Here is a 115,343-nt window from a genome sequence, read left to right on the forward strand (position 1 = left end):
GTATCAGATCGAGGCTCCGGATGGCGGCGAACTGTACATTCACTGGGACAGCCCGCTGATCGAATCGCAGTTTGGCAACACGTTTCACGTCTGGGCACCGGCCAATTGGGAGGTCACGCACTCCGGTGGGCAAGGGCACGAAGCGGAGCTCGACATCCGGCTGCGCCGCACGGCCCGGCGCAGCGTGCCCAATTTTCACGCGCGGGGGCGCGGCTTTGCCTTCAAAAACAAATGGGATAGCGGCCTGCCCGTAATCTCGCTCGGGTTTCTCTGGAACGCGCTGTTTGACTCGCTGCCCGGCCCACTGGGCGAGCTGGGGATTGACAGGGTCATCGAAGAGAACTTTGTGCCCATCACGCACGCCGACGCCGGGCTGTGCGGCGGCATGGTGTACACCGTCATGGATTATTACGCGCAGCATTTATTTCCGCCTGAAAGCACCAGCAGCCCCGTGTTGCGCGACGATGTACTGTTTGGCTACATCCGCGACCGCCTCTGGGACAGCTTCGACGTCGGGGGGCAGGGGCATCGGTTTCTGGGCTACTCGTCGCCTCATTACCCCAACGGTGACGAAGGCGTAATCCAGACCGCCGGCTTTACCCGAGGCCGCTCCTGGGTGACGTATCGCGAGGCGTTTCCCGAAATTCAGGCTGATATCGACGCGGGCCGCCTGTCGCCGGTCGGGCTGATTCAAACGGACAACCTCGACATCGGCACCAACCACCAAGTACTGGCGTACGCCTACGAAAAAAGCGGGCAGGATGTGACGCTCTACATCTACGATCCGAACGAAGCGCAGCAGGAAATTGCCCTGAAATTCAATATCACCGCCACCGACGGCGAAGTGCACGTAGCGCGCATCGGCGGCGACCCCAAGAACGATCATCGCATCTTCTGCTTCTTCCGCATCAACGGCTATTCCCCCAAGAGCCCGCCCAACGGGCTGCGCATCAAGTCGGTGCGGAAAGCGCTGCGGGCTTCTGGGCCGCCACCATACTCCGTGCGAGGCGCCGTGGTGGCCAACCGGGCTGCCGGCTCCGTGACGCGGTGGCTACACACGATATAATTACATAACTTCAAGATTATGAATGATTTACGTGGGATAGACCGCCGATCGTTTCTTGAATACGTCTGTGCCCTAACGGCGACCCTGGCGGTAACGGGTCCTGGCGGGCTGGCAAAAGCTGCTGCCCGCCCGCTGGCCGAGGATGCACCGAACACGCACAACATGCTGGTGTTTGGGGAGCAGGCTATCTATGTGTCGCACCTGCCGATGTTTGATAGCGTCGCGGCCAGCCGCACCGAGTATACCTCGCCGCATCGGTATCAGGTTATTCTGGAAGTTGCTTTCCAGAAGGCCGGGCAGGACTTGCAGAAACTGTATCGCGACGACCGGCTTCGGAACGCGAACGTGCGGATCTATACGCTCAATCCGGCCGAATTTGTCCTGTCGCGGTTGGCTCCGGCGGGCGCTGGCAGTCCGCTTCTTTCGGATTTTCAAGCCCGCGTTTTTCGGGGCCACCTAGAGCGCGGCGGCAAGGTGATTCCGGGCCTGGACGACGTGCAGGTTAGGGTCAAGCGCGTTGTGCACTTCCGAAAATTCGATCCGCAGGCCAGCAAGTTGGCGGAGATGAAATACCTGCTGTTTGGCAGTACGCAAGAAGCTTTTGTGGCCCACTACATCAGCAAGCCGCCCGATTTCGACCACGTGTTATCGGTCAAGCTCGATGGGCACGGCCTCACCGATGCGCAGTTGCGCAAGGGCCTGGAAATCACAATTCCGGGTAAAGCCAACCAAGCCGGCGAGCGCCTGAAGGAAGCGCAGCAAGTGGCTGCCTTGGTGCAAATGCCCGGTAATCAAACGGCAAAGCTGGGCTTTAAGGTTGGCAGGCAAATCTATTTTGAAGAAGGCGAGCTGCTGATGCCGCCCACGTTTGCCGATACGAAGTTGGAGCAACTTGGAAACTAAGCAAGGTGCGGGCGCGGCAAGCGAGAAATTTCCTCCAGCAAAACAGCCATACCATGATCATTTATCACATAAAGCTGCCCAAAAATCAGGACCTCGAGGCGTTCGTGACCTTCATGCGCGAAGAGTATTTTCCGGCCGTCGACAAAGGCTCCACGCGCGTGGGTCAGGTTACGGATCTGCATTTGCTGGAGCGGGAAAACGAGTTTGAAGGCGATGATGTATCCCACGAATTTTTGTGGCAAATCGGCTGGAGCGGCCAGCCCACGGGCAAGGCCCACGTCGAGGATGCGGCCGTAGCACGCAAGCTCGCCACCTTCCAGGCCGACATCAAACGCTTGGGGTCGTACCGCCAAGTGGCCGACTGGCAGGTAGTAAAATAGATTAGTATACACAAGTATTTGATTATTAGATACTTGTGTATAGAAGAAATTTGCTCTTAAATGCGGAGCTAGGCTTGGCAGTTGGGGCTTTTGTTGGTCAAACCCCCGGCCAGCGAGCGGCCGAACGCGCTGCCGCTAATCCGTAAGCGCTGTTTGGTAGAAAAACTCTTTCTGCTGTGGACAATGGCTGATAATCAGTATCTTGATTATTCTGCCGCTCGCCGCATGAAACGCTTCGTGCTTTGCTCGCTTTTGGCATATTCGGCCCCGGTCGCCGCTTGGTACCGTGTGCCCGGCCGTCGCTGGGCAGCGTGCTGGGCGTGGGTCGGGCTGCTGGCTATGGGCACCCCAGTGCCTGCACAGGCGCAGAGCCCCTATACGGCTACCTTGCAGCGCGCCCTGCGACAAGCGCCGGCCGATACCAGCCGGGTATTGTTGCTGGCCGATATCAGCACCACGTTCCGATATTCCCTGCCCGACTCAGCCCTGTGGTATGCCCAGCGGGGGCTGCGCTTGGCCCGCCGAATAAAGTACCCTAAAGGGCAGGGCCGCTGCTTGGCCCGCATCGGTTACGTGCTTGCTGAAAAAGGCAACCTGCCGCTGGGCCTCCGAACGGAGCTTAGGGCCTTGCAGCTCAACCAGAACAGCCACGACCGATTGGGCGAAGCCCGGACACTGCTCCTGATCGGTTTGTCGTATTCCAACTCCACTGACTACACGCAGGCGCTTCGCTACTTCCACAGGGCAAAAAAGCTATATGATGCTCAAATATCTGTTAATGAGCAAGATACGCAATTGTTGATCGCTGAAAAAGGTGTGCTCTTGCACAACATCGGCGCCTCGTACACCATGCGCAACCAGCTTGATTCGGCGCGGTATTTCGAGCAGAAAGCCTTGCAGCTGATCAGGGGCCATGCGGGGCTTGCCCAGACCAGTTCCGGCAACCCCTTGCCCTTGGTACTGCGCGGGCTGGGGCTGATTTATGCCCGCGCCAACCGCGATGATTTGGCGTTACGTTACTACCGGCGCAGCGTGGCCGCGGCCTTGCCCGACAATAACCTGCGGGCAACGTGCCGAACGTACAACGCACTAGCCGAGCTGTTCTGGAAACGCCACCAACTCGACTCCTGCCGCTATTACGCCCACCAAACGCTGACCATCGGGCGCGCCAAATCCTGGATGGTGGAAGTGTTGGGCGCCAGCACCTTGCTGGCCCAGGTATTTGAGGCGAGCGGGAAGGCCGACAGCACCCTGGCCTATGTGCAGCTGATGCAAACCGCTAAGGACAGCCTCTACAGTCCGCGCCGGATGCGCGAGCTTACTGCCGTGAGCATTGCCGAGCAACAGCAACGCCTGAAAGTAGAGGCCGAAGGCGAGCGGTTTCGGCGGCGCGTCCGGTTGTATGCGCTGCTCAGCGGCTTGGGCGTTCTGTTGCTGCTGGCGTTGGGGCTGTGGCTTACCGTCCGGCGCAAGCAGCGCACCAACCGGCATTTGCAAACCCTCAACCGACGCGTCAATCAGCAAAAGAAAACCCTGACCAAACAGCGCGACGACCTCAGCAAAGCCTTGGCCGAGGTGACGACGATGCAAACCCAGTTGATCCAAAGCGCGAAAATGGCGTCGTTGGGCGAGTTGGCAGCCGGTATTGCGCACGAAATCCAGAATCCGCTCAATTTCGTCACCAACTTCGCCGAAGTAAGCCGCGAAATGCTCGACGACCTGAAAGCCGATGTTGTGGCCGACCGCAAGGAAGAGGCGCTATCGGCTGCCGATGACCTCAGCCAGACCCTGCAAAAAATCAAGCACCACGGCCACCGCGCAGCCAGCATCGTGAAGGGCATGCTGGGGCATTCGCGGGCCAGTTCGGGCGTGCGCGAGCCTACTGACCTCAATACGCTGGCCGAGGAATGCTTGCGCCTGGCTTACGAGGGCCGGCGGGCCAAAGACAAGGGTTTTCATGCCGCCTGCGTGCCCGATCTCGATCCTGCGCTGGGCCTCGTGACCGTTGTGCCTCAGGACTTAGGCCGGGTGCTGCTCAACCTGCTGACCAACGCGTTTTATGCCGTGAGCGAAAAAAGCCGTCGGCACCCGCAAGGGTATCAGCCCGAGGTGAAAATATGCACCCGGCGACAAAGCAAGCAGGTGGAAATTGTAGTCCGTGACAACGGGCTGGGCATTCCGGAGGCCGTGCGGGCCAAGATTTTTCAGCCCTTTTTTACGACCAAACCCACGGGCGAAGGCACGGGCTTGGGCCTCTCGCTCAGCTACGACATCATCACCAAAGGCCACGGCGGCACGCTCACCATCGATAGCCGCGAGGGAGAGTACACCGAGGTCGCCATCCTCCTGCCCAATGAGCCGGAAAGCCACTCCGCTACTCCATTGGTTGATAAAGTATATGATTGATAATCAATGCATTGGTACTATTGCTTGGTTGTGCTTCGGCTTTTGCGCCGCTTCCGAAACCGACGCGCTGTGAAACAAGATTGCAAGGCGTACTTAATTAGGCTTGTATATTAATAATCAAGTATTTACTTATAATTATTCGCTATCTTCATTGCTTTAGTCCGCGCGTTTTTTCTTCACATTAAACCTACTTGCATATGGAAGCTTCTGCGCACATTGTTGAGATTGACGTTCCGGCTGATAGCTGGCAGCCCGTCATCGACTATTATACCCGGACACTGGCCAAGCAGCCGCGCTTTACTGAGTCGTCGGAGGCCGTGTTCACACTGCCCGAATATGAGCTGCACCTGCTGAAAATCGACCGCCAGCCAACGCCGGCCGAACAGCGCACCTTCCCCTCGCACTCCAAAGGCTGGGTAGTCAGCGATACGGATAATATATATGTACACCTGCCAGCTAATGCGCCCACTTCCGATTCATCGGACAACCCCATCGTCCTGCCGATTGGCGGACTGAACGCCATCAGAGCAGGTGCCACCTCCACGAGCCGCGCCCTGGATTCGGACTCGGATCAACCGGAAATGAGCGTCATTCACAATCCTGGTTTTTGAGTGAAGGCACCAACGCAACCATCACCCTGCCGTGAACATGACGCTTTGCTTCAAGTTGGTATTACTGTAGCTTTTACTATGATGTAATTATATATTCATATTATTTATTGTATGCCTTATAATCGGTTATATTGACGCATTCTATTCATCTGTTACTATATCTCTTTCATCATGGCAGATCTGGGTACGCTCGAAACAAGACAAGTTCCTGCTAAGGAATGGGTAGCAGTAGTAACTGCTTTTACAGCTAGTTTGGGAACACCGCCTACGCTTCTTCCGCAAGGAAGTAGTCTTGAGAACGCCACGGATGCCATTTGGGGCACCGACGATTCGGGATTGCACCTCGTAAAGGTGGCTGAAGGCCAAGAGCCTCTTTTTAAAGATAGTACGGACCCAGTAATAAGTGTTGCGAGTGCCGACAAAGTCAAGAAGTTCGTTGCAGACCTAACGTCTTCAAGTCACCTAGAGCTAAAGGCATATGTCCAAGCGAAGGAATTTAATATAGCTACTGGCGAATCGAGGACAGTTACGGTAGGAATTGTATACCTATTCAAAAACCCGAAAGACTTCACCCAGTCAGAAACATTAGGCGTTATTCATAATCCACCGTTTGCGCAGTCAAAGACTTATTGAGCACACTGGTTGTTGTGGTGCTGATACTAAGTAATTGATATGCAGTTGATTATGACTTAACTGGGCTTGCCTCAACAGCTTTGATTGTTGGCGCCCTCTTAGTACCCGCCAGCATGAAGCCGTCCGTAATTCTGCTGTTCCTGAGTTTGGTCTTTTCCGCTTTGCCCGCGTTAAGCCAAACGCCAGCGTCCGACAGTCTGCGCAGGCTGTTGCGCCAGCAGCCTCTACCCGACACTACCCGTGTGCGGAGGCTGCTGATGTTAGTCCGGCAGGTGAAGATTGCCGATGTTCCGCAGGCCTTGCAGCTGAGCAAAGAGGCGCTTGAGTTGGCCCGGCAACTTTCCGACCGTGTGGGCGAAGCGCAGGCATTATTAGAGCTAAGCGCCCTGCACCGCCGGCAAACCAAATACGAAGAGGCGCGGCGGTACGCCCGGCATGCTCTGCGCTTGTTCGAACGCTTGTCCAATAAGCAGGGGCAAGCCAAAGCATGGCTGCAACTGAGCTTGATCGATATGGTGGCGGGCAACCTAAAGCCGGCCGTGGATTTTGCGTTGAAAGGGCTGCCCTTGGCGGAACAGGTCGGGGACCAGCAGACCCAAGCCTACCTGCACGTCTCCATGGGCGATGCCTACGTCAAAATGGAGAACTACGAAGAGGCGATTCCGATCCTGCAATCCGTGCTGAAAAGCGGCCAGCAGCTAGGGGATAAACAACTGGTACTGCAGGCCCTCAATGGACTGGGAGAATCATTTCAGAAGCTGAGAAAATGGCCACAGGCCTTGCATTATCATCAGCGCGCCCTGAAGCTAAGCCAGCAGCTTGGGGATAAGGTGGGAGAAGCGGCCGATGAAACCAACCTAGCAGAAGTGTACCGGCTGCAGGGCAACTACGCCGCAGCCCTGGCTCACGGGTTGCGAGCGCGACGAATGGTAAAAGCCACCCACGACGACTTTAACCTGCCTTCCGTCGAGCTTACCCTTGCGCGCATATACTTACACGCGCAAGAATTGGATAGTACACTTGCGCTGGCACAAGATGGATTGAAAGTCAGCCTGCGGACGCGTAGCGTCGAGAACGCGCGCGACGCGAGCGACATTCTGGCGCAGGTGTATGCACAGCAAGGCAACTTCGCCCAAGCTTACCGCCATCGCACGATGCATCTGGCGTACAACGATTCGCTCTCGGGAGAGGAAATACAACGCCAAACCAGTGCCCTGCGCCACAACTACGAGCTGGAAAAAAAGCAGGCCCAAATCACTATGCTCACCCAAGCTCGTCAGCTGGAGCGGCAGAAACGCAACGCCCTGCTCGGCGGGCTGGGCGGGGTGGTGGCGCTGGCGGCGTTGCTGGCCCGCAATATCTTCCTCAAGCAGCGTACCAACCGCCACCTCAACGAGAAAAATCAGCAGATCGAAGCTCATAGCATCGCGCTTGACCGCACGCTGGAGGATCTCAAAACCACGCAAACCCAACTCGTGCAGCGCGAAAAAATGGCCTCGTTGGGGGAACTAACCGCCGGCGTGGCCCACGAGATGCAAAACCCCTTGAACTTTGTCACCAACTTCGCCGACCTGAGTGTGGAACTCGTGGCCGAGCTGGAAGAAGAGCTCGCCCAAGAGCCCCTGACGCCGGAACGCCGGCAGACCATTCAGCTGCTGTTGCAGGAACTGGTGCAGAACCAAGCCAAGATTCACCAGCACGGCCACCGCGCCGATGGCATCGTCAAGCGGATGCTCGAGCACTCGCGCGGCGGTAGCGGGCAGCGGCAGCCCACCAACCTCAACGCCCTCTGCGAAGAGAGCCTGCGCTTGGCTTACCACAGCTGGCGCGCCAAGCACCCCGACTTCACGGCCGCCCTCACCACCGAACTCGATCCGCATGTGCTGCCGGTGCCCGTCGTGCCGCAGGATGTCAACAGTGTGCTGCTCAATATCTTAACTAATGCCTTCTACGCCGTAGGCGAAAAGCGCCAGCGGGCGGGTGATACTTTTCACCCCGAAGTGACCGTGCACACCCAGCGTACAACGCATGCCGTGCGCATCAGCGTGCGCGACAATGGGCTCGGAATTTCGGAAGAGGCCAAAGCCAAGATTTTTCAGCCCTTTTTTACGACCAAACCCACGGGCGAAGGCACCGGCCTGGGCCTCTCGCTCAGCTACGACATCATCACCAAAGGCCACGGCGGCACCCTCACGGTCGAAAGCAAGGAAGGCGAGTACACCGAATTTGTCATTTCGCTGCCGGTCAAGCCGCAGAGTGTATTTGCGTAAGGCAGCATTATTTGACTATTTAATTAAATTAATTTTATATTTGATAACTGCCGCTGTACCGTCAGTGCGCTAGGCAAGGCCAATCGCTTCGCGACTGTTTCTTGCACTTTGAGCGCACTCCGGCAACAGCCCGGCAGGTAGGATAAGCGTGTGCGTATCACTGCCCGCAGAGAAGGGCCGCTCACCGCTTCGGGGCTTCGGCGTCAGCGCGAATAGTGTGCAAGTGGCTGACTTTCTTTTGGTTAGGCCAGCGGCTCGTTGCCGGCTGGTCGGGATATTATCGGTAGGAGACACAGCCCTGGCTTTCCCTGGTTGCGATGTTGCTCGAACACCTTATTCCTCCGCGCTTCCGTACCAGGAATTTCGCCCGGCAGGTGCTTGCCACGCCTATTGGCGCGCCTCCTCCGGCCACCGGGTACAATTTGCTTTATCACCTGTCGCAGCGCTGGGTGCGGCAGGCTTTGCTGCATGGCGTGCTGCTGGTGGCCGGCGTGTTTTCGGCCGCACTAGGCCTAAAAGGCTTTTTGCTTCCTAGTCATTTCATTGACGGGGGTGTTACGGGTATATCCTTGTTAATCAATCAATTAACAGGTGTATCGCTTTCGCTGCTGATTATTCTCATCAATATCCCGTTTATCATCCTGGGCTACTATCACCTCGGCAGGAAATTCGCGCTCAAGACGCTGGTGACGATTCTGGCCTTGTCGGGTGCGGTGCTGATCGTTTCCTTTCCGCCGCTCACGCACGACAAACTGCTGATTGCCGTGTTTGGTGGCTTCTTCTTGGGAGCCGGCGTAGGACTGGCCATGCGCGGGGGCGGCGTGCTCGACGGGACCGAAATTCTGGCGCTCTACCTAAGCCGGAAATTGCCCATGTCGATTGGGGATATCGTCTTGATTATCAATATTATAATATTCGGCGTGGCGGCGTGGCTGCTGTCCATCGAAACGGCGCTGTATTCCATCCTGGCGTATTTGTCGGCGGCCAAAACCGTGGACTTTATTTTGGTGGGCATTGAAGAATACACCGGGGTGACCGTCATTTCCTTCCACAGCACCGAAATCCGGCAAATGATCACCGACAAGCTGCGCCGTGGAGCTACCGTGTACGAGTGCACCCAAGGGTTTGGCGTTCACGGCCACCAACACCTGAAAGTGGAAGCGATTTTTACGGTTATCACTCGCTTAGAGGTAATTACGCTCACCGACGAAATACGCAAAATAGACCCGCACGCCTTCATCGTCATGCAAAGCATCAGCGATACGAAAGGCGGGTTGGTCAAGAAGCGAGCCTTGCACTGACCGCCCCTTGTTTTGGGCTGTCGGGGCTTGGTTCGGGGGCTTTTTAAGCAGAAGGATTTCAATGGAAAAGTTGAACCGTTTTCTGGGAATACGGCCCCGCGAGGCGAAGACGGTCTGGTTGTTTTTTGCGCACAATTTTTTGCTTGGGCTGGGCACCGTTCTGGCGTTTGTGGCCGCCAACGTAGTGCTGTTGCACGATCAGCCCATGCGCAACCTGCCCTTGGGCTACTGCGCCGGGGCACTGGCGGTGCTGGTAGTCGGCAGAGTGTATGCCTACTTCGAAGAGCAGCTGCTACTGAAAAAGCTGGCCGGGCGGGCGCTGCTGGTAGCTATTGTACTCGTGTTGGGGCTTGGGCTGCTGTGGTGGTATGCCCCTTCGGTAGGCGCGGCGGTGGCCATTATGGCCGGTTACCGCGTGGCGTATTTGCTTGTCAATCTGCAAATTTGGGGGGTAGCTTCAGCCTCCTTCAATGCGCGGCAGGGGCGGCGGCTTTTTAATGTGATCAGTTCCGGCGACATCGTGGGCAAAGGACTGGGTGCGCTACTGCTAGTGCTGCTGCACCGCTATCTTGGGTTGTCGGCGTTGCTGCTGGCGGCCTTCGGCGCCTTTCTGGGCGCCTGGCGCATGCAGCAGTTCACGCTGCAGGCGCAATCGGCCGCACGGATAAAGTCGTCGTATACCGGCCGACCGTTGCCGAAATCACTCCTACAGCACGGTTTTGGCCGTAATCAGCTGATTCGGGCCATGGGCTTCAGCTTGGCAGCGTTGGCCGCTGTGACAGTATGCGTGGAGTATTTCCTGTTCATGAGCGTCTACAACCGGCTGCCGCTCCAACCGAGTATAGTGGAAACAGTGGGCGGGGTGCTGGCCCTGACCTACCTGCTGGCACTGGTGGGCAAGGTGGTGCTGGCGCGCTACGGCCTCGACCGGCTGGGCGTGCGCGGGGCGCTGGCCGGGCTGCCCCTCGCCGGGCTGGCGGGTGTGCTGCTGGCGGGCGCGCTGACGGCCCTGCGCTCGGGGTTTGCTGCCAGAATGCTCTTTTTTTGTGGCTTTTATTTGGTGCTGGAAAGCCTGCGCCGCGCCTTATTCGAGCCCATTTTTCAGACCTTATATCAGCCCCTGAAACCCCGCGAGCGCGTGGAAAGCCATACCCTGATCAAAGGGTTTTATGAGCCTTTAGGGCTGGGATTGAGTGGGTTACTATTATTTGGCCTGCGCCAGATGCCTGCGCTGAGCCAGTGGGTGCCGCTCGTCTGGATGGCGCTGCTGCTGCTCGGGGCACTGTATTTGGTGAAACATGCCTACCGGAATTATCTGGAAGGGCTGAAGGGCGCGTTGGGTTTACGCTTTTTGGAAAACGCTCCGTCGGCTACGGAAACCGACGAGCCGGGGCAACACCCCGACGAAGAAGCGCTCGATGCCATCGAACATTTGCAACGGGCTGGTTCTGGGGCACTTGCCGAACACGCCGAAAACCTGCTCAACCACGCCGACAGCCGGGTGCGCAACCGGGTTCTGCGGCTGGTAGGTCACCACGCTGACCCCACGCTGCTGCGCCGACTCGCCCTCGACGATCCCAACCCTGTGCTGCGAGAAATGGCCAGCCGGCTGGTGGGACGGCATCCACAGGCCGATGATCTGTTGCAGCATCCGGATCTGGTTGTGCGCAAGGGCGCCCTTATCGGTCGGCTGGAAGACCAACCTGCCGATGCATTGGCACAAACCAGCCTGGAAGCGCTCCTTGCTTCGACCGACCCCGACACCCAGCTACTGGCGCTGGCGCTGATTCGGTTTCTGATCCCGGAGCAGCAGCTCGCGCTCGTCACTACCAGCCTGCATAGTCCGGACCCAACCTTGGTGCAGGCAGCAGTGCACGCCGTGGCCGAAACGCCCACCCCGACGTTAATTGCGCAGCTAATCGCACTGGTAAGCGACAAAAAGGTACGCAAGCCCGCTGCCGAATGCTTGGTGCGGCTTGGCGATGCTGCCCTGCCGCTGCTGAAAGAGGCGCTTCTGCAGGAAACCGACGAGCAATGTTCGCGGCGGCTGGCGCAGGTTTGTGCCAGCCCGACTACGCCAGCGGCCCGGCAGGTGTTGGTGGATGTCGTGCAGGGCGCCAACCTACACGGCCGCGCTGCCGCTTTGCTGGCCCTAGCGCATTTTCCCTCCTCCCACGAAGATTCCCCTGTCTTTCAGCGGCTTGTGGAGAAAGAGCTGCGCATGGCCAAGCATTTGCTGCACGGCATGGTGGCCGCCAACGCCGAGCTCCGGAGCGCCCTGCACTTCGAGTTGCGCGGCTGTCGGCGGCGCCTTTTTGGGCTGCTTTTGCAAATGTATGAGCGTCAATATATTGTGGAAGCCCGCCGCGGCGTAGAACACTCAACCGGCGAACTACAGCTCACCGCCCTGGAAATACTGGACAATCTGATTCCTAGGCCGCTTTACCAAGGCTTGCAGGCGCTCCTCGACGTGGGCCGGCTCAGTCACAAAGTGCAGCTTTTGGAGGGCATTCTGGGGCCGTCGCTTTCATCGGAGCCCATCCACACGACCATCGTTCGCCGCGGGGCGGCGGGGTTTTCGTCGTGGACGATCAGCGTGGCCCTGCGGCAGTGGCATGCGCAGCCCAATACTGTCGAATACCTGTACCCGCTTCTGCAAAGTCCGAATCTGCTGATTCAGGAAAGTGCCTGCGCTGTCTTGCGGCAGTTGCCCATGCAGCGCCCCGCCGCCTTCGATCATCTGGTTTCGGTATATCCATGTGTTAATCAGATGCTTATGAGCAACCAAGCTAATGGCCCCTCTTACTCGGCCCAGGAGCGCATCCGGATGCTGAAAGGCACGCCGCTTTTTGCCGAAACCTCCGAAAACGTGCTCGCCACCATCATGCCGATCATGAAGGAAGTTGCTTTTCAACCCGGCCAGGAAATATTTGCCAAAGGTGCCATCGGCACTACCTTGTTCATTGTGGGCGATGGCGAAGTAGGTATTTTCGACGGCAAGCGCCAGCTGACGACCTTCCGAAAGGGCGATTTTTTTGGTGAGTTGGCCTTGCTCGACGCCCAGGCCCGCTCGGCCTCTGCCGTGGCACTAGGGCCAGTAGTGGCGTTTCGGATCGATCAGGAAGACTTTTACGACGTGATGGAGGAGTGCGCCGAAGTTGTGCGCAACATCATGCGAGTGCTTTGCCAGCGCCTACGCCAGCAGAACGACAAAATGTAGTTCGGGGTACTCGTGCCGTCGTAAGGGGCAAAAAGGCGCAGCGCCTATTTTCTTTTGCTGCCAAGCGGTCACCGGATAGGCTACATCAGGCTATATTTCACAGGAAGTATTGCATTTAATCTATGCTGGATTTAGTTATTGATGCGCGCCCAGCGTCGCTGAGCCCCGGTTTCGGCGTGCGGCGGATTTTGCCTTTTCGGCTGCGGCGCATGCTGGGGCCGTTTATTTTCATGGATCACGCGGGGCCGGTGAATCTGCCACCCGAACAGCTGCCGACGCTCGATGTACTGCCGCACCCGCATATCGGGCTCTCTACGGTAAGCTACTTGTTTGGCGGGCAGGTGACCCACCGCGACAGTCTGGGCGTGGAGCAAATAATCCGGCCCGGTGAGGTAAACTGGATGACGGCCGGCAGCGGCATTGCCCACTCCGAACGCTTCGAAGATCCCACAGCCTTGGCCGGCGGGGCGCTGGAAATGATCCAGACGTGGGTAGCGCTCCCCGAAGCCGACGAAGAAAGTGTCCCGGCCTTCACGAATTATCAACCCCACGAGCTGCCCATCTTTACCGATAACGGTGTGTGGATGAGGCTGATAGCCGGAGATGCTTTTGGGTTGAAAAACGGCGTAAAGACGCATTCTCCGCTGTTCTACCTGCACGTAGTGTTGCAGCTGGGCGCTCGATTTGGTTTGCCGCAGGGGCACCGCGAACGAGGTGCTTACATAGCCAAGGGCAGCGTAGAAGTGAGCGGCCAAACGTACAGCGCCGGTCAATTATTGGTATTCAAGCCCGGCATCGACCCAGTGATAGTGGCCCGCGAAGCCAGCACCCTGATGCTGTTGGGGGGTGAGCCGCTGGGCGAACGGTTTATCTGGTGGAATTTCGTTTCCTCGCGCCGCGACCGCATCGAGCAGGCCAAAGCCGATTGGCAAGCCGGCCGCATCGCGCTGCCACCCACCGACAACGCCGAGTTTGTCCCATTGCCACAAGATCGCTCGCGGCCGGCTAGCTCGCCTGCCCCCGAGCCTTTGTCTTAGCCAGTCGCTATAAACCAAAAAAGCCCGTTTCTTTCCTCAACAGAGGGAAGAAACGGGCTTTTTTGGTTTATGAGGTAATGTCTTGACCTACAAGATGTTGTGGCGAGATATTAATTCACCACCAGCGTCATGATGGAGTGGGGGAGGCTGACCGCACTTGCCCCCTGGCCTTTGATCCAGAGTTGGAAGGGCTGTTTGTTGGTGCTATTGTTCATCACCACCACGGCCACTTTGCCATCGGGGTTGCGGAACGCAGTCGTCTGAAGCATGTCGCGGTTTGAGCTGCTGCTGATACGCTGCGCACCTGGCCGGATAAACTTCGAGAAGTGTCCGATGTAATAGTATGCGTTGGTATACAGCAGCTTACCGCTTCGGGTATCGGCAATGATGGGTGCAAAGCAGAAGTTGCCCACGTGGTTGGGGCCGCCGGTTTCGTCGAGCAGCACGTTCCAGTCGGTCCAGCCGACGGTGCCGGCGTTGAAATCCCCGATCATCGACATCCCGTAGCGCTCGCCCAGCCGCCATTCGTTTACCTGCGCAAAATCAAATTTTTCCACGCAGCCTTCGGTAAAGATCAGATTTTTAGAGGGGTACGTCTCGGCCACGCGCTTCAGATTTTCAAACTGCATGCCGCTGCCGGTCCAGGTTTCGTACCAGTGGTAACCGATGCCCCACACGTACTTCGCCGCCTGCGGATCGTCGAGGATGGTGCTGGCCCGCTGAAAAATCAGGTCGCGGTTATGATCCCAGGCAATGAGCTTCTTGTCGCCCAAACCGCCTTTTTGCAGTGTCGGCCCCAAATATTCCTTGATGAAGTCGCGCTCGTCTTCGGCCGTGAAGATGCAGGATTCCCACTTTTGCTTGGCCATGGGCTCGTTTTGTACCGACAGGCCCCAGATGGGAATGCCCAGCTGCTCATACGTCTTGATAAACTTGACGTAGTAATCGGCCCAGCTCTGGCGAAACTCGGGCAGCAGCTTACCGCCCTGCAACAGGTCGTGGTTGTCCTTCATCCAGGCTGGCGGGCTCCACGGACTGACAAACATCGTCAGCTTGCCGCCGGCCGCCTGAATGGCCTGCTTGATAAACGGAATGCGATATTGCTGATCGTGCTTGACGCTGAAGGTCTTCAGAGCCTTGTCATTATCAGCGACATAGGTATAGCTGCCGCTCGAAAAGTCGCTGCTGTGAATGCTGGTGCGGGCCAGCGTGTAGCCAATGCCGTCGGTGGGGCTGTAATAAGCTTTCAGCAATTCCTGCTGCTGGGGTTTGGGCAGCTTAGCAAAGGTTTCGGCCGACGCATCGGTGAGCGCCCCGCCGATTCCGAGCATCGTCTGGAACGTATGCGTCGGATCCACGAACACACAGACCTGGGTTTCAAGCGGTTGCCCAGCGGCCTGAAAAGACAGCTCGTCGGTGGCAGCCAAGCGGTAGTTGGTATTCTCGGCGGTGGTGAAAACGCGCGCTTTCTTACCAACTGCCGAATAGGTTTTGGCATTTCCGGCCGTCGGATTGGCTTTTTGAGCCGAAACGCTGTGCAAACCCAAAGCCGAGAGCACGATCAGAGCAATAAAATCTTTACGCATGCAGGAGGAAAGAAGCTGGAAAAATTATTTTATAACTAATTTATAATCAATTACTTATGTAAGTGGGTTTGGGCTTTTGCTGGCAAAAACGAGTTGTGCAGCGGGTGCAAAGTTGCGGAGGGGTCCCGAAACCGAAAAGCTAGTATTTTTCGAGCCATCGCCGCGCTGCCAGCTGTGCCGGGCGGTTTGGCGTACGCAAAGTACTTCACCATCTCCGTTAAGCAAGTTCTATGGCCCACTGCTTCCCAATGCAAAGGAAAACGATTGCGGTTTCTGCCCGCACGTCACTCCACTTTTTGATTCGCAAGTACATTCGCCACCCTATTCTGTTACTGAGTATTGGGCTGGTGGCGCTGGTAACGCACGGCGTGCGAGCCCAGTCGCTGCCCATGCTACACGCCGACGGCCCCGCGATCATGGATGCCAAAAACCAGCCGGTGGTGTTGCGCGGCCTCAATGTGGGCGGTTGGTTGTTGCAGGAAAGCTACATCCTCAAAACCGATTCGTTGAACTGCCAATGGCGCATCAAGCAGGGCCTGTTGCGCTCCATGCCGGAAGCGGCTATGGAAGAGTTTTACCAGCAGTACCGCGCTGGGTTTGTTACCAAAGAGGATATCGATTTTATTGCCAATCAAGGGTTTAACTGCGTGCGGCTGCCTTTTCACTACGATCTGTTTCTGACGCGTGAGCAGCGACAGGCCCGCACCAAAGCCATCACTTCGGGCAATACCGATGCCTACGTGGCGGCCTTAAGCAAGTGGTACGACGCCAATCAGCTGTTTGTCCAGCCCGACAAGCTCGACGGCGTGAAGCTGATCGATGACGTGCTGAAGTGGTGTGCGGCCAACAAACTCTACGTCATTCTGGATTTGCACGCCGCGCCGGGCGGCCAGGGTACCGACCGCAACATCAACGACAACTTCAAGTCGCTGGATTTGTGGAAGCGCACCGATGCCAAAGGCCGTCACCTCTACCAAGACATGACTGTACGCCTCTGGCAACAGCTCGCGGCCCGCTACAAAAACGATCCGCGCGTAGCCATGTACGACCTTATCAACGAGCCGCATAACGTCAATGCTGCCAATGGTTTATCCACTGACAACACCGAGTTGAATGCCCTGTATAGTCGCCTCATCGACGCGGTGCGCAGCCAGAATGACCAGCACCTGATCCTGCTGGAGGGCAACGGCTACGGCAACGAATACACCAACCTCACGCCCGACCGTCTCAAGAGCAAGAGCACCCGCAACCTCGTCTACAATGCGCATCGGTACTGGTGCACCAACGACCCGCAAGCCAGCGATCCCAACCCCAATCAGATTAACCTGATTCACAACCTCGTCGCGTTTCGCGATCAGCACAAAGTGCCGGTATGGGTGGGCGAGACAGGCGAAAACTCCAACGACTGGTTTGCCACGGCCGTGCAAGAGCTTAATAACCAAAACATTGGATGGTGCCACTGGACGCTCAAGCGCGTAGAAGGCGCCACTAGCCTGCTCTCGGTGAAAGAATACGGAAGCATCCTCACGCCCGAAGGACGCGCCGCGCTGTTGCGCAACAGTCGTTTTCGCGAGTGCTCCCAAAACAAAGATGTAGTGGCCGCGCTGCTTCAGCCTGGTAATAAAAGCTTGCCTTTCAAGAAGATAACGCTGCCCGGAACCATCCAGGCGGTCGATTATGACTTGGGACGCAACGGCGTGGCTTACTCAGATACTTACGCCGGGCGCGTCGATTTTACCAAGCACATGCCTTGGAATGAGGGCGGAGGCTACCGGAATGATGGGGTTGATATTCAGAAGGTTACAGATACTGGCTCCAACGGCTATGCTGTCGGCCACACTGAAGCCGGTGAGTGGCTGCACTACACGGTCAGCATCAGCAAGCCCGGCGCATACCAAGTGCAGGTGCGCGTAGCCAATGCGACTGCAGCGCCCGCTAAGCTGCTGCTCAAGCTAAACCAGCAGGTTGTGGGCACGCTCGTCATCGGGCCAACGGGGCCCGCCACATGGCAAACCTTGCCCATGACAACCGCTGCACTGCCCGCTGGTACGCACACGCTACAGCTTTACGTAGAGCAACCCGGTGCGCTGATTAGCTGGCTCAAGTTCGGCGAACCGAAATAAAATGCTGGTGAGCACACTGGGCCAAACGGCTGTTTCGCTAGGCTAAGTGGCCGCCCGAATACAACATTTGAAGACATCTCCCGTTAAAGGCTAACTCTGGATCGTAAATGTCCAGTTTTCGTTCACCTTTTGCCTTTAAAAAGAGACTTATGAAAAACTTACTCGCCTTCGCCGCACTGTTCGTTGCTGGAATGTCTGCCGCTCATGCTCAGACCACGACCACCACTACCCAGCAGACCACAACGCAGCCAGCTCAGAGCACAACCATACAGACGCAACCCGCTCAGACTGGCACCACAAACACGACAACGACCACCACGGAGCCTGCAACTACCACTTCTACGGGCACTACCGTAGAAACGCAGTCGGGCACGGGCGTATCGCAGGGCACGACAACCAAAGCGTCTGATGTGAAAGCCAAAGACAAAAAGAGAAAGTCGAAGGTTAAAGCTGACCCAACCAAATAAGCGAGCCTATTACAAGCTCCTTAGCTTACAAAAGCCCAGTCGTACTTTGTGCGGCTGGGCTTTTTTGTTGGCGTTCTCCTTACCAAGTGCTAAATGGATAACTCGGTAATGGAGGCGCCAGAAAATAGCCAGAACCGAAACGATGTTGGCAAGCAAAAGCCAGATGCAACTAAAGAACGCTATTGCTGCAATAGTTCCTATATTTATCAGCCTACGGCTAGCGGTCTGTATCTACGCCAGGTGCCAATTAAGACTGGTGCTTAGAATTATAAAATACTATAAACGGGTATTCAGAGAGATGAATAAGAATGATTACAACCCGTTTCCGCGGAATATAGATTCGGCATTTTTTTTTAACCGTAGTAGAATAGCTTTTTGCTGTCTTTGGTTGATAAGTTTAGTAAGTAACTATAGTGCTTTCGGTCAAATCGCTTCTGCTGACTCTGTTGCGGTAAATGCTTCGGAAGATATGATTTATCAGCAATATATAGATGAGGTTGAAAACCATTCTCATCTGTACAACGGGACCGAATATGTGAATTACGATAAGCCTTATATCCAAGGTGATCAGTTTTTTGAGTCGAACCTAGAAGCTGCTGGAGGAATTTATTACGACGGTTTTTATTTTCGGAACGTGCCGTTGCTTTACGATATTTACGTTGATCAGTTGGTAATTAAGCACCCGGCTAGCCCCCTGAAAATGAAGTTGGTTAATGAGAAGGTCAAATATTTTGTTTTGTATGGGCACACGTTTGTGCGTTTGGTAAGCGATAGCTTAACAGCATCTCCTATTCGTACCGGGTTTTACGATTTGTTGTTTGCTTCTCAAGTAAAAGTATTAGCCAAAAGAGCAAAAGATTTGCAGGAGCGCGCTACGCCAACCGGGTTAGAAGGTAGATTCAACGAGATTGATAAATTCTTTATTGAGAAAAATAAAACCTATTATCAGGTTGGGAAGAAATATACGGTTGTGAAATTATTTCCTAATAAAAAAAGTGATCTGCGTAAATATGTGCGTTCTCAAAAATTAAAATTCACTAAAAATAGAAGGGAAGACTCCATCGTAAAACTGGTGCGCTATTATTCTACCCTGCCGCAGTCCTCGTCATCGCAAAACTGAGCAAATTAGGTATATGCAACCAAGAGGATAGCTTACACTGTATGACCTATTTTTATCGCGTTTTTTTAATTATTTGTCTCCTGTGCGCAAGCAGAGCGAGCTATGCGCAAATATTTAATAATGAGAATGTTAGCGGAGATTTTAAAAATCTGAGCTTCGAACAGTTTGTCAAAGAGGTCGAGTCAAAAACCAGTTATCACTTTTACTACGAGCCAGCGGCAGTAGATAGCCTGTTGGTGACGTTGCAGGTTGAGGGAAAGCCCTTGGATGCCGTGTTGCCGCTGGTACTGGCCAAAACGGATCTGCACTTTTCGATCGATGCCGCGCATCGCGTTTTTATCACATCGGGAAAAGCCATTCAGCCCAATCTTCCCGATGACTTTTTTAAGCCGCAAGTAGCTGGCTCTGGGGTAGTTAGCCAATCAGCGGTAATTTCGGGTACTTCCGATGCGCCTCGTAAGTCGCATACCGCTAGCGCCGCCGAGCTGAAGCTGTATGAAATAGGGGCCGGGCGCCCCGATAATACCAAAGGCAAAGCAACGCTTGCTGGCCACATTCGGGAGTCGAAATCGGGCGAGCCGGTGATCGGCGCTTCTGTATTTATTGAATCACCGGCCATTGGGGTAGCTACCGATCAGTTTGGGTACTACTCGCTGACGCTGCCCGTGGGCCGGCACGAACTGAAAATCAGGGGAATTGGTATCAAAAATACCCGGCGCCAACTGGTGCTGCACAACGACGGCCAATTGGAAATAGAAGTGGAAGAGGACATTACGCCACTGAAGGAAGTGGTGATTGAGGCCGAGAAAGACAAAAACGTAGCGGGCATGCAAATGGGGCTGGAGCGGCTCGACATCAAAACCATGAAGCAGGTGCCCACCGCCTTCGGCGAAACGGACATTTTGCGCGTGGTGCTCACGCTGCCCGGCGTCAAGTCGGTGGGCGAGGGCAGCACGGGCATGAACGTGCGCGGCGGCGGTACGGACCAAAACCTGATCCTGTTTAATGATGCCACCGTCTACAACCCTTCGCACTTGTTCGGCTTTTTCTCGGCCTTCAACCCCGACATCCTCAAAACCGTCGAGCTGTACAAAAGCGCTATTCCGGCGCGCTACGGCGGGCGCTTGTCGTCGGTGCTGGACATTGCCACGCGCGACGGAAACAAAAAGCAATTTGCTGGCTCGGGTGGTATCGGCTTGCTAACCAGCCGCTTGACACTAGAAGGCCCGATTCTGAAGGACAAAAGCTCTTTTATCGTCAGCGGACGCAGCAGCTATTCTGATTGGCTTTTACACCAGGTACCCAACAAAAGCTTTAAAAATAGCTCGGCATCTTTTTACGATCTGAACGCGCACATTAGCCACGAATTTGACAGTAAAAATACGCTGTACGCCACCGGCTATATGAGCAGCGATAAATTTAAATTGGCTGCGGATACTACTTATAACTACGTAAATCAGAATGCTAGTCTAAAGTGGAAACACATTTTTAACAACCGGATTTACGGTGTTTTAACAAGTGCTTTCAGCCATTACGCCTACGACATTACCAGCGTAGAAAACGCAGTGAATGCATCGAGATTAGCCTACCGAATAAATCAGGCAAACGTTCAGGCGGACTTTAGTTATTTCCATAACGCCAAGCATACCATTGATTTTGGCACCAGCTCGATTCTGTATACGATTCAGCCCGGCAGCCTGCGACCACTGGGTAGCCAATCGCTGATTACCACGGATGTGTTGCCGCAGGAACGGGCGCTGGAAAGTGCCCTCTACGCCTCCGACCTGATTACACTGACGCCGCGGCTGTCGGTTTCGCTTGGCCTCCGCTACTCGCTGTATAATGCCTTGGGGCCCAGAAACATATACCGCTATCTGCCCAACGAATCCAGGTCGGAAAGCACCATTACTGATACGGTTTCTTACAAATCGGGTGGCATAATTGCTACCTACCACGGCCCCGAATACCGCATGTCCGTGAAGTACACGCTCTCCGAAAATTCGTCGGTCAAGGGCAGTTATAACCGCACCCGGCAGTACATCCACATGCTCTCGAATACGGCCTCAATGTCGCCGACGGATATCTGGAAATTGTCGGACTCGAATATCCGGCCGCAAATCGGCGACCAGTACGCGTTGGGCTATTATCGCAATTTCAAGGACAATACCATTGAAACGTCCATCGAAACGTATTATAAACTCATGCACGACTTTGTGGATTATAAAAGCGGCGCCACGCTGATTTTGAATCACCACATTGAAACGGATGTAATTAACGCCGAAGGCAAAGCATATGGCGTGGAAGTAATGGTGAAAAAGCTAACCGGCAAAATCAACGGCTGGATGAGCTACACCTATTCCCGCTCACTGGTGCGGGTAAATAACGCCATCACCAGCGATATGATAAATGGCGGCAAGTATTATCCCAGCAATTTTGACAAACCTCACGATTTCACTTTAATCGGTAATTATCGCTTTAGCCGCCGCTTTAGTACTTCGCTCAACTTTACTTACAATACTGGCCGTCCTATCACGCTGCCGTTGGCCAAGTATTACGATGGCAACTCCATCCGCGTATATTATTCGGAGCGCAACGCGTACCGCGTACCCGATTACTACCGCGCCGATTTTGCCATGAACATTGAAGGCAATCATAAAGTCAAAAAACTCGCCCACAGCTCCTGGACGCTGGCTATTTATAATATTACAGGCCGAAAAAATCCGTATTCGATCTATTTTAAATCGGAAAATGGCAAAATAAGAGGGTATCAATTATCGATTTTCGGTCAGCCTATCCCAACGGTCACGTATAATTTCAAATTCTAGATGAACCGGCAATATTCCTTTTTACGGCTAATACTATTCTGGTGTGTGTTGGTTCCCATAAGCAGCTGCATCGACCCTTTCGAGCCGGATGTAAAAGGAGCGCCGGAGAGCCTTTTGGTGGTAAGTGGATTTATCAACAGCACTGGCGTCAGTACCATCAAATTGTCACGCACTCAGAACCTCGCACAGGATAATAATCCGCCGGCCGAGTCGGGTGCTTCAGTTTTTATTGAGGAAGAAGCTGGTGCACGGTACGCGCTCGGTGAGGCTGTGGCCGGAACTTATTCGTCTGGTAATCTGATGATTAGCGCAGGTAAACGATGCCGATTATACCTCAAAACCAAGGATAGCAAAGTATATACGTCTGATTATGTGGCCATCAGGACAACCCCGTCGATCGACAACGTAGCCTGGAAAGCCGACGCTACAGGCGTGCGGATTTTTGTTAATTCCCATGATGCTAACAATCAGACGCATTACTACCGCTGGAATTATGAGGAAACTTGGCAGTACACTTCCGCATACAATAGCTCTTATAAATATGACAACGGCCAGATTGTAGAGCGGAATGAAGACATATACCACTGCTGGGTAACCGAAAAATCAACGCAGATTCAGTTGGGAAATACCACCCGTCTTAATCAGGACGTCGTAGCGGATTATCCGCTGACTTCGTTTTCGCCTACTTCGGTAAAATTGCGCTACAAGTATAGTATTCTGGTGCGGCAATATGCTCAGACGCAGGAAGAATACATATACTGGGAAAACCTGAAAAAAAATACCGAAAGTATCGGCACAATCTTCGACCCTTTGCCGTCGCAATTAACGGGCAACGTTCATAATCTAAGTAATTCAGCCGAGCCAGTAATTGGGTTCGTAGGGGCTTATTCTGTAGCCGAGAAGCGCATTTTTATTGAAAATAGTGAGCTGCCCAAAACTTGGAGAATGAGTACCGGGTACGAGTCGTGCTTGCCACTCGATACGATTAAGGTTTCGGAAGTTAAAAATTATTTTAATACTCCTAATTACTTGCCTGTATATCCGATATCGAATATGATAGGACAAATAATTGGCTATACTGGTGCACCCACCGATTGCGTTGATTGCCGGCGCCGGGGTACAAACGTAAAACCTGATTTCTGGCGGTAATGCACTTAGTTAAGTTCTATGATTTGTAATTATAAAACGATGCCTAGTCACAAAAAGACAGTTTGCTTTTTTAAAGTAATTGTTTTTTACTTATGTGGATCATTTTCATTTATTAGTGCTTTTGGCCAAACTGATTCTGTAAAAAATATTAATCAGCAGTTTGCGCGCTACAACCGAGGCGTGGTGCAGGAAAAGCTGTTTTTACACCTGGACCGTACCTGTTACGTGGTTGGTGATGTTGCGTGGTTTAAGGTATACGCTACTGATGGTATATCGCATAAACCTTTGGCTATGAGCAAGATAGCTTACGTGGAAGTATTTGATAATGAAAAGCATGCGGTGTTGCAAGGCAAGATTGCATTGCGAAATGCCACAGGCCAGGGTTCGTTTCAGCTGCCGGTTTCGTTGGTATCCGGCACTTATACGGTGCGGGCTTACACGAATTGGATGAAAAATTTTAGTCCTGAGTTATATTACCAAAGCACTATTGCCATTATAAACACTCAAAGCAATGCGGGCTTGAAATCAGGTGCTGATTCAGTAGCTTATGATGCGCAGTTTTTTCCTGAGGGAGGTAATTTGGTAGAAGATATTACTAGTCAGATAGCTTTTAAGATTGTTGATAGATTCGGAAAAGGAGTCGATGCAGAGGGTTTTGTATTGGATCAACAAGGCAAAAATGTCGCTCGATTTAAGTCCTTGAAATTCGGTCTAGGCCGGTTTACCTTTACTCCGAGCGGTGCTAACGCTGGGTATACTGCTGTCGTCAAAATCGCCAATAAGCAAATTCTTACGCGCAAGCTGCCAGTGGCTTACAAAGAAGGCTATGTAATGCGCCTGGATGAAGTAAATTCGGAGCAGCTTAAAATATCAGTTCAGGCAAAAGGAATATCTAGCACGGAGGAAGTTTTTTTGCTGGGGCACGTAGGTTCGCAAGTAGCCGTAAGTGCTAATATCAGATTGATGGATAATAGCGGTTCTTATTTATTTAATAAAAAAGAGCTGCCAGAAGGAATTTCTCATTTTACGCTTTTCAATGCGAAGAAAAAGCCGTTGTGTGAGCGCTTGTATTTCAAAAGGCCTGCGAAACGCTTGCTCATTACGGCGCAGACTGACAAACCACAGTATGCGCCGCGTGACAAAGTCAGTTTACAGCTTGCTACTACCAATTTGACGATGCAGGGCGTGCCGGCTAACATGTCGCTGGCCGTTTACCGCCTGGATTCTTTGACTACTGCAACTTACCCCAACATCAACAGCTACTTATGGCTGACTTCTGACCTGAAAGGTGCCATCGAGAGCCCGGACTACTATTTGACGAGTACTGGCACAGAAGCAGATGAAGCGCTTGATAATCTGATGCTTACGCACGGATGGAGCCGGTTTCGATGGGAGGATGTTTTGACCAATCAAGCGGTGACATTTGAAAATCCACCGGAGCTAAACGGCCATTTTGTGCGGGGGCGCGTTACGCACAGCACTACAGGTGCAGCAGCGCCCGATATCACTACGTACCTGGCGGCGCCGGGCCGCTACATTCGGCTGTATAACTCCAAGAGCAAAAGCAATGGGCAGATTCAGTTTGAGCTGAAGGATTTTTATGGCTCGCAAGAGCTTGTAGTTCAGACTGATACTAAGCGCGACAGCACATATCATTTCGAGCTCTTTAGTCCTTTTTCCGCCAAATATGCCAGCCCCATCCCAGCGCAATACCGGCTTTCGGAGCGCTTCAAAACGGATATTACGCAGCGGCATCTGGCGGCTCAGGTCCAAAACGCTTATTACAAGAAATACAGCACGTTATACAGAGTGCCGGCGCTGGACAGCGTGCCCTTTTATGGCAAGCCCAGCGAAACGTATAAACTCGACGACTACACCCGCTTTAAGGTGCTGGAAGAGGTAATGCGCGAATACGTGCCCGGTGTGCAGGTGCGGATTCGGAAGGATGGCTTCCATTTTATGGTGCACGACGATCCTAACCGCACCGTGTTTTACGACAACCCAATGGTGCTGCTGGATGGAGTTCCGGTCTTCAACATCAACAAAATCATGGCCATGGACCCGCTGAAAATCCAGCGGTTGGATGTGGTAACCAGCCGCTACTTTCACGGGCCGCTGGTATATAATGGGTTGGTGAGCTACAGCACATACAAAGGTGATCTGGACGGCTTCCAACTCGACCCACGCGCCTTGGTGCGGGATTACGAAGGTTTGCAGCTGCAGCGCGAATTTTACGCGCCGCGCTACGAAACGCAGCAGGAAAAACAGAGCCGCCGGCCCGATTTCAGGCAATTGCTCTACTGGAATCCAGAGATAGTGTCCGCGGGGAGCGGAAACCAGACATTGTCATTTTATACCTCCGATCAGCCTGGCAGGTATCAGGTTGTAATTCAGGGGCTTGCTCCGAATGGGCTGGCAGGCAGCACCAGTTTTACATTCGAGGTAAAAGGTTTACTATAGACAAGTTATGCAAGGGGGCGTTGGAATAGGGTAGGCTAGTTGCATGCCCTGGAACGTGAAGATTGCTTCTGCTCGCAACAAGCTTGAATTGCCTTCTGAAAAAACGCGTTCGCTTATTGGGTGGTCTGTTGTGTGAAAGCGCACGTAGTATAGTCGTTTACTTACCTACTACTTCACAACCAACTCATTATGGCAGGCAAACTAAGTGGAAAAGTGGCGATCATCACCGGCGCTAGCGCGGGCATCGGGGAGGCTTGCGCGCGGGCCTTGGCGGCCGAAGGCGCACATCTGGTACTGACGGCCCGGCGGCAGGAGCGGCTGGAAGCGTTGGCCGAAGAGCTTCGCGGCTCCGGCAGCCAAGTAGAACTCGTTACCGGCGATGCCCGCGACGAAGAAACGGCGCGCCAAACCGTGCAAAAGGCCCTCGACGCGGCCGGCCGCATCGATATTCTTATCAACAACACCGGTTTAGGTAATTATAAGAACCTTGTCGATACGAGCGCCGAGGAGTACGACGAAATGATGGATACCAACGTGCGTTCCACGTTTCTGTTTACGCGTCACGCCGTGCCTACCATGATTGCCCAGGGCTCCGGCACCATTCTGATGTTGTCGTCGATGGCTGGGGTGTATGGGTTTGCTGGCGAAGCCGTGTATTGCGCCACCAAATTTGCGCAGGTAGGTTTTGCGCAAGCCCTTGACAAAGAGTTGCGTCCGCATGGCATTAAGGTCGGTGCGATCTGCCCCGGCGGCGTCAAAACTGAGTTTGCGCTTGGCCGCGGACGTACAGAAGAGAGCGTAGCCCAATCGGGCATGTTAGAGCCCGAAGACGTAGCCGGTGCCGTACTGCTAGCCTGCACCCAATCAGCTAATTCTCGCATCATCGAGATTCAGATGCGGACAATGGCCGAAGCGCTTACTTAGTAAGTGTTTGAGTAGTAAATGGTTAAGAAAAAGCCCGCCCAACTAAGTTGGGCGGGCTTTTTCTTAACTCCAAAACGGTAAATGAGCAGGTACTTAGTTTTTGTCCACTACAAAACTGCTGCCGGTCAGGGCAACATCTGCTTTCACAACTCGGCCCTCCGCTACGGCTTTGCCTATCGGCTGGCCGCCTCCGGCAAAAATCTGTACCTGGCCCGGCACTTCAAGGCGTTGCGCTTGGGCATCGAGCAGCGAGAGTTGGCGCGGCGAGAGCGAAAACTGCACGGTCTTTTTCTCACCGGCTTTCAGTGGAATGCGTTGGAAACCCTCCAAAGCATGAATTGCGACGCGCCCTTTGGCGTCGGGGTGCTTCACGTAGAGTTGTACCACTTCCTCGCCGTCGCGCTTGCCGGTGTTCTGCACCTCCACGCTCACCGAAATAGGCTTGCCGGTTACGGCGCTCTTGGGGATTTTTAAGTTGCTGTATTTGAACGTGGTATAGCTCAGTCCATGCCCAAACGGATACAGCGGCGTGTCTTTGAAATAGCGGTACGTCCGGCCTTCCATGCTGTAGTTGTCGAAGGCGGGCAGCTGCGATTCCGATTTATAAAATGTCACCGGCAACCGGCCGGCGGGGTTGTAGTCGCCAAAAAGCACGTCGGCCAGCGCTGTGCCGGCTGCTTGGCCATCGTACCAAATATTGACAATGGCCGGTAGGTTAGTGGCTTCCCACGGCACAGCGATGGCGCTGCCCGTCATCATGGCAAATACCACGGGTTTGCCGGTTGAGTGCAGTACCTTCATCAACTCCGTCTGCACCTTGGGTAGGGCAATGCTCGTGCGGTCGCCGCCACTGAAGCCTTCGACCTTCACCTTCATCTCTTCGCCCTCCAGCTTCGGCGAAATGCCTCCCACAAACACGATGGCATCGGCATCTTTCACCTTGGCTAAAATATCCTTGTTATTCACCGGAACTACATGGGTGCCAGTAAGTTTTAGAATGCTGCGGCTTACGTTTTGGAAGTACTCCAGCTTCAATTCGTATTTCTTGCCAGCCTCCACTTTGGTGGTGTAGCGGTTGGTCGATACGCCTTTGCTGTCCCAGTTGTCGATGCGTTTCTCGCCGTTGATGAACAAGCGATAGCCGTCGTCGCCGGTAACCTCGAAGGCCATTTCCTCCGATTTATCGGGCGTGAAAGTAGTGGTATAGCGCGCCGACACATTTTCAGACAGCAAGCCGGGCGCAATTTCCATCTTCACGTTGGCTAGGTACCGGTCCAACCCCGCTTCCATGCGCGTGTGCACGGGTTGGCCTTCCAAGTTCGTGCCCTTGAAATACTCAGCCTGGAGGCCTTTCTGGCCGTTATACGACAGGTTTTTGTTGATATCGAACGGTTCGTAGACGATGTCGCTGGTGTAGTCAACGCCTTGTATGTAAGTTACCTCTACGCCGGGGCCTACTTTGGCCTTGATGCCTTCCAGCGGCGTCACGATGTCGGTAGGGAAGCCGTTGTAGTTGCCCAGCTGCACCGATTCGTTATCGGCATTGGGGCCCAGCACCGCAATCTTCTTGAGGGTTTTGCGCAGAGGCAACGTATTCTGGTCGTTCTTCAGCAGCACAATGGCCTCATGCGCCATGCGGAGTGCGTGGGCCTGGTGGGGCTTGCTTTCCACTACGCTGAGCGGAATCTGGGCGTACTTCACGCGCTCCACCGGATCAAACATGCCCAGCTGAAACCGGATTTTGAAGAGCCGCTTCACCGAAACGTTGAGCTGCTGCTCGGTAATCAGACCTTTCTTCACGGCGTCTACCAACGAGTTGTAGGTGAATAACTTACCCGTAGCACACTCGATGTCAGTGCCGTGCAGCACAGCGTTGGCCGCGGCAGTGGCCGCGTCGGGGTCGGTTTTGTGGTTCTGCCAGAAGTCGTTGATGCCGTCGCAGTCGGAGGTGACGTAGCCGTGGTACTTCCATTTCTTGTACAGAATGTCCGTCATTAGCTTGTCGCTGCCGCAGCACGGCTGGCCGGCGTAAGCGTTGTAAGCGCACATCACACCGGCCACTTTCGCATCCACGATTAGGTCGCGAAAAGCCGGTAAATAAGTGTCCCAGAGGTCGTAATCGCTGATTTTGGCGTCGAAGACGTGGCGTAGCTGCTCAGGGCCGCTGTGCACGGCAAAGTGCTTGGCGCAAGCCGTGATCTTGAGGTATTTCGGGTCATCGCCCTGAAAACCTTTTACCAGCGCCGAGCCCAACTGTCCCGTCAGGTACGGGTCTTCGCCGTAGGTTTCCTGGCCGCGGCCCCAGCGCGGGTCGCGGAAGATGTTGATGTTGGGCGTCCAAAACGTAAGGCCTTGGTAGATACCGCGTTCGCCGCGCCGCACGTATTCTTGGTGAATGGCGCGGGCTTCATCGGACGTGATAGTCGCCATCTTCAGCATGGCGTCCTTGTCAAACGTGGCGGCCATGCCGATGGCTTGCGGAAATACCGTGGCCTTAATGCTGGTGCGGGCCACGCCGTGCAGCGCTTCATTCCACCAGTTGTAGGCCGGAATGCCCAAGCGGTCGACGGCCGGCGCATTGTTCAGCATCTGCGACACTTTCTCCTCCAACGTTAACCGACCGACCAAATCATCAACTCGTTGATCTATTGGTGAATCCGGGTTTTGAAAAGGAAATTGCTCGGCGGCCGTGTGCGTAGTCTTGGCCGAGATAGGCGGGTGGCCCGGATTGCGGGCGATCATTCCGGTGGCGGTCGCCAGCAGCAAAACAGCTAGTAGTTTCTTCATCTCTCGGCGTGGGTTAGAGAGTGGAAAAATGGCTTGAGTTAATTATGTAAATAATTGATAATAAAGAGATTGTAGAATGGCCTGTAAGCAGATCGCCCGTGCAGGATTGCAACGGGCGATACTTTAACGATAAGCAGGCAGGGCCAAAAATCTATTGCTTGACGTAGGCGTCGATGGTTTCGATGGTGCCGTCGAGCTTGCGCTTCAACTCGGTGACCTTCACGTTGCGCAGCCACGTCTTGCCCGATAGTTCGGTGTCGTGGTAGAAGATGTACCACTTGCCTTTGATTTCGATAATCGAATGGTGCGTCGTCCAGCCTTGTACGGGGTTCATAATCACGCCTTTGTAGGTAAACGGCCCGTACGGCGAATCGCCCACGGCGTAAGCCAGGAAGTGGGTGTCGCCGGTAGAGTAGGAGAAGTAGTACTTGCCGTTGTACTTGTGCATCCAGGAGCCTTCGAAGAAGCGGCGGTCGTGGTCGCCGGTCAGCAGGGGCTTGCCGTTCTCATCCACGATTTTCACGTCTTTTACAGGCTCAGCGAAGTGCAGCATGTCTTTGCTGAGGCGCACTACTTTGGCGCTCAGGGCTGGTTCGGTGTTTTTGCCGGAGTCAGTTTTGGAGCCATTTGCCTCGTATTTGCCAGTGGCCCAGCGCTGCAATTGGCCGCCCCAAATGCCGCCAAAATACATATAGGAGTTGCCATCGGTATCGGTAAACACGGCTGGGTCGATGCTGAAGCTGCCCTCGATGGGTTTAGGCTGCGCCTTGAACGGGCCCGTGGGGGAAGTGCTGGTGGCTACGCCAATGTGAAACACATCCTGCTTGTCTTTCACGGGGAAGTACAGGTAGTACGTGCCGTTTTTGAAGGCTACATCGGGTGCCCACAGCTGACGCCCCGCCCACGGTATGTCCTTGATATCCAGGGCTACACCGTGATCGGTTACTTTGCCGCCGATGCTGTCCATGGACAGGATGTGGTAGTCCCGCATGGCAAAGTGGTCGCCGTTGTCGTTCTCCGGAATACCCGCCTCAATGTCGTGCGATGGATAGATGTAGATCTTGCCGTTAAACACGTGCGCCGAGGGGTCGGCGGTGTAGATGGTACTGATCAGCGGCTTTGAAATGGGTTTCGGCGCGGCGCTGGCAGCCGAGTCGGTTTTGGGTGCTTCGGCCGTGGTCGTGGTGCTGGTTTCCGTTTTGGAAGTGTTGCTTTGGCAAGCACTGGACAAGGCCAAGGGAGCCGACAACGCAAGCGCGGCAAACTTCAACTTGAAAAGGATAGGCATTTGGGTTGGTTTTTTGAAAGAATATACCGGCAATGTACAAGCGAATGCAACTAGTTTCTACACTATTTGCGCGCGCCGCTTCCGAAGCAAAAGTTGCAGCAGAAACGTTGACGGTCTTTTTCAAATATTTCCAACGGCCGCGAAGAAGGTGCATGCGGCAAATGCGCCGCATCGCGCGGTGCCACTTAGTCGTGGCGAAAGATAGAATATAATGGAATATTTATACACGCAACTATCAGATTAAGTGATAGTTACGCTTTCGGCGCTGGGTAAGGAGCCTAAGCGTCTAGACAGTTGTGTTCGTGCGGATGTTTTTCTCCAGCCGCTGCAACAGAGTCGTAATCTGGTTGGCGTAGGTATCCACCCGGTCCATGCCGGCGCGGGCTTCTTCGATGCGGCCGCGCTGGTACTGCGTCACCAAGTCGCGGCCCGCGTCCATCATCTGCTGCATGGCGCGCTCAATTTCCCGCACTTCGGGGTAGGAGCTGTACTTGGGCTTCACCACTGAGTACAGCCACTGGCCGAGCGGGTTTTCCTGCATCGAAAACAACGCTGCGTCCGCCTCGCGCACGCCGTAGAGCACCGAGCGCAGACGCGATTTGAAGAGCACCTGCTTGATGTTGGCCTGCTGAAAATCCAGGCTGGTTATGTCCATAACAAGCGGGCTTGGACGGCTTTCATGATCGTACCCATGGCCTTAAGAAGCGTCGTTAAGGCCCTCGTGGAAGTTTTCCAGCTTTTTGCGCGCCGTTACGACTTCCGTAACGTCGAAAGCAAACACAAACACGCCCACTATCTGGCCGCCTTCCTTGAAAGCTTGGTAGGTGAAATCCAGATAGATATCGTCGGTTTCGTTGGTGTTCGGGCGCTGCACCTTCAGCAGGATTTCCTTGCCAAAGAAGGTTTCGCCAGTCTGATATACCCGATCGAGCAGGGCGCTGAAACCTTGCTCAGCGGCTTCCGGAATGGCCTCCTCTACCGAGCGATTTAGGAGCTGGCGGTCGGGAAACAGCGCCTGATACATCGGATTGACAAAGTCAAACACGTGCTCTTTGCCCCGCAAAATGGTGATGAGTGCCGGCGCCTGCGTGAGCAGCGTCTGGAACGTTTCGTTCTGGCTTTCAACCAGCTGATACGCTTGGTACGACTGGTCGGAGAGGGCGGCTTGTTGTTCGTTGGCCTGCAAAAGCTCCTGCACCAACGTTTTCTGATCGTGAATATCGACGCTGCAGCCGACCCACATGGTGGTTTGTCCGGTTTCGTTGAAGCGTGGTACCCCCCGTACCAATAGCCAGCGGTAGTGCCCGTCGGCGCGGCGCAGGCGGTACTCAATCTGGTATTCGCTGCCGGAGCGGACGGCCTGCTGCCAGGATTGCAACACGCGCTCGCGGTCGTCGGGATGCAGGTTGTCGGTCCAGCCCCAATCGTTCATGGCCTCCGGGGTCAGCCCCGTAAACTGTAGGTAGCGGGGATTGCTGTAATCGGCGCGCCCGTCGGGAAGCGTCGTCCAGACCATAATGGGCAACGACTCTAGGATAAACTGCGAGCGGTTGCGGGCTTCTTCGAGTTCGAGCGCGACGGCTTCGGCGCGTAGCGCGGCTTGGTGCTGCTCGGTTACGTCTTGGGTGCGTTGCAGAATGTATTGTAGCTGGCCCTGCTCGTCGAGCAGCGGGTAGTGCGTGGCTTGCCAATAGCGCTCCTCAAAGCCGCCTCCCAGCGCGGCGGGCCGCTCGAGGTCGTAGCGAATCAGGGGCATGGTGTGCGGCTCCAGATGCTGCCGCACGTGCTCGTGCGAATTGGCAATTACCTGATATTCATTCTGATCGGCCGCTGGGAAAGCCTCAAAGAAAGGTTTTCCCACTACTTCTGCCCGGCTCTTCAGCGACACCTTTACATGGTTGTCGGAGTTGTCGGCAATGGTGCCGTCGGGCAGCAGTAGCAAATAATTGTCGGGCAAAGACCGAAACAGCGACTGATAATTGATCGGAGAAACAGAGGAAGCCATAGTAGCAGAAGAATCTAAAAGGCGCAGCAAATCCACAATACCCAACGCGAAACAGTTACGCGGAGCAAAGCTACCGATGTTGCCGGGGATTATACCGGTTGTAAACCGGCGTCGGGATAATAAAAGTCGGGTGCCGCTACATCAGCCGCAGCCAAGAGCCGGCGGTGGCAATGTCGTCGAAGGTCAGCACGATTACGCCTGCGTTGCTGTGCTGCAAGGTCAGGTCCGTAGAAAGGCGGCTGTAGATGTTGGGCGAGTACACCCACGCAAAGTATTGGCAGCCGGCTTCGGCCATCAGCGGGAGCCACACCTCGCCGCCCCACACCGAGGCATCCGACCACATGGTGGTTACCAACGTATTGTCATTCAATACTTTAGTGCACTGCTCGTCTTTCAGGCACTGCAGCATCTGCATGGCGCCCGTCGTCACCGAATCGTAGTCTTGGGGGCCGTGCCAGTCAACGTGCAGCCACTCTTCGGCGTAGTCGTAGTAAATGCTAATGGAGTCGGTTTCGTATAGAAGGCGTTTGGCCATAGCAAAGGAGTATGCAAGGTTGACCGATACGCAAGCTGGGCCGTTGGGTTGGGTATTGGTGCTACAATTTTAAACCACAGCCGCACCGGCCGGCCCCTGCTCAGCCTGCCCGAATTACTGCCGAGCTAAGTATCTAGCTGATAAACAGGATTTTACTAAGATGGCGCTGGGCATCATATCGGCTAGATGGACATAAGAAAAGCCCTGACTTTTTGGTCAGGGCTTGAAAGTGAATCTGTAAAAGAGAAGCTGGTCTTATTCTTCTTTTTCCTGCTCCGTTGGGCTGAGCAGCTCATGCGTTTCGCGTCTTTCGGGACTAAGAATAAAAATGAGCCCGGTGAAAGCCAACAATAGTATTGGCAGCGAAGGAAGGAGGTCGGTCATTAGGTCTTAGGCGTTGGGTGGGAGGAGAAATATAACGGAAGCGTTGAAAAACATAATAAAATCTGTTTTTTCCTAATGCGTTACTTTTTTTTGTCTTTCTGTTGGCGGTTAGACCTGTCCCTGCTGAACAGTTATTTATTTAATAGTTTTATAACTATATGATTTACACATACTTATATACGAGGTAAGATTGAAAAAAGATGTGAAGAAAATTGATATTAAATCTGGCGTTTTAGCTGCAACATCGTGCTAAACAAGACACCGTCGGGCCGCCGTACTACCACCGGTATGGTGCGGCCATCCTGCGAATGGAACAGATGGCTTAGTTGAGAGAGGGTATAATCGCTGGCCGGCAACACGTTGATCGAAACAATCTCGTCTTCGGGATGCAACCCCGCCTGGGCCGCCGCCGAATTGGGGTCGATGTGGGAGATGATGTACTGCCGGTACTGCGGGCCGGCGGCCATCAGCTTGAGCCCGGCCATATCGTACTCGAAAGGTGCGCGTTGCAAGCGGTTGGGCCGCAAGTAGAGGCGGTTGTGCGGATAGTCAATTACTGGGTCGAAGCGGCGCAACAGGTCGAAACCCACGTTGCCGTCGCGGGCGATGTTGATGCGCTGGCGCAGGTTGCTGGAGTCGGGGAAGGAGGCCAGCAACGACGACACCCGGTATTCGCCCAGCGAGATGGTATTGACGCGGCCCACATGGCCGGTAATGAGTCCGCCGAATCCGCGGCCCAGATCTGTGCGTAGCCGCTGAGCTGGCAGCATAATCGCCGACGAGCCGGCATTGGCTTCCAACGATAGAGCGTGGCCCGCCCCTGTGTCCACCATGAGCCGTACGGGTTGTTCCAGCAGGCTCGTAATCGCAATTTTGGCACTGATATAAGGTTTTTCGTCCTCCAACTCCAAGGGCAGGCTCGACCATTTTTTGCCTTCGGGACCTTGGTAAGCCGCGGGGTCAGTGAGGACAAGCCGGCCCGGAATGGGCTCGACAGCGACCACAAAGCTGCTGAAAAAGTCGTACCCCATTACACCATGAATGGGTATCCCCAGGCTGCCGCCTAAGTCCAGCGTGTTATCGGCAAGGATGATGAACACCAGCGAAGGAGCCTCTACACCACGCATTTCCACGTGCACGGGGTTTGTGCGCAGAGCCGTGACGGGAGCTTTGGTACCGACGCCAGCCACCGCGTATTGGTGATTCGTCGAGATGCCCACCAAATCGCGCAGGCCGGCATCTGTGATGATGGAAGTAGCCGTGCCCGTATCCAGGATGAAATTGAAAGGACCTTTGCCGTTGAGCTTGGTTGATACTATAATCAGGTCATTCTGGGCAGCATACGGAATAGAGGCCGTCTGCACTCCCGCTTTCTTGAAGTGAAACGCCGGAATCTGGGCGCTGGCCTGCAAGCACAAGCAATAAGCAGCCATTAGTAGTAATACCTTGATTAATAAGGTTTTATATAAAAGCCGTTTCCTGCTTTCAGAGTAGGGAGAAGTCGGTTCGGATCTGACGAAATGCAGGGAAGCTTGTTGCGCGGATTTGGCTTTGTTTGGTAGGAATAAACGCGAACCAGTACACATCGGAAGGGAGTTTAGAGTCTCTATCTGGAGCGGGTCGCGGCCTCGGTAGCCGGACGTGCGAACCAAATTCGACTGCATAAAAACTGCCTTTGGCGGCCTCCTTCAACGGATATTGTGCAGAGTGAAGGAATTCTGGTTTGACCTGTTTCTTTTCGCGCTCAGACGATGGTGCGCCGTTAAAGTGAGTTTCGACCACTTCGTTTGCCCCCGGCAACAGGCGAAATACATTAGGTGCAAAACCGGGGTGGAAGAGCAGCGTCAGCTACACCTCAACAGTAGGGGCTACACGCCCAAAAACCCGCTTTCGGACGAGCTGTGCACTCATAAGGCAAAAAGTGCATGTTAAATAACTACTAAGTCGCTCTGCATAATAGGGTGGGGGAAGGAGGTGGGTTATCTGCTCCTTGGCCAAACTATTCTTCCGATAGGTTGGCGGAATAGGTCCTGATTTTTCACCCATTCCATTGCTACATGAAAAAAATCCTACTTATGAGCATCCTGCTCATGGTCAGCTTCTTACACGGAGCTGTTGCCCAAAGTCGAACCATCTCGGGGCGGGTAACGGATCGGCAAACGGGAGAAGGGCTGCCCGGTGTAACGATCTTATTACAAGGTACTTCCAACGGTGTCTCGACCAACGCCGATGGTACCTACACCCTGAGCGTGCCCAGCAGCGGCGGCACCCTCACGTTTAGCTCTATTGGCTATGTTAACGTCGACCGCGTGATCGGTACCGATAACCAGATAAACCTGGCGATGGCGCCGGATACCAAGCAACTGCAAGAAGTAGTGGTGACCGGCTACGGCGGCTCGCAGGATGTGAAAGACATCACGGGCTCCACGGCGAAGATCTCGGAGGAAAAGCTGCTCAACCAGCCCGTCCAGAGCTTCGATCAGGCCCTGACCGGTCGGGCCGCAGGCGTGCAGATCACTAACCCCGGCGGCGCGCTGGCCGACGGTGTGGCAATCCGCATTCGCGGGGCCAACTCCATCAGCAACAGCTCGCAGCCGCTGATCGTGATCGACGGCGTGCCCACCAACCAGATCAACAACGCCAACCAGTTCAACACCGGTAACGGCACGCGCTACAACACCCTGGCCGACATCAACCCCAACGACATCGAGTCGGTGGACGTGCTGAAGGACGCTTCGGCGGCGGCTATTTACGGCTCGCGCGCCGCCAACGGCGTAGTCATCATCACTACCAAGCGCGGTAAAGCCGGCCAGAATCACGTTTCGGTGAACTCGTATGTGGGTGTTAATGAAGTGGTTAGAAAGCCAAAACTGCTCAACGGCGACCAGTTTATCACCATCCAGAACGAGAAAGCCTTCAACCGTTTTGGCGCCGGTACGCCTACTTCGGTCATCGCCCGCGACACCGATTTTAACGGTGATGGCAAGCCCGACCGCACCGACTGGCTCAAGGAAATTTTCCGCCGCGGCTTTTCGCAGAACTACCAGGTTGCCATTTCGGGCGGCTCCGATAAAGCCAGCTACTACGGCTCCGGCGACTGGACCGACCAAAAAGGCGTGCTGGTAGCCAACCGCCTGCGTCGTGGTTCGGTACGCCTGAACCTCGATCTGCAACCGACTAAGTGGTTGAAAGCCGGCATCAGTTCGAGCTACGCCAAAACCCTCAACAACGGCGTGCTCACCGACAACTACCTGGCCGGCGCTACGGTGTCGGGGTATAATGCCGCCCCGATTTTTCCGGTGCGCGATGCCAGCGGCAACTATTTCCTCGATTCGTTCGGCAACCTGGGCGGCGATGTGTTCACCATTGGCACAACCAACTACCCGTTCTACCGCACCTATCGCCTCAACGCCGTTAACCACCCCAGCGCCGTACTTGCCTACCAGCGCAACGACAACACCTCGCAGCGTTTGCTGGCCAATGGCTACGTAACCGTAGAGCCGCTGAAGGGGCTGAAGTTGACGAGCCGCTTCGGAGCGGATTATTTGCAAAACTTTGAGGATCAGTACAGTGATCCGCGCTTGTCGGGCCTAGGCCGCATTCTGGGCGACGGTTTGGTACAAGTAAACGACTTGCGTCAGAACCTCTGGAACTGGGCCAACTTCGCCAACTACACCCATACGTTCGCCGAAAACCACAACATCGACCTCACGGCCGGCGTGGAATATCAGGTAGAAACGCAAACGCAGATCAGTACCTACGCCGCCAACTTTGCCGATCCTAAGTTCAAGGAAATCCTGTCGGGCCTCTCGACCGAGGCATTGCAGGCCGACGGGTCGCGCTTCTCGCGGGGTTTTGAGTCGTACTTGGCGCGCGCCAACTACTCGTTTGGCAACCGCTACTATGCTTCGGTAAGCTTCCGCGCCGATGCCGACTCGCGGTTTGGTACCAACAACCGCCGCGGCTATTTCCCCGGCGGCTCCATTGGGTGGCGCCTGACGGAGGAGGAGTTTATGAAAGGCCTCACGTTCGTCAATGACCTGAAGCTGCGGGCCAGCTACGGGGTAGTCGGCAACTCGGCGGGTATTGCAGCCTATGCGGCCCGTACACAAATCGGGGCGGGGCAATATGCCGATATCAACGGTCTGAATATCACGCAAGTAGGTAACCCCGACCTGGCGTGGGAAAAGTCGAAGAAGCTCGACATCGGCGCAGATATTTCGCTGCTGACCGACCGCATCGGCATGACGCTGGACTACTTCGATAATAACATCAGCGACCTTATTCTGGACGCGCCGGCGCTGCGCACTACAGGCATCCCAAACCCGATTGACTACGTGCGCACCGTGGTTACCAAGAACATTGGTTCGATGTATAACCGCGGCTTCGAGGCCACGATAAACACTACCAACTTCCAGACCAGCGACGGTTTCCGGTGGACTACGGCGCTGAATTTTACGGGCGTCAAGAACCGCATTACGTCGTTGGCTACCAGCTTACCGGTGCCCGAAGGCCAATCGGCTAACCCCAACGACGTCGTATTTCAGAACCAGCGGGCCAGCGTTGGGCGGCGTTTGGGCGTGTACTTCCTGCCGGAGTGGGCGGGCGTAAACCCCGACAACGGCAACGCTCAATTCCGCGATGCCAACGGCAACATCAAGCAGTATGATGCGGTGCAGCGTATCTGGCTAACGGCTACCGGCGAACCGACTACGCCCATCAGCACCAGCGATTTCAAATATTCCGAAAAGAGCGGCTACCCAACGTGGTTTGGTGGTTTTGATAACACCTTCTCTTACAAAGGGTTAGAGTTAGGCGTGTTTTTGCAGTACAGCGGCGGCAACTTGCTCTACGACGCCACGCGCGCCGGTCTGCTGACCAACTACTACAACAACAACATCACCGAAATGCTGGACCGCTGGCAGAAACCCGGCGACCAGACCAACGTGCCCAAGCCGGTGCTCCAAGACAACGTTTCGACGCAAGCCTCGACGCGCTGGCTTGAAAAGGGCGACTTCCTGCGCATGCGGCAAATCAGCCTGGGCTATAACCTGCCCAAGGGCGTGCTTCAGCGCTTCAAACTGAGCAACGTGCGTGTGTACGGACTGGTGCAAAACGCCTTTGTGATAACGGGTTACAAAGGCACCGACCCCGAAGTCAACTCCAACCGCGACAATAGCAACATCGCCTTTGGCGTCGACAACCGCGCCGTGCCGCAGCCGCGCAGCTACACCGTTGGTCTGAACTTAAGCCTATAATGGAACTCCTTTCCCTATGAATACGAAAAAGCACTTGTTTTGGAAAGCGGCCGTAGCGGCCCTGTTGCTGGCTACGGCCCCCAGCTGCGAGGTTCTCGATCAGGACCCACCGTCAAGCCTGACTCCCGAAGAGGCCTTCTCTACGCCCGAGCGCATCGATAAAGCGGCCATCGGGATGTACGATGCGCTGCAAAACCCCGAGTTTCTGGGCGGCCGGGCCTTGATTTACAGCGACGTACGCTCCGACGATACCGATCCGTCGCCGTACTTCAACACCATCGCTACGTTCTCGCCGCAAGCCAATGATATTCAGACGACTAATGGCTGGACGGGCGGCTACCGCACGATTTATGGCGCCAACTTTTTCCTGCAAAACTTCGAGCCAAATGCCAGCAAGGTAACGCCTGCCTTAGCAGCGCAATACGTGGGTGAAGCCAAGTTCATCCGGGCGCTGACCCTGTTTACTTTGGTGAATCTGTACGCGCAGCCTTACAATTTCACCGCCGACGCCTCGCACCCCGGCGTGCCCATTCAGCTGACTGCCCCCGACGCGGCTTCGGCCTACGATGCGGCTCAGCAGCTGCCGCGCGCGTCGGTGCGCGACGTGTACACCCAAGTCATTGCCGACCTGACGGATGCGGCCGCCAAGCTGCCCACCGACTACGACGACCCCGACTACTCAAACATTGCTCGGGCTACCAAAGGCGCAGCGCAGGCATTGCTCTCGCGGGTATATCTATACAAGGGAGACTATGCCAGCGCCGCTACCGCCGCCAATGCTGTCATCACTTCGGGCTTGTATCATTTGAATGCCGATCCTGCCACGACATTTGCGCCACCTTATAATACAGCGGAGTCCATCTTCTCGGTGGCTAACAACATCAGCGATAACCCCAACACCAACAATGCGATAGGGCAGCACTATGGCCCCACCGGCCGCGGCGATATCACCATTGGGCCTTACGTTGCCATCCCCACCACGCTGTTCCCCGCCAACGACAAGCGCCGCACCGAGCTGGTGACGCTGTCGGGCGGCATTCCGTACACCGCCAAATTTGCCAGCATCGGCGATTGGGTGCCGATTGCGCGCTACCCAGAGGTGTTGCTCACCCGCGCCGAAGCGCTGGCCCGCACCACTGGCGTTACGCAGGAAGCCGTGACGCTGCTCAACCAAGTGCGCGATCGCTCGAAAGGCGCCGGCACGCCTTCGTATACGGTAGGTAGCTTTGCTGCTGCCAATGCTCTGATTACTAGTATCTTGCTGGAGCGGCGCTTGGAGCTGGCTTTCGAAGGCCATCGCTATTACGACTTGCTGCGTACGCGCCAAGGTGTGCCTGCCCGCGGCACGGCCCCGGCGGTGCCTTATGGCGACAACAAGCTCGTACTGCCCATCCCGCAAGTAGACCTACAGAACAACCCGAATTTGCAGCAAAACCCTGGCTATTAAACGCTTACAGCCTACCAAAACAAGAGCCCGGTCGTTTTACGGCCGGGCTCTTGTTTTGTAATATATTGATAGTCAAATGATTATGCTGATCAAAAAGAATCTCTTTTAGCGAAGAAAGTGAAAAGCGCGCCTGGTCAAGCAACAAACAGGATTCGTCATCCTGTTGGTCAAATCTTGAAACTCACTCACCAGATTTCAAGATTACCGCGGGGTTGCAGCCCCTCGCACTTACCGGGCGCGCTTTTCTGCATCTGTTCATGACCCTCTCTAAAAAGACAAACATCATCACAAGCTGCCTTTTCCTGATTTACCTATTGCTACTTGCGGGACACGAACCTGACACAAAGATGAAGCAGTTGCCTGCTACACGTACTTATAGATTATGTGAAGTGCTCCTACTCTTTTTTAAAGCGACGTTTTGCTGATGTCAACGTACGAGCCGAATACTTTAGTGTTTGAATATTCAGATAAATAAAAGCGTTTACGGCAGACAACTGCCTGATTCAGGTATCTTTAGAAAGAAAGGCTTTTACGTTGTCGCGGTAAAAGCGCGTCCATTTGAGGCAATGGCCGCCGACCAGGCGCACGAGGTATTCGCCGTTGAAGTAGGATTCGAGCTCCTCAATGTAGTTGAGGTTGACGATGTAGGAGCGGTTGATGCGCGTAAAATCGGCCGGGTCGAGGCGTTGCTCCAGCTGCGTCAGGCTCTCATATATAGTGTAGTTACGCTTGGCCGTATGCAGCGTGATGTAGTTGCCATCAGCATCGAAGTAGAGAATGTCGTCGACTTTGATGAAGAACATCTTCCGCTGGTCTTTCACCAGCAGGCGCTTTATATAGGCCCGGCTGGGCTGGCCTTCGCTCAGCAGGTTGTGTAAAAGTTGATCTACTTCCCGGTGGTTTTGCTGGGCCAAATCGGTTTTTACCCGGCCAATAGCTTGTTGTAACTGCATGGTGGTAAAGGGTTTAACAAGATGGTTTGCACCGCTGGTTTCTAAGTGCTGCTGCACGTAGGAGTCGGGGACAGTAAGAAATACCAAACACGGCTGGTAGTGCAGCCACACTTCCTTCAGCACGCTAAAGCCATCGAGGCGCGGCAGCTGAATGCTCAGAAATACAATCTCCGGCCGGTGCCGCAGAATATGAAGGGCCGCTTCGGCACCATCAGAGGGGCTCTCAAGTAGTTGTGTAGCAGGTAGTTGGTCCAGCGAGCGGTGGATGGCTTGGTGAGTAAGCTGCTCGTCGTCCACGATAATTGCCTGATAGTTCATCCGAAAAAGTCACAAGGGATAGCAGATAGGTAGGAGAAGGAAAGTTTCGGCTGAAGATCTGCGCTGAGGCAGGCTTCCTGTATGGAAGGAGGGAGGCCAAGCCGCGTGGCCTTCCCAACCGTGCGTGGTCCAGAAGAGCGCTCCGCCCGCCTTTGTTTCTGCCTCACGTAACCTCGTGTGTGCCCATGTGCTTTCATGCGATGAGGCGAGTTTATGGCGGAAGATCAGTTACTAAGCAGGCATGAAATACTCTTATCTAGTGGAATGACTGCGCTTTTTTGGAAGGGTTGCAGGAAATCGGTGGCATAATGCGACAGAAGACAAATAAATACGAATTGTTTCGTAAAGCAAGATATACGAAGGGATTCGTAATCGTGTCGTTTCCTACGAAATTTTTCGTAATGTCTTCTGCCAGATTGTTCGGTCGCGTCAGAGTAGGATAGGGCTGCGGTATGGATCTCGATCATCGTAGCGACGTCCTGATCGGATGGTTAGAACACACTATGAGCTTGTGCTCTTGTTACTGGTGGGCACAAAGACGCTTCTCATCTCCTGATCGTCTTATCGGCGCAACAAATTTTGGTGTTTTACTAGGAATGGTCCAGCTTGAGCTTAGGATTTTACCATCTTCACTAGGCTAAAATTCAGAAGCTACTAAAACGATTGCACACGGTGCAAATGGCAGATTATCAGGCTAATCAAGGTATATTTTGAAGTTGTATTTTACCTGACGTTAAAAAATGTTATATAAATTATTGTTTAAACTATAAAAAATGATGACCTTTATGGAGTGATCTACGTTATAGGCTCATTCCCCAAACAACTGATCTGATCGTCTGACGCTTATTCTACCACCGTTTATGGAACGCTACAGACATTACAATGATGCATCGCGCTTCGTCCTGCCCATTGTTGATGGCGCCCTGATTTTTGGAGCATTCCGACTATCTGGGTTTATCGTGCAAGGTAACTGGCACTTTACTGGTTATTACCCCTTCTTCTTTGCCATTTTCACGCTGTTGTGGTGGCTGTTGTCGGGGCAATTTGCCAACATCTACCGCGTCGACCGGCTCATTACGTATCCGGAGAAGCTGCTGTACCTGATGCGCACCTTCTTGCTGCATGCCTGCTGCGTGCTGGCCTGCGTATTGGTGCTGGAAATGTACTGGATACCTTCCCGCTACATCTTCTTGGTATACAGCCTCTCGTTGACGCTGGTCGTGACTGGTCGTTTCCTGATGACGTTCTGCTATCGGGCTTACCATCAGCACATTGCGCGCCCTAACAGCCGCTTCGTGATTGTGGGCGCCGGCAACAGCGCGCAGGAGCTGTACCGCTTCTTGGCCTCGCACGACCCCGTAGGAAACCAATTCCACGGCTTCTTCACCGACGACAACCCTCCAGCGGGCTTGCGCAACTTGGTGCGTGGCAACTTGGCTGAGCTAAAAAACTACTGCCTCCGCGCTCAAATCGACGAAATTTACTTTGCGCTGCCCCTCGATCAGCGTCATCTCATCGATGAGCTGTCTTCGTTTGCCGACGATCACTTCTTGTCTTTCCGGATTGTGCCCGACTTCCGCGGTACTGTGCGCAAAGACGTGAATGTGTATTTCTACGACCACATGCCTATCCTGACCATCCGGCACGAGCCGCTAGGTATTCGGGCCAACCAGATGCTGAAGCGGTTGTTTGACATTGCTTTCTCGTCGGTGGTGATCTTTGGCATCTTCCCATTTGTGATGCCTTTGCTGGCGCTCTTGATTAAGCTCGACTCACCCGGTCCGGTGTTCTTCAAGCAGATGCGTCCCGGCAAACGCAACCAGCTGTTTCCGTGCTACAAGTTGCGCACCATGCGTTCCGACCACGGCCAAACGGAGTTGCAGGCTACCAAATCGGACCCACGCGTAACTCGGGTAGGGCAGTACTTGCGCAAATACAACCTCGACGAACTACCTCAGTTCTTCAACGTGATGCTCGGCCATATGTCGGTTGTAGGGCCTCGTCCTAACATGGTGTCGCAGTTGGAAGAATATTCCAAGCACATTCGCACGTATCAAATGCGCCACGCCGTAACCCCCGGCATCACGGGCTATGCTCAGGTGAACGGCTACCGCGGCGAAACCCGCGCAGAAGGTTCTATGGAAAAGCGCATCGAATATGATCTGAAATACGTAGAGAATTGGTCTTTCGGCCTCGACCTGAAAATCATCGGCAAAACCGTATGGAACATGGTGCGCGGCGAAAAGAACGCCTACTAAAACCAGTAAAAATCTTGATAGAAACACGTACTTATTAGCTTTCATTACTTTGTAAGTATCTGATGGCCAGCACTTTATAACTATATAAGGTGCTGGCTTTTTTTTCGGGATTTTTAATTATTATTTGTTGCAATGCTAGCTAAGTACCCCGTTCTGGACTTATCGATATCGACGGGTAAGTCTTCGGAGTTTGTTGATACCATTCTTCGCTTGGGCGCTGCCCGGTCCTCCGCCTACGTTTGCTTTGCCAACGTACACATGCTGGTAGAAGCCCAGCGTGACCCCGAATTTCGTCAAGTGCTAGACAACGCGGCCATCGTTTCGCCCGATGGCAGCCCGGTGGCGGCTGCGGTCGGTTGGTTCAACGATACCAAGCAGGAGCGCGTAGCCGGTATGGATCTGCTGCCAGCTCTGCTCGAGGAAGCGGCCAAGCGCGGCCAATCGGTTTATTTCTACGGCACTACCCAAACCATTTTGGATGCTATGGTAGCTCGTGCCAAGCGCGAGCTGCCCGCGTTGCGCATTGCCGGCATTCACTCGCCGCCTTTCCGGCCGCTCACGCCCGAAGAGGACGCCGCCGAAGTGGCTGCCATTAATGCCGCCGACCCTGATCTGGTATTTGTGGCGTTGGGCTGCCCGCGTCAGGAGCGCTGGATGGCTGCCCACCAAGGACGTATTCGGGCTTGTATGTTGGGTGTAGGGCAGGCATTTCCGGTGTATGCGGGCTTGGAGCAGCGTCTGCCGCAGTGGGCCCGCCGCCTGTGGCTGGAGTGGGCCTATCGGCTGTGGCTGGAGCCGCGCCGGTTGTGGAAGCGCTACCTAGTGACTAATTCACATTTTGTTTATCTGATGACTCGCCACACCCTTGCCAACATGGGCAAAGGTCGCCGTGTATCCGTTTAGCCGGAGTCACGTATAAGCCGCCGAAGCCCGTAATGGGCTAAAAAATTTCATACTCGGCCGGTGCTTAATATAACAAAGACCAGAACTTGCTGCGACAACCTTGGAACATATTCAGGGTCAGTGCTATACAGTACAATTTTTAATTGTGCTTTAATGTCGGAAGTTGCTGAGTTATCCAAGAATAAGTGCATAAACCACGTTAAGAATTGACCTTTTGAAAAAATTGTTACTATTTTATATTGACATTATTATAATAATATTTATCTTTCAACAAACTTATATCCATCCATCCAAGGCTGATTTGTGTGGATTATGCCTTTGTTAAGCTTCTCTTCTCTCACCCCCTTATACCTTCTCATTGCACTTTATGAAAGCAGTAATTCTGGCCGGCGGTTATGGCACCCGCATTAGCGAGGAAAGTGGCGTTCGGCCCAAACCGATGATCGAAATCGGGGGCAAGCCGATCCTGTGGCACATTATGAAAATTTATGCGCACCACGGCATCACCGATTTTGTGGTGTGCTGCGGCTACAAGGGCTACCTGATCAAGCAATATTTCGCCGATTATTTCCTGCACAACTCCGATGTTACTTTCCGGATGGACCGCAACGAAATGCAGATCCACCGCAATAATGCCGAACCTTGGACTGTAACGTTGGTGGATACCGGTCAGGAAACGATGACCGGTGGCCGCTTGCGCCGCGTCCGCGAATACGTAGGCGACAGCACCTTTTGCATGACCTACGGCGACGGCGTGGGTGATATCGACATCACGGCGGCCGTAAAGCACCACCGCGAACAGGGCGTAATGGCTACGCTCACGGCAGTGCGGCAGCCCGGTCGCTTTGGGGTGTTCAACCTCGGCGAGGGCTCCGACAAAGTAGGCAGCTTCACCGAAAAGCCCGAAGGCGGCGAAACGCCTTGGATCAACGGCGGTTTCTTCGTGCTGGAGCCCGGTGTATTTGATTACTTGAAAGGCGATGACACTATTTGGGAAAAAGCACCGCTAGAGCATTTGGCCTCCAATGGCTTACTCGGTGCTTATCGCCACACGGGTTTCTGGCAGCCCATGGACACGCTCCGCGATAAAAACATGCTTGAAGAAATGTGGCATGCCGGCAAGGCGAAGTGGAAGGTATGGAGCGACAAACCCGCTACTGCCTCCTCCGACCCGGTCATGGCCGAAATCCTAGCCACGCCCGTTGCTGCCCCAGCCAGCGAGCGCGTAGCTTCGCCCACTGTTCTTAACTAAATACTATTTCATGCTAACTGCTTTCTTGATAACTAAAATATAACTATTTGGTTATCAAGAAGATACGTAGATGTGTTGCGCGCATCTGCTAACTGGTTTCTGCTTCTTGTATATATGAAAAACATCAACCGCATCCTTATTACCGGCAATATGGGCTACGTGGGGCCGGGCGTGGTACGCCACCTGCGTCAGCAATTTCCTCAGGCTGAGCTTATCGGCTACGACATGGGCTATTTTGCTCATTGCCTGACCGGCGTAACGCGTTTGCCCGAGTCGCGCCTCGACCGTCAGGTGTTTGGTGATGTGCGCCACCTGCCCACCGAGTTGCTGCAAGGCGTAGACGCTATTGTGCATTTGGCTGCCATTTCCAACGACCCCATGGGCCAGACCTATGAGGACGTAACGTTGGAAATCAACCACCAGGCCGGCATCGGGCTGGCGCGCCGTGCCAAAGAGGCCGGCGTAGGAGCCTTTGTTTTTGCCAGCAGCTGCAGCATGTATGGCGCCGGTGGCGAAGGTGCCAAAACCGAAACGTCGGATCTGAACCCGCTCACGGCTTATGCGCGCTCCAAAGTAGCAAGCGAAAAAGACCTCGCGCCTCTCGCCGACGATAACTTCACCGTGACCTGCCTGCGTTTCGCAACGGCTTGTGGCTGGAGCGACCGCGTACGGTTAGATCTGGTAGTCAATGACTTCGTAGCCGGTGCCGTAGCAGGTGGTGAAATCAACATTCTCAGCGATGGTACGCCGTGGCGTCCGCTGATTCACGTGCAAGATATGGCCCGCGCTATCGAGTGGGCAATTGGGCGGGAAGCCAGCAACGGCGGCAACTTCTTGGCCGTCAATGCCGGTTCTGATCAGTGGAACTACCAAGTAAAAGAGCTTGCCGAAGCAGTGGCCGCTGCCATTCCGGGCACGCGCGTGAGTCTGAACGCCGCCGCACCGCCCGACAAACGCTCCTACCGCGTAGATTTCAGCTTGTTCCGCCAGCTCGCACCTAACCACCAGCCCCAGCGTACGCTCGCCGACACCATCACGGAACTACGCGATGGCTTGCTCGACATGGGCTTCCGCGACGCCAGCTTCCGTAGCTCGCAGTTGATGCGCCTGCGCGTGCTCACGGCCCTGCGCGACAGCGACCAGCTCAACGAAGACTTAGAATGGAATGCCACATTGGGCGCCACCGCTAAGTTGCAGTCCGAAGCCGTGCTGGAAACTCCTGCTGCCTCCGTGGCCTAATATTTGTACTTCAAAATTTCGCGTTCTTTACCCCGTTTATTGCCCCCGTTATGATATTTACCGAAACCGAGCTGCCCGGTGCCTTTATCATTGACTTAGAACGCATGTCTGACGACCGTGGCTTTTTCGCCCGGTCGTGGTGCGAAGATGAATTTGCTGCACACGGCATTCTAATGCCGCCTTTGCAGGCGAATGTTTCGTCTAACCCCCGGCAGGGAACGTTGCGGGGCATGCACTACCAGTTGCCGCCCCACGAGGAAACCAAGCTTATCCGGTGCACCCGCGGTGCCATCTACGATGTGATAGTCGACCTGCGTGAGGAGTCGCCGACTTACGGAAAATGGATAGGCGTGGAGCTCACAGCCGATAGCTTCCGGATGCTGTTTGTGCCCGGTCGGTTTGCGCACGGGTTTATTACGTTGGCACCCAACACCGACGTAACCTACCAGGTATCGGCCAAATACGCGCCCGGTGCTGAGCGGGGCATCCGCTGGAATGATCCGGCCATTGGCATTAACTGGCCGATTCAGCCAGAGATCATTTCGGAGAAAGATCAAAATCATCCGAACTTCACGTTGCTCGTACCAGATTCAATTAAAAGTTAATCCGATCAGTTAGTAAACGATTGATTATCAATGAATTAGTTGTTTGCTCAGATGCCGAACGCAGAATTTAATCCTACTTTTTTAGTCGCTTCAGATGCTTATTATAGATAAAGCGCTTGCCGAGCGCCAGCGGACCGGCAAACCTATCCGGGTGGCCATGGTGGGCGCCGGATTTATGGCGCGGGGTGTGGCCCGCCAGATCTGCTGCTATGTTCAGGGGATGGAATTGGTTGCCATCGCCAACCGCACCGTTGATAAAGCCCGACAGGTCTACGCGGAAGCCGGTGTAGCCGATTTGCAGGAAGTAACCACCGTAGGGCAGCTCGAAGAATGCATTGAACGTGGACAGTGTGCCATCACCGACGACGCTTTGCTGCTGAGCCGCGCCGCCGGCATCGATGCTATCATCGAGGTAACCGGCGCTGTCGAGCACGGGGCGCAAGTGGTGCTCGAAGCTATTCAGCACCGCAAGCACATTATTCTGCTCAATGCGGAGCTCGACGGCACCGTTGGCCCTATCCTGAAAGTATATGCCGACCGCGCCGGGGTAATCTATACCGTCGCCGATGGCGACCAACCGGGTGTAACGCTCAATCTGGTACGTTTTGTGAAAGGGCTGGGTATCAAGCCGGTACTGTGTGGTAATATCAAAGGACTGCACGATCCGTATCGCAACCCGACCACGCAGGAGGGCTTTGCCCGCCAGTGGGGGCAAAACCCCAGCATGGTGACCAGCTTTGCCGATGGCAGCAAAATTAGCTTCGAGCAAGCTGTAATTGCCAATGCTTTAGGCATGCGCGTAGCTCGCCGCGGCATGCTCGGACCTACCGTGGAACCGCGCACGCCCATCACGCAAGCTGCTAACTGGTATCCGCAGGAATTGCTGCTTGACGGCGGTCCTGGGATCGTTGATTATGTAGTAGGAGCTGAGCCTGGGCCGGGAGTATTCGTGCTGGGCACCATCGACGATCCGGTGCAGCAGCACTACCTAAATTTGTACAAGCTGGGCACGGGCCCACTATATTGCTTCTATACGCCGTATCACCTTTGCCACTTCGAAACGCCAACTACGGTTGCGCGGGCGGTGCTTTTTCAGGATGCAGCATTGGCTCCGCAAGGTGCTGCTACTGTGGAAGTTATCACGGCTGCTAAAGTTCAGCTCCATGCGGGACAAGTGCTCGATGGAATTGGGCACTACCATACCTATGGTCTGGCAGAAAACGCTGATATTGCTCATCAAGAAAATTTATTACCCCTGGGGGTGGCTGAAGGATGCGTACTCCGCCACGATGTGGCCAAGGACCAAGCGCTTACTTACGACGATGTCATTTTGCCGGAAGGCAGGCTTATCGACCGTCTGCGGCGTGAGCAAGCCGCTTACTTCGGCTCGGGCGCAGAGGCTGCCGTCGACATTGAGCATTTGACCTTTGACCCAGCAACCAAGCTATAACGCATCTTTTTCTATCTTACCGACATGGATCAACTCGCTTCTGCTCCTCCTGTTCTTGCAAAAGAATCACTCTTTCCTCAGTCGAGTTTGAATATATTCTCAGCTCCCCTCGCAGATAGCAGCGATCCGGTAGAACCGCCTGCAAGCCCGTGCCGTTTCTGCGGCTCTCCCCTCGATGTAACGCTCGTAAACCTAGGGACTTCGCCTTTGTGCCAAGACCACGTACGTCCGCATGAGTTCAACCGGGCCGAGTCGTTTTACCCGTTGCATGCCCGTGTTTGCCGCAACTGCTTCTTGGTGCAGCTCGATGAGTTTGTGAGCCCGGCCGAAGTGTTCAACGATTACGCATATTTCTCGTCGTATTCGGCTTCGTGGTTGCGTCATGCAAAGAAATACACTGATATGGCTGCGGAGCGCTTCGAGCTGAATTCGAAAAGCCTGGTGGTAGAGGTGGCCAGCAACGACGGCTACCTGCTGCAATACTTTGTAGAAAAGGGAATTCCGGTGTTGGGCGTTGAACCTGCTTCCAACGTGGCCGAATACGCCCGCGCTAAGGGAATCAACACGTTGGTCCGCTTTTTCGGCCTTGAAACGGCCCGCCACATCGCGGCTACCACGGGCCAGGCCGACCTATTGCTTGGCAACAACGTGCTGGCGCACGTCCCCGACATCAACGATTTCGTGGCAGGCATGCAAGCCCTGATTAAGCCCACGGGCGTGATCACAATGGAGTTTCCGCACTTGTTGCGGTTGATGGAAGGCAACCAGTTCGATACGATTTATCACGAGCATTTCTCGTACCTGTCTTTTTACACCGTCGAGCGCATTTTTGCCCACCACGGCCTCACGCTCTTCGACGTAGAAGAACTCTCGACGCACGGCGGTTCGCTGCGTATTTTTGCTCGCCACACGGCCGACGAAACCCATCCTGTAACGAAGCGAGTAGAGGCTTTGCGCCAGCACGAACTGGAAGTTGGAATAACGGACTTGTCGTATTACACTGATTTCGAGGAGAAAGCAAAAGAAACCAAACTCAAGCTGCTTGAATTCCTTATCAAAGTGAAACGGGCCGGCAAAACGGTAGTAGGCTATGGCGCGCCCGGCAAAGGCAACACATTGCTCAACTACTGTGGCATTCGCACCGACTTTTTGGAATACACCGTCGACCTGAGTCCCCACAAGCAGGGGAATTTCCTGCCGGGTACGCGCATTCCGGTGTGCCACCCCGACCGCATCCGTCAGACCCGGCCCGATTATGTGCTGATTCTGCCTTGGAACCTGCGTGAAGAAATCATGGAGCAGATGAGCGACATCCGGGAGTGGGGCGGACAGTTTGTGGTGCCCATTCCGGAAGTGAAAGTGTATTCTTAACCGGAAAATATGCTTCAACACTACACCTAAAAGCTTCGCAGGAAAAGTGAGCGGGATCGCAGCTTTTTTGTAAGTAATTGATTAAGTATTAGTTATGTAAATATGCAGTTCTCAGAAGGTTCGCGACCACGGCTTTTCTGAGAACTGTTTATTTATGGCTCTGTATATGCTCGGCTTGGAATTTACTCCTGTTTCCAGTGTTGTTCCCGCTGCTGCGCCTGCAGATTTGGGTACGTTGTTGCATGCTTTGTTGCTGCGACTATACCCCATCTGTCGGAGCATTACGGGCAACGGCGTACGGCAAACGCTGGCCATTTTGCGCGAGCAGCTCCCGAATCTGGTGGTCCACGAAGTGCCCAGCGGTATGCCCGCTCTGGACTGGACGGTGCCCCCAGAATGGAACGTGCGGGAAGCCTGGATAAAAAATGCTGCTGGTGAGCGCGTTGTCGATTTTCGAAATCATAACCTGCATGTATTGAACTACAGCACGCCCAAACAGGGCTGGGTGCCGATTGCTGAACTGCGCGAGCATCTGTTTTCGCTCCCCGCGCAACCCGATCTGATTCCGTACCGCACTTCCTATTATAATCCGAACTGGGGCTTCTGCTTGTCGCACAATCAGTTACAAACGCTGAATGAAGCCGAATACGAAGTGTGCATCGATGCTACACTCGATTCCAGCGGCTCGCTAACGTATGGCGAACTGCTGGTACCTGGCGAGGTCGAAGACGAAGTCTTGATTTCGTGTCACTGCTGCCACCCGTCACTTGCCAACGACAACCTTTCGGGCATGGTGGTGGTGGCCGAACTAGCGCGGCAACTAAGTGAGCGGCCACATCGGCTTTCGTATCGCTTTGTATTTGGTCCCGGCACCATCGGGGCGATTACGTGGCTAAGCCGGCAAACGCCCGATGGGTTGGCGCGCATCCGGCACGGCTTGGTGGCAACGCTGCTCGGCGGCGAGGGCGCGTTCACTTACAAGCGTTCGCGACGCGGCAACGCCGACATCGACCGGGTGGTAGCACACGTACTGCGCACCGGCGGATACGCACACGAACTGCGCGGCTTCATTCCGTATGGCTACGACGAGCGCCAATATTGTTCGCCGGGCTTCAACTTGCCGGTAGGCTGTCTATCGCGAACGCCTTTCGGGGAGTTTCCGGAGTACCATACTTCTGCCGATGACTGCGAGTTTGTGCAACCCGCCCAACTCGTCGGGTCGTTGGCTTTGTATGAGCGTGTAATAGAGGTTTTGGAAGGCAATCAATATTACCAGAACCTCAGCCCGTATGGGGAGCCGCAACTTGGCCGTCGGGGGCTATACCAAGCCATCAAAAGCCAAGCTAGCCCTCGTGAAGCCGAAATGGCGTTGTTGTGGGTGCTCAACCAAGCCGATGGCACGCACGACCTGATTGCTATCGCTGAGCGTAGTGGCTTGTCCTTCAATGTGATACACGAAGCTGCTACCCAGTTGCTTGCCGCCGGCTTGCTGGCGGAAAAGGCATCGGCGCTGTCCGAGCCGCCACCTTTTTCCTGAACTGACCAGAGCTGGTGAAGGCCGGCTTGCTTTTTATCTGCGTTGCCATGTCCGCTTCTCCTTTTTCTGAGTCTTCTGCTGCTGGTATAGCGGCCGAATCCGGTACTACTCGTGCTTTCACCCAGTCGCAGGCGTTGCAGGCTCGCTTTCACGCGGCCATTCCCGGCGGCAGCCATACCTATGCCAAAGGCGATGACCAGTTTCCGGAGTTTATGCCACCTTATCTGGTGCGGGGGCAAGGCTGCCGGGTATGGGATGTTGATGGAAATGAGTACGTTGAGTACGGCATGGGCCTGCGCTCCGTAACCTTGGGACATGCCTATGCACCAGTAGTACAAGCTGCGCAAAAAGCGATGCTCGACGGCGTTAATCTGGGCCGCCCGACGGTCCTCGAGTTAGAAGCCGCCGAGGATTTCCTGCGCACGGTGCAGGCTGGTGAGATGGTGAAGTTTGCGAAAAACGGCTCCGATGTTACGACGGCCGCCATCAAACTGGCGCGGGCCGCTACGGGCCGTGATCTTATTGCCATCTGTGCCGATCATCCATTTTTCTCCACCGACGACTGGTTTATGGGGAGCACCCCGGTGCGGGCCGGGGTGCCCAATGCCGTGCGCGAACTCACCCTATCCTTCCGCTACAACGACTTGAGCAGCGTCGAGGCGCTGTTTTTGCAACATCCCCGGCAGATAGCGGCCTTGATATTGGAAGTTGAAAAAGACGTGCCGCCCGTGCCGGGCTTTCTTGCCGGCTTACGACAGCTCTGCGACCGCGAAGGCACGGTGCTGATTTTTGACGAAATCATCACTGGGTTGCGCTGGCACGTAGGCGGCGCACAGGCCGTACACGGCGTTCGGCCCGATTTGAGCACGTTTGGAAAAGCACTGGGGAACGGGTTCAGCATTGCGGCTCTCACTGGACGCCGCGACCTGATGGAACTCGGTGGATTGCTCCACGATCGTGAGCGAGTGTTCTTACTGTCAACTACTTACGGCGCCGAATCGCATGCCTTGGCTGCCATGCAGGCCGTACTCGAAACCTACCGGCGCGAACCCGTTATCGCGCACATGTATGAGCAAGGCGAACGGCTGCGACTGGGTCTCGAACAGGCCGCCCGCGACCAGCAGGTAGAAGATTATTTTCGGGTATTTGGGCCAGCCTGCAGCTTGGTATACGGAACGCGCGACGCAGAAGGCAAGCCTTCTCAGCCCTTCCGGACGCTGTTCTTGCAGGAAACCCTGCGCCGTGGCCTGCTGCTACCGTCGCTTATCATCAGCTACGCGCACAAGCCCGCCGACGTTGATCTGACGGTTGAGCGCATTCACGAGGCGCTGGGGGTTTATCGCCGGGCTCTCACCGATGGGGTTGAGGTATATCTGGAAGGGCGGCCGGTGAAGCCGGTTTATAGGACTCACAACTAGCTGGCAATCAATTACTTGAGAATTTGTGTCGCTAACTTTAACACGCTTAATCTCCAGCTAAAAACCGTCGGGCTTCCACCAATACTACTTGGTGGAAGCCCGACGGTTTTTAGCTGGAGATTAAGCGTCTATGTACTGCTCAATAGGCGAGCGCTTAAGCGTTTACGAGCTGTTCTGCCCATTCTGTCAGGGCATAAACTGATTTGATGCCTTCTTGCAGCGGAATGGAGGCGCGCCAACCTAGCGCATTCAACCGACTGACATCCAAAAGCTTACGAGGAGTGCCATCGGGCATGAGTGCGTTGAACCGCACTTTGCCCCGAAATCCTGTGATGCGCTGGATAAGCCGCGCTAAGTCGCCGATGGAGATATCTTCGCCCGTCCCGATGTTAATGGCGTCGCTGCCGTTGTAGTGCAGCATCAGGTGCAGGCATGCATCGGCCAGGTCATCAACGTGCAAAAATTCGCGCCGCGGGGTGCCCGTGCCCCAGACCTCTACAATAGATGCCTCCTGCTCGACAGCCGTGTGGAACTTGCGGAGCAGGGCCGGTAGCACATGCGAGTTCTGAAGATGGTAGTTGTCGTTGGGCCCATACAGATTGGTCGGCATAGCCGCAATGAAGGAGCAACCATATTGCTTACGGTATGCTTGGCAAAGCTTAATGCCCGCAATTTTGGCTACGGCATAAGGTTCGTTAGTGGGCTCCAGCAGGCCCGTGAGCAGATATTCTTCCCGAATGGGCTGCGGCGCCAACTTCGGGTAGATGCACGAAGAACCCAAAAACAAAAGCTTCTGAACGCCGTGGAGGTAACTTTGATGAATTACATTGCTCTCTATCAAGAGGTTATCGTAAAGAAACTCGGCTGGGTACGTATTGTTGGCATTGATGCCACCTACGCGGGCTGCGGTCAGGAATACGTATTCGGGTCGTTCGGCCGCGAAGAAATCAGCGACTGCTGCTTGGTTGCGTAAGTCCAGTTCGTCGGAAGTACGGGTGATAATATTCGTGTAGCCGCCAGCTTGCAGCCGGCGTAACAACGCCGAGCCTACCATTCCCCGATGGCCGGCAACATAAATCTTTGCGGAAATTTCCATTCGTAATGACAACTGTGAGTGAGGGCGGAGAAGAAGGGAACGATGGTTATTCGTCGTGAAGAAGTACCGCGTGACCCGCTTCGAGCAGGTACGCATCGCGGCGGAATAGAGCCAAATCGGCCTGAACCATTTCCTGAACCAATGCGGCCAAGTCATAGCTTGGCTCCCAACCTAATTGGGTTTTAGCCTTGGTTGGGTCACCGATGAGCAACTCTACCTCCGTTGGACGATAATAGGCGGGGTCGATGGCTACAAGGATCTGGCCGGGTAAGAGAGCAAACTCTGGGTTGGCACAGGCTATTACATAGCCGGTTTCTTCGACACCTTCACCGCGAAAGCCTAGTTCTATTCCCAATTCGGCGAAAGCCAAGCGCACAAATTCACGCACCGTAGTCGTGACGCCGGTAGCGATGACAAAGTCTTCGGGCGTTTCCTGCTGCAACATTCGCCACATGGCTTCTACATAGTCTTTGGCGTGACCCCAATCGCGCTGAGCATCTAGATTGCCCAAAAACAATTGTTGTTGTAGCCCCAGCGCGATGCGAGCTGCCGCCCGTGTGATTTTGCGCGTCACGAAGGTTTCGCCCCGGCGTGGTGACTCGTGGTTGAACAGGATGCCGTTGCAGGCATACATACCATACGCTTCGCGGTAGTTGACTGTGATCCAATACCCATAAAGCTTAGCCACCGCGTAGGGCGAGCGCGGGTAGAAGGGCGTGGTTTCCGATTGCGGCACCTGCTGCACCAAGCCATACAACTCGGAAGTCGAGGCTTGGTAGATTTTGGTCTTCTTCGTAAGGCCCAGAATCCGAACTGCTTCCAACAGGCGTAGCGTACCTACGCCGTCGGCGTCGGCCGTGTATTCGGGCGCGTCGAACGACACCTTCACGTGCGACATCGCACCCAGGTTGTAGATCTCGTCGGGTTGCACTTCCTGCACAATCCGAATCATGTTTGTCGAGTCCGACAAGTCACCAAAATGCAGCTTAAAGCGCACATCGCTTTCGTGTTGGTCTTGGTAGAGATGATCTATGCGGTCGGTGTTAAACAAGGACGACCGGCGCTTGATCCCGTGCACTTCGTATCCCTTTTCGAGAAGCAATTCGGCCAAATAAGATCCATCCTGGCCGGTTATGCCAGTTATTAATGCCTTTTTCATGAAAGGGACAGATGTATTTATAATTATCTTAGTAACAAATATACTTTTATTAGGTAATAGTGCAAATAAATGAATGAAAATTAAAAGCTTTCTTTGTTCATAATCTATCTCTATTAGAAAGAAGAGGCGCTTACTGTTTCACAGGTGCTCACTTACAAGAGAGAAAGCAACGAAAAAGCCTGACGTATACTACGCCAGGCTTTTTCGTTGCCCTTAGGTCTAATTAATGGCCCGAAGGCATCGAACGGTTTATTTAACCAGCTTGATGGTCTTACCCGTCATACTTCCCGAAGTGAACCGGAGGTAGTATTGACCGGTAGGCAGATCTACACTGCTAAGATCCAGTGAGTTCTGCGCAAGTCCGCTGTTGACTGCGAGCGAAGTGCGGTACACTTCCCGGCCCATCTGATTAATCAGGGTGACGCCCATGGTTTCAGCAGCCTTTACATCGGTAGCTACCGTGACCTTATTCACGAATGGGTTTGGATAAGCCGTGGCAGAGGCAGTTACGCCAGCAGTTTTAATGTCGGTGGTGGTAAGGCCTGAGGTAGAGGCTTTTGTAATAACTTCCACGCCCGAGAGGTTAGCATCACCACCGGTGGTCGTGATGCGGATCACACCGTTGGTAACATTCGTTGCGAAAGGACCAAGTTTGCTCCACTTACCAGCTGAGCCGCTCGTGTAGTTAGCTACCGTTTGTCCGTTGATCATCATGCTGAACGTCTGCGAGAAGTTGTCTTCCCATACGTATACGTACACGTCGTAGGTGCCATTCGGTACGCTGCTCATCTGAACCACTGGGTTTTTAGACCAAAGTGAGGAGCGAATCATTTGAGCGCGAGCAGCATCAGTAGAGGGCGTCAGGGGGACATTTTGAGCCGAGAAAAAACCACCGGTCAGTTGTACGTTGGCAGCTCCTGAGCCAGCTTCCCACTTGTTGCCGTCGATCGTGAGAGCACTGCCACCCAGGTTAAGAGCCCGGTAGAACTTGTTGGTAATCACAGCAATAGGAGCAACTACTTGGGCGGAGACAGCGGCGGAAGTGGTGGCGGCGCCGGCGTTGTCGGTGGCGCGGGCCGTGAAGCTGTAGGTGCCGGCCGGGGCGTTGGCCCAGGTGAAGGCGTAGGGCGCCGTGGTGGTTTCGCCCAGCTTGGTGCCGTTTTGGAAGAACTCGACCTTGGCCACCGTGCCGTCGGCGTCGGCGGCTTTGGCCGACAGGCTCACCGTCGTGCCCGACACGGTCGGGGTCAGCGCCACCGTCGGCGCTTGGTTTGCAGGAGCAGGAGTTGGGGTTGGAGCAGGTGTAGCTGTTGCGGCACGGAATAAGGCCGAAGCGGGTACCGTTTGCTTGCTTACCCCCGGACCTTGATAGCTCACAGCCAGCGTTTCCTCGCCACTGTTCTCAAAGAAGGTCACGGTCAGGGCATGCTTGCCCGCCTTCAGGCCGATGACACCGCCGCGCTCTTGTGCAGCGTGAATACCGTTGTTGTCGACTACCAACTGGCTGCCGATAAAGAGTTGGCTGCCGTCGTCGGAAGAAGTATAGAAGGTGTACTCGCCGTCGGTGGGTACTTCGATATAGCCCGTGTAGCGGAAGCCAAAGTTGTCGTTGCGGTTGCGCGGGCTCAGATCGAACGTAGACACGGTGCCTTGCTTCACGATGGCTTGACCGTTGAAGTCAGGCAGGCCGCTCCAAGTGCCTTCGTGGTAGCTGTAGGCCAAGCCGTTGACTACATTGCTGGGGTTGTCAGCTGGGCGCAGTGCTACGAGAGTAGGAGCGGGGGCCGCAACTTGGGCGGAGACGGCGGCGGAGGTGGTGGCGGCGCCGGCGTTGTCGGTGGCGCGGGCCGTGAAGCTGTAGGTGCCGGCCGGGGCGTTGGCCCAGGTGAAGGCGTAGGGCGCCGTGGTGGTTTCGCCCAGCTTGGTGCCGTTTTGGAAGAACTCGACCTTGGCCACCGTGCCGTCGGCGTCGGCGGCTTTGGCCGACAGGCTCACCGTCGTGCCCGACACGGTCGGGGTCAGCGCCACCGTCGGCGCCTGGTTTGCAGGGGCTTGCGCAATCGTATTAGCGGCCAGCGGGCCTAACGTAATGGCTTTGTTGCTAACCTTAGTTAACCATGAGGCATACTCATCCTTCTCAGTCTGTAGGGAGATAGTGCCTGCTATTCCCTTGTTGTTTACGTTGGTATGTATGTTTCTGAACCAGAAGTCGTTACGACCATTGTACACAGAGGTCTTAACATAGCCAACTTGGTTGTCGTGGAACGAGATGTTGAAGAAGGTATCGCTGACGTTGACGTTGTTATCGACGCTGTTAACCGAGAACATACCCACGTTTGACGACTGCAAATACTGACCGTTAGCCAAGTAACCACCTGATACTACGCGGTTGTCAAATACTTCGATGTCATGGCCGTTCGCAACGGCCACGCCGTAGTGGGTCGTGCCGATAATCTGATTGCTGTAGCATTTGATGAAGCCGCTGGCATCCACAAGCGAAGTTGGGTTGCCGTCGCCGAGCATGATGCCGCCGCCGGTATGGCCAGGGTCAGTGGCTACTACCGGATAGCTGCCCTGAATCAAGTTATCATGAATCAACAGGGGGCTGTCGGAAGTGCCGTTCGATTTGAAAATGTTGATGTTATCCTCAACAAAGCTATTGTTAGCCGTATTGATAACCTCGTTCCAACCGATCTCCATGCCTCTTACGCCCTGGGCGCTATTGAGCTGGATAAACTGTGCAAATGCGCCGCGCGTCGTGCCGGGGAAACGACCGTCGATGTTACGCGCTTGGTTGTAAAGAACCTTAACAGATTGGTTGGTGCTGCGGTCGCCGGCGTAGCCAGCGATGTAAATACCAGCCGTCTGCTCCATATAGTTATGTTCCAGACGAACATTCTTCACTTTAGCCGACTCGAAAAAACGACCAGGGCTGTAGCCGCTGACATTAGGAGTGAGGCCGTACCCCCGGGTGTTCCGAATGGTCACGTCGCCGTTTAACATCGACATCACCAGATGACCGCGGCTCCGAATCACCGAATTTTCGATGATTACTGGCTCACTCGTTTCAATTTTAACGGCTGCCGTTTTGGAGTCTTGGCTTTCCCAGTTTCCACTGTAGGTGCCACCTTTCGTGATGGTGATAGGACCACTGTACGTCACGTTCGGCGACTGCGAATGGGCTTGTTCTGCTACAGGACCCATCAGCAGGATGAGCAGCATTGCCATTACTGACCCGTAGTGGGGGAGTTGGGATACTAACTTCTTCATTAGGGGGCGCAATTGTACTTTTAGAGTTTGGGTTCGGAACGATGGGGATGTAGCCGGCTGGGCTACATTCCGGTAGTCAGTGCTTCTGCTCAAAATTTCTAGGTTATTTCAAATGCTTACTTCTCTTCTTGCCAACTGTGCAATTGAACTTCGAGGACAAAGCTAAGAAGTAATACTTGGACTGGAAAGTCTAAATGTTATATTCTTGAACTGTTTGTCAATTATATGAAGTATTAAAGATTATAACAATAATGTGGCAAAATAAATTTTAAACGCTCTAAATGATGGTATTTATTTAACTATTCTAATACACGTTCAAAATTATGTTATAGCCTATCACGGATATATTAAATTAAAGTGGATATTATGTTTTTGTACTTTTATTATAATGAGATGGAGTATAATTTTTAAGGATGCTCCAAACGTTCAAATTGACCGAATAGTATGTTTGTTCGTTTTGTCGTTGGTGACGTGACAGACCTTTTAACTCGGTTTTAACTTTTTTAATATCACGGCACTATATATCGTTTCGCCAACGCTTGAGGTGGCTTGGGAAAACCCTGGTATTCGCCAGCAAAACAATCTGAACTAATACCAGAGGCAGCAAGCTCTTGGTACAGGTTCGCTACCACATCCAAAGACTTAGGGTATAAATAAAAAAGCAGCTTCCCCTCCCTGTATTAGAGAGGGGAAGCTGCTTATCGTGGACGCGGTTGGGGTGTAAGTGCCTGTACTAAAGCGGTCGTTTACAACGGTTAACGCAGAAAATAGCCTACAATGCGGCGTGCGTAGCCATTAACTAAGAATAACGGTAGGTAACGTGGTGGGCAGTTGCGGCGCGCAAATCGTGTGAAGTCGCGCAAGTTGGCACCACCTCGGATACTGAACAGGTGGTTGTAGTAATTGCGCAGGCTCTTTCGCTGGCGGTTTTGAGTGTCGCCGCTTTCTTCAGGATAGGTGCCCAAATGGGCATCGAAGTTAAGATAGACCTCAAAGCCGGCCAGCCGGGCTTGGTGGGTAAAATCGTAATCGGCGTAATAATGCGGGAGAACTTTCTCGGCAAACATCCCAATCCGATCAAACACTTCCCGCGGAATGAGCAGGCCACGGCCGGGCAGGTTTTGGGTACGGTGCAAGCCGCGGCGTTGCTCGGGCGTTAACTCATGGAGCAAGTTGCGGAAGCTGCCCGTGCGCCAATCGAGCCAGCCGCCGCCATAAATCGGCTCTTGGGTGCTGGCATCCAACTCGAATGCGCCGTAAAGCGCCGGTGGACGGCTTTCGGCAGCTTCCATCATGCGTGCCACAAAATCTGGGTAAGCCACCACATCGTTGTTCATGGTCATACACCACGTGGCGCCTTGCTCTAGCGCGTAGCGAAGCCCCAGATTTACGCCAGCCGTCCAAAACAAGGAGCCCGTACCAGGCAGCACAATCACTTCCGGGTAATCGGCTGCGAGAGCAGTAGCAGTGCCATCCGTTGAACCGTCGTCTACGATTACCACCCGAAAATTCGGGTTGGTTTGTTTGCGTAGCGAATCGAGGCAGGCACGGGTATACTTAAGCCGGTTGAAAACAGGAATGACGATGTATAACATAGTAGGCAGGGGCAAAAAAATAAATGGGCCAGAAGCTAGCTACTGGCAATGGGGGCTGTCGGCGGAGCGCTAGGCTGGGCTTCCTCCTGAAGTTTAGGATCAGCGGTACCGTAAAGCCGGAGCAATTTGGAAAGGGAATCACGCATTGAGTAGTGCTTTTGAATAAACTGCCGAGCGGCTGCTCCGTACTTAATACGTAATTCTGGCGACTCAATCAGCTCGTACAGAGCCTCAGTTAGTGCCTGGGGGTTTGGCGGTACGCACCGGCCGGTTTGGCCGTCTTGTACAAGGTCGCGCAGGCCATAATTGTCGTACACGGCAGCAGCCATGCCGCAGCTCAGCGCTTCGAGCAGCGAAATACTAAGTCCTTCGAACATGGAAGGCATGACGTAGATATCGGAGGCTAGCAACGCCGTGCGTACGTCATGCAACTGGCCTACAAAGCGTACAATATCGCTTAAGCCAAGCTCTTGAGCCTGCTTTTGCTCAGCAAGATGTGTTTGTCCTTCGCCTACGTGCAGGTAAAGCAGAGGGCTCGAAACCTTCGGGCGTAGTGCAGCAAGTGCTTCGAGAATGGCGCCGTGATTTTTGATGGCTGAGCAACCCCCAACCGAAATAAGTACAACGGTCCCGTCGGGTACTTGGTAGTGTCGGCGCGCCGCAGTCCGCTCTTCGGCATTTCGGGCGGGTACGAAGTAGCTCTCGTCGAGCCAGTTGGGTACCAGCGTGGTCGGATTGTGGTAAGTGATTTCTTCTACCTGTGCCACTGAAGGCCCAATGGCTGTAAACCGTGCACCCAATTGCCGGGCAATCCAACGGTATAGCCCGCGCCGCATCCTGACCTGTCCTTTGAAAGCAAATGCATTGTGCACCGTCGAAACCAGATGCGGCACACCTGCCAGGCGTGCTACCAGCAAATACCAGAAGAAATTCTGCTCGGTATGATTGTGTACAACTGTGAATTTTTGCTGCCGCAGAAAGCGGTACAGCTGCCATAAATGTCCGATCGAATAGTTTTTGAAGGGTCGATGGTGCACCCTGAAGCCCGCTGCCGCCAGCGTATCGGCGTAGTCGCCTACCTCCGAACCGTCAGCGAGCATGTGCTGCTCATAGCCCTGCGCATTCACGGTGGGTGCAGCAAGGCGCAGCATTACTTCGGCGCCGCTAAAACGCAACGCGTGAAGTACATGCAAAACTTTAGGGTTGTGTTGAGAGTGCGCCATGAAACCAAAAAAAGCAGTAGTTGTGTAAGCTATTGATTATCAGATTGTTGTATATTAAAAACTGCCCCTGCTCCTGTAATGTATTATGCCTTGAAAGAGGTTAGCGGAAGGCTATGGATTTTACTTCTTATAAACTGCTAATAATAAGGAAGTTGTAAATCTATGCCAGAAAGGGGGCCACATTACGAAGTCGCGCAACTACTTTGTCGCGGAGAGTGCCCCGCAGTTGACGGTAATCTGAAATCGTGTCGCGCAGGACGAACGACGGATGCCGAAACGGCTGAGCAAGCGCTCTTACGGGGAGCTCGGCCAAAGGATGCGCGGCATTGTGCGTATGCGTGGCGCCGCCCCCAAAACCAATGTTGCTGATCAGGTTGACGGCCGGCGTGATGCACAGCCCCGATTGTACCAGCACGGCAAACGACCATTGGTAATCCCAAGTATCGAGGGTGCGTGCGTGCGTGGCCCATAGTGGCTTAAGCAACATTCTGGCTTCCAGTGAGTTGAAAAAGCGCCGCCAGAAATAATGTTTGCCTTCCAGCTCCGGGAGCAGCCGTGTGGTTACATCGTAATGCTGCCAGGCTCGGCGCCAAGTAGCCCAGCCCCAAATTGCTGAGTAGTTGGAAAAATAGTATGAGTAATCGGGATCACGGTGCCAGCCCCGGAGGTAGTTGGTGCCGTTGATGTGCATTACGCGGGTATCGTCGCGGTAATGATGCAGCATCTCCTCGCAGTATGTATAAAAAGAGGGTTCCGGCAGGCAGTCGTCTTCCAGAATAATGCCTGCCTCTTCGTGGCTGAAAAACCAATCGATGGCTCCGCTCACGGCCTGCCGGCAGCCCAGGTTTTCATCCCGAAACAAGGTGTGCACTTCGCAGGGCCAGTCGACGCCATCCAGAATTTGCTGGCGTACGGTTGCGCAGGCTTCGGCTTCGGCGGGCCGACCGGCGCGGGGGCCGTCGGCGGCTACGTACAGGCGGGGTGGTCGCGCAGCCCGAATAGAATCCAGTACGCGGGTCGTAACATCCGTACGATTGAATACCACAAACAATATCGCTACGCGGGGAGCGGTGGTTGGAGGGGCGGCAGAAGGGGCAACGGTAATCATAGCTAGGCGTGCTGAGGAACCGAAAGATCGGAAGGAGCGGTGGCAGAAGGGGCGTTAGTGGGCAATGCCTCGTGTAAGTGCTCCGGATCGTCTTCAAGGACTCTGATGCGCAAAAGCCCAAACCCAATTAGCCCGTAGGTGCTCAAAGGCAAAGGGTAAGAGTAGCCATAGATTAACGTGGAGACAATGAGGGTCGACCAAGCCAAAGCTTCCGGCGATACCGGGGGGCGACGCACCAGCCGAAGAGCAACGCTCAAGTGAGGCAAGATGAAGACAATCAGGCCAATACCGCCAAGGTAGAAAAGTACATCTAGGTAGAAACTGTGGAAAAAGTGGCCATAACCATCTTCGAACACGGTGCCGCCGTTTTCCTGCTCGGGATCGTAAAACTGGATGGGCAGTTCGAAACCTTCAAACCGCATGCCGGCAACCGGATGGCTGACCACGAAGGGCCAGTACGAGCGGAACTGCTCCCGCCGCCACAAGCCAGTACCTTGACTCGACGAGTTTTCGATGTCCGACATATTCTCCGATACCTTCTCCAGCACTTCGGGGTAGCTGACCAGGATGAAAGTTGTCGCCAGCATCATCAGCACCACCGGAATGCCGAGCATCGGGGTTAGCTTCGAGAGGCTGATGCGCTGTGGCGCCACCCGTAGCAATAGCAGGAAGTTAACACCCAGCGCAGCAGCGCTTACTACCCACACCGTCCGGTGCTGAAAGAAGAAGATGGCGCCCGCTGCCATAAAAAACAGCAGCAAATGCTTGGCAGCCCGCGTCGTGAAGTACGTATTGAAGTGGTAAAGCAGAGGCGTGACCAGTAGCAGCGCCGAGGACGCTACAATGCCCCGGTCGTGGTTGAGAAATGCCCCAATGGAAACCGCTTTGTAGTTGACCAACCCCAGGTTAAGCACAAATCCGATCCAGATCAACGTGGAAATGTCGCCCATAGTAATGCGCCCAAACCGGTTGTAGAAGGCGTAGGAAGCAGTCAGGATGTATAGTACCATCGCTTTCTGGAATACGTGGGGGTAAATCATAGGCACCCCATAGCGAAGCAACGATTCGCAGACCAGCAAGGCCGTAATGGTTGTAGCCCCCCAAAATACCCAAAGTGTAATGCCCCGCATGTAGCGGTACAGCAGCACGCTTACCAGAATGCTGCCGCCGACTAAAATGCGGGTATAGAGCTGAAGTCCGTAGGCTGAGCTATCCTCTGAGGCTGCACCGCTAAGAAGGTCCGAAAACAGAACATCGGAATACAGCGCTGCCAGTATGCCGACTATATAGAGAAAGCGAAAGTTGATTTTCATGGAGTACGTGCCTAACTGCTGGTAGCCAGATCGACTTGAGGCGCAGTCTGTGTAAGGGGCTGACCTGCAAGTACTTGTCGATAAGCAGCCTCATAAGCCGCCGTAACGGCAGGAATAGAAAATCGCTGAGAAACCGCAACAGAGGAGTAGGTGCTAAGTGCCTCGTAACGAGATGGTTGCGTCAGTAGATCGTAAAGCGCATCGGCCATGGCAGTAGGAGAATTTACATCGACCAGCACACCACAGCGGCCTTCGTCGAGCACCCACGGCACCGCTCCCGACATTTCGCCAGCCACCACGGGCAGGCCCGCTTGCATGGCTTCGACCAGCGTCATGCCGAAGGATTCTTCGCGAGCTGGGTGCAGCAGAATGTCGAAATCGGGCAGCAGGTTCAGGATATCGGTGTGTGACTTAAGGCCCGCAAAATGCACGCCGTCGGTGGCGGCATTGGTTTCGGCCCAGCGCTGGGCTTGGCCTCCGGGACCGTATTCGTCGCCAAATACCCAATATTCGACTTCAGAACCCAAGCGGCGCCGCAATTCCTGAAAAGCCAGCAGAGCCGTATCGGCATTTTTGCGCTCCGACCAGCCCGTAAGCAAGGAAATGATGCGATAGGGCGGCTGGGCCGGAAAAGAACGCGGCCCGCCGGGCGCTTGAAGCACGGCATTCGGAACGACAATTGGCTTACGCTTAGCAGTTTCCAACGCCTTGGCCAAATAAGGCGACACAGCCGTAAAATTGCGTCCCCGGCTCAGAACCAGTAACTTCAGCATCAGCCGAAACACCCGGTACAGATCCCGCTGGTAGCGCAATACCAGCCACGGATCGTCGTGGAGCGTAACCAAGTGCGGCCACCCGCTAGCCAAAGCCCCCCGCGCAAACTCGTAAGCCCAATGGGCGTGCACAATCTCAGGATTGTCCTGAATGATGAAATCCCGAATCTGATCGGCTTCTTTTTTAAACAAATCGAAGCACCGATAACGGGCTTTGTTGCGGAAGTGGCCTACGTAGATAGTCAACTGTGGCCCCCGCAACACCACCGGCTGCCTAAGCTTGAGGTCCAGAGTATAGATCGAAACGGCGTGCCCGGCGGCGAGTAACCCGGTTACCAGAGGCGTAATGGCACTCCCCCCCAAGCCAGTGGGCTGGGCAACTCCCTCCGGCAGATCGAGGTACTGGTGCAGCGCGGGGATGTCGATAGGAGTGGCAAGTCCGATTTTCATAAGGGTAAGCTAACTCCGGTTAGATCATGGACCGCACTACAGAAACGGCCTTTCGCCACAAAGGCCGGAACGGCGGGGGATATGATACGGCCGGATCGAAGAAGCCCCGTTGCGAGTAGTCGACCCGAATGCCGTGCTGGGCAAACAAATCCACTACTACATCGGCCACCCACGTACCGCGGTAAACGCCAGTAGTCGGAGCAAAGGGCAAGATGGCATGCGCCGGATAGTCAAACTGCGTCCGGTCGATGGTGTAGGTTTTGTCGTTGGCCTTCCGGATGCGGCGGGCGATGTAGTATTCGGTCTGCCAAGGGTCTTCGTGCGCCCGGAAATACCGGCCCATCCGCTTCACGTTCCATAGCGAAGGCATGGCGCTGAACACATACGGGTCGGAGCTGTCGATTTCCCAGAGCAACGGGTAGGGGCTAGGGCGGAAGGGGCCATGGTTGGCATGGTCCGTAACACCGATGTAAAGCAAGTTGTGGTCGTGCATACAGGCCACAAGCTCGTTCATAACGTCGCTGCGAACCCGATCATGCAAGAAGATATCTTCGTTTAGATAAAGTATAACTTCCTCTTTTACAACGTGTTGTAAAGCAAGCTTGATGCGCTTGCCACTTACAATGGTGTTGGTGCCAGCGAAGCGGGACACCTGCGTGCATACGATGTTAAGGCCGGGAAATTTGAAATCCTTGGTTTCGGTATTCAAATAAATCGTGCCTTTGTAGTCAGGCCAGTAATCGGCAAAAAGGGTAAAAAAGGGCTCCCAACAGTCAGAGTAACTATCGGTACTGCTCACAAACACAGCAAAGGATGGTTGGGAGGGAGAAGTCATAGTAAAAATTGACAATAGATAATGTAGTTAAGCGGGTTGAAGAATAGATGAAGAAGGGGAGACTATCAGCTGCTCGACGCGGCCTATGATTTCTTTGAGCGGAAGCGCGCCACCAACAACAGCTTGTTGCGAAGTGCCGGCTGCAATGTATTGGTAATTATGCCCTAATGCGGTTGCCAGACGAGCGTAGCAGTCGTTGAAGTAGCCGTTGGGAAATATCTCTAGTACGTCCAAACCTGGATTGGCCCACACCATGTGGGTAAGACCGGCTCCGTGTAGGGCAATGATGGTTTGGGCTCCAGCATAGCATTGTACTTGTTCCGAAAAATCGAGGTTTTCGTTGTATACGATTTCCACACCAAGGTCATTCAGCGCCTCTTCCAACTGCGCCTCATCGGCTAGTTGCCGGGCAGTGGCCAACCGCCGTGATATATATACGTGTCGACGACCGGGAATGTCTTCTTCAGGCAACGGTGACAGAAAAGTCTGTCGCAACTCATGAATAGCCGACGGATGTACAAAGCCTGCATCGGACTCTACGGGCAGTAGTTGCAGCTGGGGCACTCGTACAGCCCCATCAGCCCGCACGGTCTGTTGTTCCCAATCGGGACCAAAAGCCAACGCCAACGCCTGACCCATGTAAGCAGGGCAAGCCGCCGCAGGTGGCAACAAGAGCTTGGCATCAGGCCAGCGGCGCTTGGCCTCCAACGTGTTAGGCAGAATTTCGGTAAGCCAATGGAAAAAAGGGCTGGGCGGACAAACCACAACAGGCCCGGAAGCGGCCAGTGGTTGCAGGGGCAGCAGCAGCTCGGGAGTATTATTGCCCCAACCCGCCAATCGGCGCACCGAGCCAATGCTTTCGGCCAAGGTCACGTTGGCGGCCGGAATCCAGGTGAGGCCTGAATAAGGCGACACGCACACATCGCGCAACGAGTAGGCAAAGCGCGCACCAAATGCTTTGTGCCGCCGGAAATACGTGGGGTAATAAATCGGAAAATCGTAGTAAACAACTTGCGGCTCTTCCAACTCCTCAATGGCTGATACATGCGGTTGCAAGCTGTCCCAGCCGGAAATTTCGACCAGCGAACGGGCCGCAGAAGCAGGTAGGCTACCGGCCACCGGTCCGAGTAGCGTACGGCTAAATCTCTTGACTAATACGCTCCGGACATTCGCTGCCACCCAACCTTTGGGGCGACGGCCAACCGGCGACGGAGCCAGCAAGTTGATGAGGCGGTCGCGAAGCGGGCCAGGCCGTAGGTGTTCCCGGATCTCGTGGTAAAAGCGCATCCGAACGAAGCGGTTCCAAGGCATGAGCAATTGCCCGAACAGCGCTACCGCACCCAATGGCAGCAAGATCAGCAGCTGTAGCAGAGCGCCCGCGTGCAATGCGGCCAAACCAAGGCGTACACTGCCCAGCACGATCGCAACCAGCAAGCCTGTAAACAGGGCCGGCCAGTAGCAGCTCCAAAGCTCAGCAATGGAAATCGACAAATACCGCCGAATAGCTAACTGATACGCTAAGTTGCGCACCACTTCTACCGCCAGAATGGTCAAGACCATAGCAGTCAGGCCATAATGCGATGATACCCAGAGGCCTGCGCCCATCACCACAATCAGGCAACTCTGCAACGCCACTTTAAACTTAAGCTTGGCCAAGGCCTCGCAGAGCGCGCCGCTGTACATGGTGAGCAGGTTGAAACCCACCACCAAAGCCAGTAAGCCCAACAACGGAATAGCAGCATCCCACTGCGGCCCCAGCGCTACGCGCACGATAGGCTCAGCAGCGGCAGAAATACCGGCGGCCAATGGCAGCAGTATCCACACCGACAGCGTAATTGCCGTCAGGTAGAGTTGGCGCAGCTTAGGCAAATCATTTTGTAGGCTGCTGTACGAAGGCAGCAAAACCCGCGAAATACTGTTGCTAAGATGATATAACGGTAAATGCACCAGCATCAGGGTGCGGTTGTACAGGCCCAGCGACCACGTGCCCAGCAAGCGGCCAATTCCGACACGGTCGAGGTTACTGCCTACAAATTCGAGGATGCTAACTGCCGAAACAGCGCCCCCAAAATGCAGGAGCGGCTGGTAGTGTTCCCAGCGAATCGGCGGACTCAGACTGTGGCGAACATAAAGCCACGCCACCACGGCCGTCAGGAGTTGGTTAGTGAGTGTGGCCCCAACCAGACTCCAAATCCCGTAGCCAGCCCAAGCCATGCCCAAGCCTACTACACCATAACCAAACAAGAAGCTGCCCAACTCGATCCGCGCCAGCAGATCGAAGGCCAGCCGCCGCCGTAGCAGGCTGAGCGAAGTGGCGCCTAAGCTTGTGAACAGGAAAGTAAAGGACATAGCCCGCAGTACTTCCACCACGCCTGGCTCCGAGAAAAGATGCTTAATGAGTGGGGCGCCCAACCATACAATCCCAGTTGCGGCAAGGCCCAGCACAAGCGCTACCGTGAACGTAGCTCGCACGTGAACGGGCTGTAGATCCTGACGCTGGATAAGCGCTTGCTCCAGACCCATTTGGGCAAAATAGCTGCCGAAGCTAATGACCACCATTGCCATCCCCATCAAGCCAAAATCGGCGGGCGTAAGCAGGCGCGACATGACCGCCGAGTACACGAATTGCAATACGGCAATAGCACCCGTCGCAATCATGCTCCAGCGCAAGCCGCGTAAGGTGCTAGCCGGTATAGAGGATGAATCAGACATCGTGAAAGAATCTCAGGTGTAGCAATAAGCAGTGCGAAGCTGCTTACCGAGAGCAGAAAACTAGAGCGCCAAAAACCGATCCGAAGCGAGCGGGATCAGTAAATAATAAAAATAAAATAATGGCTACTTTAACATAAATATCTGATTATCAGATATTTATGTTAAACGGTGGGCGCGGGTCGGGTAAGCATTCTTTTGGCGATAACGACTAAGCGCGGAAGCTTATTCGCCAATGTCAGCAGGCGTTGTGGACTCCAGACGGGGTTTGGAACGCCCAGATAACGGCCCAAATAGCCTGCCAAATTAGTGGGGGCCAGCCGCCAAAAAGCAGAATCACGGCGCAGCATCTGCCGACAGAGCACGGGCAAGCCTTGCATCTTTTCGTTGGGCAAATGCCAGATCGTGAGCTGCACATCGGAGCGTCGCACGTTGGTATTGCGGTACGACGTCCAGATCCGGCGGATGAAAGGGCTCGTGTCGGTCCAGGGCCGCGGCAGGCGGTTGCACACGAAGCTGGTCAGGTATTCGTCGCCGTCGAAGAGGGTACGCCCACTGCTAAAGCGCGGCGGGCCAGCGGGATATTCAACGAGTACTTGGTCCTGAATAGCCCGTAGCTGCTCCACTACTTCGCCCAAACGGGCCCGGCTCCCCCCGATGATCTCGCCCCCAAAATGCAGAGGCGCTTCCACAGGATAGTTGGGATCAAGTTCGCGATACAGGTTTCCCATATCGCGGCGACTGAGGCCGTGAATCTTGGTGTCCGGGGTCGACTCCGGTTCGGCGTCGAGTAGGAGCAAGGCGTCGCTTTGCACCAGACTGATCAGCTTCGGATCGGGCCGCGTCCATACGCAGTCCGAATCGAGCAGCAGGCTGTGGTCGGCCGCCGTAGGCTTCGCCAGTTCCTGTAGCACGTCCAACTTGTAGAAGGCATTGCGAAACTCCTTGGAAAAGCGCTGCGGCGGGCAGAAAGTCTGAAAACTCAACTGCCTGATTTCCACTCCGATACTCGACAGAAATTCGCGGTGGTCTACGCCGTCCCAAGTGGCGGGGGCAGCGTCGTTGGTATAAAGCAAGTGCCGGGCATCCGGATTGCAGCGCACCGAAGTAGAAAAGAATACAACGGTGCACTGCCAATAAACCCGGCGCCGCTTGTCGGCGCTTACATCGCGTAGTTGGGGGTAAAACGACGCTGGCTCGTGAGCTTCGTCAACGCAAAGGCTGGTTACGATGTCCATCAAAAGACCAGTATGAATGAGCAGATGGCGTGGTAGGGAGAGCGGCCGAAAAGCTTACGCGTAGTAAGCCGACTGCTTTTTGTAGCGGTATTCGTAAGTGGCTGAGTAGTTCACGCCATTGAGCAGCACATACACCGGCGTGTCGCCGTGGTACTGACGCATCTCGTTGATGGTGCCCAGCATCTCGCGGTTTGTGTAGGCATGACGCACCACAAAAACCGTTACGCCAACGTGCTGCCGAATCACGGTGTATTCCGAAACCAAGCCAATGGGCGGCGTGTCGATGATGACATAATCATACTCTTCGCTCAGGCCCGTGATCATTTGCCCAAAGCGCGGGTCTTCCAGCAATTCAAGCGCATTGTAAGGAATCGGCCCCGACGTGATGACCGTCAGATTAGGGAACTCCGTCTTCTGCATCGCCTCGGCCAAGGTGCACTCGCCGCTCAGGTACGTCGAAAGGCCCGCGTTGTCGGGATTGAAGCCAAAATACCCAGCCAGCGTTGGCTTGCGCATATCCGTTTCAATCAGCACTGTGCGCCGGCCCGACATAGCTAGTTCGGCAGCTAAGTTGGTGCAGCAGAAGGTTTTACCTTCGCCCGATACGGATGACGTAAAGCCGATGATCCGAGAGCTGGGGCCGGTGGCTACGTATTGCAGGTTGACGCGCACCGTCCGGAATGATTCGGTAACGGCCGATTTCGGCAGGTCGCGACGGACGATGTGTACCGGCTTGGGCGCGGCCGCAATAATGCCCAGAAAGGGCGCGTTGGTCGCATTGCGAATTTCGTCGGCGCTTTGCACCGTTTGCTTCGTCCGCTCGCGGAGTACCACAAAACCAGCTGGCAGAATCAGGCCAGCCAACAGGGCAATCAGGTAAATCTGGTTTTTGTTGGGGCTATCCGGCACGGAGCTCATGATTTGAGCGCGGTCTACTATCTTCTTGTCACTCACGTTGGTAGCGAGCAACATCGAAGCCTCCGATTGCTTCTGCATCAGGAAGGTGTAGTTGCGATCGTTGATGCCCGATATATTGCGCAGACGCGCCATCTGCCGCTCGTTTTCCGGCATACGGTTGATGTTGCCCTGCACCGTAGCGATGCGGCGGGTCAGGTCGTCGAGCGAGGCGTCTGTCGAGCGAATCTGCCCAGCAATGCTGCGCAGAATAGCTTGGCGGCGGCTCTGGATTTTGCCTTCCAGCACCTGCACCACGGGGTTATCCGAATTGGCATTGACTGAGTAGCCTGCGCGCTGGTTGATCAGCGTAGAGAGTTCAGTGAGCTGACTATTAAGCACTTGGTTGTCGATGCTGGCGCTGGCCCACGAGCCGCCGGTCCCATCAGGGTCGGAGCGGAGCGCGTCGAGTACCTGGGCATACGAACGGCGCGTAACGATCAGTTGAGCGCGCTGCGATTCCAGATCGCTTAGCTTCTGAATGCCTGAGTTCGACTGGGTGCCTTCGTCCACAATGCCGTTGTGGGCCCGAAACGAAGCCAACGCTTCCTCGGAGCGACGCAGTGAGTCGCCAACGTGTGCAATCTGGCTGTTGATGAACTCCAACGTTTTGCGGCCGTCGCGGTTTTTCTCGATCAAGTCGTTCTTAATGTACGTCTCCATCAAGGTGTTCAGAAACTGCAGCTCCCGGCTGGCTACGCTGCCTTTGGTATACAAGTCAAGGACGCGTGAGTAGCGCTCCCGGGGCTTTACCGTGATTTTCGACTGATACTCAGCCGCTAAGTTTTTGAGGCTGTTGATCGTAAAGAAGTACTGGTTGCCGCTTGTGATCGTGTTCGTGATGGTGCTGGGCAATACGCCAGGAGCCGGATTGACGGTGAAGGACAGGTTGGGCAGCACCACCGATTCGCCCGGCTTTACTTCTTTGTCAAACTCAAATTCGGGCAGCAGGTTCACGGTTTTGCCTGTGGGCACTTCAATGACGCTGGCGTTCTCGCCCTTGCCATGCACGTGGTAGGAGCCGTTGGGAAGCTGCTCGACAAAAAATTGCACCCCGCTTACTTGGGGATGCAGCGTGTCGACGCGTACGCGATAAGCTGCATCTTCGTACTGCTCACGGATTTGCAAATTGCCAAGCTTATTGAGCCAGGAGTTCGGAATCAGATAATACGATACCGAAAAATCGAGCTTGCGCAGGCTTTGCTCCATGATGGAGGTGGAAGTCAGCAGGCCGATCTCGTCTTCTACCTTGGTTTCCTTGCCTTGGCCATCCATCGTGAGCAGCTCCTGGGTGCCCCGCGAACCCGGTGTAGCCCGGTCGGCGAGCAGAATAGTCGAGTGGAAGCTATAAGTAGGCTGGGTAGTCTGGATTTTGAAGTAGGCAAAAGCCAGCGCCAAGCCCACAGCCCCCACAAACAAATACCAATATCTCTGGAACTTAAAGAGCAACGTATTGACGTTCAGCTCATCAGCTCTATCATGCGTCTTCATATGCGTAGCTGAGTAGTAATTGCAATGTGATGTTTATTTGACCCCGAAGTAGTTCAGGAGCAATACGATGGTGGTGATACCCGAAAAGACAATCCCCAAGTTAGTCAAATTGCCGCGTTGGGTCACTGCTTTGCTTGGCTCCACGTAGAGTACATCGTTGGGTAGAAGATAGTAATAATTAGATGTTAAGAGGTCGGCGCGGGTCAGGTCGATGAGCGTTACTTCGGAGCCGGTAGGCGTCTGGCGGATCAGCTTTACGTTGCGGCGGTTGCCTAACGTGGTAAGGTCGCCGGCCAGGCCTAAGCCCTGGAGCAAGTTGGTGGAGGGGTTCTGGATGTAGTAAGCGCCCGGATTACGTACTTCACCCAAAACAGTTATCTTAAAGTTTACCAGCTTCACGATGACGGTGGTGCCGCGCATGTAATTGTTAACCGCTTTCTGCACCACATCCTGCGCCTGCAACAAGGTGAGGCCCTGTACCGGAAGCTTGCCTGCCGTAGGAAGTGTGATGTTGCCATTGTTGTCAATTACATAACCGTTGAGGTACGTAGCCCCCGGATCGCTGGTGCCAAAAGGGCTCGTCGATTCGGTGAGGCTAAACACGCGGGACAATTCGGGTTGGGCGCTTTGTACCGCAATATTCAGGATGTCATTGGCCTGCAAGTGGTACTCAGGCCGCTGGTTGCTCACCTCCGAAGCCTTGTTGAGCGAGTATTTCTGGCCTTGCAGGTAGCTGATGTCTTTGCTGGGAATGCAGGAAGTAAAGGATGCGAGCAATAGGAAAATCAGTAGTCGGTAGTGAGACATGCTTGACGAAATTAACGGTGGAGTAGGGGGCGTGACAGATCAGGAAGGGTGTGAAAAAAGGCAACTATCGAAAAGTTTGAAAGCAAAAGATGCGAGCGGATTTGAGCTAGTACTTTTCCATAAAAGTATTGGATGATTTTCGCAATGACAAGAAATAATTAAAATATTTTGCCATAAACTTGCACTTAATAACAAAATTATGCCAAACCGCATTTGCATTGTCCTCTAACTCACGGGGTTTCAGAAGCCGTCAAATGGGGCCTCACAGCCGTTTTCGCACGGCTTACTGTGGGGCTTCGTATACTTGAGCATGAAAATTTTATTGGTAGAAGACGAACCCAAGGTGGCAGCCTTTCTCCAGAAAGGACTAACGGAACAAACGTACAATGTCGACATAGCTTCGGACGGATTGCTCGGCTTACGGTTGGGGCTGGTAAATGGATACGATCTTATTATCCTCGACCAATTGCTGCCCGGCATGAGCGGCCTGGAAGTCTGCCGCCGCATCCGGGCGCAGAACAGCAGCGTACCCATTCTAATGCTCACGGCGCTCGGCGAAACCGACGATAAAATTCGGGGGCTCGATGCCGGCGCCGACGATTACCTGGTCAAGCCGTTTGCGTTTCAGGAGTTATTGGCCCGCATCCGGGCGCTGGCCCGGCGGCGGCAGGAGGCGCCGGCCACCGAAGCTTCCATGCGGCTGGCCGACCTCGTGCTGGACCCGGCCCGCAAGTCGGTGCAGCGGGCCGGGCAAACCATTCAGCTGACGGCCCGCGAATTTGCCCTGCTCGAATATTTGCTGCGCAACCAAGGCCGGGTGGTCTCGCGCGTGGACATCTTGGAACACGTCTGGGAAACCTCGTTTGACACGGGTTCAAACGTTATCGACGTGTACATCAACTTCCTCCGCAAAAAGGTGGACAAAGACTTCTCGCCCAAACTTATCCACACGCTCGTGGGCATGGGCTACGTTATGAAAGAAGATTGAGTGCAAAAGCCTTATTTCATAATTAATTGATATATAACGAGTTATGAAAGTGCATTTCTTTAGGCCGCATTGGCCACTAGCCGCAGTTCCGCTTTTATGACCATTCGCACCCGTTTAGCACTGCAGTTTGCCGCGATTCTGGCGTTCACGCTGATGCTATTCTCGTTGGTGATTTACTTCGTCACGGCGCACTCGCGGCGCGAGTCGTTCACCGACAATCTGTTTGCGCGTGCGCGCATCGTGGCGCACGTCTACCTCGACGGCACCAACCGCGACGAGGCCAGCCGGGCTTCGTATCGGCGCTACCTGGCGCAGTTTTACCGCACCTTGCCCGAAGAAGAAGCCCGCGTATACGACGCGCACAACAAGCTGGTGTTCTGGGAAGGGCAGAAGAGTCAGCAGCCAGTTCCTTCCTTATTATTACGCCAAGTAAGGGCCAGCGGCCGCGAAGTGCAGTTGTCCGACGACTTCCGCCAATCGGTGGGGCTGCTGTACCGCGATGCCCGGCGCGGCGACTTCGTGGTAGTAGCGTCGTCGGTCGACATCGACAGCCGCGAAAAGCTGCGCAACCTGCGCGTCATTTTGCTCAGCGGCCTGCTCATCTCCTTTATTATAGTAGGCATCGGGGGCTGGTTCTTCGCTGGGTTAGCCCTGCGGCCTATGCAACGTGTTGTGCGTGAAGTAGATAGTATTACCGCTTCCGATTTGCACCGGCGTCTTTCGCAGGCCGATGGGCAAGACGAAGTATCGTTGCTGGCCCAACGCTTCAACAGCCTTCTCAACCGCCTCGAAACGGCCTTTGCCGGCCAGCGCACTTTCGTGCGCGATGCTTCGCATGAGTTGCGAACTCCGCTCACGGCCCTGATGGGCGAACTGGAAGTCGCGCTGCTGCAAGAGCGGAGCCCGGCCGAATACCGCAGGGTGCTGCAAAGTACCCTCGACGCGGCCCGGATGCTCACGGCCCTCACCAACGGGCTGCTGCAAATCGCGCGGGCCTCCGACGACCCGTCGCAGGTGCCCCTTAAGCCCGTCCGCTTCGACGAGCTGTTGTTGCAGGCGCACGAGGAAGTGCAGCGCCGCCACCCCACCTGCCGCATCGACCTGGAGTTTGGCGATCCGGCCCCGGGTCGGGAAAGCGCTCCTTATACAGTGCTGGGCAACGAGGCGCTCCTGCTGTCGGCGGTGCTCAATGTGATGGAAAATGCCTGCAAGTTTTCCAAAGACAGCCAGCAGCCCGTAACGGCCGTGCTCACCAGCCTGCGCGACTACGTGCGCCTCGAAGTTAGCGACCACGGCATGGGCATGAGCGAAGACGACCGCCAACAGGTCTTTGTGCCATTCTTCCGGGCCGAAACCGTGCGCGACGTGCCCGGCCACGGCATCGGCCTGCCCCTGACGGCCAAAATTATGTCGCTGCACAGCGGTGCAATTCAGGTAGAAAGCCAGTTGGGAGCGGGCACAAAAGTGAGCCTCCGAATGCCCGCCCTGCGCGTATAAGGGCACCTTTTATGGTTTTAATACTCTTTTAATTCTCTTTTAACGCGGTCTTAACCGGGCGCTCCTACACTTGTAGCACAATACTGGTAAACTCTATTCCTGTCGGAATGGCAAATCCTTGTTGCTATCTGCAAGACCATGATCCAAACCGCTCCCGCCAAAAATGTTAAGCAGTCTTCCGCGGTCGATTCGGCTCCGACTGCTAATTATCTAAAAACAATTTCGAAAGACGCGCCCGCGGGGCTCGTCGTGTTTTTGGTAGCGCTTCCGTTGTGTCTGGGTATTTCGCTCGCATCGGGTGCACCGCTGCTGTCCGGGGTGATTACGGGCATAGTAGGCGGCGTGCTGGTGTCGTGGCTTAGCGGATCGCAGCTGAGCGTGAGCGGGCCGGCGGCCGGCCTCACCGTCATTGTACTGACCGCTATCAATACCTTAGGCTCTTTCCAGGCGTTGCTCGCCGCTACCGTCATCGCCGGCCTGATTCAGCTGGCGCTTGGGTTTCTGCGGGCCGGCATCATCGGGATGTATTTTCCTTCTTCGGTAATTAAAGGCATGTTGGCCGCCATCGGTCTGATCCTGATTCTCAAGCAAATACCACATTTCCTCGGGGCCGATACCGACTACTTCGAGGACATGGATTTCTTTCAGTTTAATGGGCAGAACACGTTCTCGGCCATCGGTACGGCTTTCAAAGCCATTAGCCTAGGCTCAACCCTGATTGGCTTGGTGTCGATAGGCATCCTGCTGGCGTGGGAGAGCAAGCCCATGCAACGCCTGACCGCCATCCGGAAGGTGCCCGCAGCCTTGCTGGTGGTGTTGATTTCCATCGGGATGAACGTGGCCCTCAGCTCGGCTTCGCCCGCTCTGCGCATCAACCCCGATCACTTGGTAAAACTGCCCGTGGTATCGTCGCTGATGGGCCTGATCGGGGAGCTGACTTTTCCCGATTGGAGCGCCCTGACCAAACCTATTACGTATGGCGTCGCGTTCACCATTGCCATTGTGGCTTCCTTGGAAAGCCTGCTGAGCGTGGAAGCCGTGGATAAGCTGGACCCGCACAAGCGTCACACGGCCCCCAACCGCGAGCTGAAGGCGCAAGGCGTCGGCAACATCGTGGCGGCCCTGGTTGGTGGCTTGCCCATGACGGCCGTGATCGTGCGCAGCTCGGCCAACATCAACGCCGGTGCCCAAACCAAGATGTCGGCCTTTATCCACGGGCTGCTGCTGTTGATGAGCATCTTGTTTCTGGCGCCGTTCCTCAACCTCATTCCGCTTTCGGCGCTGGCGGCTGTGCTGCTAATGGTGGGCTTCAAACTGACTAAACCCGCGCTGTACCGCACCCAATGGAAACTGGGCTGGGAGCAATTTATGCCTTTCATCGTGACGGTAGTCGCCATTCTGTTCACCGACTTACTCAAGGGCGTGTGCGTTGGTTTGGTCGTGGGCGTTTTCTTTATCCTGAAAGCCAACCTCGAATCGGCCTTTTTCTTCCACCGCGAGCCAGTGCGTGAGCATAATACCATTCACCTAAAGCTCAGCGAACACGTATCTTTCCTTAACAAAGCCAGTATTATTACTACCCTGGATCGTTTCAAGGCCGGTACCCACGTCATCCTCGATGGTTCCGATTCGGTTTCCATCGACTACGATGTGCTGGAGGCTATTGAAAACTTCCGCCAAACGGCAGACGAGCGCGGCATCAACCTGGAGCTGCGCGCGATTCCGCAGGTAGCCGTACTGGGGCATTAATTTGGGCCTCATTATAAGTATCTTACAATGAGGTATTTATAGAAAGGCAATCTTCTCAAAAAAACACCGCTTACCGATAACTGAACATGGAAGAAATTCTGGCTAATAACCGCAAATGGGTTGAAGAAAAAATGGCCCAAGATCCGGAATATTTCAACCGCTTGGCCACCGGTCAGAAGCCGCGCTACCTCTTCATCGGGTGCTCCGACTCGCGGGTGCCGGCCAGCGCCATCACGGGCACCGGCCCTGGCGAAATGTTTGTGCACCGCAACATCGCCAACCTTGTCGTCAACTCCGACATGAACCTGCTTTCGGTGCTGCAATACGCCGTGGAAGTGCTTGGCGTACAAGATATTATGATCGTCGGCCACTACGGTTGCGGCGGCGTAGCAGCTGCGGCTTCCAACAAACAGTATGGCTTGATTGATAACTGGCTGACCAACATTCGGGATGTAATTCGTCTGCACGAAACCGAGTTGCTGCGCATCAGCGATGAGAAAAATCGTCTGCGCCGCCTCGTCGATCTCAACGTGATCGAGCAGGTGCGCAACCTGGCCAAAACCAACATCATCCAGAACGCCATGCGCAGCGAAAACCCGCCGCGTCTGCACGGCCTCGTTTATGACATCCACGACGGCGTGCTGCACAACCTGGAAGTGAAAACCGACATGCTCGAAGAGTTTGTTCACATCTACGGCACTGAAGCCTCGGCTCAGTCGGAAGCGGCGGCTCAGCCGGAACCCGCTACCCAGCCGGAGGAAGCACCGGAAGTAACGGCCGAAAAGAAAAAGGCAAAAGCTATTAAGTCTGCCGAGGAGCAAGATCAGCTCATGCGCAAGGTCGGCTAAAGATCCCTCTTGGTTTTGGTGAGAGTAAAACCTCCGCAGCCCTTGGTTACGGAGGTTTTTTGTTTGTAAATCGTTGATAATCAATTAATTATATGTTGGATTAAATGCTTGCGTATTAGATCGAAACGGGACCAGGCGATCCGCGTATCTACTATCTGTCGCCGTATGGTTAAGAAAGCCGGCGCTAACATCTTGTTGCCATGAAAGCGATTTACTATACCGAGTACGGCCCGGCCGAAGTGCTGCAATTTGGCGAGCAGCCCACTCCCAAAATCAAGAGCGATCAGGTATTGGTGCGCGTGCGAGCGAGCAGCGTCAATCCCGTTGATTGGAAAGTGCGCGACGGCTCGGCCAAGATGATGACGGACCGCATCTTTCCGAAGATTCCGGGCCGCGACATTGCCGGCGAAGTAGCCGCCCTTGGCGACGAGGTTACGCGCTTTCGAATCGGGGATCGCGTGTTCGGCATGCCCATCGGCATCGGTGGAGCCAATGCCGAGTATGCCGCCGTGGACGCAACCGTGCTGGCGTTTATTCCTGATAATCTGTCGTTTGAGCAGGCGGCGGCTGTGCCCTTGGCAGCCCTCACGGCCTTGCAAGCGTTGCACAACCACGCCAAGCTGCTCTCCGGCGATCGGGTGCTGATCAATGGGGCCTCGGGTGGCGTGGGCTCGATGGGCGTGCAGCTGGCACGAGCGCTGGGCGCGGGCGAAATCACGGGCGTGTGCGGCCCCGACAACGTGGAGCTGGTGCGCAGTCTCGGTGCCGACCGCGTCATCAACCACAAAGAGCACGACTTTACGAAGGACATCAGCCGCTACGACATCATTTTTGATGCCGTGGGCAAAACCAATTTTATCGACAGCAAAGCCAGCCTGCGCAACGGCGGCCGCTACGTCACGACGGCCCCTAACCCCAAAGATGTGGCGCTCGGGATGCTGGCCGCTTCGCTCTCTAACAAGAAGATGCTGGCGTTCATGGCCAAAAACCGGGGTGCTGATATGTCGCTCATTGCCAATTGGTTGCGAACAGACATCCTCAAGCCCGTCATCGACAAAACCTTCCCGCTGGCCGAAACGGCCGAGGCGCACCGCTACAGCGAAAAGGGCGGGGCGGCCGGCAAGATCGTGCTGACCGTGGAATGATTGGGTAGGGCCACGCGCAGGCCGTATAACCAGCAGATAAGCGGGCGTATAAATCGACTTTTTCTCGCCGTATCTTTGTTGTTTAGTCGCTGAAGCCTTGGCCTCGGCGAAATCAACAAATTCAGCGAGAACCAGCGATTTGAAAGTCTGCATTGCCGAAAAGCCTAGCGTAGCCCGCGAAATTGCCAACGTGCTCGGTGCCAACCGCCGCATGGATGGCTATTACGAAGGCAACGGCTACCAAGTCACCTGGACCTTTGGGCATTTCTGCCAGCTCAAAGAGCCCGAAGACTACCGTGCCGAGTGGAAGCGCTGGAGCATCCACGACTTGCCCATGATGCCCGACAACTTCGGCATCAAGCTCATGCGCCGCGACGACGGCGTGGTGCGGCAGTTCAACGTGATCAAAAATCTGCTGGCCAACGCCGAAGAAGTCATCAACTGCGGCGACGCCGGGCAGGAAGGCGAAGTGATCCAGCGCTGGGTGCTGACGGAAGCCAAATACCGCAAACCTTTCAAGCGCCTCTGGATTTCGTCGCTCACGGAAGAGGCTATCCGTCAGGGGTTTGCAAATCTGCGCGACGGGGCGGAGTTTGATCGGCTGTACCAAGCCGGCAAGAGCCGCGCCGTGGGCGACTGGCTCTTGGGGCTGAACGCGACGCGTTTGTTTACCTTAAAATACGCCGCCGGGCAGCGCCAAGTGCTGAGCCTCGGCCGGGTGCAGACGCCCACGCTGGCGCTGCTGGTCGATCGCTACCACGAGATTCAGAACTTCAAGCCGGAGCCGTATTGGGTGTTGCGCACTGAGTACCGTGGCACGCTGTTCAGCCACGTGGCGCCGCCCAAAAAAGGCAAAGCCGAGGACGACGAGCCCGACGAAAAAGCCCGCCTGAAAGCCCGCGGTTACTTCGTGAGCCAAGAGGAAGCCGACGCCGCCATGCTGGCCGTGAAGGACGTGCCGCTTACCGTAACAGGCGTCGAAATCAAGAAAGCTTATGAGTCGCCGCCGTCGCTGTTTGACCTGACTTCGTTGCAGGTGCAGTGCAACAACCAGCTGGGGCTGTCGGCCGAAGATACGCTCAAGACGGTACAGAGCCTGTACGAGAAAAAGGTGGTCAGTTATCCGCGTGTCGATACCACGTTTCTGCCCGACGACCAGTACGCCAAGATTCCGGGGATTTTGCGCGGACTAGCTGGCTATCAGGGTCTTACGCAGCCGCTGTTGGCCGATAAGATTCGTAAATCGACCAAGGTTTTCAACAACAACAAGGTTACCGATCACCACGCCATCATCCCGACGGGCGCGAGCGCGGGTGGCTTGGGCGGCAACGAGTCGAGCGTGTACGACATTATCGTGCGGCGCTTTCTGGCGGCGTTTTATCCCGATTGCGAAGTCAGCAACACGACCGTGACGGCAGAAGCAGGTGGGTATCCGTTCCGGGTGCGCGGCCGGCAAATTCTGAATCCGGGCTGGCGCGTGGTGTACGGCGATCCGGAAAAGCAGCAGGCGCCATCTACGCCCAAAGCGGCTACCGAAGGCGACGATGACGTGGTGAATACCGTGTTGCCCAACTTCGTGAAAGACGAAAGCGGCCCGCACAAGCCGCGCCTCGACCAGAAAGTAACTCAGCCGCCGCGCGAATACACCGAGGCGATGTTGCTGCGCGGCATGGAAACGGCCGGTCGCAACATCGACGACGACGAGCTGCGCCAAGCCATGAAAGAAAATGGCATTGGGCGGCCCAGCACGCGCGCGGCCATCATCGAAACGCTGTTTAAGCGCGGCTATATTCGACGCGACAAAAAGCGCATCGTGCCCACGCCCACGGGCGTCGAGCTGATTGGCCTGATCCGTAACCCCACGCTGAAATCGGCAGAGCTGACCGGGCAGTGGGAGCGGAAGCTGCGCCAGATTGAGGGCGGCAGCTTAGCCCCCGATCAGTTTCTGAGCGAGCTGAAAGGACTGGTGCGCGAAATGGTGCTGGAGGTAAAGCAAGACGGGTCTGGCCGGGGCATTACGGTGGCCAACGCGGCCGACGCCACGAGCGCCGCCGGCGCGAAAGGCGCGGCGGTATTAGCAAAAGCACCTGCCAAAGCTGCGACTGCGCCGGCCGTGCCGGGTAGCTTGGGCACTTGCCCGGCGTGTGGCGAAGGCCATGTACTCAAGGGCAAATCGGCGTTTGGCTGCTCGCGGTGGCGCGAAGGCTGCCAGTTGCGCCTGCCCACGCAATTTGAGGGTAAAAATCTGACGGACAAGCAGATACACGCCCTGCTTGCAAAAGGCCGCACACCCGTCATCAAAGGGTTTATCGACGACTTGGGCCAGAAGTTCGACGCGGCAGTTCGCCTGACGCCCCAGCACACGCTGGAACTGGTGCGCGCCGCCGAAAGCAAACCCGCCACGGCCGAAGCACCCCAGCAAATTCCGTGTCCGGTGTGCCGCCTAGGCACCATGCTCAAAGGCAAAACGGCGTACGGCTGCTCGCGTTTCCGCGAAGATTGCCAGTTTCGGGTGCCGCTGGAGCTGTGCGGGCGTATGCTCACGGATGCGCAAATCGTGCAGCTGCTGCGCCGTGGCAAAACCGGCACCATTCGGGGCTTTGTTTCACAGCGCACGGGGCAGAAGTTCGAAGCGGCCCTGACGGTATCGCCGGAAGGCCGCGTGGAATTCGTGTTCGACCAGAAATAAGGAGTTGCGCGAGCCGTATATTGGGGAGGGGGGAGCCAGCCATCGGCTCCGCTTTTTCGCTTTCCTGAGCTGATTGCTATGCGTATTGCCGGGCCGTTTTGGGTCGTTACTCTTGCCGTATTGTGTAGTTGCGCTCCCAGCAAGCTAGTGCTTTCCGATCGCCCTGCGGACAGCGCTCGCGAGCACTTCCCCAATCAGATTGACGCTCTGAATTCGGCGGCCGACATCACGCGTTTCGTGCAGCAGATAGGCGGCCGCGACTACCACACCTACACCGTCAGCGATACGTTGAGGTTTAAGGATAAACGCTGCGAAACTCAGCTAGCGAAAGCCGGCGCAAAAGCTTGGCAAAAAGCTGATTTCGACGGCAATGGCTATTCCGATCTGCTGCTGATCGGCCGGGACGCCGACGCGAAAAGCAACGTGGTATGTGTGCTCGATTCGGGCAATAACCGGTTTTATATCGAGCCGTTTGAGCGCCAGTTTTTTCGCACTTGCGCCGTGCCGCAAGTCGTATACGATGGGGTGCTGCCGCTGATCCGGTACGTTGACTACGCCAACTCATTTTACAACACAGATTCGTTGAGTGATCGGCAGGAGTTCCTGTTGACGCATCGGTTCGGTGGCTTTGTTGAATATACGCGCAAGGAATACCAGTACCAGATTGAGAAAATCGAATTCACATCTTCGTTTGCGTATCACACCTCGTCGCAATCGGAGCTGACGATTGGCGCCGACGGCAAAGCCACATACAGCTTCACGGAAGCGCCTATTCTAGCGCCCGCCAACATCACTGCCGAGCACCTGACAGCTACCATCAGTCCGCGTGCTTACGACGAAATCGCGTCGTTGCTGATCTACCTCAACTTTCCACGTTTGCGCAACGAATACCGCCTGACCCTCAATCACATACCGCGCAGCACGCTCACTGTTACCTACAATCGCGGGCGGAAAAAAGTCATCTACGACGTGGGCGAAGCCGGTACGTTTGGCTTGCGCCAAGTATATGCGCTGCTGCACCAGCTCCGTCGCACACAAGTCTGGCAGCCCGTCCAATAAATGTTGTTCTGGCAGAAAATTATGTAAATCTTATCTTCGCAAATAATTGATTGTCAGTTATTTGTGTTTTGATCCCTATTCCTGGTTAAGCTATCGGCCGGATAGTATGTTACTTCGCGATTTGCACCGCTGTTGTCTCAGCAACGCCCTGATTTTTGCCCCTGCGCCATGCCTTCCAATCTGTTCACCGCCCGCTTGATGGGGTATCTCGTCGGTTTGCTGCCGCTGGTGGCGTTGCTGCTGTTGTTTCGGCAGGCGATTCCGCAAACGCCAGGCTTAATCTTGGCGGCCGGCGGCACATTTGCCTCTATTTGGGTGCAGCAACAGGCCCGTAACAAGTATCCCTACGACTTCAAGCAGCGAGCCGAATGGCTAGCTTTGCTCGTATACGCCCTAGTCGTGATCGGAATAGTGCTTGTGTTTACGCAGCTCTGGAACTAGCACAATTAGCTGGTTCGCAACTGTTTACTGTTATGACGCCTCAGATCGGAAAGCTGATACTCATTGCTGGTTTCGTTCTCGTCGTGCTGGGCGCAATTGTGTGGCTGGGCGGCGGCAACTGGTTCAGCTGGTTTGGCCGCCTGCCCGGCGATATCCGCGTGGAGCGGCCCGGCTTCCGCTTCTACGCGCCCTGGGTGTCGATGCTGCTGCTAAGCGTATTGTTGAGCCTCGTTTTGTGGCTTGTGCGGCGGCTTGGGGGTTGATTGTAACTAATTGATCATCAAATATATACTATTCAGGTACCGACAGCACAGGGTGATGCGTGGGCGCCACCGGATAGTAGACGATGTTTTCAATCATGCCCTTGAAGATGACAAAGTGGAACGGTACCAGCGAGTACCAATATAGGCGACCGGCCAGGCCCTGCGGCCGGAAAGCAGCCAACTGTTCCAGCGTGTGCGTGCCATCGGGGTTAGGGATGATGCGAAATTGCAGCCATGCCTCACCGGGCAATTTCATTTCGGCATAGAGGAGCAGCCGACGGTTTTTGCGGTCGGCGACGAGTACGCGCCAAAAGTCCAGGGGGTCGCCGGCACGCAGGTCGGTAGGGGAGCGGCGCCTGCGCCGCAGGCCTACGCCGCCCACGGCCTTGTCCATCAGCCCGCGCAGGCGCCAAAGCCAATCGACTTTGTACCAGCCCCTGTCGCCGCCAATGCTCCAGATGTTGCGCAGCACTTCGTCGGGGTCGCGGGTGAAGCGCAACGTCTGCCGATCGGTGAGCATGCCATTCTGCGGAATTTGCACGAAGTCCATGTAGTTCTTCTCGATCACGCCGCTGCTGAGCGCGTCGCTCCAACTGCTCACCACTTCGTTTTGCTCGATGCGCGAAAAGGCTAGCTTCAACGCCTCGCTGTAGCTCATGCACGCGTGCGGCACCACGGCCTCAATGCTGCGTTTGCGGGCCACAATGGTATCGTTGCGCAGGCTTTCTACCAAGCTCTGAGCTAGTGAAAACGTGGTGCTGGTAACCAGATACAGCCACCACGACGACAGCCGCGGCGTGAGCACGGGCACCGTGATAATGTAGCGCCGATAGCCGCGTACGGCCGCCAAACCTTGCAGCATCTGCTTGTAGGTCAGCACGTCCGGTCCGCCGACGTCGAAGGAAGTAGCATAGCAAGCTGGATTGGCAAGCACCGCCGTGAGGTAGAACATGATGTCGCGCACGCCGATGGGCTGGCAGCGCGAGTTGAGCCACCGCGGCGTCACCATTACGGGGAGCTTTTCGACCAAATCCCGAATAATTTCAAAAGATGCTGATCCTGAGCCGATTATGATACTGGCTCGCAGCACGGTGAGGGCTGCTCGTTCGGCCTTTTTGAGCACTTTCTCCACGGCCCTACGCGAGCGCAGATGCGCGCTCAGGGCGCGGTCGTTGGCAATGCCACTGAGGTAGATGACCTGCTGCGCCGTCGTGCGGTTGAGGTACTGCGTGAAATTATACGCCGACTGTTGCTCCAGCCGCACGAAGTTTTTGGTGTGCCCACTCATCGAGTGCACGAGGTAATACGCGGCATCCAAGTCCAGGGGCAGATCTTGGAGCGAGTCGGGCTGTAGCAAATCACCTTGGGCCACTGTCACGCGCGAGCGCAAGCTCTCGGGTAGCTCAAAGCGCCGCTCGTCGCGCACCAAGCATACCACATCGTGGCCGGCTTCTACGAGCAGCGGCAATAGGCGTTGGCCAATGTAGCCCGTAGCGCCAGTAAGCAGAATTTTCATGGCCCATGGAAATGGTGGTACCACTAGAACCGCCTCACTGCGCAGTAGTTAAGGCGTCAACGATAATTGATTGCGGTAAGCGGCTGAACTCTAGGCTTTTCCTCATAAGCCTCCCGGACTTAACGGAAGAGCACACCTAGATTTAAAAGAGCTTAATGAGTATAATTCAATTTTGCGATTAGGAAATTATTATTTTGGTATTGTTTATGCGAGGCTTTTGTAAGAAGGATAAAGACAATTTTTCGTCTGTATTAGGCGCGAAGTTCATATTTTTGTCCTGTTGAGGCGAGAGTCGGTTATGTTGGTAAATGGAGTGGCATAAAGACGTTGTTATGATAAGAAAATTACAATTTATCCTATTATTCTTCTTGTTTCCGCTGGCAGTGTGGGCCCAACAGGCTGACACACTTACGGAGATGCCCATGCGCCACATCGACGTGGATAATGTGGACATTCTGCCCGAAGCGGTGGATATCAGTGGTTGGCTGCTGATGGATAAAGACATCCAGTTGGAGTTGGAGGGAGCCGTGCAGAACCTCTACAACTTCAAGTACGACAAGGCCGAAAAGCAGTTCCGCTCGCTGCGCCGCCGCTACCCCCAGCACCCGATGCCCTACTTCCTGCTGGGCCTGAGCACCTGGTGGAAGATCCAACCGACGAATCTGCAAACGAAGCAGTACGACAAGATCTTTTTCGCCTACATGGACACGGCCATCACCAAAGGCGAGCAGCTCTACAAGCGCGACAACAAAAACTACGAAGCCTGCTTCTTTCTGGCCGCAGCCTACGGTTTCAATGCGCGCCTGAGCTCGGAGCGGGGCAACTGGACCGAGGCCACTTTTCGGGCCAAGCACGCCCTGACGTATTTGAATAAGTGTCAGGAAGCCAACGGATTAAGTCCAGAATTTATGTTCGGGCAAGCGCTTATTAACTATTATGCCGTCTGGATTTCGGAAACGTATCCGTTGCTGAAACCCGTACTGCTGTTTTTCCCCAAGGGCAACCGGCAACTAGGCTTGGTGCAGCTCAAGAACGTGGCCGACAACGGCTTCTATACCGGCAACGAGGCGAAGTTTTTTCTGATGCGCATTTTTCTCAACGAAGAAAATAAGCCGGAAAACGCCCTGCCGATCGCCAAAAAGCTGGTCGATATGTACCCCGACAACGGCTACTTCCAGCGGTTGTATGCGTTGCTCTGCTTCCGCGAAGGTCGCGACCGGGAATGCGAGCGGGTAAGCAAAGAAATCCTAGACAAGCTGAATCAGGGAATGCCTGGTTATGAGGGTAATAGCGGCCGTTATGCCACGTATTTCCTCGGCTCGTTTATGCAGAAATACTACAAGGACGACGCCAAAGCCAAGGACTATTTCCAGCGCTGCATCGTGTTTGCCGAAACCACCGGCGAGCTGAAAGGAGCGTTCTATGTGTATTCCAATCTGAATTTGGCGCGTCTTGCCGCCCGCGAGCGGGATATGCGTACGGCCAGCCGCTATTACCAAGTGGTGCGCGAAAAAGCCGATCCGAAGTCGGATGTTTTGCAGGAAGCCAAGGACTTTCTAAAGAAGAACAAGCGGAGTCTGGCGCAGTTGTAAGGACGGCTTGCCGCGGGTTTTTGGCTAACATTGCAACCGCTTTTGCGTTGGCCATCTAAGATTCCCGTTGTTATGCCTGCTCCCCTCACGTCCCGTACTTGGCTTTGGTTGTTTGTACTGGTGTTGGGCGTCGCCTTTCTGGTGGGCATCGGGAGCTGGGGGCCGTTGGAAAGCAGCGAGGCCCGCTACGCCGAAATTGGGCGAGAAATGCTGGTCGGCCAGGATTGGCTGCACCCGCGCTTGCTGGGCATCCAGCATTTTCACAAGCCCCCGCTAACGTATTGGCTCACCGCTGCGGGGCTGGCTTTATTTGGTCCGAATGCGGCGGGTGTACGCATTCTGCCTGTATTAGCTGTGCTGCTGCAAGTGCTGCTGGTGTATGGCTTGGGCCAACTGCTGTTTCAGGGCGACCGCGCACGGGCCTTGGCCGCAGCAATCATCTACGGTACACTGCCCGTGGTGCTCATCTCGGCACTAAATGTTACAACTGACGCTTACCTGGCCACGCTGGAACTGGCTGCTACCTACGGCATCCTGCGCTATTACCACGACGGTCGTCGCTGGGGGCTATACCTATTTTGGGTGGGGCTGGCCCTGGCGTTCCTGACCAAAGGCCCGGTGGGTTTTGTGTTGCCGCTGATGGCCGTTATTGGCTTTTATTTCCGGCAGAAGCAAACGCGCCGACCGTTTACGATCCATCACGCCGTGGGCATTGTGTTGTTTGTGCTGCTGGGTTTGAGCTGGTATTTGTATCTGATCATCGAGAATCCGGCATTTCTGCGCTATTTCCTGTTTGAGCATACCGTAGAGCGTTTTGCCAATGCGGCGACTTTCAACCGTGCCAAACCGTGGTGGTTTTATGTAGTGCTGGCGCCGGCCACGAGCTTGCCGTGGGCCGCTGCGCTTTTGGTCTATGCCATCCGGACGCGTTGGGCTTCGGTGCCGCAGCAGTGGCGCAATGTGCTCATCTTCTGGGTGTTGCTGCCACTGGTGTTCTTTTCGATCTCAAAATCCAAGCTGCTGCTGTACGTGCTGCCAATCTTTCCGGGCGTGGCGTTGCTTACCGTCTACTACCTGGGGCGCCTCACCGACGGCGTACTGTATCGGTGGTATGTGGGGTTCGTGGCGTTTTACGGCGCGGTGCTGGCAGCCTTGTGCATGCTGCCAGTGGTGGTAACCGTCACGGACGTACCGTTGCAGGCCAGTCCGTTTTCTGCTATCTGGCCGGCAGCTGGCATTCTGGTTATGATTCTTACGCTCACGCTCTGGAGCCAGATTCGAATTGCACCCAGGATATTGGTAGCGAGCGTGTTATTTACCGTTTCGCTATTGATTTCTGTTAAGCCGCTGATGCAACAGAATGAGCTGGATTTCAACGGTGCCCGGCCGCTTGCTCATTTCATAAAACAGCGGCATCTGGAAAACAGAAAAGTGTTAGTATACAATGAGTTGCTACCGGCGTTGGCCTTTGAAACGGGCCGAATCCCGGTATCGCTCAACGATGGCAACCACAACCTCGATCGCGAAACCCAGTTCGAGCCCTCTGCTGCTTGGCGCAACACACTGATTTATCTCAACGATGCCAAACAGCAAGATGCTGTTAATCAATTGTTTGCGCAGCATCCTGTGCTGCTGGTGAAAGGTGCCCTAAAGCCTGAGCGCCAATGGATGCTGCGTTCCTTTACTCAGCATCAGCACTTGGGAAAGTGGACGGTGTATTACTGATGCCTTACGCTTCCTCGTTTCTTCTATGGTAAGCACAAGGTGCTCATTTTGAGATGAATAGCCGTTTTGTTGGTCGCAGGTGCCTAACCGACGTACACGGCCGGCGCCTTCTCGCGCAGGTTGTAGTTAGAAGCCATCACCTCCCCGTAAGCGCCGGCTGAGCGGAGCGCTACTACGTCGCCGCGGTTAGTTTCGGGTAGAGCTACTTCGCGGCCAAAGGTGTCCGACGACTCGCAGATGGGTCCTACCACGTCGTATATCTGCTTGGAACCCTGGCTGGTGAGGTTTTGAATCAGGTGGTAGCTGCCGTAGAGCGCAGGACGGATCAGCTCCGTCATGCCGGCATCCAGAATCGCAAAATTGGTTTGCTGGCTGCGTTTTACGTACAAAACGCGGCTGATCAAGGTGCCACATTGAGCTACCACGGCCCGCCCCAGCTCTACATGCACTTGCTGGCCCGGCCGCCGCACGAGGTTTTCCTCAAACATCTGGAAATACGCCTCAAAATCCGGAATTGGGTTTTCCTCCGGTCGCTGGTAGTCGATGCCAAGGCCACCGCCCACGTTGAGGTGAGGCAGCGTGATGCCCCGATCGGCCAGCCAATCCTGAATCTCATTGAGCTTCTGGCTCAGATCCGCAAACACGGTCAGGTTCGTGATCTGCGAGCCAATGTGCGCGTGCAAGCCCACCAGCTCTAGGTTATGCAAGGTGCTGAGCAGCTCAATCACGGCGGCTAACTCCGATACGCTGATGCCGAACTTGTTGGCTTCCAGGCCGGTAGTGATGTAGTGGTGCGTGTGCGCGTCCACGTTGGGGTTGAGGCGCAGGGCCACTCGTGCCCGCCGGTTCTGCGCGCCGGCTAGCTCATTCAGGACCACCAATTCTTCCACCGATTCGGCGTTGAAGCACCAGATATCGGCGGCCAGTGCCCGGTTTATTTCCGCATCCGACTTGCCCACGCCGGCAAACACAATGTTCTGCGGGGCAAACCCAGTGTCCAGCGCCCGTTGCACTTCGCCGCCACTTACGCAGTCGGCGCCGAGGCCGTGCTCCCGGATCAGGTTCAGGATTTCGGCGTTGGCGTTGGCTTTCAGGGCGTAATGCACATGAAAATCACGCGGGCGGGCAGCAGCTTGCAGAGCCGTGAGCGTTTGCCGGAGCAAAGTCAGGTCATAGAGGTAAAAAGGAGTGGAGCGGGAGGCAATATCCGCCGGCAGTTGAAGAGGCACAGGGCAAGGATCCGTTAAAATAAATTATTACATAACTGATTTATAATCAAATAGTTATGTATTGGCTAAAAGCCAAGGTTTGAGACTTATGCTTTCTGAAAAAGACCCGCATTGAGGGCTTTTAGCGCGCGCGTTTTGTCGGCGGTGTTGACCAGAATGCTGATGTTGTTGGGCGAGCCGCCGTACGAAATCATGCGCAACGGCACGTCTTCCAAAGCACCGAACGCCAAGCGGGCCGCCCCGTGCGTCGACTGTACCAAGTTACCGACCAAGCAGATAATTGTCTGATTCTTATCGACTTCCACGGTGCCAAACCCGCGCAAATCGTTTAGGATTTCCTCCAGATGCGTGGCGTCGTCGATGGTGAGCGACACGGCTACTTCCGAAGTCGTGATCATGTCGATGGGCGTGCGGTAGCGCTCGAATACTTCAAATAGGCTGCGCAAAAAGCCGTGGGCCAGCAGCATGCGGCTCGACTTGACGTTGATGGCTACCAACCCGTCTTTCGCGGCCACTGCCTTGATGGGCTCCGGGCCGGTTTTTGAAGAGATGAGCGTGCCGGGCGCTTCGGGTTGCATGGTGTTGAGCAAGCGCACCGGAATGTTGTGCTGACGGGCAGGCAGTACTGAGCTGGGGTGCAGGATCTTAGCGCCAAAATACGCTAGCTCTGCCGCCTCGTCGAATGACAGCTCCCGGATCGGGTAAGTGCCTTCCACCACGCGCGGGTCGTTGTTGTGCAAGCCGTCGATGTCCGTCCAGATCTGGATTTCGGAAGCATCGGCGGCTGCCCCAATCAGCGAAGCCGAGTAGTCGGAGCCGCCGCGCTTGAGGTTATCGATGCCCCCGTCGGCGTTGCGGCAAATATAACCTTGGGTTATAAATAACTGATTGTCATGGTGTTGTGCAAGCTGATGGGCGAGATGCTCGCGGATATAGGCTGCGTCGGGTTCTTCGTCGCGGTCGATCTTCATGAAATCCAACGCGGGCAGCAGAACAGCTTGCTGGCCAAGTACTTGCGTTACATAACGGTGAAACAGGAGCGTCGACAGCAGTTCGCCCTGGGCCAGAATTACCTTTTCGCCGGAGGCCGTAAGCGGGCCGCGCATCAGGTCGAAAACGGCGCGAAAACGGGCGTCAACCTGCGTGATGGCATCGGTGGCGTGGGCCTCATTGGGCAGCAACTCGCGAGCTACCATCAGGTAGTGCTGGCGCAGAATCTCGGTTTGGTACGTGGCAGCCGTGGTATCGCCATCGTAAAGCAGCCGCGCAATGTTAACCAGCGCGTTGGTGGTGCCCGACATAGCCGACAGCACCACAATGCGGCGCTCGTCGCTCTGAATCAACTCGGCCACGGCGCGCATACGCTCCGCTGAGCCTACTGAGGTGCCACCGAACTTGAGAACTTTCATGAGAGTAGAAAAGATGAAAACGAATGACGAAAGGCAATAAAAAAGCGCCGGTCTGGTGAGACCGGCGCGATTCAGGCAAGGCAAGGTTGCAAGCTGGAAACGAAAGCGACGGTCAGGCAGGGGTGCGTTTGAGCGCGGGTTTGCATTTGCTTCCCTTGACCATCTTCTTTCCCATCGACGCAGCAACGCCGCAGCCTACAAGGCCCGGAGCAACCACCAACGAAAAGGGAACAGCGAAGCGCATATGCAAAAGTGACCGTCAGCCCGCCACGCGGACTTTGCGTTCGCAAGTAAAAACATCTTGGCGCAATTTCCAGCACCCGCCCGCAGATTTGTGCAGAAACTCCCTTTGCTTTAGCATGGTGCTCTGATCGAAATCAGCGTTTAAGATGCGTGAGAAGCGCTGTCGGCCGAGAGCAGAGCCACCACTTCATCGGGGTTTTCTACCTCAATAATAAGCTGATTGTAGTCCTCGTGATCTAAGTCGATCACTACGGTTTTGTCGGCGTGGTGCACGTCCCAGAAGATGCGTTTCTCGTCTTGCAAAAAGGTGCCAGCGGTCAGCAAGCCGGGAATGTGGGTGCCCGGAACGCGCCAGCCGTGCCACCAGCCTTTCACGGCCTCCGGATCTTTCCGGGCGCCCAGAATGTGCTGACGCGGAATCTGCAACCGGCTCTTAAACGCCCATAGTTTGTGCAAGCCTTTGACGTTGAAGACGATTTCTTCGCCTTCGCGTGATACTTCAACCATGATTCTTCTTGATAAATAAGCTTCAACAATTTGAGTGAATGCCCTCGGCCCAAAGCGGAGCTAGTTACTACTTGCCATCGCGAAATCCAGGGGGAGTTGCAGCCCGGCCGACTTAGCCAGCCTGCTGATTCGCCAGCTTGGTCAGGCTCGTGGCCGCGTGGCTGAATTCCGACGGGATGAGCACGACGGTAGTGGTATTGTTGTCGATGCCAATTTCCGATATCATCTGCATGCGGCGCAGTTCCAGGGCCATGGGGCTGCTTTCCATTTGTTGGGCGCCCTGCGTGAGCTTGATGGAGGCTTCCAGCTCGGCTTCGGCTTTGATGAGGCGAGCACGCTTTTCGCGAATGGCTTCGGCTTCGCGCGCCATGGCCCGCTGCATGGATTCCGGAATTTCTACGTCCTTGATCTCCACCAACTCAATTTTGACGCCCCACGATTCGGTGGCTGCATCCACGAGCTGTTGCAGGGTAGCGTTGATTTGCTGGCGGCCGCGCAATACTTCGTCGAGCTGGTGCTGCCCGATGATGTTGCGTAACGCCGTGACGGCCAGTTGGTAAACTGCCTGGTTGAAGTTGGCCACCTTGATGATAGCATCCGCCGGATTTACCACCCGAAACCACAGCACGGCGTTCACCTTGATGGTTACGCTGTCTTTAGTAATGGTTTCCTGCTGCTCCAGATCCACGGTTTTCGTGCGGATGTCGATGGTTTGTTGCCGCTCGATGATCGGGATAATCCAGTACAGACCCGGCCCGCGCGTGCCCGTAAAGCGCCCCAGCCGAAACACAATGGCCCGTTCGTATTCCTGCGCAATGCGAATGCCCAGCAGCAGAAAAACAACAATGATGACGATAATTGCGAGAAAGTTCATGTGGCTAGGTAACTACTTGAAAGTGAAATTATTATGAATAAAAGCAGGCAGTTCATCCTGTATGCTAAGTCCGGGAGATGAATCGCTTAAAGCGCCGCTTCATTACAGCGTTTTGCAGAAAAATTTAGTGCTGAGCGACTTTCTTAGTGTCTTGTGGCTTGCGGGCCGGCCAAATAATTTCGATTCAATATCTGGTCAAGTAGAATAAAATTTATCAAAACAGATGAAACTAATGTACATACATTTTATGTATGTACATATATAAAGGTAGTAGGTGCTTTCAATGTGAAGTATTCTCTGCTTTTTATAAAACCTTGACTTAGAGACAACTGAGATATGAACGTTCTGCTTGTAAAAGGCAACCCTAAAGCTGCTGACGCATCGGTTTCACTGCAAATGGCGGATGCTTTTCTGGATACCTACCAAACTGCTCACCCATCTGCTCAGGTAGAAGAGCTGGACTTGTACCACGATTTTGTGCCGCTAATTGACGAGGACGTGCTGCGTGGTTGGGGCAAACTAGCTACCCAGCAGGAGCTTAGCCCAGTTGAAAGCCGTAAAGTGCAGGGCCTGACGGTGCTCGTTGAGCAGTTTTTAGCCGCCGATACAGTGGTATTCGCCTTGCCCATGTGGAACTTCGGCTACCCGCCCATGGTGAAGGCGTACCTCGATGCCATTGCCGTAGCTGGCAAAACCTTCCGCTACACCTCCGAAGGCCCGGTCGGGCTGGCCGGTGGAAAGCAAGTGATTGTGTTTGAGGCCCGTGGCGGCATATACAGCAGCGGCCCTGCTCAGGCTATGGAGCACACCACCAGCTACCTGACCACTTTCCTCGCCTTCTTGGGCATTACCGACGTGCAGCTCGTGTTGGCTGAGGGCTTGGCTATGAACGCTGCCGAAACGCCCGCTATTCGCCAAAATGCCATCTATCAAGCTCGCCAAGTTGCCGCTGAGCTACGTTTGGCTGCTTAAGCACTGCTTTCTGTTGTTAAATGCAAAAAGGCTGCCTTACCGGGCAGCCTTTTTGCATTCTATTCTATTGTACTCGTGTTCCGGACAGCTGTTACCGCACCGGCTTCGGAATTACTGGCAGGCTTTCGTGCCCTTCCGCATCTACTGACACTACGCCGAAGATGAAGTTGTCCTTGCTGTGGGGCAGGTCGGCTTTGGTGTCGGTGACGTAGAACTTCTGTTGCCACTGTGGCGCGTTGGTTTCGCGCATGAGCACGTAGTAGCCGGCCGGTTTTTCCCCCACTTTGGGCGCGTCCCATTTCAGCTCGGTGCGGTTGGTGAGGTTGGCGGTGAGCACCCCTACGTTTTCCGGCGACGAGGGCGCAAGAGCGAGGCTGGCCAGCGTGGCGAGGTTAACGCCGGTGTTTTTGCGAAGGTATTGATAGTCAACGCCTTCTGGCAGGTCGCCGTATTTGATGTTGTTTTCGGTGCGCAAGTCTTGGTGCTGATGGGTGAAGTCTTCGTTCATCTCCGTGAAGCGCACCGCCGTAAAGCCTTGCTGATTGAAAGGCGTGTGGTCGCCGCCGCGCAGGAAGCGGTCGGGACGATATTCTACCACAACTTCATGTCCGTCAACGTATTGCTTGCATGCTAAGCTGGTGTAGCGGGCGAGCTGGCGTGAAGGCGAATCGTTTTCGCTGCTCAGCACACGGCGCACTTTCGCTTCGTCGGGAGTTTCGGTGGCCGGCACGCCTTCGCTGAACACGCGCAAGTGCTTGGCATCTTTGATTTCGGGATCGCGGCCGGTGGAGTTGCCCACGATATCGTTGTTGAGCATGGCCGTTAGGTTCCAGCCCTCTTTTTTGGCGCGCTGCGCCAAATGCGTCGAGCCGTAAAGGCCTTGTTCTTCGCCCTGCACAGCCACGAAAATGATGGTCGCGGGGTATTTCTGCTGCGACATAATGCGGGCCAGCTCCATTACGGCTACCGTGCCGGAGCCGTCGTCGTTGGCGCCAGGGGCGTCGGCAGTGGCGTTCATCACGTCCGATACGCGCGAATCGATGTGTCCGCTCACGATAAACACGCGGGTGTCGTTGGGGTCGGTGCCGGGCAGGGTCGCCATCACGTTGGCCATCACCACGGGCTTGTTGATGCGCCGGCCGTCGGGCTTGATGGTGAAGGTATCCTGCGTGACTTTCAGGCGATTGCCGCTGGCTTTGCTGTACTTCTTAAACTCCTGCTCCACCCAGTTGCGGGACGCTCCGATGCCGCGCTTTTTGTCTTTGGTATCGCTCAGCGTGTGGCGCGTGCCGAATGAAACCAGTTTGCGAATATCATCCTCCAAGTTTTTGGCCGACACGTCTTCCACCATCTTCTTGATCATCGGATCGGGAGTAGTGGGCGGCGTATTTTGGGCGTGGAGGCTAAGCGAAAGAAAGCAAGCAGAAGTAAGCAGCAGAGAAGAACGAAAGACCATAGGAGCTGAGGTGTAGTTAGGTTACGCTAAAGCAAGTAACGTAATGTTGGAGAACTAACCACACGCAGGCCTCTGATTGGGCAGCTCGCGCCCTATATCTGCACTGCCGACACGATGGCACTGGCCGCATTGCCCCCAAAACCAGCGGCATTAATTAAGATGCGCCGTACTGGCCGGAATGGAGCAGGAGTAAGGTCAGTGGCGAAACCGGGCGCGGGCCACGATTGCGTAGCCAAGATGTGCAGGGCATAGTGCAGGCTCAGCGCTGCCGAGGCGCCCAGCGTGTGACCGATAAGCCATTTGTTGGACGTAAGCGCCGGCATTTCTTCCCCGAAAACCGCCGCGATGGCCCGGCGCTCGGAAGCGTCGCCGGCGTGCGTGCCGGGGCTGTGCAACACGATGGCGTCGATGTCGGAAGGAGCGCATGGGGCTTGCTGCAAAGCTTGCCGCATGGCTTTCTGGAAGTGATGGCCTTCGGGCGACAAGCCTGTTTTGCTGCCAATGGCTTCAAACCCGAAGCCAACAGCTTCTAAAATATAAGTATTTGATAATGAAGCACTTGTGTAATTGCCTTCCTCCAGTTGTTTGCGACTGATTTTCTCCAGCGCAAACACCGCCGCACCTTCGCCCAGCACAAACGTCGACGGGCGACCAGCGCCGGGGCGACACGGAGAATCAGAGGCTTCAAAAGGTGAATAAATGCCCAACGCATGCATTTGGGCCAACGTGAAGGCCGTGAGCGGAGCCTCGGTGCCGCCGGCCAAAAAGCGATCGGCCATGCCGGCGCGCAGCCACGCCATGGCATTGCCCAGAGCCTGAAACGCGCTGCTACAGGTACTCGAATGACTCAAAGCTGCTCCGGCAGTTGTGCCCGCATCGAAAGCTACCCAACTGGCTACGTTGCCCAGCGTCGTGAGCGGCGAGGTAGCCGGCGGCACGCTGCCTTCTTCCAAAAACTCTTCGTAAAACTGCTCCAATCGGCCCGTAGCGCCCCGCGACGACCCGATGCTGACCGCCAGCGCATTCTCTTGGTTATCAGACTTCCAGCCTGCCTGCGCAGTGGCTTGCCGGGCGGCGAGCAAGGCCAGCAGCACCGTGCGGTCGAGTTGGCGGTAGGCGCTGTGTTCTTTACGCAGCGCTGCCAGTTCCGCTTCCACCGAAGCGGGCAAAGCACCCACCGACAAGGTAGATGAGCCCAATGGCTGACTGCTGAAAGCCGGAGCGGCATTCGCATACCCCGAAGCGCCCGCGCCCAGCGCCGAGATGCTGCCGCTGCCGCGGATAATAATCAGATCGTCAGGCATAAACAGAAAAAATCAGGCGCGCCACGGGTCGCATTATTGATTGGCGAGCACCAGTTGGTGCATGTCGCGGAGGACATCGTAAAGCAGCGCCAGCTCTGCATCGGTGGTGCAATAAGGCGGCATCAAATACATGATGTTGCCCAGCGGCCGCAGGATTACGCGCCGCGCCAGCGCCAGATTATAAAGCTGGTCGCGCAAGCCGCTGAAGTACGTGGTGTGCTCCCCAACGGCAAATTCGATGGCCAGTACTGTGCCCAAGTGCCGCACGTCGCGTATGCCGGGCTGGCCAGTTATTTCCTGAGCGAACTGCTTGTGCGACAACGCGATACGAGCCAGGCTGGCTTGGCAATCTGCGGAAAGAAGCAGGTCCATGCTCGCTAGGCCCGCCGCGCAGGCCACGGGATTGGCAGTATAAGAATGACCGTGAAAGAAGGTCTTCATCCGGTCGTCGCTCAGAAAGGCCTCGTACACCGCCGCCGTGCAGCTCGTAACGCCCAGGGCCATGGTGCCGCCGGTCAGGCCTTTGGAAAGACAGATCATGTCGGGTCTTTCCATAAGATAATGACTAGCAAAGAGTTGCCCAGTACGGCCAAAGCCCGTCATTACCTCATCGGCGATGGCCAGAATGCCGTGGCGGTGGCAGCAGCGGATCAATTCGTCGAGTATGGCGGGCGAGTAGGTAAGCATGCCGGCCGTGCCCAAAAGCAAGGGCTCAAACACGAATGCGGCCACATCGCCCTGTGCCGCAATGGCTTCAAGCTGCGCGAGCGTGTCGGCTTCGCGGCCGGGTACGGGCACGTCGATAAAGGCCACATCAAACAGCAGCGGCGCAAACGGCGCGGTGAAAGCCCCGCGGCTGCTCACGGCCATCGCCCCGAAGGTGTCGCCGTGGTAACTGTCGCGGAACGCCACGATGGTGCGGCGGGGCTGCTCTTGGTTGAAGAAGAATTGCAGCGCCATTTTCAGGGCTACTTCCACGGCCGTCGAGCCATTATCAGAATAGAAGATACGCCCTTGATTATCAGGAAGAATAGCCAGCAGCTTCTCGGCCAGTTCGACAGCGGCGGGGTGCGTGAAACCGGCAAACAGCACGTGCTCCAAAGTACGTAGCTGCTCCGCTACGCGCTCAGCGATGTGCGGGTGCGCATGGCCGTGCAGGTTTACCCACCACGAGGAAATGCCGTCGAGGTAAGCGGTGCCGTCTTCGGCGTAAAGCCACGCACCCTGCCCCCGCACAATCGGGATGGGCAAGGTCGCAGTTTGCATTTGGGTATACGGGTGCCACAAAATGGCGTGATCGCGTTCGGCAAGGGTAGGCATGCGGCAAAGGTAGCGCGGACTTTGTAGTTCGCGGCCTCGTTGGTGGGTGAGATACTAATCTGGCAAACGGGGATTACGGCGCCTGAACTACTTTTCGAACCACTGTCGAAAGCTCGTAGCGTACTGGCCAACTGCTTCTGCGGTCACCGCTGCTTCGGGCAGAACGCGCGGCATAATCTGAACGCCAGTGTGCTGTTCGATGAACTCCTCGGTGGCCGGAGTAGGTTCGCCGTTGAACACAAGGCCGCGCACCGGAATGCCACGCCGTTGCAGGGCTTCCAGCGTGAGCAGCGTATGGTTGATGCTGCCCAGATAGTTACGCGATACGACCACGGCTTGCAGCTGCAATTGCGCCAGCAAATCTACCATCAGAAAGCCCGGCGCGAGCGGCACCAGCAGGCCGCCGGCGCCTTCTACTACTATATGATTGGGGGTTGTGGGCAGCCGAAAATCGGTGGGCCGGAGCAGGATGCTTTCAGCGGCGGCGGCGGCGTGGGGTGAGGCCGGCATGTGCAGGCGGTAGGCTTCGGGGTGAAAACGCGTGGCCAGGTTCGTCACCAGCGCGCGCACGGTTTCGGTGTCGGTGGTAGGGGTGAGGCCCGCTTGCACCGGCTTCCAATAATCGGCGCCAAGAGCTTCGGTCAGGATGGCGGCAACCACCGTTTTGCCCACATCCGTGCCGATACCTGTTACGAAAAGACGTTCGGGATAAGGCATTCGATGGTTTATTATAATTGCTTGATTAACAATTGATTAAGCTTGGAGTCAAAACCCTCGCCAACTGATCAATTTCCTGTGTGGTATTGTAACTGTGCACGATCAGGCGGAGGCGTTCGGTGCCGGCGGGCACGGTAGGCGCCACAATGGGCCGCACATCGAAGCCGGCTGCTTGGGCGCTGGAAGCCAGCTGCCGGACGCGTGCCGGGCTGTTGCCTTGCGCAAAAAACACCGGATGAATGACGTGGCTCGCAGTTGGTACACGCAAATGCGGCACGGCATTGAGCTTGTCCTTCAAATAGTTAGATAACTCAAACAACTGTTGCCGCTCAGCCGTCAACTTGGGCAGCAGCTCATAAGCCGCCGCCAACGACGCCAGGCTCAACGGAGCCAAAGCCGTGGTGTAAATAAAGGGCCGCGAGAAATTAATCAGATAGTCGCGCAGCACAGCCGCGCCGGCCACAGCCGCACCCTGACTGCCCAAGGCCTTCCCAAAGGTAAGTACGCGCGCAAACACCTGGTCTTCCAGCCCTAGTGCTGCCACCAAACCTTCGCCCCGGGGGCCATAGATGCCGTTGGTATGTGCTTCGTCTACAACGAGATATAATCCGTGGTGCTGACAAAAATGTGCTAATTCACGCAGCGGCGCCTGGTCGCCATCCATGGAATAAAGGGCTTCTACGGCCACAAACACTGCGCCGGTAGCGCGAGGCAGGCGGCGGGCTAAGTCGTCTAAGTCGTTGTGGCGGAAGCTATAAGCCGTAGCGAAACTGCCCCTGATGCCGTCCTTCACGGAGGCATGAGAAGCTTCGTCGTAGAAAATAGTGTCGCCGCGGCGTGGCACAGCGGTAAAGAAGCCCATATTGGCCGCATAGCCCGAGTTGAAAAGCAAGGCGGCTTCGGCCCGGTGAAACTCGGCCACATGCGCTTCCAATGCTTCGGCAGCGGCGGAATTACCAGTTAGCAGACGAGAACCAGTGCTTCCTGTAATTATTTGACTATCAAGTATATATGATTTTATTTTTTCTGACAAAGTTTCCGACTTCGCCAACCCCAAGTAATCATTTGAGCTGAAGTCAACTAAGCCGGTGGCCGGAAGCGTCAAGTGGCGGCGGGTGCCTTCGGCTTCGCGTTTGGTGAGGTGTTGCGCGAGGCGGCTCAGCAACGGGTTGGGAGGTGCCATAAAGCCGAAAAACTAAGCTCCCCTGCTTTTTCAAGAAGGGGAGCTAGCGTTGGTAATACTCTGATTCTGAAGTTCTAAGCTTCCGCCTTGCTCAGCACGGCAGCGCCTTTCGGTACGTCCTTGAAGGCTTTGCGAGGCGTAAGACCCAGCAAATCAAACATTTGCTTGTCGGCGTCGAAGTCGGGGTTGGGGGTGGTCAGAAGCTTTTCGCCGGAGAAGATGGAGTTGGCGCCGGCCAAGAAGCAAAGGGCCTGCTCCGTCACGGGCATTTCCTGACGACCCGCCGAGAGGCGCACGATGGTTTTGGGCATCAGGATGCGAGCCGTGGCAATCATGCGCAGCATTTCCCACACACTGACGCGTGGCTGCTCGGCTAGCGGCGTGCCTTTAACGGGCACCAGCGCGTTCACCGGCACCGATTCGGGGTGGGCGGGCAGCGTAGCGAGCGTGTGCAGCATGGCCACGCGGTCCTGGTCGGTTTCGCCCAAGCCGATGATGCCACCGGAGCACACCGAAATACCGGCCTGGCGCACGTTGGCGAGCGTATTCAGGCGGTCGTCGTAGGTGCGGGTCGTGATGATTTCGCTGTAGTGCTCGGCGCTGGTGTCGAGGTTGTGGTTGTAGGCGTAGAGGCCGGCTTGCTTGAGGCGTTCGGCTTGGTACTCGTTGATCATGCCCAGGGTGCAGCACACTTCCAGACCCAGATCATTGACCTGCGTCACCATGTTGAGTACGCGGTCGAAATCGCGGTTGTCGCGCACTTCGCGCCAAGCAGCGCCCATGCAAAAGCGGGTCGAGCCGGAGTCTTTGGCGCGCTGGGCGGCGGCCAGCACTACTTCGTCTTTCAACAGCGCATGAGTCTCAACGCCAGTATGATAGCGAGCTGCCTGTGGGCAGTAGGCGCAATCTTCGGGGCAGCCGCCGGTTTTTACCGACAGCAAGGTGCACACCTGCACTTCGCCCGTGGCTTGGTGCTCGCGGTGCACGGCGGCCGCTTGGGCCACAAGTTCCAGCACGGGCTGGTGGTAAATAGCTTTTACTTCGTCGAGAGTCCAGTCGGTACGGAGCATAACGGGGCGGTGAGGTCTGGTTGTGGTGAGGGGCGCTAAGGTAAGCAGCTCGCAAGATACACGAGAAGTCCTTTCGCGCCATTTCGGGCGGCAATTCTGCACAGACAAGCCACCAGATGAGCTACAAAGACTTGATGACGCGGCACGGATTCCCAACGGCTACCGAATTACTAGGTATCGAGCGCGTTACGACGCTGCCGGCGCCAACCGTCACGTTGTCGCCAATCTCAACGCCGGGCAATACGATCACGCCCGCACCCAGCCATACGTTGTGGCCAATCGTGATGGGGTGGGCAAATTCCAGCCCCGAAATGCGAGTAGCAGCGTCTATCGGATGGCCAGCGGTGGTGAGTACGACGTTGGGCGCGATGAACACGTTATCACCAATGCTGACGGGGGCGCAATCCAGAATAATAAGGTTGTAGTTGGCGTAGAAATTCTGGCCGAGGGAGATATTGAAGCCGTAATCGCAGCGAAACGGGGCTTCAATATGAGCGTTTGCTTCATATCCCAACAACTTGATTAGCAAATCTTTATCTAAATCGACCGGCTGCTGATTGTAGCGGAAGCAAAGAGCCTTGGCTGTCCGTCGGGCTTCTACCAGTTCCGGGTCGTTGGCGTAATACAGCTCGCCGGCCACCATCTTTTGTTTTTCAGTTAAGGTGCTCATGCAGTAGTGGTTATGAGTTTTGCGCTTCCATTTGCTTTTGAGGCGCGACCAGATACTAACCGCGAAGGGCCGCTTCAATATCACTTGAAACGGCCCTTCGCGGCAAGATTTCTAACACAAGTTGCCCTAGCGCTTGGGGGAGCGGCTGCGACCCTTGGTTTGGGGTTGGCTGCGCGGAGGTCGCGCGGCCGATTTGCCGGATGCACTTCCCGCGGCGCGTGGGCTGCCGGTGCGGCCTGCGGGCTTTTTAAAGGGTTTGCCCTCGCCTGCAGGTGCTTGGCCCGCTGCCGACCGCGGCTTGCCGGCCGGTTTGCGCGCCGATTTCGAGTAGATTCCTTCCGATTTGCCGGGCGATTTTTCGCTGCGGCTGCCCGACTTGCGCACCGGTTTTTCGGCGTTTTCCTCGTCGGGGCGGGTGCGCTTGTCTTTCCAGAAATCGTGCGTGCGCGACACCCGTTGCTTTGGCAAAGAAGCTTCTTTGGTGCCGGTCGAGTGCTCAGTCATGGCCATGAGGTCAGCCAGTTCTTTTTCGGTCAGTTCGCGCCAATCGCCTACGCCTAAGCCTTTTACCGAAATATTCATCACCCGAATGCGCTCGAGCTGCACCACTTCGTAGCCGAAATGCTCGCACATGCGCCGGATCTGGCGGTTCATGCCCTGAATCAGGGTGATGCGGAAAATGTAGTTGGTTTCCTTTTGCACCTCACATTTCTGGGTCATGATGCCCATAATCGGCACCCCGCCGCGCATGCCCTCGATAAACTGGCTGGTGATCGGCTTGTCGACCATCACGATGTATTCTTTCTCGTGTTTGTTGCCGGCCCTGAGGATTTTGTTGACGATGTCGCCGTTGCTGGTCAGCAGGATCAGCCCCTGCGAATCTTTGTCGAGGCGGCCAATGGGGAAGATGCGCTCGCTGTGCTTGATGTAGCGGATGATGTTGTCCTTGACACTGGTTTCGGTGGTGCTGGTGATGCCCGGCGGTTTGTTGAAGGCAATGTAAATCGCGTCTTCGGCCGCCCGCGGCTCGATCAGGTTGCCATTGACCACCACGCGGTCTTTACTCGAAACTTGGTCGCCGATTTTGGCCTTTTTGCCGTTGACCAGCACGTTGCCCTGCTCAATGTATTTGTCCGCTTCGCGCCGGGAGCAAACGCCGCTCTCGCTGATGTATTTGTTGAGGCGGGTTAAGGTAGTATCAGCCATGATGTTGCAAATGAGAAAGTTGGCAACCGATGCTAACAGCAGCGGCCCGCCGAAGCCAAAGGCTGCGAAGCGGGCCGCAAGGTACGGAGAAGCAAACAGGGAGCAGAATGCGGCGCGTTATGGCAGTGAAAATAAAACCGAGTGGTGTGCCTTTTCTGATATTGTGTAATCAGTTGATTATTAATCAGTTAATATTCCTTACAGTGCCACTTTTTTCTCGCCTTTGTCCACGGCCAGAATGAACTTGGTTAGGCCGTTCATGTATGTTTGCTGGTCGTCGTAGAGGCTCATGTGGCTGCCCTTGGGGCAAATAAGTGCGGTGCCATTTTGCACCTGCGTGGCAATCCAGCGCATGTGCTCGGGGTCCATGGTGTCGTATTTGCCGCCGATAGAAAGCACGGGCACTGACAGCTTCGGCAAGTCCTTGGTGCGATCCCAGTGCAGCAGCTTGCCGGCTACGCCAAACTCGCTGGGCCCCTGCATGGTTACGTACAGCGACTGGTTCATCTTGCCAAGTGAGCGCGTAAGCGGCTCGGGCCACTTGTCCAGCGGAATGCGGCAGATGTGCTCGACGTAGAAGTTGGGCATGAGCAGCTCCATGTAGCGTGGGTTCTCGAAGTCGTTTTTGGCTTCGATCTGCCGGATTTCGGCCAGCACTTCCGGCTTCATTTGCTTGGCCAGCACGTTGTCGGCGTATTTGCCGTAGGCGGGCACACTCATCATCATGTTGGAAATGATGAGACCTTTCAGGTTTTGCTGGTACTTGAGCGCGTATTCCGCCGCCAAAATTCCGCCCCAGGAGTGGCCGAGCAAGTAGAAGTTGTCTTTGTTGAGGTTCAGGGCTTTGCGCACCTGCTCCACTTCCTCCACGTAGCGCGGCAGGCTCCACATGGCCGTGTCCTTGGGGTTGTCGGAGAGACCGCAGCCGAGCTGGTCGTAATAAATAAACTCGATGCCGTCTTTGGGCAGAAAGCTTTCCATGCACTCGAAATACTCGTGCGTGGCACCGGGCCCGCCATTGAGCAGCAACACCTTCATTCTGGGGTTGTTACCAAAGCGCTTGGTCCAGATGTTAAACTTGCCTTTGGGTGTCGAAATCGGGATGACCTGCACGCCGCCGTCTTTCACCGCGCTGGTATCGCCGGCGAAATATACACTAGGCTCGGAAGCTACCGCCGAGGCTTCGCTTTTGGTTTGTGGAGTGCAAGCTGCTCCACCGAGTAGCGTGAGGAGCAGGGCAGAGCCCAGTAGTTTTTTCAGCATGATGGTGGGAAAAGCGCGGTGAAAGAATCGGTGCCAGCAAGGTGTTAAACCTAGCTATAAATTCGACCCTTCCCAAAAGCCAGCTATGCCACGTAGGCTCCGAAACCTATTGCTTATTTGGCCTCAGCTAGCCACTGCATGGCCCGGTAGTCGCCCGGACCGAAAAATAGCCGCAGCACGTCGTCCGTGATGGTCAGGCCGTTGGCGCTGTTGGTGAAAAACACCACGCTTTCCCGCCGATTCGGAAAAGCTAGAAAGAAGCCTTCGAAGTCGCCGTTGTCGCCCCAGTGCCACAGCGCCGGACCACGGCTGGTCATGACCAGACCGAGGCCGCAGCCCCAATCGATGTACGGGTCGGTAGCTGTGGCTGGTGTGCTGCATCGGTTGGCGGCATTTGCGGGCGTGATCAGCAACCGGGCGGTAGCTGGCTTTAGGCCTTGGCCGGTCATTAGGGCCATCAAAAAAGCGTTGTAGTCGGCCGCCGTGGTAAGCAAACTGAAGCCCGCATTGGGCTCCGCAAACCGCTTAATTTCTGTGGGCTGGCCCGCGCTATTGTGGCCGTAGGCGGCGTTGGTGTTGAAGCGAGCTTGCCACACGTAGCTGCTGTGGGCTAAGTGCAAGGGCTTAAATACTTCCTCCTGAGCTAGTACTTCAAACGACTTGCCGGTAAGATGTTCTAAGGTTTTCTGCAAAAACACATACCCTTCGCCGGAGTAATTCCAGCAGTCGCCCGGAGCATATTTGAGCGATAGCGCTGAGGTTTTCCAGCCGGCTTCCAAAGGGTTCTGCGCCCAGTTCGGCAGGCCCGAAGTATGGCCCAGTACCATCCGGGCCGTGATTCTTTCGGCGCTCGCTTGCTGGGCCAGGCGTGGGTAGCGGTAGTAGGTCAGCAGGGGTTTATCCAGGTCGAGCAGGCCCTTGTCGTGAAGCCGCAGGGCCGTGTAAGCCAGCATGACTTTGCCCAAAGAAGCGGCCTGAAAGATAGTCTGGGCGTCAAGAACCTGAGGAGAGTCTGCTTTACGCAAGCCCAGAGTATACGCGGTAGCCTTGCCCTCCTTGGTGTACACCAGCTGCATGCCCGGCACATTTGCTTTTTTGAGCAGCGCTGCTAATTCAGTTTGCTGCGCCGAAGCGGTAAGGGCCTGAAGCAAAAGCACTAGGAAGGCAAGGCAGGTTTTCATGAACTAGGAAATAAGGGCCGCAAGTTTAAATAGGCTTTCACAAGCAAGATGGCGAGAAGCTCAGTGCAGTTGCCCAGGTGTACAACAGAAAGGCGGGCCGCCCCAATCGGAGCGGCCCGCCTTTCTATAACTTCTAAAATTGTGTACAGTCACCCAGGCAGAGCCCCGCGCCATCAGTGGGGATTGCCTTTTTGCTTAGCTAAATAATATATTATAATTGAACCAGCCATCATTGTAATGCAACTTGTTAGCCAAAGCCAATAACCTAAACAATAATGGGTTATGTTAGAATATGTGGGTGCTTCACTAGTAATTACTTTGTCAAATAGAAGAAAAGTTATTGCGAATAAAGAGGCTATAGAACTAGTGACTATTGCTGTTCTTTTATCATTAAAAAGCATGATCCACGAAAAGATTAATAAGGGATTAGCCAGCCAAGTTAATGCTGCCCCGCTTCCTAGCAGAATACCTAACCAACCAATTAAAAGAAGCCCAAGTGATGATGACCAAGCATTGTAATCAACCCTATCAATGTAGAAAGCATCTTGGGTTAATGCAATCAAATAGAATAATATACTAGTAACAAAAACGTATAATTTTATATTTTTCATTCTTTAATGAAATGGTTAATTCCAATTTAGAGGATTAATTTGCAAATTTTTATTTAATGATATTCTTTATGATAATTTTATTAAAATATTTAAAGTAACAACCATGATTACTTATTAATAATTTATTTAAGTATAAATGAGTATAGCTAAAAAAGTATAGGCCGCCCCAATCGGAGCGGCCCGCCTTTCTTCAATCTCTAAAAGCTGCAACAGCGACTAGCCCATCGTGTGGTACACGGCCTGCACGTCGTCGTCCTCTTCGAACTTGTCGATGAGCTTCATCACTTCTTCTACCTCCTCATCTGAGAGCGTGACGGTGGTATTGGGTACACGCTGAAGCGTGGCGCTGAGCGGGTGCAAGCCTTTGTCTTCTAGAGCTTTCTGCATCTGGCCGAAATCGGTGAAAGCCGTTTCGATTACCATGATTTCCTTGGTAGCACCGTGCTCGTCTTCTTCCTCGTCGAGATACACGTCTTCGGCGCCAAAGTCGATGAGCTCCAGTTCCAACTCGTCGCGGTCGAGGCCTTCGGCAGCCAACTTGAACACGCCTTTGCGCGTGAACGTGTAGTCGCTGGAGCCGGCCGTGCCGAGCGAGCCGCCGCCGCGGTTGAAGTACATGCGCACGTTGGACACGGTGCGCACGGGGTTGTCGGTGGCGCATTCTACCACCACCGCAATGCCGTGGGGCGCATAGCCCTCATACACAACCTCTTCGTAGTCTTTTTCTTCTTTGCTGCTGGCGCGCTTGATGGCGGCTTCCACGCGGTCTTTGGGCATGTTCACGCCCTTGGCATTCTGCATGGCCGTGCGCAGCCGGGCGTTGGTGTCGGGGTTGGGGCCGTTTTCCTTCACGGCCATCACGATTTCCTTGCCGATGCGGGTAAAGTCCTTGGACATACGGTCCCAGCGCTTCATCTTACGGCCTTTGCGGAATTCAAAAGCTCTTCCCATAGTATGTAGTAGCTAAATGCGGGTGGTAACGGTTGAAAACTCAGGTGCTCCGAAGCGGCCAGCTCCAGCCGGCGCTCCCGAAGGGACTGCAAGTTAGTAGAAAGGCCGGCCGGGCGCAATTGGCCCGGCATTGTTGCCAGCGGAGAAAGCGGCGGTTGTACTGCTCTTCAGAAAATGGTTTTGGCCACTTCGTTTGTCATTGAAAACGTCTGTCATCCAGAGCGCAGCAAAGGATCTCGCGTGTTTAGCTGAATAGCACTACAACGAAGCGAGCGAGATCCTGCGCTGCGCTCTGGATGATGGCTGCTATTAGGACGTAAATAATTGATTATTAGATACCTATAAAAAAATATCGGCAACTTCTTTCCAGTTATTTACGCGCCGGTATTGGGTTTCGTGTACGTTGTGGTGCGACGTAAACAAGATGCCTTCGCCGCGAAAATCGCGGAAGTTGTAGGCATTGTCGTCGATGAGGTAGTCGGCGTTGAGGATGCTTTTGTCGCCGCAGAATACGACGTGGCTCGTCGGGATGAAGTCGAAGTGCGTGCGGAGCCATTCAAACTTTTCGCCGAACGACAACGGGAATCCCATCGCGGCCGTGGCAATGAACAGCTCGTAGCGGTCGGCCATTTGGCGCAGTACTGCTTGGCTATCAGGCATTACGGGCAAATCCTGGAAAAAGCCCACGGTATCGAGGTACTCGCGCAAGGGCTTGCGGTGGTCCGGCGCGACGGCCTCGAGCAGGCGTTTGCCGTGCAGGTGCTCGGGGGTGAGCAGCACGTTGAAATCACGGTGGTACCATTCCGTAAACCGCTGCACGGCGTCGGCAATGACTTCGTCCATATCAATGGCAATGCGCTCTTTGGGCATGTTACTGGGTAATGGTGAGGGTGTTCTGAACTAACGAAGCCGCCAATCGGTCCGCCAAACGCCTTTTTGATACGGCAAAAGGTTGGTTTGGGTGTGAGCGCGGGTTTGGTAGCCCGCCTTGCAAGCCCTGACTCGCAGATACTCAGCAGGATAACCAATAACCATAGGCTGAGCTTGCCCGTAAGGTTATTTAGGCTTTCGTAGCCCCAGCCCGCCCCAACATGGCGGGCTTTTTTAGGCGTATTTCCATCCCGTAGCATTAGTCGCTCTGCTCTTATCTACCACAACCAATTCTATCTAAAGCTCTATGAATCAATTTACTGGCGTTATGCAGGATTTGCTGGCCCGCTCGGCCGCCGAAGTGTCGCGCAAAGAATTCCTTCGCTACACCGGCCGCGGCCTGGCGGTGGGCGTTGTCGGCGGGCTGCTGGCTTCCTGCCAGAAGAGCGGCGAAAATTCGGGGGCGTCCGAAGCGGCCACGTACACGGCTCCTAGCGGCGCGGGCGCTTCTTCCGAGGCTACTTCGCCACCGGCCAAAGTGCCCACCGAAGTCGACAAACCCATTGAGCTAGAGGAGTGGAAGTCGAAAGTAGATCGGCAGTCGCCGCCCACGCCTACACCGCTGCCGCCCGAGCAGCGCGTGGGTTACGCCATTGTGGGCTTGGGGCACCTTACGCTGGAAGAAATTTTGCCGGCGATGGGACAATGCAAAAAGTCGAAACCGTTGGCGCTGGTAAGCGGGTCGCCCGAGAAAATGGCCAAAGTAGCCAAGCAATACGGCATCAAACCCGAAAACTGCTACAGCTACGAGAACTACGATAAGCTCAAGGACAACCCGGCGGTGCAGGTAATCTACATTGTGCTGCCCAACTCCTTGCACGCCGAATACACCATTCGGGGGGCGCAGGCGGGCAAGCACATCCTCTGCGAAAAGCCCATGGCCACGTCGTCGGCCGATTGTCAGAAGATGATTGATGCGTGCAAGAAGGCCGGTCGCAAGCTCATGGTGGCGTATCGTATTCAGTATGAGCCCAATAACCGCCTGGTGCGGAAGATGATCCAGTCGAACCAGTTTGGCAAGACCAAGGTCATAGAGGCGCACAACGTGCAAAGCTCGGCCAACCCGCAGCACTGGCGCCACAAGCTGGCGCTAGCCGGCGGCGGTGCCTTGCCCGACATCGGGCTTTACTGCCTGAATACCAGTCGGTTTCTGCTGGGCACGGAGCCTACGGAAGTCTTTGCCTACACCTACAGCACGCCCGGCAACCCGCTGTTTAAGGAAGTCGAGGAAATGGTGTCGTGGCAGATGCGCTTTCCGGAGGGCATCGTGGTAAACTGCATTTCTGATTACAACACCCACGAGTCGCGGCGCTACCGGGTGCTGGCCGAAAAAGGCTGGATCAACCTGGAGCAGGCGTTTGCCTACGAAGGCCAGCAGCTCCAAACGGCGCACGCTGAGGGCATAGTTGGCCACAAAGACCAGCTCACGCTCGGCAACAAAAACCAGTTTGCCACCGAAATCGACCACTTCTCCGAGTGCATTCTGGACAACAAGGAGCCGCACACGCCCGGCGAGGAAGGCCTTCAGGATCATCGGATTATGGAAGCCATCTGCCAGTCGGCCCGCGAGGGCAAGCCGGTGAAGCTGCCAGCCGTGGCCAAGAAAGACGCCTTCCGCGGTCCCGAGCCAGAAGAAGAAAAGAAGGCGTAGGAGCGCGCATGCCTCTTTTACCTGATTCTCTTGCGGCCCTGCCTTGTATAAGGCAGGGCCGCTGCTCTTTGTAACTATTTCAGTAGGTGGTAGATACCAACTGTTGACTTCTGAGAAAGCGCGAGAAGTTGTATACTAGGGAAGCGTTTTGGGCCTGCGTGCCTGAAGTGCTTTGTCCTTGTTCTTCTCCACCCAGCGCATTCGTCTATGCCTACTTTTATTCGCGATCTGATCAAACCGGCGGCCGAGCTGCCCCAGGCTGATGTGGCTTTTGTGGGCCTGCCCCTCGACGCCGGCACGGTGCTCGAAGGCGGCCGGGCCGGGGCCACAGAAGCGCCCGATGCCATCCGGAGCGAGCTGCGGCGGTACCACAAGACCTACAACCTAGAATACGACGTGGACTTACAGCGCTTGCGCCTCGCCGACGCCGGCAACCTCGACCTGACCAGCCCCGAGCACACGGAAAACCACGAACGTATCCGGCAGCAAATCAGCGCGTTGCTGTTTCAATATCCGAAAGTAGTGGTGTTCGGTGGTAGCCACGACGGTACCTACTCTACGGTGCGCGGCCTCTGTGATATGGCCGAGCAACCCGGCGGCGGCCTGAACATCGATGCCCACGCCGACGTCAAAAACAAGCCCGAAATCAGCAGCGGCACCCCGTTTGGCAAGCTGCTGCGCGAAGGCTTCGTGCTGGGCAAGCATTTCACCGAAATCGGGCTGCACAGCAACCTCAACGCCAAAGAAGACATCGACTTTCTGCGCAAGCAAAACGCCAAGATTATCACGCTGGCCGACGTATTCGAAAACGGCATCGAAGGCTACGTCGAGCACGCGCTCAACCGCGCCGTAGCGGCGGGCGGGCCTGTTTTCGTCAGCCTCGACCTCGATAGCCTGGCCCAGGCTTTCGCGCCTGGTGTGAGCGCGCCCAGCTCTGATGGGCTCACGCCGCGTCATGCAGTCCAAGCCGCGTTTCTGGCCGGAAGGCACCCGGCGGTGCGCCTGTTTGAAGTGGTGGAGCTGAACCCGCGCTACGACCGCGACAACCAGACGGCCCGGTTAGCTGCTACTATCGTCACTGCTTACCTCACTGGCGTGGCGGTGGCGTTGGCCAAACTGCCGCCGCTGGAGCATCATCACAATCGCTTGGCTCACGGATAAGTAGTTGTTAGTTAATTAGTTATGATTGCAGAGTTTGTGTTGTGAAAGTCCATAAGAGTTGCCAAGGCAACGGTAGGGTGGGAGTGGTCATCTACTAAGTTGAAATATTTTTTGGAGGCCGTGTAACGAATGGCGGCCTTGGCGGTACTCGTGCTGCCTAACCCAAAATAGCCAGGTGGTTGGGTGGCGATGGTCACATCATCACATCAGGTATCTGGTAATCAACGAAATCCATGTTTCCCAACTTTCATCTACCCAACGCTATGAAAACCCTGCTTACCGCTCTGCTGCTTGCTACTGGTGTCGTTTCTGCCGCCGCTCAGGGGGCTTCGGAGCCCAACTTCGAGTCGACCTGCAACGAAAGCCGCTGGGGCAACCAAAAAGGCTTCTGCGAAACCCGCGACCTGAATTTTGCCGCGCCGGCCGCCGGCCAAACCCTGACTATCGACGGCCGCGACAACGGTGGCATCACGGTGCGGGCGTGGTCGGGCTCCGACGTGCGGGTGCGGGCCCGGGTGCAGTCGTGGGCCAAAACGACGGAGGAAGCCCAGAGCCGCGTAAAAGGCGTGAAAATCTCCAGCAGCGGCAACTCCCTGCGCGCCACCGCTCCCGGCGACGAAACTAACTGGTCGGTGAGCTACGAAGTGTTTGTGCCCCAGCATACGGCGCTGGCTCTCAACACCGTAAACGGTGGCATCAGCGTCGAAGGCGTGCAGTCCAACATCAAGTTTGACGCCACCAACGGGGGCATTACCCTCAAGAATGTAGGCGGCAAAGTAAGTGGCCACACCACCAACGGCGGGCTGCACATCGCGCTTTCCGGCTCGAAGTGGGAAGGCGAGGGCCTCGACGTAACCACCACCAACGGCGGCATCACCTGGGATTTGCCCCGCAATTATTCGGCTAAGCTCTTCACTAGCACTACCATCGGTGGCATCCATGGCGACCTGCCCGTAACCAAAACCGGAATGCTGAGCAAGGAAATAGCAGCCAATCTCGGCCAAGGTGGTGCTCCGGTACGCGCCGTAACGACCAACGGCGGCATCAAAGTAAACCAAGCCGGGGAGTAGCGTTTTACTTCATTCCAGAACAAAAAAGGCGCCGTATGCACGGCGCCTTTTTTGTTCTGGATTATTTTATAAATAATTGATTATTAATTATTTATACCGAATGCTGTGGTGCGGGAAATAGAGCTGCTCTACTTCTTTTACATCGTCTTGGTAGCTCACGTTGTACTTGGAATTGTACTTCGAGTAATCCTCGTCTTCGTATTCGAGCAACTCCAACTCGCGTTGGTCGTGGCGTTGCTTGCGAACGACCAGGGCGGCCGTTGCCAGCAACGCGACGCCGACGCCGAGCAGCGCGGCTTCTTTGGGCAGCGGATCGGCGGGAGCGGGCGGCACAAACTGCACGCCGTCGGCATCGGTGCGGGCCGGCGCACTGACGTAGCGGCCGTGCTTGGGCACCGGGAAGCTGAGGGAGAGTTCGCGTAGCCCTGCCGCCGCTTGCGGGCCTTTGATGACGGGGCCGTGGCCGCAACCGATGGCTTCCGGCTCTAGGTTAGCCAGCTCGACTACGGAGGCATGCGCCGCTTCCCAGTCAAACGTAAACGGCGTGCCGGCCCGGCTGATCTTCGGAATCTGGAGCAGCAGCGAGGGTATCGAATCGTGCTTGGCCGTGGCAAATGCATCGGCCCCAATCAGGGTTTTATCTTCTTCGCGGAAGAACGCCACTTGGCCGGGCGCGTGGCCGGGTACGTGCAGCCACCGCCAGCCCGGCATGAAAGGCGGCTCCGGGTCTTCGGGCAAAGCCTGAATTACATCGGTCATCTGAAACGACTGCGGCGGAAAAAACCGGCTTGCAAACGCCAGCGAACCTCCTACGGTGGGGTCGGCGGGCGGGTACACGGCTTTGCCGGTCAGGAAAGGCAACTCGAGCGGATGCGCAATCACGGGTACTTTCCAGTGCTCAGCCAGTTCTTGGGCATTGCTGGCATGGTCTAAGTGGCCGTGCGTGAGCAAGATAGCTTCCGGGTGGGTGCCGGGGTAAAATAACTTATCGACCGCCGCGAGGATGCTTTTGGCAGCACCCGGCAAACCAGTGTCAATCAGCACCCATTGGCCGGGCCCGGTTTCCACGATATATACATTAACAAAGCGTTGAATGGTCAGCTGGGTGACGCCACGGGCTACTTGTTCCATTGCTTTTTTAGGGTTAGTTCAAGCACACAGTACGCAAATCCGGACAAGAGGGTAGGAGTTGGCAAGTTTCCGAAAGCTTTGAACCGGAGTAGCAACGCCTGCAACCTGTTGCTCACGTTCGCCGTGCTTATCTGTCCTCCTGAGCGCGAGCCAACGAGAACAGACAGTTAGCTGATTGCAAAAGCGGCCCGTCGCTATTCCACCTTTACCCCTGGCAAATCACGGCCGCCTTGGTGTAGAATCAGCTTTTCAACGGCGCCGGAAGCCGCTTTGACAAACTCAATGTCGGCCTGCACTTCCTTGATGGAGTAGTGCCCTGTGGTTTCGGCCGCCAGCTCAAACCGCGACTGCCCGGTGGCTTGCAGAAAAAGCTGGCTGTTTTCGGCCGTGATGGCTATGAAAAAAGTAGGCGCCAACTGATACTTGCCCACATAGCTCGTCAGCGGTGAAGCGTTGCTTCCCAGTGGCTTAGGGGCCGGCGTCGGAGCGGCGGCCACGGTTGGGGCGGGCTTAGGCTTGGCGGCGGGCTGGTTGTAGAGAATGTGCAGCAGGCCACGATCCACTTCGGTTAAATGCTCACCGCCTTGGTTGTCCAGCACCACAATCAAGCTCTGATCTTGGGGAATGCGGGTGAGCAAGCTGCCGAAGCCGTTGATGCCGCCGTTGTGCTCCACCAAAGTCAGGGTATCCTTGCCCAGCACTCCGCGGGCGGTCATCCAGGCATAGCCGTAGTTATTGAGGAAGGGCTTGAACATCAGGGCTTTGCTAGCAGCAGACAACAACTGGTCGGAGTCTAGGGCGCGGTCCCATTTGTACAGGTCTTCGACCGTAGAATACAGCGAGCCCGCCGCGTAGGGCACCGTCATGTCGAGGTAAGGTGCGTTTTCGAAGCCAGCGGGCGTTTTTTGATACCCCGCGGCGCGTTTGACCAGCACCGTGCCCGGCAGGTCGTAGCCCGAATTGTCCATGTGCAGGGGCCGGAGGATATTTTCCTGCAAAACCTGCGCGTACGATTTGCCCGTCACTTTCTCGATGATGGCCCCCAGCAGGAAATACCCGGAGTTGCTGTAGTGAAACTTCGAGCCGGGCTCAAACTCCAGCGGCAGGTTGGCAAATGTGCTCCAAAACGCCGTGGGCGTGGTCGGCCGGATGCTGGTTTCGGCAACGAAGCGCGGCAATCCGGTGTAGCTCGGAATGCCCGAAGTGTGCGTCAGCAGGTGGTGAAGCGTGATATTGTCGCCGGTAACCTTCGGGTAATCAGGTAAATAGTCGCTGATGTGGCCGTCGAGCCGGAGCTGGCCTTTTTCCACGAGCTGCATCACGAGCATGGAGGTAAACTGCTTGGTCAGCGAGCCAATCCGGAACTTGGTATCGGGCGTGTTGGGGAGGTTCCATTCGCGGTTGGCCAAACCGTAGCCCTTGCTGAAAATGACCTTGCCTTTTTCGGCCACCAGCACAGCCCCGCTGAACTGCCCCGCCCGATACGATTCCTCCATAAAGGCCTCCAGCTTTTTGACTTTCTGGCGGTTTTGTGCCAAACTTTCTGTTGGCAACCAGTTGATAATCAAAGCAATAGCAAAAGTTAAAAAAGTCGAGTAAGCAAAGCGATTGTTCATGATTTTCAAGGATTTAGAAAGGATAAATGCGGAAAATAAAGGCATGAGGAAGCCGGCCGCGGTAAATCAGCGGAAGCGGAGGGCTAAGAAACGAGGGGTAGTAAGCGGCCTATTTAGGCGGCGCAGGGCCGTTGTCGGGCACGTATTCGAGCAAGTCTCCGGGCTGGCATTCGAGCACTTGGCAGATGGCGTCGAGCGTGGAGAAGCGGATGGCTTTGGCCTTGTCGCTTTTCAGGATGGAAAGGTTGGCGAGGGTGATGTCCACGGCCGCAGCCAGGGTGCTGAGCGACATTTTACGCCGGGCCAGCATGACATCTAGGCGAACGATAATAGCCATAGGATCAAACAGTTAGTTCGGCCTCTTCGGCCAGTTCCACCCCGCGCTGGTAGCCTGCTGCCAAGATCAGCAGCATAACGCCCACGAGCCAGTTGGCAAGCAATGACGAATTGAAGTAGGAAACAGAAGTCAGGTGCGAACCGGCCGGCGCCAAGGCCGCGAGCTGCTTATTCAGCCACCACGTCGAGGTCCGGCTGTATAAGTCGCACACAATCAATAAGATACCGAGCCAGCGCAGGCGCCGCACGTTGACTGGTGT

87 protein-coding genes (2 of these 87 cut by a window edge) are annotated in these 115,343 nt (G+C 55.2%); 43 read left to right on the forward strand and 44 right to left on the reverse strand.

Going from position 1 to position 115,343, the window contains the following annotated elements; all coding sequences use genetic code 11:
• The 10 genes from H9I52_RS03670 to H9I52_RS03715 all read left to right on the forward strand — a co-directional run.
• Positions 1-1,066, forward strand: partial view of a hypothetical protein gene (locus H9I52_RS03670; protein ID WP_187452699.1) — the 3' portion only. 206 nt of this gene lie to the left of the window's left edge; 1,066 of the gene's 1,272 nt are visible here — the last part of the coding sequence; the start codon falls outside the window, past its left edge; it ends in the stop codon at positions 1,064-1,066.
• A gap of 18 nt (positions 1,067-1,084) precedes the next feature.
• Positions 1,085-1,969 carry a hypothetical protein gene (locus tag H9I52_RS03675; protein WP_187452700.1) on the forward strand — a complete coding sequence of 295 codons (885 nt, stop codon included), beginning with the start codon at positions 1,085-1,087 and terminating at the stop codon, positions 1,967-1,969.
• Between the two features lie 53 nt (positions 1,970-2,022).
• On the forward strand, positions 2,023-2,349 hold the full coding sequence (locus tag H9I52_RS03680; protein WP_187452701.1) for a hypothetical protein: 327 nt from the start codon (positions 2,023-2,025) through the stop codon (positions 2,347-2,349).
• Between the two features lie 153 nt (positions 2,350-2,502).
• Positions 2,503-4,755 (forward strand): ATP-binding protein, encoded by a 2,253-nt coding sequence (locus H9I52_RS22950; RefSeq protein WP_262385932.1) that lies wholly within the window; start codon positions 2,503-2,505, stop codon positions 4,753-4,755.
• A 197-nt stretch (positions 4,756-4,952) separates the two neighbouring features.
• Positions 4,953-5,366, forward strand: a complete 414-nt coding sequence (locus H9I52_RS03690) for a hypothetical protein (protein ID WP_187452702.1) — start codon at positions 4,953-4,955, stop codon at positions 5,364-5,366.
• A gap of 171 nt (positions 5,367-5,537) precedes the next feature.
• Entirely contained in the window at positions 5,538-5,999 is a 462-nt protein-coding gene (locus tag H9I52_RS03695; RefSeq protein WP_187452703.1) for a hypothetical protein, read from the forward strand.
• Between the two features lie 113 nt (positions 6,000-6,112).
• A complete protein-coding gene (locus H9I52_RS03700; RefSeq protein WP_187452704.1) occupies positions 6,113-8,269 on the forward strand; it encodes a tetratricopeptide repeat protein in 2,157 nt (718 codons plus the stop codon).
• A 317-nt stretch (positions 8,270-8,586) separates the two neighbouring features.
• Positions 8,587-9,570: a YitT family protein gene (locus H9I52_RS03705; RefSeq protein WP_187452705.1), complete on the forward strand. Its 984-nt coding sequence runs from the start codon at positions 8,587-8,589 to the stop codon at positions 9,568-9,570.
• Positions 9,571-9,631: 61 nt separating this feature from the next.
• Positions 9,632-12,790, forward strand: a complete 3,159-nt coding sequence (locus tag H9I52_RS03710) for a cyclic nucleotide-binding domain-containing protein (RefSeq protein WP_187452706.1) — start codon at positions 9,632-9,634, stop codon at positions 12,788-12,790.
• Between the two features lie 122 nt (positions 12,791-12,912).
• Positions 12,913-13,827, forward strand: coding sequence for a pirin family protein (locus H9I52_RS03715; RefSeq protein ID WP_187452707.1), 915 nt, complete (start codon positions 12,913-12,915; stop codon positions 13,825-13,827).
• Positions 13,828-13,937: 110 nt separating this feature from the next.
• Here the strand turns inward: H9I52_RS03715 and H9I52_RS03720 are convergent, their stop codons facing one another.
• Positions 13,938-15,413 (reverse strand): glycoside hydrolase family 30 protein, encoded by a 1,476-nt coding sequence (locus tag H9I52_RS03720; RefSeq protein ID WP_187452708.1) that lies wholly within the window; start codon positions 15,411-15,413, stop codon positions 13,938-13,940.
• A gap of 248 nt (positions 15,414-15,661) precedes the next feature.
• Here H9I52_RS03720 and H9I52_RS03725 point away from each other — a divergent pair, with 248 nt between their 5' ends.
• The 7 genes from H9I52_RS03725 to H9I52_RS03755 all read left to right on the forward strand — a co-directional run bounded on the left by H9I52_RS03725 (position 15,662) and on the right by H9I52_RS03755 (position 26,481).
• On the forward strand, positions 15,662-17,536 hold the full coding sequence (locus tag H9I52_RS03725) for a cellulase family glycosylhydrolase (RefSeq protein ID WP_187452709.1): 1,875 nt from the start codon (positions 15,662-15,664) through the stop codon (positions 17,534-17,536).
• A gap of 149 nt (positions 17,537-17,685) precedes the next feature.
• Positions 17,686-18,003, forward strand: a complete 318-nt coding sequence (locus H9I52_RS03730) for a hypothetical protein (RefSeq protein WP_187452710.1) — start codon at positions 17,686-17,688, stop codon at positions 18,001-18,003.
• Positions 18,004-18,301: 298 nt separating this feature from the next.
• The gene (locus tag H9I52_RS03735) at positions 18,302-19,123 is read left to right on the forward strand and encodes a hypothetical protein (protein ID WP_187452711.1); all 822 of its coding nucleotides are present in this window, start codon (positions 18,302-18,304) and stop codon (positions 19,121-19,123) included.
• A gap of 41 nt (positions 19,124-19,164) precedes the next feature.
• Positions 19,165-21,948 carry a TonB-dependent receptor gene (locus H9I52_RS03740; protein WP_187452712.1) on the forward strand — a complete coding sequence of 928 codons (2,784 nt, stop codon included), beginning with the start codon at positions 19,165-19,167 and terminating at the stop codon, positions 21,946-21,948.
• 45 nt (positions 21,949-21,993) lie between these two features.
• Entirely contained in the window at positions 21,994-23,097 is a 1,104-nt protein-coding gene (locus H9I52_RS03745; RefSeq protein ID WP_187452713.1) for a DUF4249 domain-containing protein, read from the forward strand.
• Positions 23,098-23,136: 39 nt separating this feature from the next.
• Entirely contained in the window at positions 23,137-25,557 is a 2,421-nt protein-coding gene (locus tag H9I52_RS03750; RefSeq protein WP_222940397.1) for a hypothetical protein, read from the forward strand.
• Between the two features lie 189 nt (positions 25,558-25,746).
• Positions 25,747-26,481, forward strand: coding sequence for an SDR family oxidoreductase (locus tag H9I52_RS03755; protein WP_139513983.1), 735 nt, complete (start codon positions 25,747-25,749; stop codon positions 26,479-26,481).
• Positions 26,482-26,574: 93 nt separating this feature from the next.
• Here H9I52_RS03755 and H9I52_RS03760 read toward each other — a convergent pair whose 3' ends face one another.
• From H9I52_RS03760 to H9I52_RS03785, 7 genes are all read right to left on the reverse strand, one after another.
• Positions 26,575-29,268, reverse strand: coding sequence for a glycoside hydrolase family 3 C-terminal domain-containing protein (locus H9I52_RS03760; protein WP_187452715.1), 2,694 nt, complete (start codon positions 29,266-29,268; stop codon positions 26,575-26,577).
• 151 nt (positions 29,269-29,419) lie between these two features.
• A complete protein-coding gene (locus H9I52_RS03765; RefSeq protein ID WP_187452716.1) occupies positions 29,420-30,556 on the reverse strand; it encodes a glycoside hydrolase family 43 protein in 1,137 nt (378 codons plus the stop codon).
• A 286-nt stretch (positions 30,557-30,842) separates the two neighbouring features.
• On the reverse strand, positions 30,843-31,211 hold the full coding sequence (locus tag H9I52_RS03770) for a hypothetical protein (protein WP_139513980.1): 369 nt from the start codon (positions 31,209-31,211) through the stop codon (positions 30,843-30,845).
• Positions 31,212-31,253: 42 nt separating this feature from the next.
• The gene (locus H9I52_RS03775) at positions 31,254-32,561 is read right to left on the reverse strand and encodes a PAS domain-containing protein (protein ID WP_187452717.1); all 1,308 of its coding nucleotides are present in this window, start codon (positions 32,559-32,561) and stop codon (positions 31,254-31,256) included.
• Between the two features lie 136 nt (positions 32,562-32,697).
• Positions 32,698-33,096 (reverse strand): hypothetical protein, encoded by a 399-nt coding sequence (locus tag H9I52_RS03780; protein WP_139513978.1) that lies wholly within the window; start codon positions 33,094-33,096, stop codon positions 32,698-32,700.
• Positions 33,097-33,351: 255 nt separating this feature from the next.
• Positions 33,352-33,480 (reverse strand): hypothetical protein, encoded by a 129-nt coding sequence (locus tag H9I52_RS22955; RefSeq protein ID WP_262385933.1) that lies wholly within the window; start codon positions 33,478-33,480, stop codon positions 33,352-33,354.
• A gap of 218 nt (positions 33,481-33,698) precedes the next feature.
• Positions 33,699-34,913 carry an aspartyl protease family protein gene (locus H9I52_RS03785; protein WP_187452718.1) on the reverse strand — a complete coding sequence of 405 codons (1,215 nt, stop codon included), beginning with the start codon at positions 34,911-34,913 and terminating at the stop codon, positions 33,699-33,701.
• 624 nt (positions 34,914-35,537) lie between these two features.
• Between H9I52_RS03785 and H9I52_RS03790 the strand changes: the two genes are divergently transcribed.
• The gene (locus tag H9I52_RS03790) at positions 35,538-38,738 is read left to right on the forward strand and encodes a SusC/RagA family TonB-linked outer membrane protein (protein ID WP_187452719.1); all 3,201 of its coding nucleotides are present in this window, start codon (positions 35,538-35,540) and stop codon (positions 38,736-38,738) included.
• A 16-nt stretch (positions 38,739-38,754) separates the two neighbouring features.
• Entirely contained in the window at positions 38,755-40,185 is a 1,431-nt protein-coding gene (locus H9I52_RS03795) for a RagB/SusD family nutrient uptake outer membrane protein (RefSeq protein ID WP_187452720.1), read from the forward strand.
• A 503-nt stretch (positions 40,186-40,688) separates the two neighbouring features.
• On the opposite strand, the gene H9I52_RS03800 is transcribed toward H9I52_RS03795, so the two are convergent.
• On the reverse strand, positions 40,689-41,456 hold the full coding sequence (locus H9I52_RS03800; protein ID WP_187452721.1) for a LytR/AlgR family response regulator transcription factor: 768 nt from the start codon (positions 41,454-41,456) through the stop codon (positions 40,689-40,691).
• 860 nt (positions 41,457-42,316) lie between these two features.
• On the opposite strand from H9I52_RS03800, the gene H9I52_RS03805 reads away from it, so the two are divergent.
• From H9I52_RS03805 to H9I52_RS03845, 9 genes are all read left to right on the forward strand, one after another.
• Positions 42,317-43,714, forward strand: a complete 1,398-nt coding sequence (locus tag H9I52_RS03805; protein WP_139513971.1) for an undecaprenyl-phosphate glucose phosphotransferase — start codon at positions 42,317-42,319, stop codon at positions 43,712-43,714.
• Between the two features lie 132 nt (positions 43,715-43,846).
• Positions 43,847-44,617, forward strand: a complete 771-nt coding sequence (locus tag H9I52_RS03810; RefSeq protein WP_139513969.1) for a WecB/TagA/CpsF family glycosyltransferase — start codon at positions 43,847-43,849, stop codon at positions 44,615-44,617.
• A 367-nt stretch (positions 44,618-44,984) separates the two neighbouring features.
• Positions 44,985-45,869, forward strand: coding sequence for a glucose-1-phosphate cytidylyltransferase (gene rfbF / locus H9I52_RS03815; protein WP_187452722.1), 885 nt, complete (start codon positions 44,985-44,987; stop codon positions 45,867-45,869).
• A 114-nt stretch (positions 45,870-45,983) separates the two neighbouring features.
• The gene (locus tag H9I52_RS03820; RefSeq protein ID WP_187452723.1) at positions 45,984-47,108 is read left to right on the forward strand and encodes an NAD-dependent epimerase/dehydratase family protein; all 1,125 of its coding nucleotides are present in this window, start codon (positions 45,984-45,986) and stop codon (positions 47,106-47,108) included.
• Positions 47,109-47,158: 50 nt separating this feature from the next.
• On the forward strand, positions 47,159-47,713 hold the full coding sequence (gene rfbC, locus H9I52_RS03825) for a dTDP-4-dehydrorhamnose 3,5-epimerase (RefSeq protein ID WP_187452724.1): 555 nt from the start codon (positions 47,159-47,161) through the stop codon (positions 47,711-47,713).
• 94 nt (positions 47,714-47,807) lie between these two features.
• Positions 47,808-49,163, forward strand: a complete 1,356-nt coding sequence (locus tag H9I52_RS03830) for an NAD(P)H-dependent oxidoreductase (RefSeq protein ID WP_187452725.1) — start codon at positions 47,808-47,810, stop codon at positions 49,161-49,163.
• Positions 49,164-49,256: 93 nt separating this feature from the next.
• Entirely contained in the window at positions 49,257-50,534 is a 1,278-nt protein-coding gene (locus tag H9I52_RS03835) for a methyltransferase domain-containing protein (protein WP_410403016.1), read from the forward strand.
• 154 nt (positions 50,535-50,688) lie between these two features.
• On the forward strand, positions 50,689-52,071 hold the full coding sequence (locus H9I52_RS03840) for a DUF4910 domain-containing protein (protein WP_262385934.1): 1,383 nt from the start codon (positions 50,689-50,691) through the stop codon (positions 52,069-52,071).
• Positions 52,072-52,118: 47 nt separating this feature from the next.
• Entirely contained in the window at positions 52,119-53,489 is a 1,371-nt protein-coding gene (locus H9I52_RS03845) for a glutamate-1-semialdehyde 2,1-aminomutase (protein ID WP_187452727.1), read from the forward strand.
• 154 nt (positions 53,490-53,643) lie between these two features.
• On the opposite strand, the gene H9I52_RS03850 is transcribed toward H9I52_RS03845, so the two are convergent.
• From H9I52_RS03850 to H9I52_RS03910, 13 genes are all read right to left on the reverse strand, one after another.
• The gene (locus H9I52_RS03850; protein WP_187452728.1) at positions 53,644-54,585 is read right to left on the reverse strand and encodes a GDP-L-fucose synthase family protein; all 942 of its coding nucleotides are present in this window, start codon (positions 54,583-54,585) and stop codon (positions 53,644-53,646) included.
• Positions 54,586-54,631: 46 nt separating this feature from the next.
• Positions 54,632-55,744: a GDP-mannose 4,6-dehydratase gene (gmd, locus tag H9I52_RS03855; protein WP_139513952.1), complete on the reverse strand. Its 1,113-nt coding sequence runs from the start codon at positions 55,742-55,744 to the stop codon at positions 54,632-54,634.
• Between the two features lie 249 nt (positions 55,745-55,993).
• Positions 55,994-59,014, reverse strand: coding sequence for an Ig-like domain-containing protein (locus tag H9I52_RS03860; protein WP_187452729.1), 3,021 nt, complete (start codon positions 59,012-59,014; stop codon positions 55,994-55,996).
• 755 nt (positions 59,015-59,769) lie between these two features.
• Entirely contained in the window at positions 59,770-60,609 is an 840-nt protein-coding gene (locus H9I52_RS03865; protein ID WP_187452730.1) for a glycosyltransferase family 2 protein, read from the reverse strand.
• 35 nt (positions 60,610-60,644) lie between these two features.
• Entirely contained in the window at positions 60,645-61,802 is a 1,158-nt protein-coding gene (locus H9I52_RS03870; RefSeq protein WP_187452731.1) for a glycosyltransferase, read from the reverse strand.
• Positions 61,803-61,992: 190 nt separating this feature from the next.
• Positions 61,993-62,940: a glycosyltransferase family 2 protein gene (locus H9I52_RS03875; protein WP_187452732.1), complete on the reverse strand. Its 948-nt coding sequence runs from the start codon at positions 62,938-62,940 to the stop codon at positions 61,993-61,995.
• A gap of 2 nt (positions 62,941-62,942) precedes the next feature.
• The gene (locus H9I52_RS03880; protein ID WP_187452733.1) at positions 62,943-64,253 is read right to left on the reverse strand and encodes an O-antigen ligase family protein; all 1,311 of its coding nucleotides are present in this window, start codon (positions 64,251-64,253) and stop codon (positions 62,943-62,945) included.
• Positions 64,254-64,264: 11 nt separating this feature from the next.
• Entirely contained in the window at positions 64,265-65,476 is a 1,212-nt protein-coding gene (locus H9I52_RS03885) for a glycosyltransferase family 4 protein (RefSeq protein WP_187452734.1), read from the reverse strand.
• 19 nt (positions 65,477-65,495) lie between these two features.
• On the reverse strand, positions 65,496-66,311 hold the full coding sequence (locus H9I52_RS03890) for a hypothetical protein (protein ID WP_187452735.1): 816 nt from the start codon (positions 66,309-66,311) through the stop codon (positions 65,496-65,498).
• 27 nt (positions 66,312-66,338) lie between these two features.
• Entirely contained in the window at positions 66,339-69,023 is a 2,685-nt protein-coding gene (locus H9I52_RS03895) for an oligosaccharide flippase family protein (RefSeq protein ID WP_187452736.1), read from the reverse strand.
• Between the two features lie 161 nt (positions 69,024-69,184).
• Positions 69,185-70,258 (reverse strand): hypothetical protein, encoded by a 1,074-nt coding sequence (locus H9I52_RS03900; RefSeq protein ID WP_187452737.1) that lies wholly within the window; start codon positions 70,256-70,258, stop codon positions 69,185-69,187.
• A 54-nt stretch (positions 70,259-70,312) separates the two neighbouring features.
• Complete coding sequence (locus H9I52_RS03905; protein ID WP_187452738.1) at positions 70,313-72,703, reverse strand: exopolysaccharide transport family protein; 2,391 nt, start codon at positions 72,701-72,703, stop codon at positions 70,313-70,315.
• Between the two features lie 33 nt (positions 72,704-72,736).
• Positions 72,737-73,510 carry a polysaccharide biosynthesis/export family protein gene (locus tag H9I52_RS03910; protein WP_139513934.1) on the reverse strand — a complete coding sequence of 258 codons (774 nt, stop codon included), beginning with the start codon at positions 73,508-73,510 and terminating at the stop codon, positions 72,737-72,739.
• Between the two features lie 310 nt (positions 73,511-73,820).
• On the opposite strand from H9I52_RS03910, the gene H9I52_RS03915 reads away from it, so the two are divergent.
• From H9I52_RS03915 to H9I52_RS03955, 9 genes are all read left to right on the forward strand, one after another.
• Complete coding sequence (locus H9I52_RS03915; RefSeq protein WP_139513932.1) at positions 73,821-74,498, forward strand: response regulator transcription factor; 678 nt, start codon at positions 73,821-73,823, stop codon at positions 74,496-74,498.
• A gap of 96 nt (positions 74,499-74,594) precedes the next feature.
• Complete coding sequence (locus H9I52_RS03920) at positions 74,595-75,995, forward strand: sensor histidine kinase (protein ID WP_187452739.1); 1,401 nt, start codon at positions 74,595-74,597, stop codon at positions 75,993-75,995.
• Positions 75,996-76,133: 138 nt separating this feature from the next.
• Positions 76,134-77,744, forward strand: a complete 1,611-nt coding sequence (locus H9I52_RS03925) for a SulP family inorganic anion transporter (protein WP_187452740.1) — start codon at positions 76,134-76,136, stop codon at positions 77,742-77,744.
• 86 nt (positions 77,745-77,830) lie between these two features.
• Positions 77,831-78,592, forward strand: coding sequence for a carbonic anhydrase (locus tag H9I52_RS03930; protein ID WP_187452741.1), 762 nt, complete (start codon positions 77,831-77,833; stop codon positions 78,590-78,592).
• A gap of 200 nt (positions 78,593-78,792) precedes the next feature.
• Positions 78,793-79,737 (forward strand): NAD(P)-dependent alcohol dehydrogenase, encoded by a 945-nt coding sequence (locus tag H9I52_RS03935; RefSeq protein WP_187452742.1) that lies wholly within the window; start codon positions 78,793-78,795, stop codon positions 79,735-79,737.
• Between the two features lie 139 nt (positions 79,738-79,876).
• Positions 79,877-82,426 (forward strand): type IA DNA topoisomerase, encoded by a 2,550-nt coding sequence (locus tag H9I52_RS03940; RefSeq protein ID WP_187452743.1) that lies wholly within the window; start codon positions 79,877-79,879, stop codon positions 82,424-82,426.
• Between the two features lie 147 nt (positions 82,427-82,573).
• Positions 82,574-83,485, forward strand: coding sequence for a hypothetical protein (locus tag H9I52_RS03945; protein WP_187452744.1), 912 nt, complete (start codon positions 82,574-82,576; stop codon positions 83,483-83,485).
• 168 nt (positions 83,486-83,653) lie between these two features.
• Positions 83,654-83,926, forward strand: a complete 273-nt coding sequence (locus H9I52_RS03950; RefSeq protein WP_139513918.1) for a hypothetical protein — start codon at positions 83,654-83,656, stop codon at positions 83,924-83,926.
• A 32-nt stretch (positions 83,927-83,958) separates the two neighbouring features.
• The gene (locus tag H9I52_RS03955) at positions 83,959-84,189 is read left to right on the forward strand and encodes a DUF2905 domain-containing protein (protein ID WP_139513916.1); all 231 of its coding nucleotides are present in this window, start codon (positions 83,959-83,961) and stop codon (positions 84,187-84,189) included.
• Positions 84,190-84,217: 28 nt separating this feature from the next.
• On the opposite strand, the gene H9I52_RS03960 is transcribed toward H9I52_RS03955, so the two are convergent.
• Positions 84,218-85,705 carry an SDR family oxidoreductase gene (locus tag H9I52_RS03960; RefSeq protein WP_187452745.1) on the reverse strand — a complete coding sequence of 496 codons (1,488 nt, stop codon included), beginning with the start codon at positions 85,703-85,705 and terminating at the stop codon, positions 84,218-84,220.
• Between the two features lie 368 nt (positions 85,706-86,073).
• Here H9I52_RS03960 and H9I52_RS03965 point away from each other — a divergent pair, with 368 nt between their 5' ends.
• Entirely contained in the window at positions 86,074-87,297 is a 1,224-nt protein-coding gene (locus tag H9I52_RS03965) for a tol-pal system protein YbgF (RefSeq protein WP_174805784.1), read from the forward strand.
• 72 nt (positions 87,298-87,369) lie between these two features.
• On the forward strand, positions 87,370-89,022 hold the full coding sequence (locus tag H9I52_RS03970) for an ArnT family glycosyltransferase (protein ID WP_187452747.1): 1,653 nt from the start codon (positions 87,370-87,372) through the stop codon (positions 89,020-89,022).
• Positions 89,023-89,105: 83 nt separating this feature from the next.
• Here H9I52_RS03970 and lysA read toward each other — a convergent pair whose 3' ends face one another.
• The 4 genes from lysA to H9I52_RS03990 form a co-directional block, all read right to left on the reverse strand.
• Complete coding sequence (gene lysA / locus H9I52_RS03975) at positions 89,106-90,251, reverse strand: diaminopimelate decarboxylase (RefSeq protein WP_187452748.1); 1,146 nt, start codon at positions 90,249-90,251, stop codon at positions 89,106-89,108.
• An 86-nt stretch (positions 90,252-90,337) separates the two neighbouring features.
• Positions 90,338-91,660 carry an aspartate kinase gene (locus H9I52_RS03980; RefSeq protein ID WP_187452749.1) on the reverse strand — a complete coding sequence of 441 codons (1,323 nt, stop codon included), beginning with the start codon at positions 91,658-91,660 and terminating at the stop codon, positions 90,338-90,340.
• A 384-nt stretch (positions 91,661-92,044) separates the two neighbouring features.
• A complete protein-coding gene (locus tag H9I52_RS03985) occupies positions 92,045-92,410 on the reverse strand; it encodes a hypothetical protein (protein ID WP_139513906.1) in 366 nt (121 codons plus the stop codon).
• Between the two features lie 112 nt (positions 92,411-92,522).
• Positions 92,523-93,284 carry a slipin family protein gene (locus tag H9I52_RS03990; protein WP_139513904.1) on the reverse strand — a complete coding sequence of 254 codons (762 nt, stop codon included), beginning with the start codon at positions 93,282-93,284 and terminating at the stop codon, positions 92,523-92,525.
• 336 nt (positions 93,285-93,620) lie between these two features.
• Between H9I52_RS03990 and H9I52_RS03995 the strand changes: the two genes are divergently transcribed.
• Entirely contained in the window at positions 93,621-94,256 is a 636-nt protein-coding gene (locus H9I52_RS03995; RefSeq protein WP_187452750.1) for an FMN-dependent NADH-azoreductase, read from the forward strand.
• A gap of 91 nt (positions 94,257-94,347) precedes the next feature.
• On the opposite strand, the gene H9I52_RS04000 is transcribed toward H9I52_RS03995, so the two are convergent.
• The 13 genes from H9I52_RS04000 to H9I52_RS04060 all read right to left on the reverse strand — a co-directional run bounded on the left by H9I52_RS04000 (position 94,348) and on the right by H9I52_RS04060 (position 108,058).
• Complete coding sequence (locus H9I52_RS04000; protein ID WP_187452751.1) at positions 94,348-95,712, reverse strand: M20/M25/M40 family metallo-hydrolase; 1,365 nt, start codon at positions 95,710-95,712, stop codon at positions 94,348-94,350.
• 92 nt (positions 95,713-95,804) lie between these two features.
• A complete protein-coding gene (locus tag H9I52_RS04005) occupies positions 95,805-97,016 on the reverse strand; it encodes a beta-ketoacyl synthase N-terminal-like domain-containing protein (RefSeq protein ID WP_187452752.1) in 1,212 nt (403 codons plus the stop codon).
• Positions 97,017-97,049: 33 nt separating this feature from the next.
• Positions 97,050-98,336, reverse strand: a complete 1,287-nt coding sequence (gene bioA / locus H9I52_RS04010) for an adenosylmethionine--8-amino-7-oxononanoate transaminase (protein WP_187452753.1) — start codon at positions 98,334-98,336, stop codon at positions 97,050-97,052.
• Positions 98,337-98,423: 87 nt separating this feature from the next.
• The gene (gene bioD / locus H9I52_RS04015) at positions 98,424-99,053 is read right to left on the reverse strand and encodes a dethiobiotin synthase (RefSeq protein ID WP_187452754.1); all 630 of its coding nucleotides are present in this window, start codon (positions 99,051-99,053) and stop codon (positions 98,424-98,426) included.
• A 25-nt stretch (positions 99,054-99,078) separates the two neighbouring features.
• Positions 99,079-100,236, reverse strand: coding sequence for an aminotransferase class I/II-fold pyridoxal phosphate-dependent enzyme (locus tag H9I52_RS04020; protein ID WP_187452755.1), 1,158 nt, complete (start codon positions 100,234-100,236; stop codon positions 99,079-99,081).
• Positions 100,237-100,310: 74 nt separating this feature from the next.
• Positions 100,311-101,306, reverse strand: a complete 996-nt coding sequence (gene bioB, locus H9I52_RS04025; protein ID WP_187452756.1) for a biotin synthase BioB — start codon at positions 101,304-101,306, stop codon at positions 100,311-100,313.
• A 121-nt stretch (positions 101,307-101,427) separates the two neighbouring features.
• Complete coding sequence (locus H9I52_RS04030; protein WP_187452757.1) at positions 101,428-101,976, reverse strand: sugar O-acetyltransferase; 549 nt, start codon at positions 101,974-101,976, stop codon at positions 101,428-101,430.
• A gap of 126 nt (positions 101,977-102,102) precedes the next feature.
• The gene (gene rluF / locus H9I52_RS04035; RefSeq protein WP_187452758.1) at positions 102,103-103,182 is read right to left on the reverse strand and encodes a 23S rRNA pseudouridine(2604) synthase RluF; all 1,080 of its coding nucleotides are present in this window, start codon (positions 103,180-103,182) and stop codon (positions 102,103-102,105) included.
• Positions 103,183-103,380: 198 nt separating this feature from the next.
• A complete protein-coding gene (locus H9I52_RS04040; protein WP_139513884.1) occupies positions 103,381-104,445 on the reverse strand; it encodes a proline iminopeptidase-family hydrolase in 1,065 nt (354 codons plus the stop codon).
• 113 nt (positions 104,446-104,558) lie between these two features.
• On the reverse strand, positions 104,559-105,626 hold the full coding sequence (locus H9I52_RS04045) for a serine hydrolase domain-containing protein (protein ID WP_187452759.1): 1,068 nt from the start codon (positions 105,624-105,626) through the stop codon (positions 104,559-104,561).
• A 173-nt stretch (positions 105,627-105,799) separates the two neighbouring features.
• Complete coding sequence (locus tag H9I52_RS04050) at positions 105,800-106,237, reverse strand: hypothetical protein (RefSeq protein ID WP_187452760.1); 438 nt, start codon at positions 106,235-106,237, stop codon at positions 105,800-105,802.
• Positions 106,238-106,453: 216 nt separating this feature from the next.
• The gene (locus H9I52_RS04055) at positions 106,454-107,188 is read right to left on the reverse strand and encodes a YebC/PmpR family DNA-binding transcriptional regulator (RefSeq protein ID WP_139513878.1); all 735 of its coding nucleotides are present in this window, start codon (positions 107,186-107,188) and stop codon (positions 106,454-106,456) included.
• A 339-nt stretch (positions 107,189-107,527) separates the two neighbouring features.
• Complete coding sequence (locus H9I52_RS04060) at positions 107,528-108,058, reverse strand: 5' nucleotidase, NT5C type (RefSeq protein ID WP_222940398.1); 531 nt, start codon at positions 108,056-108,058, stop codon at positions 107,528-107,530.
• Between the two features lie 307 nt (positions 108,059-108,365).
• Between H9I52_RS04060 and H9I52_RS04065 the strand changes: the two genes are divergently transcribed.
• From H9I52_RS04065 to H9I52_RS04075, 3 genes are all read left to right on the forward strand, one after another.
• Positions 108,366-109,769 (forward strand): Gfo/Idh/MocA family protein, encoded by a 1,404-nt coding sequence (locus H9I52_RS04065; RefSeq protein ID WP_187452761.1) that lies wholly within the window; start codon positions 108,366-108,368, stop codon positions 109,767-109,769.
• 207 nt (positions 109,770-109,976) lie between these two features.
• Entirely contained in the window at positions 109,977-110,930 is a 954-nt protein-coding gene (locus H9I52_RS04070) for an arginase family protein (RefSeq protein ID WP_187452762.1), read from the forward strand.
• A 263-nt stretch (positions 110,931-111,193) separates the two neighbouring features.
• On the forward strand, positions 111,194-112,000 hold the full coding sequence (locus H9I52_RS04075; protein ID WP_187452763.1) for a DUF4097 family beta strand repeat-containing protein: 807 nt from the start codon (positions 111,194-111,196) through the stop codon (positions 111,998-112,000).
• 87 nt (positions 112,001-112,087) lie between these two features.
• On the opposite strand, the gene H9I52_RS04080 is transcribed toward H9I52_RS04075, so the two are convergent.
• The 4 genes from H9I52_RS04080 to H9I52_RS04095 all read right to left on the reverse strand — a co-directional run.
• A complete protein-coding gene (locus H9I52_RS04080) occupies positions 112,088-113,131 on the reverse strand; it encodes an MBL fold metallo-hydrolase (RefSeq protein WP_187452764.1) in 1,044 nt (347 codons plus the stop codon).
• A 194-nt stretch (positions 113,132-113,325) separates the two neighbouring features.
• Positions 113,326-114,669: a serine hydrolase gene (locus H9I52_RS04085; protein WP_262385935.1), complete on the reverse strand. Its 1,344-nt coding sequence runs from the start codon at positions 114,667-114,669 to the stop codon at positions 113,326-113,328.
• 187 nt (positions 114,670-114,856) lie between these two features.
• Complete coding sequence (locus H9I52_RS04090) at positions 114,857-115,084, reverse strand: helix-turn-helix domain-containing protein (RefSeq protein WP_139513866.1); 228 nt, start codon at positions 115,082-115,084, stop codon at positions 114,857-114,859.
• Positions 115,085-115,088: 4 nt separating this feature from the next.
• A protein-coding gene (locus H9I52_RS04095; protein ID WP_187452766.1) for a DUF2975 domain-containing protein crosses the window boundary here: on the reverse strand, positions 115,089-115,343 show its 3' end. It continues 399 nt past the right edge of the window; the window shows 255 of its 654 coding nt (coding positions 400-654); the start codon falls outside the window, past its right edge; its stop codon occupies positions 115,089-115,091.

It is taken from the genome of Hymenobacter sp. BT491 (genome assembly GCF_014349165.1).
Classification (GTDB): domain Bacteria; phylum Bacteroidota; class Bacteroidia; order Cytophagales; family Hymenobacteraceae; genus Hymenobacter; species Hymenobacter jejuensis.

What these genes read in the sequence shown, in the direction of transcription:
- rluF (WP_187452758.1), bottom strand. Translation starts at nt 103,182, where the DNA reads ATGGCTGATACTACCTTAACCCGCCTCAACAAATACATCAGCGAGAGC.
- H9I52_RS03845 (WP_187452727.1), top strand. Translation starts at nt 52,119, where the DNA reads ATGTCCGCTTCTCCTTTTTCTGAGTCTTCTGCTGCTGGTATAGCGGCC.
- H9I52_RS04060 (WP_222940398.1), bottom strand. Translation starts at nt 108,058, where the DNA reads ATGCCCAAAGAGCGCATTGCCATTGATATGGACGAAGTCATTGCCGAC.
- H9I52_RS03695 (WP_187452703.1), top strand. Translation starts at nt 5,538, where the DNA reads ATGGCAGATCTGGGTACGCTCGAAACAAGACAAGTTCCTGCTAAGGAA.
- H9I52_RS03785 (WP_187452718.1), bottom strand. Translation starts at nt 34,913, where the DNA reads ATGGCTGCTTATTGCTTGTGCTTGCAGGCCAGCGCCCAGATTCCGGCG.
- H9I52_RS03735 (WP_187452711.1), top strand. Translation starts at nt 18,302, where the DNA reads ATGAATAAGAATGATTACAACCCGTTTCCGCGGAATATAGATTCGGCA.
- H9I52_RS03795 (WP_187452720.1), top strand. Translation starts at nt 38,755, where the DNA reads ATGAATACGAAAAAGCACTTGTTTTGGAAAGCGGCCGTAGCGGCCCTG.
- H9I52_RS03925 (WP_187452740.1), top strand. Translation starts at nt 76,134, where the DNA reads ATGATCCAAACCGCTCCCGCCAAAAATGTTAAGCAGTCTTCCGCGGTC.
- H9I52_RS03990 (WP_139513904.1), bottom strand. Translation starts at nt 93,284, where the DNA reads ATGAACTTTCTCGCAATTATCGTCATCATTGTTGTTTTTCTGCTGCTG.
- bioB (WP_187452756.1), bottom strand. Translation starts at nt 101,306, where the DNA reads ATGCTCCGTACCGACTGGACTCTCGACGAAGTAAAAGCTATTTACCAC.
- H9I52_RS03760 (WP_187452715.1), bottom strand. Translation starts at nt 29,268, where the DNA reads ATGAAGAAACTACTAGCTGTTTTGCTGCTGGCGACCGCCACCGGAATG.
- H9I52_RS03675 (WP_187452700.1), top strand. Translation starts at nt 1,085, where the DNA reads ATGAATGATTTACGTGGGATAGACCGCCGATCGTTTCTTGAATACGTC.
- H9I52_RS03705 (WP_187452705.1), top strand. Translation starts at nt 8,587, where the DNA reads ATGTTGCTCGAACACCTTATTCCTCCGCGCTTCCGTACCAGGAATTTC.
- H9I52_RS03875 (WP_187452732.1), bottom strand. Translation starts at nt 62,940, where the DNA reads ATGATTACCGTTGCCCCTTCTGCCGCCCCTCCAACCACCGCTCCCCGC.
- H9I52_RS04055 (WP_139513878.1), bottom strand. Translation starts at nt 107,188, where the DNA reads ATGGGAAGAGCTTTTGAATTCCGCAAAGGCCGTAAGATGAAGCGCTGG.
- rfbF (WP_187452722.1), top strand. Translation starts at nt 44,985, where the DNA reads ATGAAAGCAGTAATTCTGGCCGGCGGTTATGGCACCCGCATTAGCGAG.
- H9I52_RS03755 (WP_139513983.1), top strand. Translation starts at nt 25,747, where the DNA reads ATGGCAGGCAAACTAAGTGGAAAAGTGGCGATCATCACCGGCGCTAGC.
- H9I52_RS03890 (WP_187452735.1), bottom strand. Translation starts at nt 66,311, where the DNA reads ATGACTTCTCCCTCCCAACCATCCTTTGCTGTGTTTGTGAGCAGTACC.
- H9I52_RS03930 (WP_187452741.1), top strand. Translation starts at nt 77,831, where the DNA reads ATGGAAGAAATTCTGGCTAATAACCGCAAATGGGTTGAAGAAAAAATG.
- H9I52_RS03850 (WP_187452728.1), bottom strand. Translation starts at nt 54,585, where the DNA reads ATGGAAATTTCCGCAAAGATTTATGTTGCCGGCCATCGGGGAATGGTA.
- H9I52_RS03810 (WP_139513969.1), top strand. Translation starts at nt 43,847, where the DNA reads ATGCTAGCTAAGTACCCCGTTCTGGACTTATCGATATCGACGGGTAAG.
- H9I52_RS03775 (WP_187452717.1), bottom strand. Translation starts at nt 32,561, where the DNA reads ATGGCTTCCTCTGTTTCTCCGATCAATTATCAGTCGCTGTTTCGGTCT.
- H9I52_RS03710 (WP_187452706.1), top strand. Translation starts at nt 9,632, where the DNA reads ATGGAAAAGTTGAACCGTTTTCTGGGAATACGGCCCCGCGAGGCGAAG.
- H9I52_RS03880 (WP_187452733.1), bottom strand. Translation starts at nt 64,253, where the DNA reads ATGAAAATCAACTTTCGCTTTCTCTATATAGTCGGCATACTGGCAGCG.
- H9I52_RS03680 (WP_187452701.1), top strand. Translation starts at nt 2,023, where the DNA reads ATGATCATTTATCACATAAAGCTGCCCAAAAATCAGGACCTCGAGGCG.
- H9I52_RS03805 (WP_139513971.1), top strand. Translation starts at nt 42,317, where the DNA reads ATGGAACGCTACAGACATTACAATGATGCATCGCGCTTCGTCCTGCCC.
- H9I52_RS22955 (WP_262385933.1), bottom strand. Translation starts at nt 33,480, where the DNA reads ATGACCGACCTCCTTCCTTCGCTGCCAATACTATTGTTGGCTTTCACC.
- H9I52_RS03720 (WP_187452708.1), bottom strand. Translation starts at nt 15,413, where the DNA reads ATGCGTAAAGATTTTATTGCTCTGATCGTGCTCTCGGCTTTGGGTTTG.
- rfbC (WP_187452724.1), top strand. Translation starts at nt 47,159, where the DNA reads ATGATATTTACCGAAACCGAGCTGCCCGGTGCCTTTATCATTGACTTA.
- H9I52_RS03885 (WP_187452734.1), bottom strand. Translation starts at nt 65,476, where the DNA reads ATGAAAATCGGACTTGCCACTCCTATCGACATCCCCGCGCTGCACCAG.
- H9I52_RS04075 (WP_187452763.1), top strand. Translation starts at nt 111,194, where the DNA reads ATGAAAACCCTGCTTACCGCTCTGCTGCTTGCTACTGGTGTCGTTTCT.
- H9I52_RS04050 (WP_187452760.1), bottom strand. Translation starts at nt 106,237, where the DNA reads ATGAAAAATATAAAATTATACGTTTTTGTTACTAGTATATTATTCTAT.
- H9I52_RS03750 (WP_222940397.1), top strand. Translation starts at nt 23,137, where the DNA reads ATGCCTAGTCACAAAAAGACAGTTTGCTTTTTTAAAGTAATTGTTTTT.
- H9I52_RS03700 (WP_187452704.1), top strand. Translation starts at nt 6,113, where the DNA reads ATGAAGCCGTCCGTAATTCTGCTGTTCCTGAGTTTGGTCTTTTCCGCT.
- H9I52_RS03905 (WP_187452738.1), bottom strand. Translation starts at nt 72,703, where the DNA reads ATGAAGACGCATGATAGAGCTGATGAGCTGAACGTCAATACGTTGCTC.
- H9I52_RS03960 (WP_187452745.1), bottom strand. Translation starts at nt 85,705, where the DNA reads ATGAAAATTCTGCTTACTGGCGCTACGGGCTACATTGGCCAACGCCTA.
- H9I52_RS03715 (WP_187452707.1), top strand. Translation starts at nt 12,913, where the DNA reads ATGCTGGATTTAGTTATTGATGCGCGCCCAGCGTCGCTGAGCCCCGGT.
- H9I52_RS03910 (WP_139513934.1), bottom strand. Translation starts at nt 73,510, where the DNA reads ATGTCTCACTACCGACTACTGATTTTCCTATTGCTCGCATCCTTTACT.
- H9I52_RS03830 (WP_187452725.1), top strand. Translation starts at nt 47,808, where the DNA reads ATGCTTATTATAGATAAAGCGCTTGCCGAGCGCCAGCGGACCGGCAAA.
- H9I52_RS03730 (WP_187452710.1), top strand. Translation starts at nt 17,686, where the DNA reads ATGAAAAACTTACTCGCCTTCGCCGCACTGTTCGTTGCTGGAATGTCT.
- H9I52_RS03985 (WP_139513906.1), bottom strand. Translation starts at nt 92,410, where the DNA reads ATGGTTGAAGTATCACGCGAAGGCGAAGAAATCGTCTTCAACGTCAAA.
- H9I52_RS04030 (WP_187452757.1), bottom strand. Translation starts at nt 101,976, where the DNA reads ATGAGCACCTTAACTGAAAAACAAAAGATGGTGGCCGGCGAGCTGTAT.
- H9I52_RS03765 (WP_187452716.1), bottom strand. Translation starts at nt 30,556, where the DNA reads ATGCCTATCCTTTTCAAGTTGAAGTTTGCCGCGCTTGCGTTGTCGGCT.
- H9I52_RS04040 (WP_139513884.1), bottom strand. Translation starts at nt 104,445, where the DNA reads ATGCTGAAAAAACTACTGGGCTCTGCCCTGCTCCTCACGCTACTCGGT.
- H9I52_RS03865 (WP_187452730.1), bottom strand. Translation starts at nt 60,609, where the DNA reads ATGTTATACATCGTCATTCCTGTTTTCAACCGGCTTAAGTATACCCGT.
- H9I52_RS03980 (WP_187452749.1), bottom strand. Translation starts at nt 91,660, where the DNA reads ATGAAAGTTCTCAAGTTCGGTGGCACCTCAGTAGGCTCAGCGGAGCGT.
- H9I52_RS03920 (WP_187452739.1), top strand. Translation starts at nt 74,595, where the DNA reads ATGACCATTCGCACCCGTTTAGCACTGCAGTTTGCCGCGATTCTGGCG.
- H9I52_RS03860 (WP_187452729.1), bottom strand. Translation starts at nt 59,014, where the DNA reads ATGAAGAAGTTAGTATCCCAACTCCCCCACTACGGGTCAGTAATGGCA.
- H9I52_RS03725 (WP_187452709.1), top strand. Translation starts at nt 15,662, where the DNA reads ATGCAAAGGAAAACGATTGCGGTTTCTGCCCGCACGTCACTCCACTTT.
- H9I52_RS03895 (WP_187452736.1), bottom strand. Translation starts at nt 69,023, where the DNA reads ATGTCTGATTCATCCTCTATACCGGCTAGCACCTTACGCGGCTTGCGC.
- H9I52_RS03950 (WP_139513918.1), top strand. Translation starts at nt 83,654, where the DNA reads ATGCCTTCCAATCTGTTCACCGCCCGCTTGATGGGGTATCTCGTCGGT.
- H9I52_RS03770 (WP_139513980.1), bottom strand. Translation starts at nt 31,211, where the DNA reads ATGGACATAACCAGCCTGGATTTTCAGCAGGCCAACATCAAGCAGGTG.
- H9I52_RS03995 (WP_187452750.1), top strand. Translation starts at nt 93,621, where the DNA reads ATGAACGTTCTGCTTGTAAAAGGCAACCCTAAAGCTGCTGACGCATCG.
- H9I52_RS03970 (WP_187452747.1), top strand. Translation starts at nt 87,370, where the DNA reads ATGCCTGCTCCCCTCACGTCCCGTACTTGGCTTTGGTTGTTTGTACTG.
- H9I52_RS03900 (WP_187452737.1), bottom strand. Translation starts at nt 70,258, where the DNA reads ATGGACATCGTAACCAGCCTTTGCGTTGACGAAGCTCACGAGCCAGCG.
- H9I52_RS03915 (WP_139513932.1), top strand. Translation starts at nt 73,821, where the DNA reads ATGAAAATTTTATTGGTAGAAGACGAACCCAAGGTGGCAGCCTTTCTC.
- H9I52_RS03740 (WP_187452712.1), top strand. Translation starts at nt 19,165, where the DNA reads ATGACCTATTTTTATCGCGTTTTTTTAATTATTTGTCTCCTGTGCGCA.
- H9I52_RS03955 (WP_139513916.1), top strand. Translation starts at nt 83,959, where the DNA reads ATGACGCCTCAGATCGGAAAGCTGATACTCATTGCTGGTTTCGTTCTC.
- H9I52_RS03690 (WP_187452702.1), top strand. Translation starts at nt 4,953, where the DNA reads ATGGAAGCTTCTGCGCACATTGTTGAGATTGACGTTCCGGCTGATAGC.
- H9I52_RS04065 (WP_187452761.1), top strand. Translation starts at nt 108,366, where the DNA reads ATGAATCAATTTACTGGCGTTATGCAGGATTTGCTGGCCCGCTCGGCC.
- H9I52_RS04070 (WP_187452762.1), top strand. Translation starts at nt 109,977, where the DNA reads ATGCCTACTTTTATTCGCGATCTGATCAAACCGGCGGCCGAGCTGCCC.
- bioD (WP_187452754.1), bottom strand. Translation starts at nt 99,053, where the DNA reads ATGCCTTATCCCGAACGTCTTTTCGTAACAGGTATCGGCACGGATGTG.
- H9I52_RS04045 (WP_187452759.1), bottom strand. Translation starts at nt 105,626, where the DNA reads ATGAAAACCTGCCTTGCCTTCCTAGTGCTTTTGCTTCAGGCCCTTACC.
- H9I52_RS04080 (WP_187452764.1), bottom strand. Translation starts at nt 113,131, where the DNA reads ATGGAACAAGTAGCCCGTGGCGTCACCCAGCTGACCATTCAACGCTTT.
- H9I52_RS04005 (WP_187452752.1), bottom strand. Translation starts at nt 97,016, where the DNA reads ATGCCTGACGATCTGATTATTATCCGCGGCAGCGGCAGCATCTCGGCG.
- H9I52_RS03840 (WP_262385934.1), top strand. Translation starts at nt 50,689, where the DNA reads ATGGCTCTGTATATGCTCGGCTTGGAATTTACTCCTGTTTCCAGTGTT.
- H9I52_RS03935 (WP_187452742.1), top strand. Translation starts at nt 78,793, where the DNA reads ATGAAAGCGATTTACTATACCGAGTACGGCCCGGCCGAAGTGCTGCAA.
- H9I52_RS04000 (WP_187452751.1), bottom strand. Translation starts at nt 95,712, where the DNA reads ATGGTCTTTCGTTCTTCTCTGCTGCTTACTTCTGCTTGCTTTCTTTCG.
- H9I52_RS04090 (WP_139513866.1), bottom strand. Translation starts at nt 115,084, where the DNA reads ATGGCTATTATCGTTCGCCTAGATGTCATGCTGGCCCGGCGTAAAATG.
- H9I52_RS04020 (WP_187452755.1), bottom strand. Translation starts at nt 100,236, where the DNA reads ATGGCACCTCCCAACCCGTTGCTGAGCCGCCTCGCGCAACACCTCACC.
- H9I52_RS03790 (WP_187452719.1), top strand. Translation starts at nt 35,538, where the DNA reads ATGAAAAAAATCCTACTTATGAGCATCCTGCTCATGGTCAGCTTCTTA.
- H9I52_RS03800 (WP_187452721.1), bottom strand. Translation starts at nt 41,456, where the DNA reads ATGAACTATCAGGCAATTATCGTGGACGACGAGCAGCTTACTCACCAA.
- bioA (WP_187452753.1), bottom strand. Translation starts at nt 98,336, where the DNA reads ATGCCTACCCTTGCCGAACGCGATCACGCCATTTTGTGGCACCCGTAT.
- H9I52_RS03820 (WP_187452723.1), top strand. Translation starts at nt 45,984, where the DNA reads ATGAAAAACATCAACCGCATCCTTATTACCGGCAATATGGGCTACGTG.
- gmd (WP_139513952.1), bottom strand. Translation starts at nt 55,744, where the DNA reads ATGAAAAAGGCATTAATAACTGGCATAACCGGCCAGGATGGATCTTAT.
- H9I52_RS03780 (WP_139513978.1), bottom strand. Translation starts at nt 33,096, where the DNA reads ATGGCCAAACGCCTTCTATACGAAACCGACTCCATTAGCATTTACTAC.